Annotated in this window: 101 protein-coding genes, 1 tRNA gene and 2 pseudogenes (2 of these 104 running past the window's edge); 47 read left to right on the forward strand and 57 right to left on the reverse strand. The window is 56.7% G+C overall.

Features of this window, described 5'->3' with window-relative positions; all coding sequences use genetic code 11:
- Positions 1-652 carry the beginning of a lytic transglycosylase domain-containing protein gene (locus tag ACZ5DH_RS10735; protein WP_464254272.1) on the reverse strand. Its footprint begins 1,121 nt before the window's first position, so 652 of the gene's 1,773 nt are visible here — the first part of the coding sequence; its start codon is at positions 650-652; its stop codon lies beyond the left edge, outside the window.
- 135 nt (positions 653-787) lie between these two features.
- On the opposite strand from ACZ5DH_RS10735, the gene ACZ5DH_RS10740 reads away from it, so the two are divergent.
- Positions 788-1,588: a TrmH family RNA methyltransferase gene (locus ACZ5DH_RS10740; protein WP_464254273.1), complete on the forward strand. Its 801-nt coding sequence runs from the start codon at positions 788-790 to the stop codon at positions 1,586-1,588.
- A 344-nt stretch (positions 1,589-1,932) separates the two neighbouring features.
- Here the strand turns inward: ACZ5DH_RS10740 and fliQ are convergent, their stop codons facing one another.
- The 7 genes from fliQ to era form a co-directional block, all read right to left on the reverse strand.
- Entirely contained in the window at positions 1,933-2,202 is a 270-nt protein-coding gene (gene fliQ, locus ACZ5DH_RS10745; protein ID WP_291301797.1) for a flagellar biosynthesis protein FliQ, read from the reverse strand.
- Between the two features lie 77 nt (positions 2,203-2,279).
- Positions 2,280-2,963: a flagellar type III secretion system pore protein FliP gene (fliP, locus tag ACZ5DH_RS10750; protein WP_464256542.1), complete on the reverse strand. Its 684-nt coding sequence runs from the start codon at positions 2,961-2,963 to the stop codon at positions 2,280-2,282.
- Between the two features lie 43 nt (positions 2,964-3,006).
- Positions 3,007-3,663: a flagellar biosynthetic protein FliO gene (fliO, locus tag ACZ5DH_RS10755; RefSeq protein ID WP_464254274.1), complete on the reverse strand. Its 657-nt coding sequence runs from the start codon at positions 3,661-3,663 to the stop codon at positions 3,007-3,009.
- Positions 3,656-4,231, reverse strand: coding sequence for a flagellar motor switch protein FliN (gene fliN / locus ACZ5DH_RS10760; RefSeq protein ID WP_464254275.1), 576 nt, complete (start codon positions 4,229-4,231; stop codon positions 3,656-3,658). Before fliN ends, fliO begins: the two co-directional genes overlap by 8 nt.
- Before the next feature lie 79 nt (positions 4,232-4,310).
- Positions 4,311-4,955, reverse strand: a complete 645-nt coding sequence (locus tag ACZ5DH_RS10765; protein ID WP_464254276.1) for a flagellar basal body-associated FliL family protein — start codon at positions 4,953-4,955, stop codon at positions 4,311-4,313.
- A 140-nt stretch (positions 4,956-5,095) separates the two neighbouring features.
- Positions 5,096-5,827 carry a YggS family pyridoxal phosphate-dependent enzyme gene (locus ACZ5DH_RS10770; RefSeq protein ID WP_464254277.1) on the reverse strand — a complete coding sequence of 244 codons (732 nt, stop codon included), beginning with the start codon at positions 5,825-5,827 and terminating at the stop codon, positions 5,096-5,098.
- A gap of 2 nt (positions 5,828-5,829) precedes the next feature.
- On the reverse strand, positions 5,830-6,753 hold the full coding sequence (gene era / locus ACZ5DH_RS10775) for a GTPase Era (protein ID WP_464254278.1): 924 nt from the start codon (positions 6,751-6,753) through the stop codon (positions 5,830-5,832).
- A gap of 196 nt (positions 6,754-6,949) precedes the next feature.
- Here era and ACZ5DH_RS10780 point away from each other — a divergent pair, with 196 nt between their 5' ends.
- Positions 6,950-7,525 carry a hypothetical protein gene (locus ACZ5DH_RS10780; protein ID WP_464254279.1) on the forward strand — a complete coding sequence of 192 codons (576 nt, stop codon included), beginning with the start codon at positions 6,950-6,952 and terminating at the stop codon, positions 7,523-7,525.
- A 289-nt stretch (positions 7,526-7,814) separates the two neighbouring features.
- Here ACZ5DH_RS10780 and ACZ5DH_RS10785 read toward each other — a convergent pair whose 3' ends face one another.
- From ACZ5DH_RS10785 to ACZ5DH_RS10815, 7 genes are all read right to left on the reverse strand, one after another.
- Positions 7,815-9,401, reverse strand: a complete 1,587-nt coding sequence (locus tag ACZ5DH_RS10785; protein WP_464254280.1) for a cytochrome c — start codon at positions 9,399-9,401, stop codon at positions 7,815-7,817.
- Between the two features lie 2 nt (positions 9,402-9,403).
- Positions 9,404-10,795 (reverse strand): c-type cytochrome, encoded by a 1,392-nt coding sequence (locus ACZ5DH_RS10790; RefSeq protein ID WP_464254281.1) that lies wholly within the window; start codon positions 10,793-10,795, stop codon positions 9,404-9,406.
- Positions 10,796-10,797: 2 nt separating this feature from the next.
- Positions 10,798-11,685 carry a c-type cytochrome gene (locus ACZ5DH_RS10795; RefSeq protein ID WP_464254282.1) on the reverse strand — a complete coding sequence of 296 codons (888 nt, stop codon included), beginning with the start codon at positions 11,683-11,685 and terminating at the stop codon, positions 10,798-10,800.
- Positions 11,686-13,487: 1,802 nt separating this feature from the next.
- Positions 13,488-14,312 carry a histidinol-phosphatase gene (locus ACZ5DH_RS10800; protein WP_464254283.1) on the reverse strand — a complete coding sequence of 275 codons (825 nt, stop codon included), beginning with the start codon at positions 14,310-14,312 and terminating at the stop codon, positions 13,488-13,490.
- A gap of 47 nt (positions 14,313-14,359) precedes the next feature.
- On the reverse strand, positions 14,360-15,298 hold the full coding sequence (locus ACZ5DH_RS10805; RefSeq protein WP_464254284.1) for a bifunctional riboflavin kinase/FAD synthetase: 939 nt from the start codon (positions 15,296-15,298) through the stop codon (positions 14,360-14,362).
- A 69-nt stretch (positions 15,299-15,367) separates the two neighbouring features.
- Positions 15,368-15,886: a hypothetical protein gene (locus ACZ5DH_RS10810; RefSeq protein ID WP_464254285.1), complete on the reverse strand. Its 519-nt coding sequence runs from the start codon at positions 15,884-15,886 to the stop codon at positions 15,368-15,370.
- A gap of 14 nt (positions 15,887-15,900) precedes the next feature.
- Positions 15,901-17,649 (reverse strand): DEAD/DEAH box helicase, encoded by a 1,749-nt coding sequence (locus tag ACZ5DH_RS10815; protein WP_464254286.1) that lies wholly within the window; start codon positions 17,647-17,649, stop codon positions 15,901-15,903.
- A gap of 820 nt (positions 17,650-18,469) precedes the next feature.
- On the opposite strand from ACZ5DH_RS10815, the gene hisI reads away from it, so the two are divergent.
- The 9 genes from hisI to ACZ5DH_RS10860 all read left to right on the forward strand — a co-directional run bounded on the left by hisI (position 18,470) and on the right by ACZ5DH_RS10860 (position 27,710).
- Positions 18,470-18,883: a phosphoribosyl-AMP cyclohydrolase gene (gene hisI, locus ACZ5DH_RS10820; RefSeq protein ID WP_464254287.1), complete on the forward strand. Its 414-nt coding sequence runs from the start codon at positions 18,470-18,472 to the stop codon at positions 18,881-18,883.
- Between the two features lie 13 nt (positions 18,884-18,896).
- Positions 18,897-19,790 carry an ATP phosphoribosyltransferase gene (gene hisG, locus ACZ5DH_RS10825; protein ID WP_464254288.1) on the forward strand — a complete coding sequence of 298 codons (894 nt, stop codon included), beginning with the start codon at positions 18,897-18,899 and terminating at the stop codon, positions 19,788-19,790.
- Positions 19,791-19,927: 137 nt separating this feature from the next.
- The gene (locus ACZ5DH_RS10830) at positions 19,928-20,701 is read left to right on the forward strand and encodes a YkgJ family cysteine cluster protein (RefSeq protein ID WP_464254289.1); all 774 of its coding nucleotides are present in this window, start codon (positions 19,928-19,930) and stop codon (positions 20,699-20,701) included.
- Positions 20,702-21,083: 382 nt separating this feature from the next.
- The gene (locus ACZ5DH_RS10835; protein WP_464254290.1) at positions 21,084-22,346 is read left to right on the forward strand and encodes a sulfite exporter TauE/SafE family protein; all 1,263 of its coding nucleotides are present in this window, start codon (positions 21,084-21,086) and stop codon (positions 22,344-22,346) included.
- Between the two features lie 2 nt (positions 22,347-22,348).
- Positions 22,349-23,080, forward strand: a complete 732-nt coding sequence (locus tag ACZ5DH_RS10840; RefSeq protein WP_464254291.1) for a hypothetical protein — start codon at positions 22,349-22,351, stop codon at positions 23,078-23,080.
- 812 nt (positions 23,081-23,892) lie between these two features.
- Positions 23,893-24,765 (forward strand): hypothetical protein, encoded by an 873-nt coding sequence (locus ACZ5DH_RS10845; RefSeq protein ID WP_464254292.1) that lies wholly within the window; start codon positions 23,893-23,895, stop codon positions 24,763-24,765.
- 482 nt (positions 24,766-25,247) lie between these two features.
- Positions 25,248-25,496 carry a hypothetical protein gene (locus tag ACZ5DH_RS10850; protein ID WP_464254293.1) on the forward strand — a complete coding sequence of 83 codons (249 nt, stop codon included), beginning with the start codon at positions 25,248-25,250 and terminating at the stop codon, positions 25,494-25,496.
- A gap of 559 nt (positions 25,497-26,055) precedes the next feature.
- Positions 26,056-27,252, forward strand: a complete 1,197-nt coding sequence (gene tyrS / locus ACZ5DH_RS10855; protein WP_464254294.1) for a tyrosine--tRNA ligase — start codon at positions 26,056-26,058, stop codon at positions 27,250-27,252.
- Between the two features lie 332 nt (positions 27,253-27,584).
- Entirely contained in the window at positions 27,585-27,710 is a 126-nt protein-coding gene (locus ACZ5DH_RS10860; RefSeq protein WP_464254295.1) for a hypothetical protein, read from the forward strand.
- A 233-nt stretch (positions 27,711-27,943) separates the two neighbouring features.
- On the opposite strand, the gene ACZ5DH_RS10865 is transcribed toward ACZ5DH_RS10860, so the two are convergent.
- Positions 27,944-28,636 carry an aspartate/glutamate racemase family protein gene (locus ACZ5DH_RS10865; RefSeq protein WP_464254296.1) on the reverse strand — a complete coding sequence of 231 codons (693 nt, stop codon included), beginning with the start codon at positions 28,634-28,636 and terminating at the stop codon, positions 27,944-27,946.
- A 92-nt stretch (positions 28,637-28,728) separates the two neighbouring features.
- Between ACZ5DH_RS10865 and ACZ5DH_RS10870 the strand changes: the two genes are divergently transcribed.
- Complete coding sequence (locus ACZ5DH_RS10870; RefSeq protein ID WP_464254297.1) at positions 28,729-29,946, forward strand: bifunctional nucleoside/nucleotide kinase/histidine phosphatase family protein; 1,218 nt, start codon at positions 28,729-28,731, stop codon at positions 29,944-29,946.
- A gap of 201 nt (positions 29,947-30,147) precedes the next feature.
- Complete coding sequence (locus ACZ5DH_RS10875; protein WP_464254298.1) at positions 30,148-31,908, forward strand: methyl-accepting chemotaxis protein; 1,761 nt, start codon at positions 30,148-30,150, stop codon at positions 31,906-31,908.
- 572 nt (positions 31,909-32,480) lie between these two features.
- On the opposite strand, the gene ACZ5DH_RS10880 is transcribed toward ACZ5DH_RS10875, so the two are convergent.
- From ACZ5DH_RS10880 to rpsB, 5 genes are all read right to left on the reverse strand, one after another.
- Positions 32,481-32,777, reverse strand: a complete 297-nt coding sequence (locus ACZ5DH_RS10880; protein WP_464254299.1) for an ACT domain-containing protein — start codon at positions 32,775-32,777, stop codon at positions 32,481-32,483.
- Positions 32,774-34,450 carry an acetolactate synthase large subunit gene (ilvB, locus tag ACZ5DH_RS10885; protein WP_464256543.1) on the reverse strand — a complete coding sequence of 559 codons (1,677 nt, stop codon included), beginning with the start codon at positions 34,448-34,450 and terminating at the stop codon, positions 32,774-32,776. The genes ACZ5DH_RS10880 and ilvB overlap by 4 nt, the downstream gene beginning before the upstream one ends.
- Before the next feature lie 271 nt (positions 34,451-34,721).
- Positions 34,722-36,329, reverse strand: a complete 1,608-nt coding sequence (locus tag ACZ5DH_RS10890; protein ID WP_464254300.1) for a TerC family protein — start codon at positions 36,327-36,329, stop codon at positions 34,722-34,724.
- A 332-nt stretch (positions 36,330-36,661) separates the two neighbouring features.
- A complete protein-coding gene (gene tsf / locus ACZ5DH_RS10895) occupies positions 36,662-37,519 on the reverse strand; it encodes a translation elongation factor Ts (RefSeq protein ID WP_464254301.1) in 858 nt (285 codons plus the stop codon).
- Positions 37,520-37,658: 139 nt separating this feature from the next.
- Positions 37,659-38,435 carry a 30S ribosomal protein S2 gene (gene rpsB / locus ACZ5DH_RS10900; RefSeq protein WP_464254302.1) on the reverse strand — a complete coding sequence of 259 codons (777 nt, stop codon included), beginning with the start codon at positions 38,433-38,435 and terminating at the stop codon, positions 37,659-37,661.
- 375 nt (positions 38,436-38,810) lie between these two features.
- On the opposite strand from rpsB, the gene ACZ5DH_RS10905 reads away from it, so the two are divergent.
- From ACZ5DH_RS10905 to ACZ5DH_RS10945, 9 genes are all read left to right on the forward strand, one after another.
- Positions 38,811-41,723, forward strand: a complete 2,913-nt coding sequence (locus ACZ5DH_RS10905; RefSeq protein WP_464254303.1) for an insulinase family protein — start codon at positions 38,811-38,813, stop codon at positions 41,721-41,723.
- A gap of 325 nt (positions 41,724-42,048) precedes the next feature.
- Complete coding sequence (locus tag ACZ5DH_RS10910) at positions 42,049-43,296, forward strand: glycosyltransferase (RefSeq protein WP_464254304.1); 1,248 nt, start codon at positions 42,049-42,051, stop codon at positions 43,294-43,296.
- The gene (gene cbiR / locus ACZ5DH_RS10915; protein ID WP_464254305.1) at positions 43,289-44,131 is read left to right on the forward strand and encodes a cobamide remodeling phosphodiesterase CbiR; all 843 of its coding nucleotides are present in this window, start codon (positions 43,289-43,291) and stop codon (positions 44,129-44,131) included. The genes ACZ5DH_RS10910 and cbiR overlap by 8 nt, the downstream gene beginning before the upstream one ends.
- Positions 44,132-44,425: 294 nt before the next feature.
- Positions 44,426-45,526, forward strand: coding sequence for a DHH family phosphoesterase (locus tag ACZ5DH_RS10920; RefSeq protein WP_464254306.1), 1,101 nt, complete (start codon positions 44,426-44,428; stop codon positions 45,524-45,526).
- Between the two features lie 378 nt (positions 45,527-45,904).
- Entirely contained in the window at positions 45,905-46,702 is a 798-nt protein-coding gene (locus tag ACZ5DH_RS10925) for a 2-amino-3,7-dideoxy-D-threo-hept-6-ulosonate synthase (protein WP_464254307.1), read from the forward strand.
- Positions 46,703-46,704: 2 nt separating this feature from the next.
- On the forward strand, positions 46,705-47,688 hold the full coding sequence (locus ACZ5DH_RS10930; protein WP_464254308.1) for a 3-dehydroquinate synthase II family protein: 984 nt from the start codon (positions 46,705-46,707) through the stop codon (positions 47,686-47,688).
- Position 47,689: 1 nt separating this feature from the next.
- Positions 47,690-48,928: a prephenate dehydratase gene (gene pheA / locus ACZ5DH_RS10935; protein ID WP_464254309.1), complete on the forward strand. Its 1,239-nt coding sequence runs from the start codon at positions 47,690-47,692 to the stop codon at positions 48,926-48,928.
- On the forward strand, positions 48,925-50,379 hold the full coding sequence (locus ACZ5DH_RS10940) for a 3-phosphoshikimate 1-carboxyvinyltransferase (RefSeq protein WP_464254310.1): 1,455 nt from the start codon (positions 48,925-48,927) through the stop codon (positions 50,377-50,379). The genes pheA and ACZ5DH_RS10940 overlap by 4 nt, the downstream gene beginning before the upstream one ends.
- Positions 50,380-50,528: 149 nt before the next feature.
- A complete protein-coding gene (locus ACZ5DH_RS10945; protein ID WP_464256544.1) occupies positions 50,529-51,296 on the forward strand; it encodes a prephenate dehydrogenase/arogenate dehydrogenase family protein in 768 nt (255 codons plus the stop codon).
- Positions 51,297-51,681: 385 nt separating this feature from the next.
- On the opposite strand, the gene ACZ5DH_RS10950 is transcribed toward ACZ5DH_RS10945, so the two are convergent.
- Positions 51,682-52,950: an MFS transporter gene (locus ACZ5DH_RS10950; protein ID WP_464254311.1), complete on the reverse strand. Its 1,269-nt coding sequence runs from the start codon at positions 52,948-52,950 to the stop codon at positions 51,682-51,684.
- Positions 52,951-53,303: 353 nt separating this feature from the next.
- Between ACZ5DH_RS10950 and flhB the strand changes: the two genes are divergently transcribed.
- A complete protein-coding gene (gene flhB / locus ACZ5DH_RS10955; protein ID WP_464254312.1) occupies positions 53,304-54,383 on the forward strand; it encodes a flagellar biosynthesis protein FlhB in 1,080 nt (359 codons plus the stop codon).
- Between the two features lie 51 nt (positions 54,384-54,434).
- Positions 54,435-56,534 carry a flagellar biosynthesis protein FlhA gene (gene flhA, locus ACZ5DH_RS10960; protein ID WP_464254313.1) on the forward strand — a complete coding sequence of 700 codons (2,100 nt, stop codon included), beginning with the start codon at positions 54,435-54,437 and terminating at the stop codon, positions 56,532-56,534.
- A gap of 511 nt (positions 56,535-57,045) precedes the next feature.
- Here the strand turns inward: flhA and ACZ5DH_RS10965 are convergent.
- Positions 57,046-57,240 carry a helix-turn-helix domain-containing protein gene (locus tag ACZ5DH_RS10965; protein ID WP_464254314.1) on the reverse strand — a complete coding sequence of 65 codons (195 nt, stop codon included), beginning with the start codon at positions 57,238-57,240 and terminating at the stop codon, positions 57,046-57,048.
- 335 nt (positions 57,241-57,575) lie between these two features.
- Between ACZ5DH_RS10965 and ACZ5DH_RS10970 the strand changes: the two genes are divergently transcribed.
- The gene (locus tag ACZ5DH_RS10970; RefSeq protein WP_464254315.1) at positions 57,576-59,330 is read left to right on the forward strand and encodes a methyl-accepting chemotaxis protein; all 1,755 of its coding nucleotides are present in this window, start codon (positions 57,576-57,578) and stop codon (positions 59,328-59,330) included.
- A 36-nt stretch (positions 59,331-59,366) separates the two neighbouring features.
- On the forward strand, positions 59,367-60,434 hold the full coding sequence (locus tag ACZ5DH_RS10975; RefSeq protein ID WP_464254316.1) for an HD-GYP domain-containing protein: 1,068 nt from the start codon (positions 59,367-59,369) through the stop codon (positions 60,432-60,434).
- Here the strand turns inward: ACZ5DH_RS10975 and ACZ5DH_RS10980 are convergent.
- Complete coding sequence (locus ACZ5DH_RS10980; protein WP_464254317.1) at positions 60,424-61,107, reverse strand: Crp/Fnr family transcriptional regulator; 684 nt, start codon at positions 61,105-61,107, stop codon at positions 60,424-60,426. The genes ACZ5DH_RS10975 and ACZ5DH_RS10980 overlap by 11 nt on opposite strands.
- 369 nt (positions 61,108-61,476) lie before the next feature.
- Between ACZ5DH_RS10980 and ACZ5DH_RS10985 the strand changes: the two genes are divergently transcribed.
- The 7 genes from ACZ5DH_RS10985 (at position 61,477) to ACZ5DH_RS11015 (ending at position 66,812) form a co-directional block, all read left to right on the forward strand.
- Positions 61,477-62,523, forward strand: coding sequence for a flagellar biosynthesis protein FlhF (locus ACZ5DH_RS10985; RefSeq protein ID WP_464254318.1), 1,047 nt, complete (start codon positions 61,477-61,479; stop codon positions 62,521-62,523).
- Positions 62,524-62,551: 28 nt separating this feature from the next.
- Complete coding sequence (locus tag ACZ5DH_RS10990) at positions 62,552-63,364, forward strand: MinD/ParA family protein (RefSeq protein ID WP_464254319.1); 813 nt, start codon at positions 62,552-62,554, stop codon at positions 63,362-63,364.
- 672 nt (positions 63,365-64,036) lie between these two features.
- Positions 64,037-64,822, forward strand: coding sequence for a FliA/WhiG family RNA polymerase sigma factor (locus ACZ5DH_RS10995; protein ID WP_464254320.1), 786 nt, complete (start codon positions 64,037-64,039; stop codon positions 64,820-64,822).
- 73 nt (positions 64,823-64,895) lie between these two features.
- Complete coding sequence (locus ACZ5DH_RS11000) at positions 64,896-65,276, forward strand: chemotaxis response regulator CheY (RefSeq protein ID WP_291301747.1); 381 nt, start codon at positions 64,896-64,898, stop codon at positions 65,274-65,276.
- 59 nt (positions 65,277-65,335) lie between these two features.
- A complete protein-coding gene (locus ACZ5DH_RS11005) occupies positions 65,336-65,995 on the forward strand; it encodes a flagellar basal body-associated FliL family protein (protein ID WP_464254321.1) in 660 nt (219 codons plus the stop codon).
- Between the two features lie 65 nt (positions 65,996-66,060).
- Positions 66,061-66,390, forward strand: coding sequence for a hypothetical protein (locus ACZ5DH_RS11010; RefSeq protein ID WP_464254322.1), 330 nt, complete (start codon positions 66,061-66,063; stop codon positions 66,388-66,390).
- Positions 66,387-66,812 carry a hypothetical protein gene (locus ACZ5DH_RS11015; RefSeq protein ID WP_464254323.1) on the forward strand — a complete coding sequence of 142 codons (426 nt, stop codon included), beginning with the start codon at positions 66,387-66,389 and terminating at the stop codon, positions 66,810-66,812. Before ACZ5DH_RS11010 ends, ACZ5DH_RS11015 begins: the two co-directional genes overlap by 4 nt.
- Before the next feature lie 152 nt (positions 66,813-66,964).
- Here the strand turns inward: ACZ5DH_RS11015 and ACZ5DH_RS11020 are convergent, their stop codons facing one another.
- The 5 genes from ACZ5DH_RS11020 to ACZ5DH_RS11040 form a co-directional block, all read right to left on the reverse strand.
- Complete coding sequence (locus ACZ5DH_RS11020) at positions 66,965-68,524, reverse strand: DHA2 family efflux MFS transporter permease subunit (RefSeq protein WP_464254324.1); 1,560 nt, start codon at positions 68,522-68,524, stop codon at positions 66,965-66,967.
- Positions 68,505-69,629 (reverse strand): HlyD family secretion protein, encoded by a 1,125-nt coding sequence (locus tag ACZ5DH_RS11025; protein WP_464254325.1) that lies wholly within the window; start codon positions 69,627-69,629, stop codon positions 68,505-68,507. The genes ACZ5DH_RS11020 and ACZ5DH_RS11025 overlap by 20 nt, the downstream gene beginning before the upstream one ends.
- Positions 69,630-69,665: 36 nt before the next feature.
- Positions 69,666-70,109 carry a MarR family transcriptional regulator gene (locus ACZ5DH_RS11030; protein ID WP_464254326.1) on the reverse strand — a complete coding sequence of 148 codons (444 nt, stop codon included), beginning with the start codon at positions 70,107-70,109 and terminating at the stop codon, positions 69,666-69,668.
- 465 nt (positions 70,110-70,574) lie between these two features.
- Entirely contained in the window at positions 70,575-71,840 is a 1,266-nt protein-coding gene (locus ACZ5DH_RS11035) for a phenylacetate--CoA ligase family protein (RefSeq protein ID WP_179980625.1), read from the reverse strand.
- Between the two features lie 145 nt (positions 71,841-71,985).
- Positions 71,986-73,332, reverse strand: coding sequence for a chloride channel protein (locus ACZ5DH_RS11040; RefSeq protein WP_464254327.1), 1,347 nt, complete (start codon positions 73,330-73,332; stop codon positions 71,986-71,988).
- Positions 73,333-73,709: 377 nt separating this feature from the next.
- Here ACZ5DH_RS11040 and ACZ5DH_RS11045 point away from each other — a divergent pair.
- Positions 73,710-73,785 (forward strand) — tRNA-Phe (locus tag ACZ5DH_RS11045).
- A 500-nt stretch (positions 73,786-74,285) separates the two neighbouring features.
- Here ACZ5DH_RS11045 and ACZ5DH_RS11050 read toward each other — a convergent pair.
- From ACZ5DH_RS11050 to ACZ5DH_RS11090, 9 genes and pseudogenes are all read right to left on the reverse strand, one after another.
- Positions 74,286-74,447 carry a hypothetical protein gene (locus ACZ5DH_RS11050; protein WP_296966746.1) on the reverse strand — a complete coding sequence of 54 codons (162 nt, stop codon included), beginning with the start codon at positions 74,445-74,447 and terminating at the stop codon, positions 74,286-74,288.
- A gap of 207 nt (positions 74,448-74,654) precedes the next feature.
- Entirely contained in the window at positions 74,655-76,277 is a 1,623-nt protein-coding gene (locus ACZ5DH_RS11055; RefSeq protein WP_464254328.1) for a cobaltochelatase CobT-related protein, read from the reverse strand.
- A gap of 4 nt (positions 76,278-76,281) precedes the next feature.
- Complete coding sequence (locus tag ACZ5DH_RS11060; RefSeq protein WP_464254329.1) at positions 76,282-77,319, reverse strand: DUF3150 domain-containing protein; 1,038 nt, start codon at positions 77,317-77,319, stop codon at positions 76,282-76,284.
- Between the two features lie 368 nt (positions 77,320-77,687).
- Positions 77,688-78,662 (reverse strand): annotated as a pseudogene (locus ACZ5DH_RS11065) (AAA family ATPase); the annotation flags it as partial.
- A gap of 79 nt (positions 78,663-78,741) precedes the next feature.
- Complete coding sequence (locus tag ACZ5DH_RS11070) at positions 78,742-79,215, reverse strand: zeta toxin family protein (protein WP_464254330.1); 474 nt, start codon at positions 79,213-79,215, stop codon at positions 78,742-78,744.
- Positions 79,215-79,397, reverse strand: a complete 183-nt coding sequence (locus ACZ5DH_RS11075; RefSeq protein ID WP_449250988.1) for a hypothetical protein — start codon at positions 79,395-79,397, stop codon at positions 79,215-79,217. The genes ACZ5DH_RS11070 and ACZ5DH_RS11075 overlap by 1 nt, the downstream gene beginning before the upstream one ends.
- A gap of 93 nt (positions 79,398-79,490) precedes the next feature.
- The gene (locus ACZ5DH_RS11080) at positions 79,491-79,853 is read right to left on the reverse strand and encodes a hypothetical protein (protein ID WP_464254331.1); all 363 of its coding nucleotides are present in this window, start codon (positions 79,851-79,853) and stop codon (positions 79,491-79,493) included.
- Between the two features lie 16 nt (positions 79,854-79,869).
- Positions 79,870-81,033: a hypothetical protein gene (locus ACZ5DH_RS11085; protein WP_464254332.1), complete on the reverse strand. Its 1,164-nt coding sequence runs from the start codon at positions 81,031-81,033 to the stop codon at positions 79,870-79,872.
- A gap of 67 nt (positions 81,034-81,100) precedes the next feature.
- The gene (locus ACZ5DH_RS11090; RefSeq protein ID WP_464254333.1) at positions 81,101-81,802 is read right to left on the reverse strand and encodes an ERF family protein; all 702 of its coding nucleotides are present in this window, start codon (positions 81,800-81,802) and stop codon (positions 81,101-81,103) included.
- Between the two features lie 240 nt (positions 81,803-82,042).
- Between ACZ5DH_RS11090 and ACZ5DH_RS11095 the strand changes: the two genes are divergently transcribed.
- From ACZ5DH_RS11095 to ACZ5DH_RS11125, 7 genes are all read left to right on the forward strand, one after another.
- Complete coding sequence (locus tag ACZ5DH_RS11095; protein ID WP_464254334.1) at positions 82,043-82,984, forward strand: chromate resistance protein ChrB domain-containing protein; 942 nt, start codon at positions 82,043-82,045, stop codon at positions 82,982-82,984.
- A 1-nt stretch (position 82,985) separates the two neighbouring features.
- Positions 82,986-83,537, forward strand: coding sequence for a ferredoxin domain-containing protein (locus ACZ5DH_RS11100; protein WP_464254335.1), 552 nt, complete (start codon positions 82,986-82,988; stop codon positions 83,535-83,537).
- Positions 83,538-83,585: 48 nt separating this feature from the next.
- Positions 83,586-84,773 carry an MFS transporter gene (locus ACZ5DH_RS11105; RefSeq protein ID WP_464254336.1) on the forward strand — a complete coding sequence of 396 codons (1,188 nt, stop codon included), beginning with the start codon at positions 83,586-83,588 and terminating at the stop codon, positions 84,771-84,773.
- Between the two features lie 104 nt (positions 84,774-84,877).
- Positions 84,878-88,102, forward strand: a complete 3,225-nt coding sequence (locus ACZ5DH_RS11110) for a PEP/pyruvate-binding domain-containing protein (protein WP_464254337.1) — start codon at positions 84,878-84,880, stop codon at positions 88,100-88,102.
- A gap of 222 nt (positions 88,103-88,324) precedes the next feature.
- On the forward strand, positions 88,325-89,617 hold the full coding sequence (gene chrA, locus ACZ5DH_RS11115; protein ID WP_464254338.1) for a chromate efflux transporter: 1,293 nt from the start codon (positions 88,325-88,327) through the stop codon (positions 89,615-89,617).
- A 15-nt stretch (positions 89,618-89,632) separates the two neighbouring features.
- Positions 89,633-91,177 (forward strand): ammonia-forming cytochrome c nitrite reductase subunit c552, encoded by a 1,545-nt coding sequence (locus ACZ5DH_RS11120; protein WP_464254339.1) that lies wholly within the window; start codon positions 89,633-89,635, stop codon positions 91,175-91,177.
- A 151-nt stretch (positions 91,178-91,328) separates the two neighbouring features.
- Positions 91,329-91,634, forward strand: a complete 306-nt coding sequence (locus tag ACZ5DH_RS11125; protein ID WP_464254340.1) for a rhodanese-like domain-containing protein — start codon at positions 91,329-91,331, stop codon at positions 91,632-91,634.
- Between the two features lie 266 nt (positions 91,635-91,900).
- Here the strand turns inward: ACZ5DH_RS11125 and ACZ5DH_RS11130 are convergent, their stop codons facing one another.
- Entirely contained in the window at positions 91,901-92,101 is a 201-nt protein-coding gene (locus tag ACZ5DH_RS11130) for a hypothetical protein (RefSeq protein WP_464254341.1), read from the reverse strand.
- A gap of 845 nt (positions 92,102-92,946) precedes the next feature.
- Complete coding sequence (locus tag ACZ5DH_RS11135) at positions 92,947-93,300, reverse strand: helix-turn-helix domain-containing protein (protein WP_464254342.1); 354 nt, start codon at positions 93,298-93,300, stop codon at positions 92,947-92,949.
- A 153-nt stretch (positions 93,301-93,453) separates the two neighbouring features.
- Here ACZ5DH_RS11135 and ACZ5DH_RS11140 point away from each other — a divergent pair, with 153 nt between their 5' ends.
- The 3 genes from ACZ5DH_RS11140 (at position 93,454) to ACZ5DH_RS11150 (ending at position 95,059) form a co-directional block, all read left to right on the forward strand.
- The gene (locus ACZ5DH_RS11140; RefSeq protein WP_464254343.1) at positions 93,454-93,897 is read left to right on the forward strand and encodes a hypothetical protein; all 444 of its coding nucleotides are present in this window, start codon (positions 93,454-93,456) and stop codon (positions 93,895-93,897) included.
- Positions 93,898-93,935: 38 nt separating this feature from the next.
- Positions 93,936-94,289, forward strand: a complete 354-nt coding sequence (locus tag ACZ5DH_RS11145; RefSeq protein WP_192113461.1) for a hypothetical protein — start codon at positions 93,936-93,938, stop codon at positions 94,287-94,289.
- Between the two features lie 92 nt (positions 94,290-94,381).
- Entirely contained in the window at positions 94,382-95,059 is a 678-nt protein-coding gene (locus ACZ5DH_RS11150; protein WP_464254344.1) for a lysozyme inhibitor LprI family protein, read from the forward strand.
- Between the two features lie 193 nt (positions 95,060-95,252).
- On the opposite strand, the gene ACZ5DH_RS11155 is transcribed toward ACZ5DH_RS11150, so the two are convergent.
- From ACZ5DH_RS11155 to ACZ5DH_RS11195, 9 genes and pseudogenes are all read right to left on the reverse strand, one after another.
- Positions 95,253-95,996: an endonuclease gene (locus ACZ5DH_RS11155; protein WP_464254345.1), complete on the reverse strand. Its 744-nt coding sequence runs from the start codon at positions 95,994-95,996 to the stop codon at positions 95,253-95,255.
- Between the two features lie 67 nt (positions 95,997-96,063).
- Positions 96,064-96,318, reverse strand: coding sequence for a His-Xaa-Ser repeat protein HxsA2 (gene hxsA2 / locus ACZ5DH_RS11160; protein WP_464254346.1), 255 nt, complete (start codon positions 96,316-96,318; stop codon positions 96,064-96,066).
- An 8-nt stretch (positions 96,319-96,326) separates the two neighbouring features.
- Complete coding sequence (hxsC, locus tag ACZ5DH_RS11165; RefSeq protein WP_464254347.1) at positions 96,327-97,451, reverse strand: His-Xaa-Ser system radical SAM maturase HxsC; 1,125 nt, start codon at positions 97,449-97,451, stop codon at positions 96,327-96,329.
- Positions 97,438-98,886, reverse strand: a complete 1,449-nt coding sequence (gene hxsB / locus ACZ5DH_RS11170) for a His-Xaa-Ser system radical SAM maturase HxsB (protein WP_464254348.1) — start codon at positions 98,884-98,886, stop codon at positions 97,438-97,440. The genes hxsC and hxsB overlap by 14 nt, the downstream gene beginning before the upstream one ends.
- Complete coding sequence (gene hxsD / locus ACZ5DH_RS11175; RefSeq protein WP_464254349.1) at positions 98,879-99,217, reverse strand: His-Xaa-Ser system protein HxsD; 339 nt, start codon at positions 99,215-99,217, stop codon at positions 98,879-98,881. The genes hxsB and hxsD overlap by 8 nt, the downstream gene beginning before the upstream one ends.
- A gap of 116 nt (positions 99,218-99,333) precedes the next feature.
- Positions 99,334-99,957 carry a YagK/YfjJ domain-containing protein gene (locus ACZ5DH_RS11180; RefSeq protein WP_464254350.1) on the reverse strand — a complete coding sequence of 208 codons (624 nt, stop codon included), beginning with the start codon at positions 99,955-99,957 and terminating at the stop codon, positions 99,334-99,336.
- A gap of 1,348 nt (positions 99,958-101,305) precedes the next feature.
- A pseudogene (locus tag ACZ5DH_RS11185) lies at positions 101,306-101,443 on the reverse strand (transposase); the annotation flags it as partial.
- A 164-nt stretch (positions 101,444-101,607) separates the two neighbouring features.
- Entirely contained in the window at positions 101,608-101,940 is a 333-nt protein-coding gene (locus ACZ5DH_RS11190) for a leucine zipper domain-containing protein (protein WP_464254351.1), read from the reverse strand.
- Between the two features lie 185 nt (positions 101,941-102,125).
- Entirely contained in the window at positions 102,126-102,887 is a 762-nt protein-coding gene (locus ACZ5DH_RS11195) for a FadR/GntR family transcriptional regulator (protein WP_464254352.1), read from the reverse strand.
- Between the two features lie 227 nt (positions 102,888-103,114).
- Here ACZ5DH_RS11195 and ACZ5DH_RS11200 point away from each other — a divergent pair, with 227 nt between their 5' ends.
- From ACZ5DH_RS11200 to ACZ5DH_RS11210, 3 genes are all read left to right on the forward strand, one after another.
- Positions 103,115-104,275, forward strand: coding sequence for an iron-containing alcohol dehydrogenase (locus ACZ5DH_RS11200; RefSeq protein WP_464254353.1), 1,161 nt, complete (start codon positions 103,115-103,117; stop codon positions 104,273-104,275).
- Positions 104,276-104,633: 358 nt separating this feature from the next.
- Positions 104,634-106,154: a CoA-acylating methylmalonate-semialdehyde dehydrogenase gene (locus ACZ5DH_RS11205; RefSeq protein ID WP_464254354.1), complete on the forward strand. Its 1,521-nt coding sequence runs from the start codon at positions 104,634-104,636 to the stop codon at positions 106,152-106,154.
- A gap of 383 nt (positions 106,155-106,537) precedes the next feature.
- The gene (locus tag ACZ5DH_RS11210; protein WP_464254355.1) at positions 106,538-107,947 is read left to right on the forward strand and encodes a GntP family permease; all 1,410 of its coding nucleotides are present in this window, start codon (positions 106,538-106,540) and stop codon (positions 107,945-107,947) included.
- A gap of 232 nt (positions 107,948-108,179) precedes the next feature.
- Here the strand turns inward: ACZ5DH_RS11210 and ACZ5DH_RS11215 are convergent, their stop codons facing one another.
- The 8 genes from ACZ5DH_RS11215 to ACZ5DH_RS11250 all read right to left on the reverse strand — a co-directional run.
- The gene (locus tag ACZ5DH_RS11215) at positions 108,180-108,476 is read right to left on the reverse strand and encodes a type II toxin-antitoxin system RelE family toxin (RefSeq protein WP_464254356.1); all 297 of its coding nucleotides are present in this window, start codon (positions 108,474-108,476) and stop codon (positions 108,180-108,182) included.
- Entirely contained in the window at positions 108,466-108,711 is a 246-nt protein-coding gene (locus ACZ5DH_RS11220; RefSeq protein ID WP_464254357.1) for a type II toxin-antitoxin system Phd/YefM family antitoxin, read from the reverse strand. Before ACZ5DH_RS11220 ends, ACZ5DH_RS11215 begins: the two co-directional genes overlap by 11 nt.
- 271 nt (positions 108,712-108,982) lie before the next feature.
- The gene (locus ACZ5DH_RS11225) at positions 108,983-109,306 is read right to left on the reverse strand and encodes a hypothetical protein (RefSeq protein WP_464254358.1); all 324 of its coding nucleotides are present in this window, start codon (positions 109,304-109,306) and stop codon (positions 108,983-108,985) included.
- A gap of 17 nt (positions 109,307-109,323) precedes the next feature.
- Positions 109,324-109,929 (reverse strand): DUF8043 domain-containing protein, encoded by a 606-nt coding sequence (locus tag ACZ5DH_RS11230; RefSeq protein WP_464254359.1) that lies wholly within the window; start codon positions 109,927-109,929, stop codon positions 109,324-109,326.
- An 82-nt stretch (positions 109,930-110,011) separates the two neighbouring features.
- On the reverse strand, positions 110,012-111,820 hold the full coding sequence (locus ACZ5DH_RS11235) for a glycosyltransferase family 9 protein (protein WP_464254360.1): 1,809 nt from the start codon (positions 111,818-111,820) through the stop codon (positions 110,012-110,014).
- 17 nt (positions 111,821-111,837) lie between these two features.
- On the reverse strand, positions 111,838-113,040 hold the full coding sequence (locus tag ACZ5DH_RS11240) for a VgrG-related protein (protein ID WP_464254361.1): 1,203 nt from the start codon (positions 113,038-113,040) through the stop codon (positions 111,838-111,840).
- 617 nt (positions 113,041-113,657) lie between these two features.
- Positions 113,658-114,326, reverse strand: coding sequence for a hypothetical protein (locus ACZ5DH_RS11245; RefSeq protein WP_464254362.1), 669 nt, complete (start codon positions 114,324-114,326; stop codon positions 113,658-113,660).
- Between the two features lie 702 nt (positions 114,327-115,028).
- Positions 115,029-115,343 carry the final stretch of an efflux transporter outer membrane subunit gene (locus ACZ5DH_RS11250; RefSeq protein ID WP_464254363.1) on the reverse strand. 1,296 nt of this gene lie beyond the right edge of the window, so only the last 315 of its 1,611 coding nucleotides appear in the window; its start codon lies off the right edge, out of view — the gene reads right to left on this strand; the stop codon is at positions 115,029-115,031.

A 115,343-nucleotide genomic window follows, 5' to 3' on the forward strand; every position in this document is an offset into this window, starting at 1 on the left:
CCTTGGCCCGGCTGATCTTGCCTTCGCCTGCGTTATAGGCGGCCACGGCCGTGGGCCAGTCGCCAAAGTATTCGTGCAATTTTTGCAGATAGTCAGCGGCGGCTTCCGCGGATTCATAGGGATCAAGCCTTTCGTCTGTCCACCAGTCCTGGGTGAGGCCGAAGCGCTCGCCAGTGCCGGGCATGAACTGCCACGCGCCGGTGGCCCCCACAGGGGAACGGGCATCAACACGGTAGCCGCTTTCAACAATGGCAAGGTAGGCCAGCTCTTCAGGAATACCGCGCGAGCGGAAAACCTGGCGCGAATAGTTCAGATATCCTTCAGCCCTTTTGGAGAACACGCAGACGGAATTGCGCCCCTTGTGCAGATAATATTTGTACTGCCGGGTCACGTCGTCCATGGCTTCGGGGGGCACGCTTTTGTCCACCTGGCCCGTGGACTGGAGCGCCGCCAATTCCTTGCTGCTCAAGGGGGTGGGGTCGTCATCGGGAACAGAAAAGGAAACGCCGCGACCGCCAGAGTCGCCATTCTGCCGCGAGGCGCAGCCCCCGGCCAGCATAAGGCAACACGCAACCGCCAGCACACAAAGGCGAAGCCCCACGGTAACACCCTTGCGTCCTTGTGCGGCAATGTCCATACTATATTCCGTCATGGCGTACTCCTCGTCCGCCCGGCTTGCCAGGAGCCGGGAAGATGCGTACACAGCCGATGACTGTGAACGCCCTTTTCCTCATAATTTTTACCTCGGCAGCCCGTGGCGGCCGTGTCACTCCGCGCGGAGGCGCGTATGCATACCCAATCTGAAGACGCCCCTCTTCTGCCGGGGCTCAAACCTGTGCTGGAACTGCTGTCCAGCGACCCGCAGCGCATTGACTGCGTGTTCTGCAAGAAGGGGCTTCGCGGCCCCGAGGCCCGCGAAATGCAGAACCTCTGCCGAAAAAACGACGTGCGTTTTACGCTGGTTGACCAGGCCGTCCTCGACCGCCTGTGCCGTCCTGCCAGTGGCGGCAGCCGCGAGGCGGGCCGGGACGCGGTCGGCCATCAGGGCGTGGTGGCCCGCCTGTCCGTCACCAGCTTTTGCGAGCTTGACGACATTTTCGCGAGCCTGGAGCAAGCTCCCCTGCCCATAATTCTGGCCCTTGATCAGGTGCAGGACCCCGGCAATGTGGGAACGCTCTGCCGCACCCTTTACGCCCTGGGGGGCGCGGGCATCATTTTGCCCCGTCACAACAGCGCCTATCTGGGCCCGGCCGCCCGCCGCGCCGCCGCCGGAGCCCTTGAGCATCTGCCCGTGGCCCGCGTGACGAATCTGGGGCATGCCCTGGACAGCGCTGAAGAGGCCGGACTGACCATCTACGGCGCAGGCGGCCAACCCGGCTCCGGCAGCCTCGACGCCTTTGCCGAGCCCATGCTCCTGCCCGCCGTTCTGGTGCTGGGCAACGAAGACAAGGGATTGCGGCCAGGCGTGGCCAAGCGGTGCGCGCATATGCTGCGCATACCTCTGGCGCGGACTTTTGATTCGCTCAATGTGGCTCAGGCCGGGGCCATCCTTCTGGGACTGGCGGCATCCGTATGCGCCAGATCCTGAGGCCGCCGCGTGGCTGGACGCAGCGACTCTGACGTGCGCCCCATACAGAAAACAGAACCGTTTCTTACCCTTTGACAAAGCGCACGGGCTCCAACCTACACAAGGATGGGACGACAGACAATGCAAAAAGGAAATGTCCACGACATTTCCTTTTTGCATTGAACGACAAAATCTTTCTGTATTTTTTCTAGACTTGATCTGATTCTCTATATTCCCTGCTGCAACTACATCTTTTTGTACATCATACTGTTTATACCAGTTCCAATACATGGCGCATTGTCCGCGTCGTTGGGCAATGGAAAAATTCCTTGCCGCTGGTTATGGGGCAGAAGAAGCGCATCAGGCTACCGTACGTAATTGGGGATATTGATAAACACGTCGCGCGTGAAGGTTATCATGCGCTCCATAAGCCACGGCAGGGCCAGCAGCAGGGCCAGAAACATGCAGACGATCTTGGGTATAAAGGTCAGGGTCATTTCCTGAATCTGGGTAGCGGCCTGAATAACACTCACAAGCACACCCACGCCCAGACCCACCGCAAGCATGGGCAAAGCCATCATGAGACACAGTTCAATAGCCTGACGGCCAAAACCGATGACAAAATCAGGAGACATGGATTTACCCTCGCGGAAAAATTTGACACTGCCAGCAACTGGTTCTCTGTACTTACAAAAATGATGCCAGACCTTCGTCAGAGCAAAAAACTGTTGACCAGCGACCCCACCAGCAGGTTCCAGCCGTCAACCATGACAAAGAGCAGCAGCTTGAACGGCATGGAGACCATCATGGGAGGCAGCATCATCATGCCCATGGCCAGCAGCACGCTGGAAATGACCATATCCAGAACGAGAAAGGGAATGTAGATGAGAAAGCCGATGGTGAAGGCCGTTTTCAGCTCGCTGATGACATAGGCCGCCGCCAGCAGCGTGGTGGGAACCTCTTCCTTGCTTCTTGGGGACTCCATCTTGCTGATGGAATAAAAGATGGAGAGGTCCTTTTCACGCGTATGCTTGAACATAAAGGTACGCAGAGGAACCTGCGCCTTGTCCAGCGCTTCTTTGTAGTCCATGCGTTCGCTGAGGTAGGGCTGCAGGGCATCGTCGTTGATCTGCTTGCCCACGGGATACATGATGACCACCGTCATAAAAATGGCGAGGCTTGCCAGTATCTGGGTGGGCGGCAGTTGCTGCACGCCCATGGCCTGACGCAGAAAGCTGAACACGATGATGATGCGGGTAAAGCTGGTGACCGTGAGCATGATGGCGGGAGCCACTGAAAGGACGGTGAGCAGAAAGAGAATTTCCAGCAGCACCGAGACTTTTTCCGGCGATTTCGCACCGCCGGCAAGGCTGAGCTGCAAGGTGGGCATGGCCATGTCCTGGGCGGCATGGGCCAGATGGGGCAGCAAAAGAAGAAGGCTAGCGGCTGTCAGTACTGCGAGCGGCTTCTTCCATGATATGTTTGAAATCTTTGTCCTGCGGCTCATGCTGCGCCTGCTCCTCTGTCAGAAGGGTTATGTGCTGGTCGGTCACTCCCAGCAGCAGCCTTCTATTCAAGAAGCGTACCACCATAAGTCCCTTGCGGGGCCCCAGCGGCAACTGCGCCTCCATAACCAGCGCGCCCTTGGGCAACGCACCCGGACGCGGCAGAAAATTGAACTTTCCAAAACGCCGCACTACCCAGACCACCAGCCACAGCAGGGCAACCAGCAAAAACAGTATGCCCACGGCCTGCGCGTAGCCGCCCCAGGAAAAGGAACTGGCCCCAAGGCCCGTACTGTGTTCAGCCGCCCTGGTTGCGGCCTGCCCGGCCAGGTCACCGTCAAGGTTGTCAGTAAGCGTATCGGCAAAGCGGCCCGCCGCCTGCGCGGCAGCGCCAAGCCCCTGGCGCGTCACCTCAACGGCAATTTCAACCACCCGGTCCAGCCCGTGCGGCAGCGCTGCCGCACCCTGCTCCACCACGCCGCGCACCGCCTGCCCCGACATGCCCGCTTCTGCGGGCAATGACGAAGAGACGGAGCCGCCCGTAGCGGCCTGGGCTACGGTATGGGCCGCGGCATGTACCAGACTAGCCAAGCTGTTTCACCCTTTCAATGGGACTGATGATGTCGGTAAGGCGCACGCCGAATTTTTCGTTGATGACCACGGCTTCGCCGCGCGCCACGAGTTTGCCGTTGACGTAGACTTCCAGCGGCTCGCCAGCCAGTTTGTTCAGTTCCACCACCGAACCCTGCCCCAATTGCAGCAGTTCGTTGATGAGCAGCCGGGTGCGCCCGAGCTCCGCCGACACGTCCAGCGGAATGTCCAGAATAAAGTCCAGTTCCCTCTTGAGCTTGTTGTCGGCTGGTTGCCGGGCCATTTCCGTCATATCCTTGAAATGGGCCTCGGTCGCATGGCCGCCCATGCCGGCCCCGGCCCCGCCAAAGGACTGGTGCGCATGCGAGTCCTCTTCCTGGGCCATGCTTGCGGCCCACTGGGCTGCAAGCGCCTCATCGGCCTGACGCTGCGCGTCATCACCAGCGGGCGGCGTTGCCGACGGGGCGGCTGCTTCAGCCGTGCCGCCGGAAGCTCCGGCGGCATCAGGCTCCTTGGCGAGTTCGGCTTCCCATTCGGCGGCCAGTTTGTCCTGATCTTCCTGCGACATATGTCACCTCGTTGTCTTCCTGCCGCCGGGCGAGTGCGCATCCGGGGCGTTGGCCCAGCGGCGAAGCCGCGCAAAAAAACTATTCGACCACAAAGTCAGTAAAGTACACGCGGATAACGCGCTGTGCCCCAAGTATCTGGTTAAGGCGCGCCGCCACTTCGGCCTTGAGCAGCACCTTGCCGTCCGGGGTGGCTATGTCCGCATAATTCTTACCGGCAAGCAGCATGATGATGGCGTCGCGGATGCGGGCATTGTTAGCCTGAAGGGCCGCCGAAACATCTGCGTTGACCTCCACCTCCATACCCATCTTGAGATAGCGCCGCCCGGCAGGGTCGGACAGATTGACGGTGATGGAGGGCAGGGGCAGCACCATGCCGCCGCTGCGGGGCAGGTCGCTTTGCCGTTCAATACGGCCATCGCCTCCGGCTGCGCTCTGGCCGCCAGACTGACCCTGCGCGGACAGTCCGCCCTGGCCGCCCGCCTGGGGCGAACCCGCAGGCTGGCCCGTGGTCGCAGACGCACCGGCGGCATCGGGCGCGGGAGCCCCCGAATTGTTGGAGGGCGTGCGCAGATAGAGCCACCAGTAACCGCCTATTCCAGCGCCGCTCAAAGTCATGAGCAAGATCGCCAAAATAATGACTATTCGCTTGACCCGGGATTTTTTCTTGGGGCTTTCAGCCGGCCCCTCGGGCAGGGCCGGGGTTTCTTTTTCCTTGGCCGCCATAATCAACTCCGTTGGCCTTTGCAGCGCCACGGCCATGCCGCGCCGCCGTCATGTTCACGGGAGGGGAGCGCCTTCGGAAAGCCCGAAGAGGCCCGAAACGCCGCTGCCCGCAAAACCGGCCTCAATAGCTGTTGCAGACACTATGCCAGAGGCGGCGTTTTGGCCGGACGCGGCCCGAAAATATCCGTGCCTATGCGCACCAGAGTCGCCCCTTCGGCCACAGCGGCCTCAAAGTCGCCGCTCATGCCCATCGAAAGAACGGGCAGGGGCAGGCCGGTATGCTGGCGCAGGCCGTCCCGCAGCTCGCGCAGATGGGCAAAATGGGGACGGGCCGCGTCGCCGGCGTCAAAAACCGGGGGCAGGCACATGAGACCCCGCACGTCCAGGTGCGGGCAGTTCTCAAGTACATAATCGGCCAATACCGGTAAATCTGCAGGCATTAAGCCGCTTTTTTGCGGTTCGGAGGCGATATTTATCTCAAAAAGCACGGGCTGCCGCCCGTCTGCGCCAACCATGCGCTTTTCAAGACCGTCCGCCAGGTTGCGAGAGTCAAGCGTGTGCATGAGGGCAAAGGCTCCCGCCACCTGCGCGGCCTTGCGGCTCTGCACATGCCCTATCATGTGCCAGCGGATGCCCGCGGCAAGCGCGGCGGACCCGGCGTCAGCCGCCAGATCCTCTCGCTTTTGCAGGGCTTCCTGCACATAGTTTTCGCCAAAGTCCACCTGTCCGGCGGCGGCCACGGCGGCCACGGCGCTCGCCGGGTGCAGTTTGGAGACGGCGATGAGGGTCACATCCTGCCTGGGCCGCCCGGCGGCGGCGCAGGCGGTGTTCAGCCTGTCCAACACATGACCGTAACGTTCCAGCAGATCCATAGCTACTCCGCCATCATGCCGATGTCGCGCAAAAAGGCCGCGTCCTCGGTCCAGTGCTCGCGCACCTTGACCCAAAGTTCCAGGTGCACCTTGCCGCCCACCAGTGTCTGAATGTCCTTGCGCGCCTCGGTGCCGATGGCCTTGATGGACTGCCCGGCCCGGCCGATGACCATGGCCTTGTGCATGGGGCGGGCCACGTAGATGGTGGCGTGAATGACCGTCTGCCCGCGCTCCTCGTCTTCTTCCCAGTTTTCCACGTCAACAGCCACGGAATAGGGAACTTCCTGCCGCAGATGGAGAAAAAGCTTCTCGCGGATGATTTCCGCGGTCATGAAGCGCAGAGGCGCTGTGGAAATCTGGTCTTCGGGGAACTGGGCAACCCCCTTGGGCAGTTTTTTATTGATAAGCGCCACAAGTTCGGTCAGACCGTCCCGGCGCAGGGCGGACACGGGGAATATTTCAGCCCTTGGCCACATTTCGTGCAGCTTTGTCAGCAGCGGCAGCATGCGGCTTTTGTCGCTGAAGAGGTCCACCTTGTTGACCACAACGATCATCGGGCGCTCATCACTGGCCAGAGCCTGAGCCACCGGGGCCAGATCGCGCTCGAGAAATTCGGGATGGCGGATGTACATGTGGGCGTCCAGCACCGGCATGATGATGTCGGCCTGCCCCAGGCTTTGCCATACGGCCTGGATCATGGTCTTGCTCAGGCGGCCGCGCACCTGGGTGAGACCGGGAGTATCCATAAAAATGATCTGGGAGTTCTCATCGGTGTGGATGCCCACAATCTGATTACGTGTGGTCTGCGGTTTGGGCGTGACAATGGTCACCTTCTGCCCGAGAATGGAATTGAGCAAAGTGGATTTGCCGGCATTGGGCGGCCCCATGAGCGCCACCCAGCCGCAACGGTGTTGCAGGTCGGTCATTACATCTCCTGGCCGAAGATCCGGCCTACGCTGCGCGCAAAAAGGCGCAGAATTTTTCTAGATACATACTAAACTGTTTTTCTGTCCCATATCCGAGCGCTGTGGTCAAGCCGCAAGCCTGGCTTACGGGTTCTGGCGCCCTGTGGGGAGTGCCTTTTCCTTCTTCAAAAAAATAAAAATAGCACGTTGTTATAGCATGTCCCCTTCTGCATTGGCGTGTTTTGCGGCCGCGCCGCCCTTGACGGCCATGCCGCCAACGCTTACTCTCGCGCCCATGTTTACTCTCTTTACTTACATGGCGCTTATTGTGGGCGTGAACTACGCCTTTGCCGTCACGCCCCTGATCGAACTGCCCAATGGCGAATTGTGGGCTCCTCTGTCGCTGATAGTGGGCTTTATTTTCGTGGTGCGCGACTATGCGCAGCGCCGCGTGGGCCATCATGTGCTGTGGGCCATGCTGGTGGGCTGCGTCATAAGCTGGTACATGGCCACCCCCCAGCTCGCGCTGGCCAGCGCCGCCGCCTTCGCCATGGGCGAACTGGGCGACTGGGCGCTGTTTACGTTTACCAACCGCCCGTTCTCGCAGCGCATACTTATTTCAAGCCTTGTGGGCGCGCCTCTGGACAGCGTCGTCTTTCTGCTCATCATCGGCCTTGCCACGCCCTGGTCCATCATAACCATGAGCGTAAGCAAACTGCTGGGCGCGTTGCTGGTCTTCTGGCTGGTACGCCGCCGTGAACAGCGCGAATACGCCATGGGGCTGGAATCCTGATCCATCAGCACTGACGCTGGCGCATACCCCGACCATTGCCATAAAAAACTGCCCGAAGGATGACGCCTTCGGGCAGTTTTCTTTTCTTTTTTGCGCGCTGTTGCGTGCGTTGGCCGTTACCAGCCTCCGAGCCAACTTCTCTGGCCCTCAAGAGCAGACAACACTTGAAATGCTCGCGTACTGCAGACAAAAGCCTGCCTGCTCGCATTTCGTGGCAAAGGATTTTCAGGGAAATCCTTGCAGAGCCGTTAACGCATTCCATTCGTTAACGGCTCCACCTCCAAACGGCTTACTTCACCGCCCTGAAGGTATTGCTTATGACGGTCAGATCCTCCAGCACTTCCTGGGGCAAGTGGCGGAATGGCGGCATGACCGTGCCGGGATAGCCGTTGGTGATGACCTCAAGAGCACGGGAATGGGTCATGGCGTACTGCTGCAAATCCGGCGGCGGGGGCAGCAGGGTATGCCCGAAAGCGGTGATCTCGCCCTCCACGCCGTGGCAGACCGAGCAGGTTTCAGCCCATACGATCATGGCGTCGCTCTCCGGCTCGCGGTCTGGCACATCGGTCTTGCCGTACATGCCAAAGCGCTTGCCCATAGCGTCCAGCACCATCTCGATCTTTTCGCGGTCATACAGTCGGAAGTACGGCATGCCGGAACCGGGCACCCCGTCCCGCACCAGGGTGTAGACGTATTCCCTGTTGGCCCGGATGTCGGCCACATGCTCGGCTGGTATAATCAGCTGCCTGGCTGCGGGGCCGTCGCCCTTGCCTTCCAGACCATGACAGGGCGCGCATGCCTGATCGTAAATGACGTCGCCGTTGTCATACACGGTCTTGAGCTTGAGGGCGTAGGCGTCCAGCGAAGGCTGGCGGAAAGGATCCATAGTCTTGGCCCGCTCTGCGCGGTAGGCGTCGTTGGCGGCCTGAAGGGGATTCATGGCCCCGTCCTGTATGAACTGGCGGCCCACCAGCATGGCCGCGAAGGCCAGCGGCAGCAGCCAGAGCAGACTGCGCGGCGCGGGCAGCGGCACAGGCCTTGGGGCCGGCTCCGAAGCGGACTGACGGGGACGCAGCACCCACAAAACCAGCAGGGCGGCCGTCGCGCCCACCGTAAGCGCCGCGACGATGATCCAGGTAAGCTCGGCGGCCACTGTGAACAGCAGCGGTATGCCTATGAGAATCTGCGCGAGCGTCGCGCCGAAAATCCAGCTCCGCAGGCGCGGGGTTTTCTCCGGATTGTTCCTTGTGGAGAAAAAGAGCTGAAATGCCGCGCCAAGCACAAGAGCCGCGCCGATAACGTGCAGATAACGCAACAGCCAGTGCGGCCCCAGCGCGGGCAAAGTGGCGAAATCCTGTCCGCCCGACTGCCCGAACCTGGCCCACAGGGCATGCCGCTCCATCAGCGCCAGCGCCCCGGTAAAGATGGCGGGCACCGTAAGCAGGGCTCCCACGCCGATGACGCCGCAGAGCATGGCCAGCCAGGTGCGGCTCGTCATCGAATGGTTAAAGCCGTCAATAAGCAGAAAGGCCACGATCAGCAGGGGTATCACCGCCAGCCAGGCATAGGCGAAAAGACCAGTGGCGGTGAAAAAGGAGTAGGAATAGCGGATCTGTATGAGCAGCAGAGGCGCAATGCCAAGCACCACGGCCAGGCTTTTGAGCCCCAGGTGGGTGTGCAGGAACTTGCTGTTCCAGTGCTGGCCCGGCTGGTCATTGTCCAGCCAGTCCTGCAAAAAGAACACAAATCCCAGCACGGCCGTGCCCACAATAAGCAGGGCAAACAGCAGGTGCAGGCCAAAGGTCACGAAAAGCAGGCCGTTGAGCCAGCCCTCGGGCAGGGGATGCAGGAGGAAGAGATCTGTCCATTTGTTCATGGCTACTTCGCCTCCCTGGCCGCCGCCTGGGCTGCCGGAGCTTTCGGCGCCTGCGGTATCTTGATATAACCCTGCTCTTTTCCAAGCATGTAAATGTAGCTGGCCAGCAGCAGGCGCTCCGTCTCCGACCCGGTAAAGGGCGTCATGAAGGGGCCGAGGTTTTCCGTAATGGACACTATGGCGTTGAGGCTGTCCAGAGTGCGGCCGGCCACGCGGATGCCGATATTGTTCAGCCCGCCCTTGACCGTGGTGTGGCACACGCCGCAGTTGGCGGCAAACAGCGCCTTGCCCGCCACCATGTCCGGCGGCAGCGTGCCGTTGTCGTCCACCCAGCGCATGCGCGGCAGGTAGCTTTGCTTCGTTTCGTCAACAGCCAGCTTTTCCGCCAGCGGTACCTGGTTGGCATACATATATCCAGGCAGCAGATACGGCCCGCGCACGAATTCACGTATGCGCTCGAATTCCATCACCATAAACACGCTGAGCAGGATAGCCGGAATGCAGAGAATGCGGCACACCACCGGCCAGCGCAGTACGGCGACCAGCCCGGTGAGGCACAGCACCCCCACCGCGACGGCATTGAGGGTGGGCAGGAAGTCCGGCATCTGCGACATGTAGGACGTGGCCACAGCGAACTTCCAGTGGGTGAGAAAGGTCATGGGCACGCGCGAGAAATAAACCCACGCGCTGACCGCGCCCACAGCCACACAACCAAGAAAAACGCCGCCCGCAAGCCGCAGGGCGCTGCCCCGTTCCTCCCGCGTGCCCTTGAAGCGCCAGGCTATCCAGGCCGCCAGCAGCAGCGAGCCTATGGCAAGCCCGCCCGACAGCCGCAAAAAGACCTGGGGCGCAAAAGTGGGATTGTAGTATGCCTCGTCAAACGTCTGCCCCCAGGGCCAGCCGTCGGGCGTGAGCATGAAGCCCAAAATGCCGGATATGAGGATGGCCGAAATGACGGCCATGGTCACATAGCCCCACCCCAGAGCGGTCAGGCGGCCGGGATGCTTTTCCGCCAGCCTGTCCCACAAATAATAGTAAAAAAGCAGCAGGATGACTTCAGAGGTAAAGGCCCCCCACTCGATGAACCAGGGCCAGAAAAAGAGGTGGATAAGCGAGCCTATGCCCTCTGGCGCGAGAATGCCGGTGATGAACCAGATGCCCACGCCCGTCACCGCGCCCACGGAGGTGATGACCACCACCGCCGGGCCCAGCAGGCTGCGGCTGATGCGCGCCCAGTGCGGCCCCTTGCCCGCATACGTCATGGTTTGAAAAAGAATCAGCATGGTCATGAAGCCGATGGCCAGACCGTGACTTATGACAACGTGCAGCACGGCGTCCAGGGCGATGGTCATGCCGTCGCCAAGACCCGGAATGTGCAGTATGGGAAAAATCATGGCTACTTCCCTTCCGTCAGGGGGATAAGCCGCACAATCTTGTCGGGATGGGTGGGCACAAACTTGGGCCTGGGCTTTTCATGTATGTAGGCCGCCACGTCCAGGGCCTGTTCCTGCGTGAGCGAGGGCGCGTTCTTGGGCATGAAGCGCCAGGCAAAGGTGGACAGGGTACGTACACGGTGCATGCCCGCCCCGTCGTTGTAGGACTCGTTGCCCCACAAGGGCGGCGCAATGTCCGTGCCTTCGCCGTTAATGCCATGGCAGCGGGCGCATACGTCTTTATACACCGTTGCGCCATTGGCCGTGTCGGGCTTGTGGGGATTGCCCAAACTTTCGGGCAGGGTCCAGGGCAGTTCGGCGTAGATGGGGATATCCTTCGAAATCCATTGCAGATAGACCAGCAGGGACTGGATGATCTGCCCGTCCAGCGGCGGCGGCGTTCCGTTCATGCTGCGGTCAAAGCAGCCCTGAATGCGAATGCCGAGATCCACCGTATATTCGTTGCGGTCGCGGTAGCGAGGGTATGTGGCGCCAACCCCCACCAGAGAGATGCTGTCCATAGACCGGCCGCCTTCAAAGTGGCAGCTGGAACAGGAGAGCTTGCTGTCCTTGCCATTGCCGACATATTGCCAGGCGTATTTGCTGGTTTCAGTCATGATCTTGTAGCCCAGCATGACCTCTTCGCGGATGCTTTCGGGCGCGTCCTCGGGCCGGGGCGGATTGAACAGCGCCTGCCCCGACGGCAAAGCCACCCGTTTGGCCGCGGCTTCTGAATCCAGGGCCACCCTTTTGATCGAAAGCGTCGTGTCAAAAAACGACAGCACCCATACGCCAAAGACAAGCAACAGGCCCGCCAGAACGAGCCCTGTATATACGCCGCGGTTTTTCATTGTAACTCCTGCTGGGGCACGGCCCGGGCTGCCCCGGTGTGCATGGACGCAATCCTGTGTGGTTTGGTAGGAATAGTATTCTTACTTCCCGGACAAAAAGAAGGATTACTATTCGTTGTATGAATTTCAAAAATACAGCACCTTGTCAACCGTGTATCAAAAAAATGCTGTCTTTTCGTATAGCTGCAAACAGCATTTTTATTTGGAAAACAGAAACTTGGTAAACCCGAAGATATTGTTGCGTTTTTAGCGGCTTATGAGCCTCTGGGCTTATGGACAAGTAAAACAGAGCTTGTCGTTTGAGAGGCGGGTTCTGTGCCCTGCGGGCACGGGGGCTTTTCTATTCTGTTGTTTGGGCCGCCTGCGCGGCGGGCGGTTGAGTGGGGGGCTGCGGGCTGACGCTTTGAAGAAAGCAAAGCAGGGCTTATCCTTTAAGAGGAAACTTCTGTGCCCTGCGGGCACGGGGGGCTTTTCTATTCTGTTGTTTGGGCCGCCTGCGCGGCGGGCGGCTGAGTGTGGGGCTGCGGGCTGGCGCTTTGAAGAAAGCAAAGCAGGGCTTGTCGTGTGAATGGTGGTTGCTGTGCCCTGCGGGCACGGGGGGCTTTTCTATTCTGTTGTTTGGGCCGCCTGCGCGGCGGGCGGCAGAGTGTGGGACTGCGGGCTGACGCTTTGAAGAAAGCAAAGCAGGGCTTGTCGTTTGAATGGTGGTTGCTGTGCCCTGCGGGCACGGGGGGCTTTTCTATTCTGTTGTTTGGGCCGCCTGCGCGGCGGGCGGCTGAGTGTGGGGCTGCGGGCTGACGCTTTGAAGAAAGCAAAGCAGGGCTTGTCGTTTGAATGGTGGTTGCTGTGCCCTGCGGGCACGAGGGCTTTTCTATTCTGTTGTTTGGGCCGCCTGCGCGGCGGGCGGCAGATGGGGGCCTGTTAGGGGCTGCCGCCCCTCCGAGGCCCCCTCTGCACTCCCCCCGGACGACCCCGCTGGGGCTTTCCCGTTTCCGCCATTCCACGAGGGCTGCGCGGCTGTCGCTGCGGGAGCTTCCTCGCTACGCTCGGTGATCTCCCTTCGCGCCGCGCAATGCCATTGTGCGCCTTCGCTCTGAATGAAAGATCGGAAGGAGTCTGGTTTGTTCCAGGAAATCGCGGGAATGATACTTGATTGTTCGAGAGAGGTCGTTCGGTCGAAGGATTTTAGAGCAATTTAACTTTTAAATTGCTCTGACGGCTGCGTGAGCAGACGTTCGCTACGGAGGCGTAAGCGCAGTTTATCTGCGCGGTTAAACGCCGAAGTGAGCGTGTCTTAAACTTTGAGAATGTATATTCTCAAAGGCAATCTGCTCTAAGCTGCGGGCAAATTGTGACAACAGGGTTGGCGTGCTCCAACCCCAGATTGCTGTCGCACAAGCAACACAGTGAAGTATTTGCTGGTTCTCAGGCAGGGAGCGGATTGTTGCCGGGGGCGGCGTCATAAAGAACCGAAGCCGACACGTCGGCGAGGTTCGTGCGTAGCCGCCCCCGAAAAAGGGAATTTATTGGTCAGGGTAGGACAGGGGGTGCTTCGGGGGGGATGCAAGGGGGGCCGAGAAGGGGGCGCAGCCCCATAACCGGCCCCGCCTTGCCGCCCGCCGCGAAGGCGGCCAAAACAGAAGAAAAGAAAAGCTCGCGTGCCCGCAGGGCACACAAGCCACCTCTCAAAGAGCAGACCCTGCTTTTATTTTCCAAAAAGTATACACTTACGGTACGTGACCGAAGTAAAAAATGGCCTTTTGACACAGCCAGATGGCGAAAAGATTATTTAAGGGCAACCCTTAAAAATCGAGCAGTATTTTCTCGCGCGCTACGCTGATACGGTTAGTTTTGAAGCCGTAGCTGCGGGCGTAACGGGCCAGTTCTCCGAAGTGGGACACGGTTTCGCTGACGGCGTGAGCGTCGGACCCGAAACTGATGGTCAGGCCGAGGTCGGCGGCGATTCCCATTATGGCGGGGCCGGGATACGGCTCGTGGAAGGGTTTGCGCAATCCGGCGGAGGAAACTTCCATGGCCGTGTCGGAATCGCGCATGGCGGTGAGCGCGCCAGCGATGAGATCAAGGCTGCCGGGCTGTTTCAGCCATGCCTGAAAATCGTCATAGCAGCAGACCTTGACAAAATCCGGGTGGGCGACCACATCCACCAGGCCGCTGGCAGCCAGGCGGGCCATTTCTTCATAATAGGCGGCATAGCGCGCGAAACGCTGCGGCAGGGTAAAGTCCTCCCCCCAGCTGCGCGGTGAACCTACAGCCGCGTCCTGCACGAAATGCAGACCGCCGATAACGTAGTCAAAGGGATAACGGCCCAGAATATCCCGCATCCAGGTCACATTGACGGGCAACCAGTCCAGCTCCATGCCGAGCAGCACCTGCGGCCCGCCGGAGGGCGCGCTTTCCCTGAGGGCCAGCACCTCGTCCACATAGGCGGGAAAGGTCACAGTGAGGTCGCCGGTGTACAGCGGGCAGGCGTAGCCGGGCGGCAGGGGCGAATGTTCGGAGAGACCATACCACTCCAGAGGGCTGCCCTTGGCGGCCTCGTACATGGCGGTCACAGTGTCGCGTCCGTGAGCGGCAAGAGTGTGATTATGCAGATCAGCGCGTATCATGCTTCACTCATACTCCCAAGTTTCTCCAAAAGCCACCCGCGGAATTCCTACAGCCGGATGAAGGCGGCCAGGATGCGCCGTGCGTGGTCCACATCGGCCGCGATCTGTGCCTTGAGGCCCTCCACGGAGTCAAAACGCTTTTCACCGCGCAAATGCTCCACAAAATCCAGGCGCATGGCCTCACCGTAAAAATCCCGACCACCTTCAAGCAAGAAGGTTTCCACGGTGAGTTCATTGTCGCCAAAGGTGGGTTTGCGCCCTATGCAGGTCACTGCCGGCCAGGTGCGGCCGTCAGCGTTGGCTGGTGTGGCAAGGGTGGCATAGACGCCCTCGGTGGGAATGACCACCTGCGGGCGTGCCAGATTGGCCGTGGGAAAACCCATACCGGCTCCGCGCCCGTCGCCGTGCACGACAATGCCGCTGAACCCGTGAAAGCGGCCCAGCAGGCGGGCGGCCTCACTCACGTTGCCCTCGCCGATAAGCGCGCGCAGCGTTGTTGAACTCACCACCGTGCCGTCCACCAGCACAGGCGGCAGCTGCTCCACGCAAAAGCCCGCATCCGCGCCCAGGCGGCGCAGCGTATCCACATGCCCGCCCCGGTCGCGACCCAGGGTAAAGTCATAGCCGACAACCAGATGGCGCAGCTTCAGCGGCGCAAGAAAGGCCTGCACAAAGCTGCTGGCGTCGTGGGCGGCCAGTTGGGGGGTAAAGGGAAGCTCCAGCACATGCTTTACGCCAAGGGCTTCCAGCAGGGCAAAGCGTTCTTCGCGCGTGGTCAGGGGCATGTGCTCACGCTGGGGCATGACCACCTGACGCGGATGCGGCCAGAACGTCATGACCACGGGCGTCAGCTTTTCTCCGGCGCACACGTCCAGCGTATGCCGTATGAGCGCCTGATGCCCAAGGTGTACGCCGTCAAAATTGCCGATGGTGAGCCCGCTGGCTTCAAGAAAAGTAAGCTCTTCAATGGAATGTGCGATATTCATGTCTGCCGGTTCCAAGGCAAGGACCCGCGCGGCAAAAGCCCCGGACTGCCGGGCCCATGCGCAACGGCCTTATATAAGCCTGTCAAATATATGTTTGTAAAGTTTGCGGATGTGCAGCACAAGCTTGAGATTGACGCTCTTGGCTCCCATTTCTGTCCTGGAAAAAAAGGAGGTCAGGTGACGCGCCACATCGCTGAAGTCGCCGTCGCCCATGGGCTCCAGCATGCCCCAGTATTCGCGCCCCCGCGTCAGCACGCGCGCGCTGGCCCTGTCCCTGTTCTTTGCGGCGAATTCCCGCAAAAACGTGTCAAACATGAGGTCCGCGTCCTGTGGAAAAGACTTGGCCAATGCCAGCCGCCAGAGAGCCATATACAGCCCGCGCAGCTCAAGCAGCATCTGGCGGCGGCGCAAAAACTGCAGGCGCCCCACGCCCAGATAGGCCAGTTCCACAGTAAAATCCGCGTCTTCATACAAGGCCATGAAATTGTCCAGAGCCTGCCGCATGGTGTCGGAAAGAACGGCGGGTGACGCCGTTTCCGGGGATGTGGTTTCAGAAGCTGGTCCCGGTGTGCCTTCCATATGACGCATAGAACTCCGTCGGCTTATTCAGCGCTGTCCGTTTTGCCTTGCACATTCCGGGGCGTAGTGTCCCCGACATCCCTGCCCTGTTCGCCGTCCCGACGGCGCGAGGAACGGCGGCGTCTGCCCGAACGCGCCTCCGCGTTTTCGCCGCTGACGGCCTCACCGCGGTCGCTGCGGTCACTGCGGTCGCCATTACCGTTGTTTCCGCCATTGCCGCCCCTGCCGCTTCTGGAACTTCTGCCGCCACGGCCACCTGAACCGCCGCGCCCTGCACCGTGACGCGAGCCGCTGTTCTGGCCTGCGGCGGGTGAAGACTGGTCGGGAAAGCGATTTTCACGCAGGCTTTCCTGATGGGCCGAATCCAGCAGCATGGCCAGCAGCAAGGCGTTGTCCTCGTCATCCCCTTCGGCCGCGAGATCGCGCGCCAATTGGGTATAGCGGGCCACGCGCATGCGCTCAAGGCCCGTGAGATTGCGGAAACGCCCTTCAAGAATGGCCGTCAGGCGGGTGCCCGCCACGCGGGCCACGTCCTCGTCCGTGGGCAATGGCAGGGGAATGAGGCCGATCTTGTAATGCTTGGCGATGCGGTCAAGTTCCATGCGCTGCATGACGTCCACCAGGGAAATAACCGTGCCCGCGGCTCCGGCGCGTCCCGTACGGCCTGCGCGGTGGATGTAGCTTTCATGGTCTTCGGGCGGCTCGTACAGGAACACGTGAGACAGTTCGGGAATATCGATACCGCGCGCGGCGACGTCCGTAGCCACCAGATACTGGAGCTTGCCCTGGCGGATCTTTTCCAGCACGGCCTCGCGCCGGGACTGGGAAAGGTCGGCGGAAAGCTCGTCGGCGCTGTAGCCGAAGCCCTGCAAGACTCCCGTCACATAATGGACGTTGGACTTGGTATTGCAAAAAATGATGGCCGAAGCGGGATTTTCCGTCTCCAGCAACCGCACCAGAGCGCGGTCTTTATCCATTGGTTTCACTTCGCAGAAGAGGTGCTGCACCTCGGCCACGTGCACTTCTTTTTGCGAGAGGGAAAGCATGGCCGGTTCGGACATGAACTCTCCGGCCAGCTTGAGCACGTGCGGCGGATACGTGGCCGAAAACAGGCAGGTATGGATGGCCCGCCGGGGCAGATAACGCTGTATCTCCTTCATATCCGGGTAAAACCCGATGGAGAGCATGCGGTCGGCCTCGTCAAAAACCAGTTCGCGCAAGTCCTTGAGATCAAGGGTACGGCGCAGCAGGTGGTCCAGCACGCGGCCGGGAGTGCCCACGATGAGCTGGGCCCCGTCACGCAGGGCGTCCATCTGTTTTTTGTAGCCCACGCCACCGTAAACGGCGACGGTGACAATGCCCGTGTCCGCAAACAGTACGGCGGCCTCGCGCTCGACCTGCACGGCCAGTTCCCGCGTGGGGGCCAGCACAAGGGCCTGCGGGGCCTTGAGATCGGCGGACAGCCGGGGCAGCATGGGCAAAAGGTAGCAGCCGGTCTTGCCGCTGCCGGTGCGCGACTGCACCATGATGTCGCGCCCTTCCAGCAGATAGGGGAGCGCCAGGGACTGAACGGGCATAAGCCCCTGCCAGCCAGCGCGGGCGCAGGCTTCATGCATGACCTGGGGCAGATCGGCCAGGGTTACTCGCGGCAGCGCGTCTTCGGGTTCGCTGACGGCTATGCCCTCAAGCGGCGCGCCCGCGACGTCCGACGGCACATCTTTCGCCGTTGCGGAAGTTGTGTCGGGGTCGGTGGGCAATTGGTGTTCTGGCATATATTTTTCCCGGCGGCATTCCGCCATTAAATATGATTTCCCTAACGGACGAACATGCCATAGTGCGGTAAATTGCGCAAGTTGCCTCGATCAGGGCCGTGAATGCGCCATATATGGACCACGTATGGCCCATATATGGCATGCCCGTCCACACGGCCCGGCCCATAACAGGCCCTGCGCAGAACACGGCTGGAAATATCCGGCGCACGGGCACACTGCAACGGGAACAGAGTATCGTTGCGCATGTACATGCGCGACGTTCTTGTACCGCCGCCTGACGCGTAACAGCGCGGACAAACTGCGTATGCGCCCGGCTGTGAGATACTGAGCCCGCAATGGCGAGCAATTTCAGCGTGAAATGGCCCCAGGCAGAAACTGCAACGTGCGCGCTGCCCTCATGATAGAACTAGAGCAGATGAACTTTGAAATGCTTCACATTTCAAAGTTTTCATTCAGCCGAAAAATGTGATTTGCGGTAGCCGTTGCTTTAGCCGTTGTGACGCAGGAAGCAACGGCTAAAGCTCGGCTGAATCCACACCATGTTGTGGCGCGCTGCACTTTCGTGCAGCGTTAGAGCATTTACACTTTTTCAAAATTAAAATGCTCTAAGAGCCGTATGTAGTGACGCAACATTTTTTTCGCAAAAAATGTTTTATACGCGCCCTGTAATGGATGCGGCCCCCCGTGCCATATGCCGCCATGCAGGCTTTGCTTGCGTCTCATGGCGCTTCTGGTTAGATTTGTTCCCTTTGCCGACCACGAGCATCGTGCGCAAGCACTGCCCACGGCTCATGGCCACCGCCTTTTTCAAGGAGTGCGTATGACAGCCCCGGAACAAACACTCGCAGCCGTTCCCGGCGCGGATTTTGCGCCCGACTTCAGCAAGGGCCTTCTGCCCGCCATCGCGCAGGACCACGCCACAGGCGAGGTGCTGATGCTGGCCTATATGAATGAAGAAGCCTGGCGCAAAACGCTTGATACCGGCGAGGCCCATTACTGGAGCCGCAGCCGCAAGGAACTCTGGCATAAAGGCGGCACTTCCGGCCATGTGCAGAAGGTCTGCGCTTTGCGGCTGGATTGTGACAATGACACGGTACTTCTGCTGGTGGAACAGATCGGTGGCGCGGCCTGCCATACGGGACGGCGTACCTGTTTTTACCGGGAATGGAAGGACGGCGCAGTAAACCTGTGCGCCCCAATGGTTTTTGACCCTGAAAAAGTCTACGGCGTATAATAAGGACTGTAACATGAGCGCGGATATGAAGCCCATCATCAAACTGGGCGTGCCCAAGGGTTCGCTGGAAGAAGCCACTATCAATCTTTTTGAGCGCGCGGGCTGGAAAATCCGCAAGCATACGCGCAATTATTTTCCCGACATCAATGACCCCGAAATCACGGCCTCCTTGTGCCGCGTGCAGGAAATCGGGGAATATATCGAGGCGGGCGTGCTGGACGTGGGCATCACCGGGCTTGACTGGCTTGCCGAGCGCAATCACGACGACAAGGTCGTGCGCGTTTCCGACCTTGTGTACTCCAAGACCTCCAACAGGCCCTGCCGCTGGGTGCTGGCCGTGGCGGGCGATGCCCCCTACCGCTGCGCCGCGGACCTCGCCGGCAAGCGCATTGCCACCGAACTCGAGGGCATGACGCGCCGCTATTTCGAAACAGCCGGCGTCAATGTGGATGTATTTTATTCCTGGGGGGCCACCGAGGCCAAGGTGGTGGAAGGGCTTGCCGACGGCATTGTGGAAGTGACCGAAACCGGTACGACCATTCGCGCCCACGGCCTGCGCATAATTGACGAAGTCATGGTCTCCTACCCTGTGCTCATCGCCAACAAGGACGCCTGGGCCGACCCGCGCAAGCGCGCCAAGATCGAACAGCTTGACCTGCTGCTTCAGGGCGCCCTGCGGGCAGAAAACCTGGTGGCCCTCAAGATGAACGCCCCGGCGGACAATCTTGCGACCATTCTTGAAATGATGCCGTCGCTCAACTCTCCCACGGTATCCCCCTTACGGGACGAAAAATGGCTCTCGGTCGAATCCGTGGTGCAGATCGACGTGGTGCGCGACCTGATCCCGCGCCTACGCGAAGCCGGAGCCGAGGGCATTATCGAGTACGCCCTGAACAAGGTTATCTAGCAGTATGTGAAGGGCGGCCCGCCAAATGGCGCGGGCCGCCCTTCTGCTTTTTTGCCGCAGCTTCACCCAGGCGCATCCACGGCGCATTTGCGGCAAGCGTGCCGCCCGCAATCCCCCGCCCCCCACAAGGAGTCCCAATGAGCAACGACGCAAGCCGCGATTTCATCGACAATCTGCCCGAACTTGGCCCGAACGAAACCTTCTGCTTTGACTGCAATCCCGAAGTGCCCTGCTTCAATCGCTGCTGCGCGGAGCTCACACTGCCGCTGACCCCCTACGACATTTCGCGCCTGCGCCGCCACCTGGGCATGGCCAGCGATGCTTTTCTCAACACCTTTGCCACCATGCGCTCCTTTCCCGACACGGGCTTTCCCCTGCCCATGCTGCGCATGCTGGACGGCCCGGAAGAACCCTGCCCCTTTGTGACGCCTGCGGGCTGTTCCGTATATGAGGACAGGCCCGGCGCCTGTCGCTACTACCCCATCGGGCGCGGCACAAAAATGGCGGCCGATGGGGTGGCCGAGCGCTTTTTTATCGTGCGCGAACCCCATTGCCACGGGTTTGACAAGGGGACCAGCCGCACCCCGCAGCAGTGGATGGAAAATGAAGAGCTGCACCCCTTCAATGAGGCCAATGACCGCTATATGCGCCTGATGGCCATGGTGCGCGCTACCGGCAAACCCCTTGAAGCGCGCATGGCCACCACGGCCGTGCTGTGCCTTTTTCAGATCGACAAATTCCGCGAGCTTATCAGCGCCATGAACATATTCAGCCATGTGGCCATTGACGAGGCACGCAAAACAGCCATTATGGAAGACAGCCAGAACGGAGACGTGGCGGCCCTGTACTTCGCCCTGGACTGGCTGGAACTGATCATATTCGGGCAAAGCCGGGGCCTTGCAAAAAAATAGCCATGCGTCTTTTTTCACAATAACACGAAAAGACACGCAAAATAACACGAAACCAAGTAACAAGGTGCGTTTTTCAGTTATTTTATGCCAACCACCTGAATTGATTGGCCCAAAAGAGCCCTGTAAAGGTAGCATTTTCTCCACGCAAGACACAAAAAACTGCCGCTCGTGATAAATTTCTTTTACAAAAACAAAAGAATGTGTCACGGTAATTCTGTGTATGGGATAAGATTGGCACTTTTCATTTTACCGTGAAAAAACCGCCAGTTACCACCACCGGGCTGCACCGGGGCGCGCCGCGCAGCCACAAGTGCCCGTACACGTCATTGTTGGGGCCATGACCTACGGCCGCTGGCCGGCCACAATCGTATTGGAGGAGAGTATGAGTTTTGGCAGACAAGTGTACGAGTTTCTGCTGAGCGGCTCACAAGCCTACGCGAAATGGGATCTGGAGGTATCGACCTCCATTCTCAAAAACCGCAAAAAACTGCTGCTGCTTCTGGCGCTGGCGGTTCCGATTCTTGCGGGTTGCCTTGCGGAAGCCTATGAGTACCACGAAATGCTGGGCGGCAAATCCGCCTATGCGCCCGCCTTTTACACCACCAACATCTTTCTGGCGTCCATAGCTGTGGGCCTTGCCGCCGGTCTTATCACGGGGTGTATCGGCGCTGGCGGCGGCTTTATCATTACCCCGGCCCTCATGGCCGTGGGCGTCAAGGGCATCTTGGCGGTGGGCACCGACCTGTTTCACATTTTCGCCAAGGCCATCATGGGCACCACAGTGCACAAAAAGCTCGGCAACGTGTCGGGCAAACTGGCCGTGGCATTTCTGGCCGGGTCCATCATCGGAACATTCATCGGCGGCGCCATCAATAAAGGCCTTTACAACGCCGACCCCCTGCTGTCTGAACTGTTTATCAGCAGCATCTACGCTGTTCTGCTGGGTTTCCTTGGATTTTACGCATTGTTTGACTTTTTGAAGAGCTCACGCGGCAGCGCTGCCGCAAGCCAGGACGCCCACGGCGGCAGCTCCGGCATGACCGGGCTTGCCGTGAAGCTTCAGGGCCTGCGCATGCCCCCCATGATTTCCTTTGATGAAGACCTCGTGCCCGGCGGCCGCCGCATCTCCGGCTGGATCGTCGCGGCGGGCGGCGTCTTTGTGGGCCTGCTGGCCGCCATCATGGGCGTGGGCGGCGGCTTCGTCACCTTCCCCATGTTCGTGTACATCTTCGGCGTGTCCTCCATGACCACGGTGGGCACCGATATTCTGCAGATCATCTTTACCGCCGGTTTTGCCGCCATTGGTCAGTATGCCATCTACGGCTACGTGTTCTACACCCTGGCCATCGGCATGTTGCTTGGCTCGCTGCTCGGCATCCAGGTCGGCGCTCTGACCACCAAGGTGGTCAAGGGCATCCACATCCGTGGCTTTTACGCCATCTCCATCATTGCCGGTTTTATCAACCGCGCCGCCACCCTGCCCAAAAAGCTGGTGGAAATGGAAGTGCTGAACTGGTCACCCAAGGTTGTGGGCGTTATCGAAAACGTGGGCAACGTCGTCTTCTGGGTCGTTGTGGCGTTCTTCGGACTCTGGGTATTCAGCAAATTCTTCCTTAATATCGGCAAGCTCAGAGGGGAGGCCTGATTATGCTCGTACATGCTAAAGCACCCTTTATCCGTGGCTGCCTGCTGCTGATCTCGTTTCTGATACTTTTTGTCGTCATGCTCATGCCCCTCATGAAGGATGAGCTTGGCAATCATATGACCGGCCTGCAGTATGCGGACAACGTGTTCAATGAACTGTCCAAGGGGTCTTCCTACTTCATTCCCGGTGTGCGCAACAGCGTCAAAACTGTGGACGGCAAGTCTGTTCAGCTCAGCGTCAAGCTCAAAAAGGCTGATCTGGCCGTTCTGGCGGGACAGGTGCTTGAAAAGTCCGGCGCCACTGACGTGCGCGTTGAAGACGGCAAGGTCAGCTTCTCCGGCAACCTCGGCGTTATTCTGACTTCTGCCACCGATGACGCCGACAACCTGTACAACAACAATGCCGATGCCGTTTCGCAGAAGTACGATGGCGAACCCGCCCTCAAGGTCGCAGCGGCCTGGTGGTACGTGCTTTCGCCCTGCATCAAGGAATTGCAGAAGCAGTACAAGATCGGAGAAGCCCAGGTGGTCGACAACGTGTTGCGTCGCGCCATTGAACCGGGCAACAACTTCTTCAGCGTACCGGCCGCCAAGGTTTCCGAGCACCTCATTCTCATGAGCGCCATGCTCATCTTCTACGTGCTCTATACCCTGTGGTACGGCTTTGCCATCTTCGAACTTTTCGAAGGCATGGGCCTGGCCATGACCAAGTCCAAGGTAAAGCAGGAAAGTTAAACTCTCCCTGTTCGATGAGCCAGACGGGCTGCCCTCACGGGCAGCCCGTTTTTATTACCTGGGGCACAAACAAAAACCGGGCCGTGCCTTACAGCAGCGCACACAACAATTCGGGCAGATTAACTTTGAAATGCTTCACATTTCAAAGTCTTCATTCAGCCGGAAATGCGATTTGCGGCTGAATCCACGCCACGTTGTGGCGCGCTGCACTTTCGTGCAACGTTAGAGCATTTACACTTTTTCAAAGTTAAAATGCTCTAGCGCCGTTTTCAGGCCGGAGCCCCCTTGCCATAGCGGCACGTTCACAGACAGCAGAGCTCCCACGCCGGCGTACCAAACAGCCCCCTGAAAATACGCATTCTTCACGTATACAGCTCCCCGTTGCGACGCGTATCAGCGCAAACCAACGCTGTATGCCGGCACATAAAACGCCCTTGGCGCGTATAACAACAAAACAACGTGCCCTTGCATCACGCGCAACATACCAGCCCAATTGAATTTTGTTTTTTTGCGATACATTCAACGGGCCATAATTGCTGACTATACATAAAAGACTTGCTGCATTCACGCAAATCCGGCAACTGTCTTCATTGACTAACTGATAAACTTGTCTTACTCAACTTGCTAACATTTCTGGCATAATATCAGCCAGCCATGCAGATTTTCCTGTCATGTCAACAACTGTTTTCCAGCTTTGTATAAAAGTCTCAGCGCGCTTCATGAAAATCGCCATGTCCCCCCTCTATGGAACGCTTCGGGCTTCACTGCCATAGCGAAACTACCAGGGCCTGTAGCCGCAAAATGAGAATGAAATGACCAGCGTCAACACTGTCTCCCTTTGGAACTCAGACATTGCGGCAGCCTTTACCAATGCCATGCGGCATAGGGTGAACGTACGCGTCAGATGCTGCATTCTTAATGACGGCAAACCTGTGGATATGATTCTGCACGGCAGGTTTCGCAGAGTTGAGGGGCGCGAAGTGCAGTTCGTGGTACGGCACAAGGAAATTACGCCGGGAAAATGCAAATCTGAAGAGAATACCTGTGAGTATTTCTTCTGTCTGGAAGACATGACGCCCTCCGGCAGAGTTCGCCTTGGATATCAGGGGCCAGGCATGGTTCTTGACATCGGCTACAGCGAAAAAAACGAACTGCGCAACCTGTTTTTGCGCCTTGCCAACACCTGTTCCACGCGCCAGATGCGTCGGGACAGAAGGATACGCTGGAGCAATGAGCGCAGCCGCCTCGCGGGGGTTATGCCCCTTGATGAAGTGCCCGCCACCAGAGTGGAACTGCGCGACCTGCTGACCAGATACTACAACTCCAGCCAGCCCAATCCCCTGCCCCTGGTAAACCTTTCCGCCAGCGGCGCGTGCGCCTGCGTCACGGAAGAAGTTGCCCAATATTCGCGGTCCGGCAGCATTTTCTATCTGTTCTTCATTGTTCCCAGCAAGGCTCCGGCCTCTGCCCCTCCCCACATCTTTCTGTCAAAAAAAATGGGCATCTCCCGCAACGTGTGCGAAGAAGGCACGGGCCTGCGCCTGTTGTTCGCTGAAGAACTCAACTGGGAATCCTCAGGCCCCAATCTCCTGTGGAGCGACATCGTCGCCACGGGTTCTGACCGCCTGCGCGCCTGCCTTGATGATTATCCTGAGGAAGAAGACGAAACCGTGCTGACTGCCTGATCTGCCTGCTTGAAACCCTGCCTGCCGCAATTACCGGCCCTGCCGCCCTACCATGCCCTCCCGTGCCGCACCCGGGTTTTCCCCCGGTATTCTCGCCCGTTTTATGACGCCCGGACGCCCGTTTCCCGCCCGACGCCTTGAGCATTTCGCCGGATTCCCACAGGACAGAACGCCATCAAGCGCATGCCTTCCTGATGGGTACTCCACGCCCGCCACAGCGCATACGATGTTCATCTGTCGCGCAAGGTCGTTTATGCCACGCCCGCCTGGCGCGTAAAACGGCGTGCAACGGCGCAACCGGCAGCGCAGGCCTTTTACGGCGGTCCGATCCGCAGTCATCTGGGCACGTTCAATGCGCGCGCCCTGAACCGTCAGAAACATATGCTCTTCATGGCACTCAATTTGCATAATTTTCGGCATCCGCCTTGGGCGGAAAGTTTGACCACACCCGCGCACGCGGCCACATCATAGAGGATACCGCCATGGAAATTTCCGGCATCAATGCATTCCACCCCTTTACGTTTACGCGCACCGACAAGGACGATTCCGGTTCCACCCCCGCCGCAGTGCAGGATGTGGTCAACCTGAGCGCGCCCAAGCTGCTGGAAGACCACGAGGTGGATTCCGTTATGGACGACACCCTGAACATGATCGCGCAGGACAATGTGGCCGCGCTTTCGGTTCATGGCGGACTGAGCCAGAACCGCGTTTACGCCCTGCTCGGCATCTAGAGCAGATTAGCTTTGAGAATGTACATTCTCAAAGTTTAAGACACGCTCACTACGGCGTTTAACCACGCAGATAAACCGCGCTTACGCCTCCTTGGCGAAGGTCTGCTCCCGCAGCCGTCAGAGCAATTTGAAAGTTGAATTGCTCTAGATCAGATTACCTTTGAAATGGTGCACATTTCAAAGGCGCCATCTTGCCGAAAATGTGATCTTCGGCAAAATCCACGCCGCGTTGTGACGCGCGCGCGTCTTTGCGCATAAGCATCTTCAAATCCGGCCGCCCGCCATGGCGCGTAATGCCGCAAATACACTGCGCCCACGTTTTCATGGGGAGCGCCGCTCACGTACCCGCCGGATCATGCGACCACCAGAGCGCTTTCAAGGCGAAATTGCCTTGATCCCCCTGGTGCGGCCAAAAGTTGCCCCTGCATGCAGTGAAAATTTGACACCCCAGCAACCTTGGGGGTATCCTTGTCAGTCTGCGCAGGCACAGAACCCAGTTCTGTGCCGCGTTTTTTACCAACAGCACTGTATACCGCAGCCAGCACATGAGGACAGGGTGATGACCGATATCGACCGCCAGATGGCAATCATTAAGCGCGGCGTGGCCGAACTGATTGACGAAAACGAATTGCGCAAAAAAATCGCTCGCGGCACGCCCCTGCGTATCAAGGTGGGCTTTGACCCCACCGCGCCCGACCTGCACCTCGGCCACACGGTGGTCATGCACAAGATGCGTCATTTCCAGGAGCTGGGCCATCATGTGGTTTTTCTTATCGGCGACTTCACCGGCCGCATCGGCGACCCGTCGGGACGCTCCGAAACCCGCCCGCCGCTCACCGAAGAACAGGTGATGGCCAATGCCGAGACTTACAAAAAGCAGGTCTTCAAGATTCTTGATCCCGAAAAGACCGAGGTGGCTTTCAACTCGGCGTGGCTTGGCAAAATGGACGCCGCCGGCTTCATCAAGCTGGCCTCCAGCTATACCGTGGCCCGCATGATGGAGCGCGACGACTTTGAAAAGCGCTTTCGCGAGCAGCGCCCCATATCCATTCACGAATTTCTCTACCCGCTCTGCCAGGGCTACGACTCCGTCGCCCTCAAGAGCGACGTGGAAATGGGCGGCACCGACCAGAAGTTCAACCTGCTCGTGGGCCGTACCCTTCAGGCCCATTACGGCATTGAAAGCCAGTGCATCCTTACCATGCCCCTGCTGGAAGGCACGGACGGCGTGCGCAAGATGTCAAAATCCTACGGCAACTACATCGGCATCGACGAAGCGCCCTCCGAAATCTTCGGCAAGGTCATGGCCGTTTCCGACGAACTCATGTGGCGCTACTACGAACTGCTTTCCGCCAAAAGCCTTGAAGACATCGCCGGCCTGAAGCAAAGCGTGGCCAAGGGCGAAGTACACCCCAAGGCCGCCAAGGAAGCCCTGGCCCACGAGATGGTCAGCCGCTACCACAGCCCCGGGGACGCTGACGAAGCGCAACAGGGTTTCAATGCCGTTTTTGCCGGGGGCGGCGTTCCGGACGATATGCCCGAACACCAGTGCCAGAGCGGCGACGACAGCACGCCCCCCGCCTTTCTTGAGGCCGCGGGCCTGGTCAAAAGCCGTGGCGAAGCCAAAAGGCTCATGAAGGAAGGCGCGCTTGCCATTGACGGCCAGCGCTGCGAAGACGCCCTGAGCCCTCTGCGCCCTGGCGAATATGTGGTCAAACTTGGCAAAAAGCGCTTTTTGAAGCTCATTGTCGGATAGGGCACTGTTTATTTGAAATGCTTTGTGGGGGAGGGACCCTTTTGCAAAAGGGTCTCCTCCCCCACACCCCCACCCCCCAAAACTCTTATTGTGTTTGAGCATGGCACAACGAGTTTTCTGCTTTGAGGCGGGACTTCAGAGACAGCGACCTGCTGGCATCACACCATCCCAACGTTTGTTTGCTTTTAGAGCAATTTCACTTTGAAATTGCTCCAGCGGATGCGGGAGCAGACGCCCGCAGGGCTTGCCTGAACCGTTGACGGAACCGTCTTACGGGGCAGGACAGCATCGCTACGGATGCTTAAAGCGTTGTGACGCAGGCTTAAAGCGTTGTGACGCAGGAAACTACGCTTGAAGACAGCATGCGTAACGACACGGCTTGTCCCATGCAATCGCTGTCGCCATCCGTAAGCCCTGCGGGCGCGTTAGCCGTTGCAGCGTCAGCGGCTTACGGATAACGACAGCGACTCTTTGGGTAAGATTTTGCGTAACTCATTGCCGTCTTTATCCGTAGCTTCCTGCGTCACAACGGCTAAAGCAACGGCTGCCGCGAAGACAGCACCGCTATTTATTTGCGCGGTTACGCGCTGAAGCGGGCGTCTTGGAAGCATTGGGAATGGATATTCTCAATGCGAAAATGCTCTAAAAATGCGCCCGCGGGCGGCTGTCGCCGCCTGATTTTGACCTGGGTTCAGCGGGCCAGCGCCATCTCCGCCGCGGCGGTGGCGTGCAGAAGGGTTGTATCCAGAAGGGGAAAGTCCCCGTCCTGAGGAGGCACCAACAGGCCTATCTCTGTGCAGCCAAGCACCACTCCTTGCGCGCCCCGTTCACGCAGCCCGTCAATGACAGTCAGAATTTTTCGCCGCGACGCGTCCTCAATGCGGCCCAGGCACAGTTCCTTGAAAATAACGTCATTGATCATGGCCCTGTCCCGAGCTTCGGGAATGAGCACCTCTATGCCCCGCCGCCGCAGTACGCCACAGTAAAAATCTTCCTCCATGGTGTAGCGTGTGCCCAGCAGGGCCGCCTTGACTATGCCCTGGCGCAGCAGCGCGTCCGCCGTGACTTCCGCCAGATGCAGCAGGGGAATGCTTACGCCCGCCGCCACCGCTGGGGCCACCTTGTGCATGGTGTTGGTGCAGATAAGCAGAAAATCAGCCCCGCCCCGCTCCAGGCTTCGGGCGGCCTCCACCAGAATGGCCGCCGCATCGTCCCAGCGCTCCTCGACCTGGCAGACTTCAATTTCCGCAAAATCAACGCTGTACAGCAGGCACTTTGCCGAGTGCAGGCCACCGAGCCGCTGTTTCACAATACGGTTGATTATCTGGTAATAGGAAACCGTACTTTCCCAGCTCATGCCGCCGAGCAGGCCGATGGTTTTCATGTATGCTCCATGTTGTTAACGGATACAGCGCCGCCTGTGCGCCTCGCTTTTGTTTTACGGTCTTTTGCTCTAGTCTGCCAAGTGGAGGGCATATGCAAAAACTTTACGTAGCCATGGTGGGGCTGCCAGCGCGCGGCAAATCCACCCTGGCCAGACGCATTCGCGATGGCCTTGTGGCCGAGGGCATTCAGGCCAGGCTTTTCAATAATGGCGACCTGCGCCGATCCCTTATGGGGGCGGAATCCACCAATCCCGATTTTTATAATCCCACCAATGTCGCAGGCCGCGAAGCCCGCGAAATGATCTGCCGCCGCAACATGGACATGGCCCGCGACTGGCTGGCCGAGGGCGGCGAGGTGGCCATTCTGGACGCCACCAATGTGAGCCGCGCCCGCCGCCGCATGATTGAAAGCACGCTTACCGACTATCCGGTGCTGTTTGTCGAATGCGTCAACGAAGACCAGCTTTTGCTCACGGCCTGCATCCGGCGCAAGACCACTCTGCCGGAATACGCGGCCTACAGCGAAGAAGAGGCGCTGCAGAGCTTTATGAAGCGCATCGGCTATTATGAGACGATCTATGAGCCTCTTGAAGACGAAAAGTTCTGGCTTTGCGTGGATTCCACCGCAAACAGGATTCTTGCCGAGCGCCCCTGCGAGGGCTCGCCTTTTTATCCGGCCATACGCGAGATTGTGGTCAGCGCCTGGGTGCACTGCCTCTACCTTGTGCGCCACGGACAAACGGAATTCAACGTGCGCGGCCGCATCGGCGGCGATCCGCCCCTGACGCCCAAAGGTCGCGCCCAGGCCGAGGCCCTGGCGCGGCATATGCGCCATAAGGAAATTGACTGGGTTTTCACGTCCACGCGGCTGCGTTCGCACGAAACGGCCACGCCGCTGCTGGCCGAGCGCCCCGGAGCCCATATCATGGCCTTCAAGGAATTTAACGAGATCTGGGCCGGCGATTGCGAAGGCATGCTGTACAGCGAAATACGCGAAAAAATGCCGCAGGTTACCGCCGGGCGCAATGCCAACAAGTTTTCCTATGCCTATCCCAATGGCGAAAGTTACGCCATGCTGGGCGAGCGCGTGCAACGCGGCCTGCGCCGTGCCCTTTTTCTGGCTGGCGACACTCCCCTTGTGATCGTGGGACATCAGGCCATCAACCGGGTGCTGCTGTCGCTTTTTTTGCGCCAGCGCAGTGAGGACGTCCCCTATATCTATATCCCCCAAAATCAATACTATCACATCAGCCTTACCCCCCGCCGCAAGGTTTTTGAGCGGGTTGCCTATCAGGACGATAACAGGTAATGCCTGCCCCTGGCTTTATTATTGGCAACGGGTTTTTATTTTTCAGCACATGTGAAGATCGCCTGGCGCGCGACTTTGCTCTGTCCTTTGGGGCACACCTGATTTTTCAGATAATAATGTCAAGTTTAAAACCTTATAACCGATAAGTATATATGCTGTCGCCGTGCGTGTTGCCCTGGGGACAAAGAACGAAGGAACGCCATGAAACTGCAAACAAAGCTTTTGACCGGGTTTATTGCCTCAGCCCTGATCACGCTGGTGGTGGGCATTTTCGCCGCTACGCGAATGCACGACATGACCAAGGCCGATAATTTTCTCTTCACGCACGCAGTGGAGCCCATGGGAGACCTGCTCAACATCTCGGCCTATTTTCAGCGTATCAGGCTTAATTTACTGGATTTTGCCACTACGAGCAATGAATCCTCAAAAGAACGCGCACGCACCGTCATTCCCCAGTTTCGCGCCATCATCGACAGCAGCGCCGCAAAGGTTGAATCCACCCTCATCTCTGATGAGGCGCGCAAGATCATGGCTGCTTACAAGGTGCGCCGCCAGGACTTCAGAAAGATGACCGATGAGGTCATGGCCATGGCCGAGTCAGGCCGAAAGGATGAGGCGTATGCCCTGCTGAGCGGCAAAGGCAGGGAAACTTCCACGGTCTACCAGAACATCATTGACGCCCTTGTGGCCTCCAAGCGTGAGCAGGGCGCTCTTTTGGCCAAACACAATGCCGAACTGGCAGACACGTCCAGCTATCTTCTGTACGCGGCCCTTGGTTTCGGCCTTTTGCTTTCCATCACCCTGGGTGTTTTGCTGACCCGCAACATCATGCGCCAGCTTGGCGAAGACCCCGGCTATCTGGCTGGTGTGGCCAGCGAAATAGCGAGCGGCAACCTTGACGTGAACTTCCGGGCGCAAAAACGCCCCGGCGGCGTATACCATGTGATGCAGAACATGGTTGCCACCATGAAGGAAAAAATAGCCGAGGCCGAAGAAAAGAGCACAGAAGCCGCCCAACAGGCGGAGCAGGCGCATGCGGCCATGGAAGAGGCCCAGGCCGCCAAGGACGAGGCCCTGCACGCCAGGGCCGAGGGCATGTTGCAGGCCGCCAACCAGCTTGAAAACGTGGTGAATGTCCTCACCTCCGCGTCCGAAGAACTGTCCGCGCAGATTGAACAGTCCAGCCGGGGCTCTGACGAGCAGTCGCAGCGCATCAGTGAAACAGCCACCGCCATGGAACAGATGAACGCCACCGTGCGCGAAGTGGCCAGCAACGCCGGGCACGCGTCGGAAATGTCCGGCAAGGCTCGCACCCAGGCCCAGGAGGGCGAAGCCATCGTCACCAAGGTGGTGCACGGCATTGGCGAGGTTTCCAGGCAGAGCCAGGAAATCAAACAGGACATGGACACGCTCAGCCATCAGGCCGAAGGCATCGGCCAGATCATGAACGTCATTTCCGACATCGCGGACCAGACCAACCTGCTTGCCCTCAATGCCGCCATCGAGGCTGCCAGGGCGGGCGACGCCGGGCGCGGCTTCGCTGTTGTGGCCGACGAGGTGCGCAAACTGGCCGAAAAGACCATGGCAGCCACCCATGAGGTAGGCGCGGTCATCACCGGCATTCAGGAGGGCACCCGCAAGAGCGTGACCGGGGTGGACCTTTCCATCAAGACCATTCAGGAAGCCACCAATCTTGCCACCCAGTCAGGCCAGACCCTGCGCACCATTGTTACCCTGGTGGACCAGACCAACGATCAGGTACGCTCCATTGCCACAGCCAGTGAGGAACAGTCCGCCGCCAGCGACGAGATAAACCGATCCGTGGAACAGGTTGCCGCCATATCCAGCCAGACTGCATCGGCCATGGGCCAGGCCTCGCAGGCCACGGCCGAGCTGGCGCGGCAGTCACAGGTTTTGCAGCGTCTTATCAACGAAATGAAGTCTGAAAGCAGCCAGGGCTAGAGTATTTTAATTGGGTAATGCTTTGTGGGGGAGGGACCCTTTTGCAAAAGGGTCCCTCCCCCACGCCCCCCCCCAAAACCTTTATTTCTGGCATAGCGCAACAAGCTTTCTGATCTCAAGCGCGGGTTCCAGAGGCGGGGGCTTCAGAGACAGCCCTTCCCGGCATGACGTCATAATCAGGGCCGCGCACGCATATCGTGCGCGGCCCTGATTTTTGCGGCCTGAAGGCGTTTACGAATACAATGAGCAAGTGGAAACCACGCTGCCCCAGACAGTGTCGTCACGAGATGAATTTCCTGTTATATCAAGGAGAACGAGCCTTTTATGCAGGGAGTGTACTCTGATGGTACTTGGCCGGAATAAAAGGCGAAGTTCGACGCAGAAATAACTGGAAAGGCGCTCGTGACGGCACTGTCTAGAGCAGATTAACTTTGAAAATATACATTTTCAAAGTTTGAGGCACGCTCACTTCGGCGTTTAACAGCGCAAATAAATTGCGCTTACGCCTCCGTAGCGGGCGTCTGCTCCCGCATCCGCCAGAGCAATTTCATTATGAAATTGCTCTAAAATCTTCAGCATTCAAGGCATCCGGCCAGACGGTTGAAGACCGTCGGTTCGGCCTGCCCCACCCGCACGTCCAGCACATCGTGCAGCTTGCTCACCTGTTTCACTATCTGCTCCATGCGTCCGTCATCCTTGACCACCAGCCACATGCGGCAGGTGGCCCCGTCGGCCTCGGGCGTGACAAGTATCCCTTCAAGGTTATAGGCGCGTCCGGCGAACAGGCCGCAGATATGCGACATGACGCCGGGATGGTTGTTGACGCTCAGGCGCAGCATGGTAAGGGCGTTTTTTATGGAACTGCTCATGACGGAATCCCCTCGATCATTTGACTGTTGGCCGCTCCTGGCGGCACCATCGGAAAAACTTTGTCTTCTGCCCGCACCTGCACTTCAATCAGGCAAGGACCGGGTTTGCCAAGAAATTCTTTCAGCACGCGCTGTGGGTCTTTACCGGCAGCAAGTCTTGCCGCGGGCAGGCCAAACCCCTTGGCGATCTGCACAAAGTCCGTGCGGGTGGTATAGGCGGAAGCAGTGATGCGCCCGTCAAAGAAAAGATCCTGCTGTTGCTGCACAAGCCCCAGCCCGTTGTTGTTGCACAGGATGATTTTTACATTGGCCCCGGTTTCAGCGGCAGTGGCCATTTCCTGAATATTCATGAGCAGGCTGCCGTCGCCGGTAAAGCAGACGGCAACGCCCCCGCGCAGTTCCAGCGCCGCGCCTATGGCTGCGGGCAGGCCAAAACCCATGGTGCCCAGGCCGCCGGACGTGAGCCACTGACGCGGGCGGTTCATGGGGTAGGCCTGCGCCACGCGCATCTGGTGCTGGCCCACGTCTGTGGCAATGACAGCGTTGTCATCCAGCAGTTTCGCCACATGACGGATGATGCCGTAGGGGGAGAGGATGTCGTCCTCCCTGTCAAAACGCAGCCCGTGCGCGGCCTTGCGGGCATCCACGCGTGCCAGCCACGCGCCACGATCCCGCGGCTTCACCAGGGGCATGAGCGCCCGCAGGGCCTGCTCGGCGTCCGCCGTCAGGCCCACCTGCGGCATGCGCAGCTTGCCCACTTCGCTGGCGTCGATGTCGATATGGATAAGGCCGCTCTTGGGGCAAAAACTGTCCAGACGGCCTGTGGCCCTGTCGCCCAGACGAGCGCCAACCACCATGAGCACGTCGCATTCCTCCACAAGCATGTTGGAAGCACGCGCGCCGTGCATGCCCAGCATGCCCACGGCAAGATCATGCCCGTGGGGCACAACGCCAAGACCGCGCAGGGACATGACGGCCGGAATGCGCTGCTGTTCCATAAACTCCAGCACGGCGGCTGCGGCCTGTGGGGACGACGTGCCGCCACCCAGCAGGAGCAGCGGCCGTTCCGCCGCGTTGAGAAGCTCGGCGGCCCTTGCCAGGGACGCGCTGTCGGGCGTGGGCATGGGCGTGGCCCCGCCGGGTTCGGGCAGGCTTTCCACCTCGATGGAGGCCACCTGCACGTCACGCGGAATGTCCACAAGCACCGGGCCGGGGCGGTCGCTGACCGCGATGGAAAAGGCCTCGGCAACGACATGCGGCAGATCCTCGGGCGAACGCACGAGAAAATTGTGTTTGGTAGCCGGGATGGACATGCCGTAAATGTCCACCTCCTGAAAGGCGTCGGTGCCTATCATGCTTTGGGGAACCTGGCCGGTGATGCAGACCAGGGGCACCGAATCCATGCGGGCGTCGGCAAGAGCCGTAAGAGTATTGGTGGCTCCCGGCCCTGATGTGGCGAAGACCACGCCGGGGCGACCCGAGACCCTGGCCATGCCCTGCGCCATAAAGCCCGCGCCCTGCTCGTGGCGTGCCAGAACATGGCGGATCTTGCCGCTGCGCCCCAGCGCGTCGTACAAGGGCAGATTGAAACCGCCGGGAATCCCGGCAATACGGGTGACCCCCTGATTTTCCAGCAGGCGTATGGTTAATTCGGCTCCGGTAAGACGTAACATCGCCACAAGGCTCCTTTTGCGTTGGCTGGGGCTTGCTGGCGGTCTTCGGGTGTAAAAAAACCCCGCCAGCTCGCGCCGGCGGGGTTCACATATACCTTTTGTTCTTCCCTGCTTATGACGCGCCTAGAGATCGGTCCCGTACTACTAGGCCGACCATAACGAGGCAAACCATGCCGCAGAAGAAGAAAGAAGTGTTGTACATTGTCATACCGCCTGTAAAATTACAGCCGAGTCCGCCAGCTTGTCAACAGATTTGCGACGGAGTTTTCAATCAGCCCCGGCCGGACGCTCCCCTGACCTTTTTCTTGCCTTTGGCCGGGGGCGTCAGCAGGCGCACGGCGCGCACTTCGTCAATACGCCTCCTGTCCATGCGCGTGATTTCCAGATCCCACCCCTGATAGTGCAGGTGCTCGCCCTTTTCGGGTATGCGCCCAAGCCGCTCCAGGATGAACCCGGCCAGGGTCGCGCTGTCGAGACGCTTGGGCAGGCTGATGCCAAGCCAGCTGGCAAAAAGGTCGACCGTGAGCCTGCCGGGCATGACCCAGCTGCCGTCGGGTCGGCGGCAGGCTTCCGGCCCGGCGGGCATGTCGCCCATCTGTCCGGCCAGCACGCTCAAAAGCTCGGCCGGGGTGATGATGCCCACCACGCTGCCGTATTCGTCGCGCACAAAGGCCAGCGGCGAGGGATGGGTGCGAAAATCCTCCATAATGGCAGGCAGGGGCGTATGCTCGAAGATGGTGGGGGCTGGCCGGATGAATTTGGTCAGATCCCATGGCCCTTCAGGCTGCTCTCCTTCGCGCATGAGGATGTCGCCAGGATGCACCACGCCAAGCACCTCGTCGGTATCGCGGCGCAGCACAGGCAGCCATGCCAGCCGTGACGCCGCGGCATGCCTGCTCACTGTATCCCTGTCGGCATTGCTGTCCAGCCAGTTCACGCGCTGGCGCGGCACCATGATAAAGCGGGCCGTGCGCCCGCCAAGGCGAATGACTCGGGCCAGCATGGCCCGTTCTTCCGGCGCGAACAGCCGTTCCTTGCTTTCTCCCGCCAGGGCGGCTGCGTCAAGCTGGGCATCACCCTGCCCCGGCGCGCTGCCGCCCAGAATATTCAGGATCACGCGGGCCGTGGACTCGCGCATGTCACGCATGCTGAAACGTCTTCGGCGGTTGCGCAGCGCCCACTGGTTGCACATTTCCACCAAAAGGGAAAACACAATGGCCGCGTACATGTAGCCCTTGGGAATATGGAAGCCCAGACCGTCGGCCAGAAGACTCAGGCCGATCATGAGCAGGAAACCCAGGCACAGCACAATGACCGTGGGGTGGCGCTCCATAAAGCCAAGCAGGGGCCCGGCGGCCATGACCATGATGCCCATGGCTATGACCACGGCCAGCATCATGATGGTGACATGTTCCACCATGCCCACGGCCGTGATGATGGAGTCCAGCGAAAAAACCGCGTCCAGCACCACCACCTGAAAAATTACCTGCCAGAATCCGGGATGGTGTTCTGTTTCTCCGGTGTATCTGCCGCTGTGGCCTTCAAGCCGGTCATGCAGCTCCATGGTGCCCTTGAGCAGCAGAAAGACGCCCCCGGCCATGAGTATGAGGTCACGCGCTGAAAAGCCGTGCCCCCCAAGCACGAACAAGGGCGTGACCAGGGTGGCCAGACGGGCCATGACGGTGAGCAGGATCATGCGCATGAGCAGGGCCAGCCCAAGCCCCACCAGGAAAGCCTGCCGCTTGCGGTCGCCGGGCAACCTTCCCACAAGAATGGAAATAAAGACCAGGTTGTCCACGCCAAGCACCACTTCCAGCAGTACCAGCGTGCCCAGACCGGCCCAGGCGGAAAGCTGCGTCACCCATGAAAATTCCAGCATATATACGGCTCCGGGGCTGTGCCCCTTCTTGTAAAACAGACTCCCGGCGGCCATGGCCGGGCGTGGCCTCAAAAAGACAAAAGAGGGCCGAAGCCCCCTTTTGTCAATAGTCCGCTACGCCCGAAGGCGCGATATCCCGCTCAGAGTGACATTGAAATGCTTCACATTTCAATGTCGTCATTCTGCCGAACAATGCGATTTGCGGCAGAATCCACGCCATGTTGTGGCGCGCAGCACTCTCGTGCGGCGTTGGAGCATGTCCCCTTTTTCAAAGGTACAATGCTCTGTGGCCCGACAGGCGAACCTGTCCGGCTCTGGCGAATCAGATGTAATTATTCGGCGGCAAGCTGAATGCGTTCAAAACCGGTGACGGTGATTTCATCACCAATGGTCTTGCCGGTTTCACGCACGATGTCGCTGATGGTCTTCTTGTCGTCGCGGATGTAAGGCTGTTCCATAAGGCACACTTCCTTCTGGAACTTCTTCACGGCGCCGTCGGCGATCTTGTCCACGATGTTGGCGGGCTTGCCTTCTTCCAGAGCCTTCTGGCGGTAGACTTCGCGTTCGCGTTCCACCGCGGCCTGATCCAGGCTGGCGGCGTCAAGCGCCATGGGGCTGGCGGCGGCCACCTGCATGGCGATATTTTTGGCCAGATCCTGCACTTCGGGCTTGGAGGCGCTTTCGGCCTTGCCGCAGGTCAGGAACACCAGCACGCCGATCTTGCCGTTGGCGTGGATGTACTGGCCGATGACGGAGCTTTCGCCGGGCTTGGTGTGACGGGCAAACTTGCCGATCTGCATGTTTTCGCCCACAGAGGCGATAAGCTGGGTCACTTCTTCACCCATAAGGGCTTCAAGGGCCACGGCGTCGGCAGGGGCATTGTCCAGCACGCTCTTGGCGAGCTTTGCGGCCATGGTCTGGAACTGCTCGCCACGCGCCACGAAGTCGGTTTCGCACAAAAGCGAAGCCATGGCCACGGTCTTGCCGTCGTCGCTCAGGGTCACGGTCACAAGACCTTCACTGGTGGCGCGGCCCGACTTTTTGGCAGCCTTGGCCATGCCCTTCTGGCGCAGCCAGTCCACGGCCTTTTCCAGGTCGCCTTCAACTTCCACCAGGGCTTTTTTGCAATCCATCATGCCAGCGCCAGTCATTTCGCGCAGTTCTTTTACCAGTTGAGCGGTAATAGCCATTGTATTCTCCAAAATGCGTCCGGCCTGAAGCCGGAGTTATCAAACAGGCTTGAATGTTGCGGTGCCGCATCCAAACAGGGGCAGCGCAGCCATCTATACTGGTTGCGCTGCCCCCAAAATGCGAAAGCAGAAAAGCCGGTTATTGGGCGGGAGCAGCTTCGGCCACGGCCTCGACGGCGGCAGCCTTTTGCATGGCTTCTTCAGCGTTGGAAGCTTCGCCCTTGTGGTCCTTGTTCATGGCTTCGCCTTCCATGCAGGCTTCGGCGAAAGCGGCCACAAAGAGCTTGATGGCGCGGATGGCGTCATCATTGCCGGGAATGATATAATCGATGACATCGGGGTCGCAGTTGGTGTCCGTGACGGCCACGATGGGGATGCCGAGCTTGCGGCATTCCTTGACGGCGATGTCTTCACGATGCGGGTCGATGATGAAGGCAAGCTGGGGCAGACGGTCCATGTTCTTGATACCGCCGAGGGTTTCTTCCAGCTTGTTCATTTCGCGTTCCAGAAGCAGGATTTCCTTTTTCTGGTAGCGGTTGATGCTGCCGTCGGCAAACATGACTTCCAGCTTCTTCAGGCGGTCAACGCTCTTCTGGATGGTGACAAAGTTGGTGAGCGTGCCGCCCATCCAACGATTGGTCACATAGTACTGCCCGGCGCGACCGGCTTCGGCGGCCACAGCTTCCTGAGCCTGGCGCTTGGTGCCGATAAACAGAACCTTGCCGCCCTTGGCAACGGTGTCCACAACTTTGTCGTGGGCAATGCGGAAGAGCTTTACGGTCTGCTGCAGGTCGATGATATGGATGCCGTTACGCGCGCCGAAAATGTAGGGACGCATCTTGGGGTTCCAGCGGCGGGTCTGGTGACCGAAATGCACGCCGGTTTCCAGCATTTGCTTCATGCTGACGTAAGCCATTGGGATTCCTCCAAAGGGTTGTTTTCTTCCACCCACGCCCTGACCCTGCAACCCGGCGTTGCGCCGCTGGCGCAAAAAGAACGCCGCCACACGCGGCATTCCACCGGGCACCCCGGGCCGCTGCCTGGGTGTGCTTGATAGAAAGGGAGTACATACATGATCGAACCACGCTTGGCAAGCCTGGGCGCTCCCTTTTTGACCGGCAATACGGCCCGCGGCGCAATTCTTTTGCGGTGACGGGCCATTGCGCCCTGCCGGAACAGACTCACGACCTGCGCCCTGCCGCCCCTTTTCAAACCCCGCCGCAGCCCTTATAGTCTGGATTCATTTGCCGTATACTCCAAACAGGCCCAAAAATTATTTGCAGGAATTACTATGAACAACAACGGTTTTACTCTTGTTACCGAACGGCATCTCCACGAAGTGGACGGCATGGCCCGGCTGTGGCTGCATGAAGCCACGGGCGCGCAACTGCTTTCCATCAGCAATACGGATGAAAACAAATGCTTTGGCGTGAGCTTTCGCACGCCGCCCACCGACTCCACCGGCGTGGCCCATATTCTGGAACACTCCGTGCTCTGCGGGTCCGACAAGTACCCGGTCAAAGAGCCCTTTGTGGAGCTGCTCAAAGGCTCCCTGCAGACATTTCTCAACGCCTTCACCTTTCCGGACAAGACCTGCTATCCGGTGGCAAGCTGCAATTTGCGCGACTTCTATAATCTCATAGACGTTTACATTGACGCCGTCTTCCATCCGCGCATCAGCGAGGACATCCTCAAGCAGGAAGGCTGGCATGTGGAAGCCCCCAGCGCAGACGGCCCCTGGTCCTACAAGGGCGTCGTCTATAATGAGATGAAGGGCGTCTATTCCTCGCCCGACTCCGTGCTCGCCGAGCAGAGCCAGCAGGCGCTTTTTCCCGACACCCTGTACAGCCTTGACTCCGGCGGCAATCCCGAGCGCATCCCCGACCTCACCTATGAGGCTTTTTCCGACTTTCACAGCAGCTACTACCACCCGAGCAACGCCCGCTTCTTTTTCTGGGGCGACGACCCGGAAACTGAGCGCCTGCGCCTTGTCAACGAAGCCCTGAAAGACTACACGGCCCGGCCCGTGGACTCTGCCGTGCCCCTGCAAAAACGCCTGGACACCCCGCGCCAGATTGAAGTGCCCTATGCCGCCTCCGAAGGCGAAAAGCGCGCCCTGCTCACGGTCAACTGGCTGCTGGGCGAACGCGGCGACGTGGATCAGGCCCTTCTTATGGAAATGCTGGAGCATATCCTTGAAGGCCTGCCGGGCTCGCCCCTGCGCAAGGCGCTCATCGCCTCCGGCCTTGGCGAGGACACGACCGGCTGCGGGCTTGAGACAGACCTGCGCCAGATGTACTACTCCACCGGTCTCAAGGGCGTGGCCCCCAGAGACGTGCCCAAGGTCGAGATGCTCATTTTTGAAACCCTGGCACAGCTCGCCGAAGAGGGCATTCCCAAGGCCGCGGTGGAAGCCGCCGTCAATTCGGTGGAATTCGCCTACCGTGAAAACAATTCGGGGCGCTTCCCGCGCGGGCTCTCGGCCATGATCCAGGCCCTGTCCACATGGCTGTATGACGGCGACCCCCTGGCCCCTCTTGCCTGGGAAGCTCCGCTGGAATCTCTCAAGGCGCGCATCGCTGCCGGTGAGCCGGTATTTGAGCAGGCCATAAAAGACTGGTTCCTGAACAACGAGCACCGCGCGGTTGTCGTGCTGCTGCCCGACACAAACCTTGGCAAGGCCCGCGAAGAGGCCGAAAAGGCCCGTGTGGACGCCGTGCAGGCAGCCGCCGACGCTGACGCCCGCGCCGCCATGGCGTCTGACACCCTGCGGCTTGAGGAAGTGCAGAGCGCGCCCGACAGCCCCGAGGCCCTCGCCAGCATCCCCGCCCTGGGGCTTGAGGATCTGCCGCGCCACAATGCGCCCATACCGCGCAACATTGTGGAACTGCCGGAACCCGCGCTGAGCCATGAACTGCCCACCAGCGGCATAGCCTACGCGACCCTCTTGCTGCCCCTGGCCAATGTGCCTGACCGCCTTGTGCCCCTGCTGCCCCTGTTTTCCCGCTGCCTGACCGAAATGGGCACCGCGCGCCGTGATTTTACGGAACTTGGCGCGCTCATGGCGGCCAAAACCGGCGGCGTGGGAGCCGACCCCCTGCTGGGAACCGTGCGTGAAAGCCGCCATACCGTGAGCTATCTGGGCGTCTCCGGCAAGGCCGTCTACGACAAGCTGCCGGACCTCTTCGCCATCATGCAGGAAATCCTTCTGGAGCCCCTCACGGATCAGACGGTCATTGCAGAACGCCTGGGCCAGATGCTTCTGGAAGCCAAGGCGCGTATGGAAAACGCCCTTCAGGCCGCGGGCCATGCGGCGGTCAGCGCCCGCCTGCGGGCGCGGTTCACCGGGGCGGGCGCTCTGGCCGAGCGCACCTCCGGCCTGAGCTACCTTGAAAGCGTGCGTTCCATGCTCGAACGCCTTGAAAAGGAACCGCAGACGCTCATGGCCGACCTGGAAGAATTGCGCGCCCGTATCGTGGCCCGGCCCGGCGCGATCTTTGACTGCACCGCCGAGGCGTCTGGCCTTGTTCTGGCCGAAACCCAGGCGCGCCAGCTGCTTCAGGCCCTGCCGCCGGTTCGCCCCGGCGCTGCCAGCGACATTGGTGAAGCCCCCATGAGCCTGCCCGCAGCCGAAGCCTTCATCGCTCCGGCCCAGATCAACTATGTGGGCAAGGCCGCCAACATCTATGACCAGGGCTATGTGTACCACGGCTCGGCCAGTGTTATCCTGCGCTATCTGCGCATGGGCTACCTGTGGGAACGCGTGCGCGTGCGCGGCGGCGCGTACGGGGCCTTTTGCAACCTGGACCGCATGGGCGGCACCCTGGTGTGCGCCTCCTACCGCGACCCCAACGTGGACGCCACCCTTGAGGCTTTTGACGGCATGGCCGAATTTTTGCGCGGCTTCGCGCCGGACAAGGCCCAACTGACCCAGGCCATCGTGGGGGCCATTGGCGACCTGGACAGCTACCTTTTGCCCGACGCCAAGGGCGCGCAGTCCCTGAGCCGTTGGCTCACCAACGATACGGACGCCGCCCGCGCGATCATGCGTGAAGAAATCCTTTCCACCACTGAAAAGCATTTTCGCGAGTTTTCCGAAGTGCTGGCAGAGGCCGCCAAAACCGGGCACATCTGCGTGCTGGGCGGCCCCAAGGCTGAAGCCGCCGCCAAAGAACACGGCTGGCAGAGCAGCAAACTGATATAAGGAAACGCTGGTTTATTCCGTTTGGCGGACTTGCTTCACTTTTTTTGAAACAGCCGAGGGCGGAAGAGTCCACTCCTGCTTCAAAAAACGATCGCGCCTTGCCAAACGGAATAACTGCACGTTTCCAGGAGGCTCTTTTAGAGCAATTTCTCTTTGAAATTGCTCTGGCGGATGCGGGAGCAGACGCCCGCCGCGGAGGCGTAAGCGCAGTTTACCTGCGCGGTTAAACGCCGGAACGGGCGTCTTGGAAGCATTGAGAATAGATATTCTCAATGCGAAAATGCTCTAATCAGTGTTTTCATAATTGCCAAACGAGGAGCGGGCCTTGGCCCGCTTCCCCGCCGCTCCGCCCATTCCCCTTGTTGGAGATTCCCTGCCGCCAGAGCGGCCCCGCGTCAGGACCGCGCTGATTTCATTGAATTATTACCAAGTGATAATGGAAGAATCCATGCGCCTGCTCTTCTGTACCCATGCCATAGATAACGGCGGCTCCGGCCGCAGCCTGTTCGTGCTGGCCCGCCAATTGTCGCACCGGCACGACATACAGGTGCTCAGCATGCTGCCTCCCGATCCGTCCAAGGCAGCTCTGGGCAACTACGCGGCCCTGGGCATCCCTGTACATGTTTTTCCCCATCCGTCGCTGAGACTTGTTTACGCGGGTTGCGCCGCGCCGCCTGAAGCCACCGCGCAGGGGCTGCCCTCGGCCCCGGGCCTGCCGCAAACCTTGTCCGCCTGGGCCGAGGCCGTCTGCTTTAACGGTTTTCCCTGTACAAGCCTCATCCCTTTCTTTCCAGAACAGCGCAAAGTGCTCATCGCCCGTGAAGTGGTGCTGGAGGAATCGCCGGAACTGGACGCCACGGGCGTGTTCTTGCGGCAGCACCTTCACGCGGCGGCAGCCATCGGCCCGGTGGAAGCCCGCCAACTGGCCCGGTGGGGCATTCCGCACAGTATCATATATAATTCTCCAATGAAGCCGCCGCGCTTTCACCCCCTGCCCCCGGCGCCGCCCGTGCGTTTTGGCTTTTTCAGTGAACTGCGCCCGCAAAAAGGGCACGACATCCTGCTGAATGCCTGCCTTGAGGCCGCGACGGTTCTGCGCGCCCTCAGGGCTGAAGTCCATTTCTACGGCGTGGACGCCACAAGGACGGATCATCCCCTTGTGGAGCAGGTTATGGCCTTTCTGGCGCGTACGGGGCTTGAAGACGTTGTGCGCCTGCACGGCTGGACCGACAATGTGGAGGAAGCCATGCTGTCCATGCACTGCGTGGTCAAGCCGGACGGCGCCGGCCATCCGTGGACGCGGGACATCATTGAGGCCCTTTCGCTGGGACGCCCGGTCATTGCCACCGGCACAGAAGAAGGCTTTATCCGGCATGGCGAGAACGGTCTTTTGCTGCCGCCGGGCAACGAATACGCCCTGGCCGCCGCTCTGGCGCGCATGGCTGAAAACCCCGCGGTGCTTGAACTGGCGGGCAGAAAAGCCGCCGCCACGGCAGCGGCCCTTTTTCATCCCATCCGCAACGCGGCAGGCATTGAACGTCTGCTGACGGGGCATAATCGCGGCCATGCCTGATCATTCCCGGCCGCCCCGCTCCGGGGCAGAGACATGCCCCGCGCCGGAGCGTTCCGGCGGGCAGAGGCTTGGGGGCCGCATCGCCGCTCCGTCCTTCGTCATTGCCGCCAACGTCGCCGACAACGCCCTGTTTCTGGCCCACAAGGTGGATGAGGTGGGCCTGTGCCTTTTTGAAACGCGCGGCTGCCTGGACTATGGGCCGGACGATTTGCCCGCCGCCCTTGCCGATCTGCCCCTGCGCTGGCATGCCCACCTGCCCGTGGACCTGCCCTGGCCCGCCCGCGTGGCCGCAGGCACGGCCCACCCGGCCCGCGAGCCCGCCCGGCTGGCTCTGGCCGTGCTTGACAGGGTTACCACCCTTGTGCCCCACATGACCTTGCGGGCCGCCGTGCTGCACCCGCCCGAGGGGTCCCCCGCGTTGCAACGCCGCATGCTGGCGGATTTTGCGAACCGCTGGCACGCGCAGGAGCATGCCGCGCCGCCCCTGCTGCTGGAAAATGTGGCGCACAGTGATGTGCTCTGTCTCGGCGGCAGCTTCCTCGCAGACCACGGCCTGGGCCTTTGTCTGGACGTAGGGCACCTCCTGGGCTATGTTCAAAAAGGATTGCTGCACTCCGCACTGCCGCGCCAGGCGGCCATGCTGCACTGGAGCGCTCCGGGCAGCGGCGACCGGCATCTGCCGCTCACTGCCCTTACGCCGGAGCAGCGGCATATCGCGCAGAGCCTTATGGCTGACGCGCCGTCAACAGCCACCCACATGGTTGAAGTTTTCAACTGGGACGGCCTCTCGGCCTCATTGCCTGTTTTGGCGGCCCTTGCGGGCGAATCCCGGTGACATGGCAGCTGGCCCGAAAAGTCCCTAGAGCAGATTTACTTTGAGAATGTCCATTCTCAAAGTCCAAGACACGCTCGCTTCGGCGCATAACAGCGCAAATAAATTGCGCTTACGCCTTCGCTACGGGCGACTGCTCACGCAGTAGCCAGAGCAATTTCAAGCGGCAGCCGTTAGGCGACGAAGAAGCCTTACGGATGGCGACAGCATCGCTAGTGAAAATGCTCTAACGGCCAGAAAATGAAAACCGCGCTGCCGCATAATCAGGGGCCAGTCCCCCGGAGGATGACCACAATAATGCTGCCCAATATCGAAGTTGTCGCCCATATGAAGGAGTGGCGACAGAATCTGGACAAAGATGACCGCTGGTGCATTCTCATCAATGCCGACCCTGACGCTCTGGCCTCGGCCATGGCCTTGAAGCGCATTCTTCTGCCCAAGGTGCACAATGCCGACATCGCCCGCGTCAATGAAGTGACCCGGCCCGACAATCTGGCCATGATACGGTATCTGCGCATCCCCGTGCGCGCATGGCAGCCCGAAAAAGCCGACCAGTACACGCGCTTTGCCATTGTGGATTCGCAACCACACCACCATAAGGCATTTCAGGGCATACCCTTCGACTGCATCATTGATCACCACCCCCTGCCGCCGACCAATGGCGGGGCGGTTGCGCCCGTGCATCCCTCCTTCTGCGACATACGCCCGGGGCTTGGCGCCACCAGCACCATCATGACGCGGTATTTTCAGGCCCTGCGCCTGCGGCCCAGCCCCCGGCTGGCCACAGCCCTGCTCTACGGCATCCGCACGGATACGGCGGCTTTTGAACGGTCGGGCGATGAGGACGATTTTCGCGCCTACCAGTGGCTGTCGCGCCATGCGGACAACAACCTCCTGCGCCGCATCATACGCAGCGAATACCTGCGCGAATGGCTGCCGCTTTTTTCGCGGGCCTTCCGCGGCCTTACGGACTGCCGGGGCAGCGGGGCCTTTGCCTGGCTCAATGAGGTCAACAGCGCCGATCTGCTGGTGGCCGTGGCGGACTTCTTCACCCGTGTTCACGGGCTCAAGTGGATCGCGGTCAGCGGCATTGTGGGCAAAACCGTCATCGTCATCTTTCGTGGCGATGGAGCCAGGGACATTGGCCGCCTGGCCGACGCGTGTTTCTATGATGTGGGGCAGGCCGGGGGGCACCGCACCCTGGGCCGGGCAGAGTTCAGCCTGGACGCCGTGCCGGAAGACATGAAGCCCGCCGACTTTGTGCTCAAGCGGCTTGAAACCCGCAAGTTGCGGCCCCAGACCGCGCGCGACGCCGCAGCAGCCTCGGCCCCTGCCCCCGCCGCTGCCCCTCAGGCTCACGCGGAAAATGAACCTTCAGATAATAAAAATAAGAAATAAAATCAGCATAATAAAAAAATATGCCTCTTTTTCAACAATATTCTTGACACCCCACGCCCAACAGGCGTAGTTGTTTTTCAGAAGTTTTTTAAAAGGATTTTTGTTATGCAGCGCATTTCTTCCAACCACACCTCCTCATACGCCGCTAGCTTTTATAGCTGGTATTTTTTTGCGTATTTTATGGATGCCTGTGGTCGGGAGCTTCGCTGACGCGAAAAGACAAGTTAGCAAGTTCAAAGGGCCGCAGGCAAACCGCCGGCGGCCCTTTTCTTGTATGGGCAGCCGGGCACAAAAATGTCATCAGCCGCGCGGTCCATGGCTACAGGCAGTATGTAATTGATCTGCATTACGCAGCACAGCAACTGAAAGGAGCAAGCCATGTACCTTGGCAAAAAAGTCCGCCTGGAACGCATCATCAATCGTGAGAACGGTCGCACCATTATCGTACCTATGGATCACGGCGTTACCATCGGCGCTGTAGACGGCCTCGTGGACATGCGGGAAGCCGTCAATGACATGGCCCTCGGCGGAGCGGACGCCGTGCTCATGCACAAGGGTCTTGTGCGCTGCTCCCACCGCAGCGCGGGCAAGGACATCGGCCTCATCGTCCATCTTTCCGCCTCCACCGCCCTGACGCCCAACGGCAACACCAAGACCCTTGTGGGCACGGTGGAAGAAGGCATCAAGCACGGCGCGGACTGCGTCTCTGTGCACGTCAACCTGGGCGACCCCAACGAACGTCTCATGCTGGCCGACCTTGGCCGTGTGGCCGAAGCCTGTGACAACTGGCATATCCCGCTGCTGGCCATGATGTACGCCCGCGGCCCGCATATCCAGAACGGCTTTGACAAAAACATCGTGGCCCATTGCGCCCGTGTGGGCGTGGAACTGGGCGCGGACATCGTCAAGGTTCCCTACACCGGCGATGTGGACAGCTTTGCCGAGGTGGTCTCCTCCTGCTGCGTGCCCGTGGTCATTGCCGGAGGCGAGCGTATGGAATCCACCCGCCAGATACTCCAGATGGTTTCCGACTCCGTCAAGGCGGGCGGGGCGGGCATTTCCGTGGGCCGCAACGTTTTTCAGCATCCCAACCGCGTGGCTCTCGTCAAGTCCCTGCGCGCCATCGTCCACGAAAACGCCTCTGTGGATCAGGCCATGACCATTGTGGGAGAATAGGCATGTCACGCATTTACTTCAACTGCACTCCCTTCGACAAAGGCGACGTAACGCTGGCCCTTGAGTCCGGCGTGGACGGCGTCATCGTGCCCCGCGAGCATGTGCAGCAGGTGGCCGGTCTTTCGCGCTGCACCGTGTGGGCCGCCGAAGAAACGCCCATGGTGGAACTCAATGCCAAGGCTGATGAAGAGGCCGTGCTGCAAAGGCTGCTGGCCGGGGAGCGCGTGGTGCTGGCTCGCGGCTGGGAGGTGATACCTGTAGAGAACCTTCTGGCGCAGAGCGACAGTGTGCTGGCCGAGGCCGGAACGCTGGACGAGGCCCGCCTTGCCGCAGGAATTCTGGAACGCGGTGTGGCGGGCATTGTTGTATCCAGAGAGGCCGTGTCGGATCTCAAGGATATCGTGGCCCAATGCAAGATGGCCCGCACCCGTGAAGAGCTTTTGCCCGGCGTGGTCACCCGTGTGGAGTCCGTCGGCCTGGGGCACCGCGTCTGCGCCGACACTCTTTCGCTGTTGCGCAAGGGCCAGGGCATGCTGGTGGGCAACTCGAGCGCGTTCACCTTTCTTGTGCACGCCGAAACCGAACACAACGAATACGTGGCCGCGCGCCCCTTCAGGGTCAACGCCGGAGCCGTGCACGCCTATGTGCGCCTGCCAGGCGACCAGACCACCTACCTTGGCGAGTTCAGAGCCGGGCAGGAAGTGCTTATTGTGGACTATACCGGGGAAACCAGCGTGGCCACCCTTGGGCGGGTCAAGATTGAAGTGCGCCCCATGCTGCTGGTGGAGGCGCAGGTGCAGACCGAAGACGGCGTGAAGACTGGCGCTGTTTTTCTGCAAAATGCAGAGACCATCCGCCTGACCACGCCAGAGGGCGAAGCCGTGAGCGTCGTGGGCCTCAAGCCCGGCGACCGCGTGCTCTGCCGCCTGGACGAGGCTGGCCGTCACTTTGGCATGCGCGTGCGCGAAGACATCCGGGAGGTTTAGCATGGACGGCAGCAACAGCCACTGGCCCGACGCCGCCCGGCACAACACGGGGGGCCAAGAGCAGCCCGGCAATGCCGAGGAGCGCCTTTCGGCCATCCGCACTGAAATCGACACGGTGGATCAGGATCTGCTGCATCTTTTCAACCGCCGCGCGGCCCTGAGCCGCGAGGTCGGGCACATCAAGGCCGACGTGCCCGGCATCATCTTCAAACCCGTGCGTGAAAAGGAAGTGCTGGACAGTCTGGCCGCCCGTAACCCCGGCCCCTTGCCCGAAGACCACCTGCGGGCCATCTGGCGCGAGATTTTTTCTTCCTCGCGCGCCTTGCAGCGCCCGCAAAACGTCGCCTATCTTGGCCCTGAAGGCACGTTTTCCTATTTTGCCGGGGTGGAATATCTGGGCCACGCGGCCACGTTTCACCCCTGCAACGACCTGACGCAGGTCTTTGAGGAAGTGTCTTCGGGCAATTGCGAGTTGGGCGTCGTTCCGCTTGAAAACTCCCTGCAAGGCACTGTGGGCGTGAGCTTTGACCTTTTTCTCAAGCACGACGTCTTTATTCAGGCCGAGCTTTTTTCGCGCATATCCCATTGCCTTTTGAGCAACGCGCCTTCCCTGGCCGCCGTGCGCACGGTGTATTCGCACCCGCAGCCCCTGGCCCAGTGCGGCGGATGGCTGCGCACCCATCTGCCCAACGCCGGGCTGGTGCCGGTGGAGTCCACCGCCGCAGCGGCCCAGCGGGCCGCGCAGCCTGATCAGGGGCACGCCGCCGCCATCGGGCACGGCAAGCTGGCCGACCTCATGGGCCTTGGCATTCTTGCCAGCCGCATTGAGGACGAGCCCGGCAACTGGACGCGCTTTGTCATCATCGGCCCCAAGGTCAGCGGAGGGCAAGTCGGCAACAAGACGCAGAACCCGCAGCCCGGCCACTCCGGAGCGGACAAGACCTCGCTGCTCTTCACCCTGCCGGACAAGGCAGGGGCGCTTTCGCACGTGCTGGACCTGCTGGCCAGGCACGACATCAACATGCGCAAGCTGGAGTCGCGCCCCCTGCGCGGCCAGTGCTGGAAGTACGTGTTCTTCGCCGATGTCGAAAGCGATCTGGAAGATCCACGCTACGCAAGCCTGCTGATAAAACTGCACGAGGCCTGTACCAGTTTTCGCATTCTGGGCAGCTACCCCATGGGCCCGCAACTGGACCGCCTTGACCTTCATACGGAAGAATCGGAGCAGCAAGAATCATGAACCAGACCAAGGATACCGTGGCCGCCGCCAGCAAGGCGGGCGTCACGAGCACAGCGGAAACAGTGGCGGTCACCGCGCCTGCCTCAAAGTCGGTTTCGCACCGCTACCTCATGGGTGCGGCCCTGGCCCACGGCACGTCCATTGTGCGCCATACGCTTGAAAGCCGCGACCTGGAACGCACCCGCGCCATTCTTTGCGCCGCCGGCGCGAAGATGGAAGAACTGCCCGAGAGCACGGCCTCTTCCGGGGCGTGGCGCGTCACGGGGATGAACGGCAGGCCTTCGGGCGGCACGGCCGCAGCGCCTCTTTCCTGCGACGTGGAGGAGTCCGGCACCACCTGTCGTCTGCTGACGGCCGTACTGGCCGCCGGGCACGGCGTGTTTCGCATCCACGGCGCGGGGCGCATGCACGAGCGGCCCATAGCCGAGCTTACCAATGCCCTGGCGACCCTTGGGGCCAAAACCGTTTTTGAAGAAAAGCCCGACTGCCCCCCCTGCGTGATCACCGCCGACGGCCTTGATCCGGAGCGTTGCGGCGGCATGGTGGAACTGGGCATGGATATTTCAAGCCAGTATTTTTCAGGCTTGCTGCTGGCCGCGCCCATGGGTCCTTCGCCCCTGACCCTGTCTCTTGGCGGGAGCAAGGCCGTGTCCTGGCCCTATGTGGGCCTGACCCTGCAATGCCTGACGGACTACGGCATCAAATTTGAGGTGCAGACCCGACCCGACGCCGAAGCCGCATGGCAGACACTGCCCGACGGCGCGTGGCGTCAGCTTGCCGAAGCCCGGCCCGGCTGTTTGCGCGTCACCGTGCATCCCGGCCGCTACCAGACGGGCGAATACACGGTGGAGGGCGACTGGTCCGGCGCATCCTACCTGCTGGCCGCCGGTGCTCTGGGCCGCCGTCCCGTGCGCGTGGAAGGTCTGCGGGCCGATTCCCTTCAGGGCGACCGCGCCATGCTGGAAATTCTGCAAAAAATGGGCGCGCGGGTCAGCGTTGAGCCGCAAGCCGTCACGGTGTACCCCTCCCGCCTGCACGGCGTGGACCTGGATATGGGGCACTGCCCCGACCTTGTACCCACGGTGGCCATGCTGGCGGCCTTTGCCCAGGGGTCCACGCGCGTTCGCAATGTGGCCCACCTGCGCCACAAGGAATCTGACCGCATCAAGGCCCCTGCCACGGAACTTGCCAAAACCGGCGTCATTGTGGACGAACTTTCGGACGGCATACTTGTCAACGGCCTGGGCGGCCGCAACAACGGCAAGCCCAATCACCCCGTCCTGCCCGAGGGACAAAGCCTGTCGGCCCACAACGACCACCGCATCGCCATGTCCCTGGCCCTGCTGGACCTGTGCCTGCCCGAGGCCACGGTGCGCTCGCGCCTGGATGACCCCGCTGTGGTCAGCAAATCCTTTCCGCAGTTCTGGAACGTCTGGGAGCGCTTGGCATGACAGAGCATTCAGGTGCGGTCCAGGAAACAGGGCCAACCGTACAGCCGCAAACAGAAACTCAGACCACACGGGCCGAAGGGCGCGGGACGCGCCAGAACGCGCCCGCTCACGCTCGGGGCAAAACCGTCATCATAGGCTCACAGGGACGCATGGGAGCCATGATCATACAGCGCGCCCAGGCTGCCGGCCTTGCCATAGCCGGAGCGGACGTGCCCCTTACGCCGGAAAAACTGGCGGATGCCTGCGCCGGAGCGGCCATGGCCATCATATGCGTGCCCGCCGCCGTGTTTGACGATGTGACCGCCGCGGTCTGTCCCCATTTGCCGCCCACGGCGGTGCTGGCGGACATCACCTCCGTGAAGGAGCAGCCCCTGCGCCAGATGGAACGCCTCTGGGACGGGCCTGTGGTGGGTACGCACCCGCTTTTCGGCCCCAGCCCGGAAGCTGACGCCGATCTGCCCGTGGCCATCACTCCGGGCCATCATGCGGGGCCGGAACACCTGGCCCTGGTTGAAGGCTTTTTTGCTGACCTCGGCTGCCGAACCTTTCAAACCTCGGCGGAAAAGCACGACAAGGCCATGGCCCGCATCCAGAACATGAACTTTATCACCAGCCTGGCCTATTTTGCCCTGCTGGCCGGGCAGGATGACCTGCTGCCCTTTCTTACGCCGTCCTTTCGGCGACGGCAGGTCGCGGCCCGCAAGATGCTCACCGAGGACGCCCGGCTCTTCTCCGGGCTGTTTGAAGCCAACGCCCACAGCCATGAAGCCGTGCGACAGTACCGGCAGATGCTCAATCTCGCCGCCGCTGGCGACATTGACCTGCTCTGTGAGCGGGCGGGCTGGTGGTGGCAGGAGGCCGAGAGCGAGGGCGAACACGGGGCCGAAAGTGCGGGCGGGCACAAAGGCCGGATGTAAGGGCTGAATCCACGCCACGCTGTGGCGCGCGGCACTTTCGTGCAGCGTTAGAGCATTTACACTTTTTCAAAGTTAAAATGCTCTAAGGAAGCACTGAGTAAAGAGCCCCCTGGAAACGCGCAGTTATTTCGTTTGGCAAGGCGCGATCTTTTTTTGAAGCAGGAGTAGACTCTTCCGTCCTCGACTGTTTCAAAAAAAGTGAAGCAACGCCGCCAAACGGAATAAATCAGCGATTCCCTAGACCAAATTAACTTTGAGAATGGACATTCTCAAAGTTTAAGACACGCATGCTCCGACGCTTAACAGCGCAAATAAATTGCGCTTACGCCTTCGTTGCGGGCGCCTGCTCACGCAGTCGCCAGAGCAATTTCAAAGTGAAAATGCTCTAAATCCTGCGCCGACGTACAGCGCCCTCCACGGCGTCGCGTTCACGCAGGTACAGGCTCAATCCCAGCGAAAGCAGCAAAAAAACCACAAAAACACTATCCGCAGTCCCATAGCCGCCCGTGAGTTCATAGGAATAGCCCATGATGGGGTATCCCACGCAGCGCAGCATGATGAAGATGGACACGAACCTGTACGATGGCAAAAAATTGCCGCTGCCATAGTAATAGGAAACCACGGCGGGCAGCACTGTCCACAATCCGCCCACGCACAGGCCGAAGCTGATGCTGAAGACGGCCATTGTCCACACGTTGGGCGGCAGAAAGCCCAGGCACAGACTTACGGCGCTGCCCAGCATAATGACATGGACGGCGGTCAGGGGCGTGAACCGGTCGCAGGCCCAGCCCCACACGTACTTGCCAAGGGCCGCGCACAGCGCAGCGGAGCAGGCCAGCAGCATGGCCGGATAGGGCGCAATGCCCAGATCCACAAACCGGGGCTTCATCTGGCTCATGACCGACGAGCTGACCATGAGAGCCAGACCGAAGGCCACTCCCATGCAATAGGCGCGGGGCGAATGCAAAAGCCCTGCAAAGGATGTGTCCGGCGTGTGCCGCTTGCGGCTCACCGGGGGGTCGTGCCTTCTGCCGTCCGGGTGCATATGCATGGCCTGCGGCGTATCGCGCACCAACGCCCAGGCCAGGGGGGCCAGCGCGCAGGTCAGCAGGCCGAGCACGAGATAGGCTGCGCTCACGTCAAAATGGTTGATCAGCATCATGGCCGCCAGAGGCAGCACAACGCCCGACAGCGATGTGCCCGCGTTGGCGATGCCAAAGGCCCGACCGCGAAAATAATAGAACCAGTTGCTCACCAGAGCATTGCCCACCACGCCGCCGCATATCTGGGTGGCGCTCCAGGCAATGGTGAACAGCAGGGTAAAGAGCGCCATATTGCCCGTCATACCCTGAAGAATGGTGGCAACACCGCCCACAAGCGCCCCCCAGGTCATAAGACGGCGCAATGAAAAACGTGTGGAAAGCGAAGCCGCCACCGGCATGGCCAGTTGCCCCACAAGCGCGGCCACAGCCATGCTGACGTTGAGTTCCGCGCGCGTCCAGCCATAGGCCTCGCACAGGGGCTCCATAAAAGCGTTCATGCAGTAAAGCACGCTGCCCTGCAACATAAAATTGCCACTCATGGACAGCAGGCTGATTTTCCACCCGTAAAACATGTCTTCCTCAATATGGGCATGGGCTGGCCAGGCAACCATGCAGTTTCGGCTTTTGGCAGGCGCCGTCGCGCCGCTCTGTGTGCAACGGCGCGCCCAGTACGGCGTTTGACAACGCGGGTACCCACGCCCCGCCTTTACGCGAGCGCTGCCCACGCGGCCGCCAGAACAGTTCAGGACAAACAACTTCCAGGCATTGCGCGGCATAAGCCTGCGCACAGCCACGCAACGTACCCCCTGCACATACACGTCTTGTCCCCCGCCCTCAAGCCCGCCGTTTCCGGCTCCGGCGCTGCCCGACGGGCGTCACTGGGCCTGCGGGCACGCTTTTTGCTCAATGCGTATGGCGCGGCCCCTCCCCGGAACCGCGCCAATAAAACGACGGCGGATACGGCATGTTTGGTACGCAGAAAGACCCCAGCAAAACAGAAAAAGCCACCCCAAAGCGCATCAACAAACAGCGCGCCGAGGGCAATGTTCCCAAATCGCAGGAGCTTGGCAAGGCTGTGAGTCTTCTTGGCGGCATGTCCATTCTTTACGCATGGATAGGCCCCATGAGCGAAGAAATTAAAAATATATTCCGCCACTTTTTGAGCCACGCCTGGGAGTTCGACCCCAACCCCGAAAATGTCTACAGCCTGACGCTGGACCTCATGGTGGAGATATGCAAGATCACCATGCCCGTCCTGCTCACGCTGGCCTTTCTGAGCATGCTGGCCCAGCGCCTTCAGGTGGGCAAGCTGTGGACCACCAAGGTTTTCAAGCCCAAGTTGCAGCGCTTCAATATCTTCAAGGGCATCAAACAGATGCTGTTCTCACCCCAAACGATATTGCGCACCATTAAAAGCCTGATGTTTTCCATTATTCTGTCCGTCATTCCCGCCTGGATCATCTACAAGGAATACGAAAATTTTCTTCCAATGTATTATTCCACCACCGAAGGCGTGGCCATATACATGCTGAAGATGGCCTTCAAGCTGGCGAGCTATGCCCTTATCCCCATTCTTATCATTGCCGCCTTTGACGTGTGGCAGTCACGCTACGCCTACAAAGAAAATATGAAGATGACCAAGGACGAGGTAAAGGACGAGCAGAAGCAGGCGGACGGCGACCCCGCGGTCAAGAGCCAGCAGCGCAAAAAGATGATGGAAGCCATGAGCAAGCGCATGTTGCAGGACGTGCCCAAGGCCGACGTTGTCATCACCAACCCCACGCACATAGCCGTTGCCCTGCGTTACAACGCCACGGAGGCCCCGGCCCCGGTCGTTGTGGCCATGGGCGCGGACCACCTGGCCGAAAAAATCAAGCAGGTCGCCCGCGAAAACGACGTGCCCATCCGCGAAAATGTGCCTCTGGCACGGGCTTTGTATAAATCAGCCGAGGTGGGCGACATGATCCCCGAAGAGCTGTACAAGGCTGTGGCCACAGTATTGGCCGCCATCTGGAAGCTCAAGCCAAGAGTGCATAATTCATAGTTTTTCAGGCGCTCGCATACTGTTGCGGCGCAGAAGCGAGGTGTCAGAAAAATGGCTGCTGCAAGCATACCGAAGTTGGATTACAGCAGGTTTTCCAAGAATGGCGAAATCATGCTGGCCGCGGGCGTGGTCATCATCCTTTTTGTCATGCTGGTGCCCCTGCCCACCTTCTTTCTGGACATCATGCTCTGCGTGAGCATTTCCATAGCCCTGCTGGTGCTCATCACCACCATGTTCATGACCTCCCCGCTGGAGTTCACCATCTTTCCCTCCCTGCTGCTGGTGACGACCCTGCTGCGGCTGTCGCTCAACGTGGCCGCCACCCGCCTTATCCTGCTCAACGGCGACATGGGCGTGGACGCGGCCGGATCGGTCATCCGCGCGTTCGGCGAATTCGTCGTGGGCGGCAGCTACGTTGTGGGCGCGGTCATATTCATGATTCTGTTCATTCTCAACAAGGTGGTCATCACGGCGGGCACCACGCGCATCGCCGAAGTGGCCGCGCGTTTTACCCTGGACGCCATGCCCGGCAAACAGATGGCCATTGAGGCCGACCTCAACGCCGGACTTATTGACGAGGAACAGGCCACGGCCCGCCGTAACGGGCTGCGCAAGGAAGCCGACTTTTACGGCGCCATGGACGGTGCGTGCAAATTCGTTTCCGGGGACGTGAACGCGGGCATGTTCATTACCCTGGTCAATATCGTCGGCGGCATCATCATCGGCATGGTGCAGAAGGATATGGACTGGAACACCGCCCTCACCACCTATTCCCTGCTGACCATCGGTGACGGCCTGGTTTCCACCATTCCCTCCATCATCGTGTCCACGGGCACAGGCCTGCTGGTGTCGCGCGCCGCTTCCGAAGCCAAGATGGGCGAAGAGTTTCTGGCGCAACTCACCTTCAACAGCCGGGCGCTCAGGATGGTCTCGGCCGTACTGCTGCTTTTCGCCCTTGTTCCCGGGCTGCCCACCATACCCTTTCTGGTCATCTCCGCCCTTATCTTCACGGTGGCCCGCCTCACGGACAAAAACGAAGCCGACGACCAGGCCAGAGAAAAGAAAGAAAAGAAGGCCGCGGCCGGTTCCGGCACAGCCGACACCCCCGAAGAAGTGCAGGCCCTCCTGCCGCTGGACACGCTGGAACTTGAGGTGGGCTATGGCCTCATTCCTCTGGTGGACGAGGAGCAGAGCGGCAACCTGCTCGCGCGCATACGCTCCATTCGTCGGCAGTTCGCCCTGGACATGGGCGTGGTCATCCCCTCGCTGCACCTGCGCGACAACCTGCAACTCAAGCCGGGCCAGTATTCCCTGCTCATCAAGGGCAATCAGGTGGCTTCGGCCGAAATCCTTGTTGACCACTTTCTGGCCATGGACCCCGGCAACGTGACCACCAAGATCAGCGGCATTGAAACCCGCGAACCGGCCTTCAACCTGCCCGCCCTCTGGATACCGGACAGCCAGCGCGAAGAGGCCATGCTGGCCGGCTACACGGTGGTGGACCCGGCCACGGTCATCGCCACCCATCTGACGGAAGTGTTCAAGCGCCATCTGTCCGATTTTCTTGACCGCCAGGCCGTGCAGGGGCTGCTGGACACAGTGGCCAGGCACTCGCCCAAGGCTGTGGAAGACCTCGTGCCCGGCGTGCTGCCCCTTGGCGCTGTGCAAAAAGTGCTGCAACTTCTGGTGCGCGAAAATGTGGGCATACGCGACATGCTCACCATTGTGGAAACCCTGGGCGACTTTGGCGCGGGCATCAAAAATCCCGAAATACTGGCAGAATATGTCAGGGAAAAGCTGGCCCGCTCCATCGTGCGGCCCTACCTGGACAGCCAGGGCACCCTGCCGGTGCTCACCCTGGCCCCCAATGCCGAACGCATGGTGCAGGAAGGCGTACGCCAGGCCGATACGGGCGCGACCTTTCTTTCACTCAACCCGGCAGCGGCCCAGAGGCTCGTGCAGAACATCAGCGCCGCTGTGGAAAATGCCGTCAGTACCGACGGTCAGCCCGTGCTGCTGGTGAATCCCATCATACGCCCGCACCTGGCCCAGCTGGTCACACGCTTTCTGCCCTCGGTGCCAGTGATTTCACAGGCTGAAATTCCGCCGGACATCCGCCTGCAGGCGGTGGGCAGCGTCGCGGCCGAATAGAGCATTTACCCTTTTTCAAAGGTAAAACGCTCTGACGCCGCACGAGAGTATAGCGCGCCGCGACACGGCGTGGATGCCGCCGAGCTTCAGCCGTTGCGACGAAGGCTTCAGCCGTTGTGACGCAAATAGCATTTCCCGGCAGAATGACAAATTGCACTGTTACGCATTTCAATGGAACCCTGATCCAGATTCCGGCTGAAACCATCACAAAAAAAGCTGAAAGCCTGCATGGCTTTCAGCTTTTTTTGCGGCAAGCTCCCGCATGAAGGGTTGTTAAAATTTTTTCATAATATACAACCCCATACTATTTCAGTTTTCTAATTAAAAAGTAAACATTTTTTAATTGCGAAGCTGCACAATCTGCACTCCACAAGACAATATCAATCTTCTTAATAAGCACTTCATATATTCTATTTGTTCTATATTTATACAAAAATATCTTTGCCACTACGTTAAAAATATTTTTATGGAAAAAGTTATTCAATACAATTTTATATCTTAGATCAGTTATCTATTCTGAAAACAAATCCTTCACACTGACGCCAAGCGCTCGTGCTATATTCCAAAGTGTCGACATGCGGCACTCTGAAATAAGATGACTTCTCGCCCGTGTTATAGTTTGACTTGACAGGCCTGTCTTCTCCTCAAGCTCTTTATACGTCACCCCCTTGGCGATCATTATTTTTTTAATATTACTTTTCAGCATGTTCTACCTCTCACCGAAATACCCTACCAGTCTTGCTCTCGCTAGTTTACGGTGATATATCACCGTAAACTGCCGAAATTATCCGGTATCCGGGAGTGAGATTCCCAGTGCCACAGAAAGAGCAGGCCATCGAAAGTTTCGCCACGCATGCTCCAACGCTGTGCACACGCCTGGCCCGCTCGCGCAGTGTTTCATGTCAGGTAAAAGACCCAATGGGCAACTGGTTTTTGGAGGTTCAGGAAGTCAGGCATATATCCGCAACGTTGCGTAGCGCCGCGTTGCAACGGTTTGCAAAAACGTTGAAGCCACGCCAAACGATTACAGTCAAAGGAGGCATGATGAATTTTTTCTCCAATCTGAAGGTGGGAACAAAAATCACGGCAATGATTCTTCTTTTGCTGCTTTTCATGACCGGCATCGCTTTTTGGGGAATCAGTCAGCTCAACCTCGTGAGCGACGAGGCCGACAACATGTATGCTATGGACCTGCAGGGCCTCGCCTGTGCCAAAGACGCGGATATAGCCATGTTGTCCTCTGTCCGGGCGCTCTACAACTCCATCCTCTTTTCCCCGGAAGTCCGTTCGCGGTACGTGCAGAATTATGAAAGGTTCACTGGTCAGGTTTATGACAACCTGAAAAAAATCGAGCCCCTCATCACTGACGCGGCAAACAAGGACCTGCTGAAAAACCTGCAACAGGCTTTTGACAGCATGAATTCAGGCTACAAAGAGCTTATGGCAAAAGGTGAAATGGCCTCTGTGGAGACCCTGCTTGACGACATAACCAAGATGCGTGAGCAGGCCGACAAGGTTGAAAGCATGATGGCCGGTCTGGGCACGGCCATGATGGGCGAGGCTGAAAGACGGGCGGCGGAGACGACTGTGGTTTACGAACACGGCCGCAAATACAGCCTCGTACTTCTGGCGGCGGCCCTTGTGCTTGGCTCGCTCTACGGCCTCGTTACCAAGCGGGCCATCGCCAATCCTCTGGCGACCATTTCCAGCAAGGCCGCGCTCGTGGCCTCGGGAAACCTGGACCAAACGTTCAGCATGCAACGGTCTGATGAAATCGGGCAACTGGCGGCGGCGCTGGAGCAGATGGTGGTAAGCCTGCGCCAGCGCATTGCTGAAGCAGAGGAACAGAGCCAACGGGCCACGGAACAAAGCAAGCTGGCGGCGCAGGCCACTGAAGAGGCTCACGCCGCGCAGACCGTGGCCGAAAAGGGGCATCAGGCCATTTTGCAGACGGCGGAAAGCATTGAAGGAGTGACCGACAAACTCTACGCGGCCACAGAAGAACTTTCCACACAGATTCAGGAGTCCACGCGAGGAACCGACATCCAGCGGGAACGTGTGGCCACTTCGGCTACCGCCATGGAACAAATGAACTCCACTGTTCTTGAAGTGGCGCGCAATGCCGGCGTCGCAGCAAGCGGAGCCAACCTTGCCAGGGAACACGCGCTCAAGGGCGAAGCCATTGTCCGCCAGTCTGTGGAAGCGATCGGCGAGGTCCAGACCGACACTCGCCACCTCAAAACGAACATGGAATCTCTGGGGCATCAGGCGGAAGGCATAGGAACCATTATGACCGTCATTTCCGACATTGCGGACCAGACCAACCTGCTGGCTCTCAACGCGGCCATCGAGGCGGCCAGAGCGGGGGAAGCCGGCCGTGGCTTCGCTGTTGTGGCCGATGAGGTGCGCAAACTGGCGGAAAGCACCATGAACGCAACCAAGGAAGTGGGCAACGCCATATCCGGCATCCAGCAAAGCACAAAAGAAAGCATAGAGGCTGCGGAACGCACGTCCCACGAACTCAATGAAACTGTGGGGCTGGTGGAAAAGTCCGGCGAATCACTGGTGGAGATAGTTGAGGATGTGGCCGCGGTGGCTGACCAGGTTCGCAGCATTGCGGCCGCGGCCGAACAGCAGTCTGCCGCCAGTGAAGAGATCACCCGGGCTCTGGACGAAATCAACCGCATGGCGGACGAGGGAGCAACGGCCATGCACATGTGCGCCCAGGCGGTGCTGGAGCTGTCTGAGCAATCCGACGGCCTGAAGAATCTGGTCAATGACCTGCGGAAAAAATAGCGACAGATCGACAGACAACGCAAGCCGGGGGTCGGAATGCAAAAGCCGCTCATCGTGTCCATCGGCATACCTCAGAAACTTGTCGCTCAGCTGCAGCGGGCACTGCCCCAGTGCTATTTCATCCACCACTCAAGCGAGGACGCGGCACTGGAAGACATCGCCGTCCAGCATCCTCCCCTTGTCCTGTTTTTCCCCCGGCGCAACATCCGGGGGAGAAACAGGTATCAGCTCCTGTCCAGGCTGAGCGGACCCGGCCTTCCGACAAAGGTTCCCGTCATCGTTCTTTCAGACATTTCCACCCGTACCGACAAAATAAACGCTTTCGTGGCCGGCGCCACGGAGTATCTGGTGCAGCCCTTCTTCAGCCGCGAGTTGGCCGTGCGCGTTGGCGCGGTGCTGGACGCGCACGACAACCGCAAGTCGCTCCTGCGGCTGAACAGCAGCCTGACCCGCGCCAAAAGCCTGTTCCTGAAAGGCATGGTCTCACTGATGACCCTCAAGGATGCGGAAACAGGCGGGCACCTTCTGCGGGTGGCCCATTACACAAAGGTTTTGCTGCAAGACGCGGTGATCCAGAACCACTTTTCCGACTATCTGACGCGGCAGGACGCAAAGGAGTTGAGCAAGGCGGCAATTCTGCACGATATCGGCAAAATACACATACCGGATAACATCCTGCAAAAACCGGGGCCCCTTACTGGTGAAGAATTCGCCATCATCAAAACCCATACCCTGCACGGCGGAGAACTCCTGCATCGCCTGCGTCGGGTATCCGACTCCACATTCCTCAGGTTCGCCGAAGAAATCGCGCGTGCGCATCACGAGTGCTGGAACGGCACAGGCTATCCCTACAACCTCAAGGGTGAAGAAATCCCCTGCTCCGCACGCATAATGGCCGTGGTGGACGTATACGACGCCACCAGAACCGCGCGCGTATATAAAAGCGCCTGGTCCCATGCCCAGTCCACACAGTATATCATGGACAACAAAGGAACGCTGTTTGACCCGACCGTGGTCGTGTGCTTTTACAAATACAGAGATATTTTTAAAAATATTTCCGGCAGTTACCAAAAGCTTCTGAAAGGGCTAAACCTCAGCACTTGAAGTCCGGCATGTTGCCGTACGCCTCGTAAAAAAACGTTTCAGGCTGAAGAATAACTACCTCATCGCTGTTTTTGTCAAAACCCAGCAGCCCGCGGGATTGAGCTTCGCGCATGGCCTTGTACAGCGTAATGCGGTGCATGCCGAGCAGGTCCGCCATTTCAAAAAGCGGCATATCACGCCTGGCCCGCAGAGGAATGGAACCGGGTATTATCCTTGCCGCCAGAAATTTGCACACTCTTGTAATGTGCGGCTCAACGCTCAATGAAACCACCTGCTGCGCCAGAAGCGCCACCTTGACGCTGTAGCTCTGGCAAAGATTGAGCAAAAGGTCGGGCCGCGCCTTGCCAATACGCTGCACTTCTTCCATGGTAAACCGCTGCGCATAACAGTTTTCCACAGCCTCATACTGAAAGTCGGCTGTGTTCAGCGGCAATGGCACATTTTCGTTACCGCTGAAAAACAGAATCTTTTCATTGAAGCAGCACCCCTCGCCAAGATACCATATGATCTTTTCTCCTCCATTGGCGGCGAGCGCCGTCAGGCGCAGCCTGCCGCTGACAAGAACATACATATGGTCGTCTGAGAAGGTACTGCCCTTGGGATACAGTCGAGGTTCCTCGCTGGAAACATTCTTCCAGCATTCATTTTGGTTTACCAAATCGGCAAAAGACATGAGATTTCCCCGGGAGGAAAAAAGGAATAAATAAGGCGCGGCGCCGAACGGCTCTGGAAGAGTGTCAGACTTATGAACTGGCGCAAGGCCAGGGCCGGGAGCCGGCTCGATTTGGAAGGCCTGTGCGATGGCCACACAGGGACAGGAATACCCTGACTTGCCCTTGGGCGGATAAACTATATCCCAAAACGCAAGCTTTGCCTAGCCATAGGGCGCGGGTATGTAATTCTTGTTGCAAGCAGCCGAAAAAACGACACAAGGCGAGATTCAGGTTGGCCCCTAATTTGCATTTATCCTGAAAGCCGTCAAACAAACGGCGTAAAAAGGCAATAACAGGCGGCCCGACCGCCGTCAGTCAAAGGAATGGCCATGCAGGTAAAGACGTTCACTGGCGCCGCATCGCAAGAGATTCTGGCAAGAATCAAGGCTGAAATGGGGCCCGACGCCGTAATCCTGGGTAACCGCACCTACCGTAAAAACGGTGTTGTCTGCCACGAGATCACTGCGGGCATGGAGCGCCCCCAGGCAGACAACAGCGCGCCTGCTGGTGGAGTTCCCGGTGGATGGGGGGAATGGCACAAGGAATGGCAGCAGATCAAAAATCAGCTTTTTGCTCTCATGAAGCCCGCCATTCAGCTTGAGCGCCTTACGCCCCGCCAGCGTGTCGCCCTTGAGTATTTGCAGCGCGAAGGAATTTCTGACGCTGTGGCCGTGGATCTCTATCAGCGCCTCATGTCCCAGCCCGGCGCGTCCGTGCTGGAGTGCCTGTGCGGCATGGTTTCTGTCAAGGGATGGGGCCCGGCGGGCTGGGATCAGCGCCTGCACCTTATGGCAGGGCCCTCCGGCTTTGGCAAAACCACCACGGCCCTGCGCTTTGCCCTGCACTGGCGCAAGGCCCGGCCAGAAGCGCGCATTGCCTTCATCAACGCGGACTGCCTACGCGGCAGCGGACGCCTCATCCTGCGCCACTGGGCCGAACTTTCAAATTTCAGCTATCTTGAAGCCCCTGACAGGGCAGGAATGGAAGCCGCCCTGCGCGCCACCGCCGAAGCGGACCTGGTTTTTGTGGATGTGCCGGGGCTTGACCGGTCCACCACACTGGCGCAATGGCGTGAAACAATGGACCTGGCCGATGTCGCGGCCGCCACCCACCTTACGCTTTCCCCATATTGTGACGCCTTGCAGACTCAGGCGTTTCTGAAGCGTTACAAGAGCGACGGGCCGGGATCGCTGGTATGGACAAAGCTGGACGAAGCTGTGAGCTTTGGTAGTATAGTCAACGTCGCGTGGGCCGCAGGTTTGCCCGTATCGGCACTCTCATACGGCGCAGAACTCAAAGAAAGTCTTTCTCCAGCCACCGAACCGCTGGTCTGGCGACTGATCTTCAAAAGGCAACTTCCCGGCCAGGCGGCCTAGCCCGGCCATAACGATGCGGAGCACACTGATGAGCGGCACTTTTCCCCTGGTATTTTCCGTCACTTCTGGCAAAGGCGGCGTGGGCAAGACCAACCTTTCGGTCAATCTGGCCATATGCCTTGCGCAACTTGGCAAACAAGTGGTGCTCATTGATGCCGACCTGGGCCTTGCCAACGTTGACGTTGTCCTTGGGCTGACCCCGCAGAAAAATATTTTCCACCTGTTTCATGAAGGGGCCAGCGTGGGAGACATTCTCTTTCCCACACCGTACGGCTTTTCCATCCTGCCCGCGTCATCGGGCATGAGCGAAATGCTCACCCTTTCCACCGGGCAGAAACTGGAATTGCTGGACGCCGTGGACGAACTTGAGGATGATCTTGACTATCTCATCGTGGATACCGGCGCGGGCATCAGCGACAATGTGCTGTATTTCAACATGGCCGCCCAGGAACGCCTGGTGGTGCTCACTCCGGAACCCACATCGCTGACCGACGCATACGCCCTTATCAAGGTGCTCAAGACCAACCACGGCGTGGAACGCTTCAGGGTATGCGTGAACATGGCCCCGGACCAGAAAGTCGCCAAAGAAATGTTCGTGCGCCTGCATCAGGCCTGCGACCACTTTCTGAGTGGCGTTTCGCTGGAGCTTGTGGGGGTAATTCCCCGTGATACGGCCGTGCGCAAGGCCGTGGTGCAGCAACTGCCTTTCTGCGTGAGCGAGCCGCAAGGCCCGGCATCGCGCGCTGTCATGGATCTGGCGCGCAACATCACGCAATGGGAAGTACCGGAAAATCTTGACGGCAACATCAAGTTTTTCTGGAAAAAACTGCTGTTCCGCTAGAACATTTTACCTTTGAAAAAGGACAGACGCTCTGGCCCTGCACGAAAGCGCAGCGCGCCGCCACGTGGCGGGAATTCTGCTGAGCTTTAGCCGTTGCGACGAAGGCTTCAGCCGTTGCGACGCGGGAAACTGCACTTGAAGACAGCATACGTAACGGCTGTGTTTATTCGTTGCAATCGCTGTCGCCATCCGTAGCGGCAAAGACCCGCTAACGGCTATCGCAAATCGCATTTTTCGGCAGAATGAGAAATTGAAATGTGCGGCATTTCAACGATAGTCTGATCCAGAGCGGAGTACCTTTGGGATCATGCCTTCGCAAAGGTTGAAGACGCCGCTTTGGCGCATGACCGCGCAAATACATGGCGCAAACGAATTGTACAGGCGGATCGCGCAGGCGGATCGCACGGGTAAACCGGGCAGACGAACCACACCAGCGCTCCCCCCCACGGCGGGCGCCCGCGGCACAGCCGTGAGAGCACTGCAACAGGCAACTGCCCGGGACTCCGCCCCTGGCTGAAGGCTGGTGGGCCAGACGGGCCGCCCAAATATCAACCCTGACGTGGATCAACACGTCCTGGCCAGCCTGGCGGGCGCGGGCAGCGACGTAAACAGGCACACAACGTGTCACGGGGTAGAAGAGGCACCACCGGAACAACCCGGAAGGACAACATCATGAAAGCCAGCACAGCCCAAGCGCACATGCCCTGCCCCTGGGAAGCGCTAGAAACCGGGGCCACAGCCTGGGAAAATTTTTCTCCGGCCGAGCAGGAATCTGTGGTGCGCCACTATGCGCCCAAGATACGCTTTCTGGCTCTGCGCCTTAAGGCCAAACTGCCCCGCAGCGTGGAACTTGGAGAACTCATCAGTTCCGGCACGTTGGGCCTTATGGAGGCCTTGGGCAAGTTTCGCCCACAGCTCGGCATACGTTTTGAAACCTATGCCGAAAGCCGCATCCGCGGCGCCATGCTGGATGAACTGCGCAGGCTTGACTGGTTCCCGCGCTCATTGCGCCAACGTGTGCGCGTGCTGGACGAGGCCATGCGCAAGGTCGAACACGAGCATGGACGGCAGGCCACAGAGCAAGAACTGCAAAACATTACCGGACTTACGTTGCAGGATGTGCGCCAGGGCCTTGAAGCCCTGCAAAACCAGCTCTGGCTGTCTTTGGACTCCATTCAGGACACGCTTGCGGGCGATGGACAGGAGCCCGGCGGCGAACCCTACCGCAATACAGCCTTTCGGGAACTTGTGGAACGGGTTGCTCCGCTTATAGAGCGCTTGACGCCAAGAGAAAAGCTGGTACTGTCGCTCTACTATACTGATGAGCTGAATATGCGTGAAACTGCTGAAGTCATGGGCATCACAGAAGGCCGAGTTTCACAATTGCACTCGCAGGCCCTGAGCCGCCTGCGTAAAGAGTTCATCAGCCTTTATGGTGAGGGCGCTGACATATCATAATGCTTACGGAGGGCAGCGCGGCATGCGCCCAACCCTCCCAGACGGCGCCCGAAGGCGTTAAGGAGCTTTATTCATGCCTTACAATCCCAACATGCGTGTTCTTGTGGTTGATGACTTTTCCACCATGCGTCGCATTGTGCGCAACATCCTGCGCCAGATCGGGTTTCAGAACGTTGTGGAGGCAGACGACGGCACCACAGCCTGGGAAGTGCTGAACCGCGAAAAAATAGATTTCATCGTTTCTGACTGGAACATGCCCAACATGACGGGCATCGACCTGCTGCGCAAGGTTCGCGCCAGTGAACAGTTCGCCCACATCCCCTTTCTTATGGTCACTGCGGAAGCCCAGCAGGAAAACATCATCGAAGCTGTGCAGGCCAAGGTTTCCAACTATATCGTCAAGCCCTTCACCGCTGACACCATGAAGCAGAAGATAGACAAAATCTTTGGCTGATATCGCGCGAGGGCGTTTCTGCCTGCGGCGGCCCCCAAAGCGGCTGCCAGGAGTACCGCGTGGCAAACAAAACTGACGTCAAAGAGGCTCCCGCCAGGGACGAAATGCAGGTTTCGCTGGGGCCGGATCCGACCGTGCGCAAGGTTGACCTGGATCTTGACGATGCCCCTTTTCTGAAGGAAGAGGGGGCCGATACTCCGGCAGTGGCAGATACAAAAAGCCTCCCCGCTGAGCAACTCCCTCCCCCGCCGCCCAAAAAAAACATAAAGCTCTTCATTATCGGTGGCGCTGCGGTTTTGCTGCTCGTTCTGGGCGCGGCCGTCTGGTGGTTTTTTCTGCGTACGCCGCCTGTTCCCCCCGCTGAAATCAAGCCCGAAGTCATTGTCGTGCCCTCAAGCCAGATACCCGCCCCGCCAAGGGACTATGTGAAGGAACTGGCTCCCTTCGTAGTGCCAAGAGAAGTCAACGGCGCCACGCGCTTTCTTGTCTGCAAGTTTTCAACCGTCAGCAAAAGTACAGGCGTCGGCGCGGAGATGGATCACAAGATGATCGCGTTGCGCGACGCCCTGTATTTCTACCTGAGCAGCAAGAGCAACGACTACTTGCTTAACCCGTCCAATGCTGTCACCATCAAGAAGGACCTGACCGGCATTCTCAACGACTATCTTGCACAGGGCCGCATTGATGATGTGCTTTTTGAAAGCTATTTGAACGAATAGCGCCCTGCCCCGCCAGTGAGTCACGGGTGGGGGCATACGCCGCACCACAGACCACGGAGCCAGCCATGAGCGTTGACGCCACCATGGCCGTGCTGTATGCCCAGACAGGCATGGCCACTTCGATGGTGAATGCCGCTGCGGTGGGGCCGCAGGCCTCCGCCGCCATGTCGCGGGTTTTGGCCGCAGAAATGGCCCGTCATGAGCAGCAGCAGATTGCCAAGAGTGAAGCGGGTGACAAAACCAAGCTCTCGCCAGATGCCGATGGCGGGACGCCCATGCCCCAGTTCGGCAACCGCCGCCGCAAGCGGCCCCCGCCCGTTGTGTCGGACAAGGACGAGGCCCCACGCGTGCCGGATTCCCCTCTGGTGGGCAAACTTCTGAATCTCAAAGTATGAACAACACCCTGATTTTCGCCCTTATCGCCGCCTTTTCCGTACTTGAACTGATCGTCCTTGGCGGGGTGCTTTTTTTCTATCTGCGCCTGCGCCGTTCCGAGGCCATGCTCAACGCCCTTCAGGGCAACCAGGAAGCCCTGCTGGCCCGCATCGAGATGAACGCCAGACTGGAACGGGAAATAGTGGCCACCTTTGCCCAGCGTCAGGCCGAACTGCAAAACCTGGACGAAAAACTTGAGGAGCGCGCCCGTGACCTGCGCCGCCTGCTGGAACAGGCAGAGGGCATCAGCCGTTCCCCGCAGTTTTTGCGCGAACTTATCCTCAATGGCAGGCGCAAGGGGCTTACAAGCCGCCAGATAGCCCGCAACTCCGGCCTGAGCGTCGATGAAGTGGAACTGATTCTGGCTCAGGAAGGCGAATAACGCCCTCACGCTGAACCATGCCTGGCGGGCGCAAAACCCGCGGCCGCAAAGCCCGGCAACTGCAAAAGTCCGGCGGCAGTAAAAAGCCCCCTCCGACCTTTCCGTCCTTCCCGACCTTCGCACAGAAAACCCGCGTACCCCTGACCGTCGCCTCAGCCTCGCCTGGCAGAGCGCATGAACCAGGCCGGGATCACTGCCGCGAAAAAGGCCAGCCCCACCAGAAAAAAGCTCTCCCTGAAGCCCATGGCCCTTGCCTGGGCAGCCAGCATATCCGCCAGAAAACCGTATGCCTGCGGCGGCCGCAAAGCTTGCGCCGCATTGTCCAGTTGCCCTCCCCTGACAAACAGGGATGAAATCAGGTTCAGGGCATCCGATGCCGCATGGGTGCCGTTTTGCAGCGCGCTGAATTCCTGGGCGTAATCTTCCATCTGGCGTTCCAGATACACGGAAAGCAGACTCACCCCCAGCGCGCCGCCCAACTGACGGCTGAAATTGATGGCCCCGGCCCCCTGCGCCATATGTTTGGCGTCAAGCACACGCAGCGCCCCGCTGTTCAGCGAGGGCATGATCAGGCCGAGCCCGATGCGGCCCAGCGCGATCCAGCCCACAAAATCCCAGAAATAGGTGGAGGTTCCGGCTTCGGACATGTAGAGGCTGGACCAGCCGAATATGGTGAGCCCCGCCATGATGAGGGCGTACGCCGGCAGACGGTCGGCAAAGCGCCCCGCCAGAGGCATGACCACGCCGAGCACCAGCCCGCCCGGCATAAGCAGCAGGCCTGATTCCGTGGGGCTGTACCCCTGAACCGTCTGCACAAAAAGCGGGATGAGATAGGTGGAGCCAAAGAGCCCCATGCCCAGAATAAAGGCCACGGCCGATGCGGCGAGAAAGCGGAAATTCGCGTAAACGCCGAGATGCAGCAGGGGCTTTGGGCAGGTGCGCTCGCGGGCGATGAAGCCCACCCAGGCGCACAGGCTTGAAAAAAAAGCCCCCAGTACGTAATCCGAATCCCAGCCTTCCCTCTGCCCGCTGGAAATGCCGGCAAGCAGCGCGCCTATGCCCACGCACAGCAAGATGAAACCGCAAAGATCAAACGCGCCGCGCTCCACCGTGCTGTCGCGGCCCGGCAGAAACGTCACGGCCAGCGCCGTGCTCACAAGGCAGAACGGCGGCCCCAGCAAAAAAACATACCGCCAGGAATAATTGTCGATGAGCAGACCGCCCACCGTGGGGCCAAGCGCCGGAGCCAGCACCACGCCCAGGCCAAAGATACCCATGGCCATGCCCCTGTTTTCCGCGCCAAAAACGGAAAAAATCATGACCATGGCCAAAGGCTGCACCAGCCCGGCGGCAGCCCCCTGAATGGTGCGGGACAGCACAAGAATTTCCACGCCGGGGCTTGCGGACCCCACCAGCGACGCCGCCAGAAAGGCCGCCATTGCGCCAAGGTAGGCCTGGCGCAGGCCAAAAGCGCGCAGCATCCAGTCAGTTGTCAGCATGGAAGCCGTCATGGCGGCCAGAAAGGCCGTGGACAGCCACTGCACCTGATCCTGCCCCATGCCGAATTCGCCCATAATGTCGGGCATGGCCACATTGACGATGGTGGAAGACAGCACCGTGGCTATGCAGCCCGTCATCACCGCCGCCGTGGCCCACCATTTGTAGGCCGCGCCATAGCGCTGGGAAAGGGCGTCAAATTCCGGCGAGGTCAATGTCCACCTCCACCATCATGCCGGGCCGCAGGGGATTGTCGTCCGGCTGCTCCACCTTGATGCGCACGGGCACCCGCTGGTTGATCTTGGTAAAGTTTCCCGAAGGATTGGGGCTGGGGATAAGGGCAAACTGGCTGGTGGCCGCTGTGCCGATGCGCTCCACGCTGCCGCTGAAAGGGCGGCCGGGGTAGGCGTCCACGCTTATGCTCACGGACTGGCCGGGTTTAAGGCCGCCCAGCTTGGTCTCCTTGAGCAGAACCTCCACCCACACGGCCTTGGGATCGTGCAACACCACCAGGCGCTGCCCGGGAATGACATACTCCCCAGGCTCGACAAATTTCTGGTCCACCACCCCGTCGATGGGGCTGCGCACCACACGGTCACCCAGCGCCACCTCTTTCTGCCTGATCCTGGCCTGCACTTCGGCCCTTTGCTGCGCAAGCTGCTCCAGCCGTGCTTCAAGCTCACGCGGATCGTTGCGGTGGGCAAGGGCCTGATCAAGATTGGCCTGGGCCTCGGCAAGCGCGGCAAGGGCCTGACGGTGCTTTCCCTCCGCCTGTTGCAAAAGCGTGCGGCTCTGGTCCCACACCCGGCGGGCAATGGCGTTTTCGGCAATAAGATTTTCACTGCGCGTGTGGTCTTTGCGAGCCAGATCCAGAGCGGCCTGGCTGGAACGCAGGGCCGCCTCCGTATTGTCGCGGTGCGCCCGGGCCGCGGCCACCGCGCTTTCAGTGGCGTCACGGCTTGTTTCCAGCCGGGTCTTCACCTGCTCGGATTCCAGCCGCAGGGCCTCGTCGCTGGCCTTGAGCTCTTCCACCTGCATGAGGGCCTCACGCTGGTCTATGACAACAAGACGGCTGCCCTCGGTCACGACGTCGCCGTCGGTGACGTCCCTTTGGGCTACCCAGCCGTCCACGCGGCTGCTGATGGTGATCATGTCGGCCATGACCCTTGCGTCATTTTCTGAAATATACCGTTGGCGGTGCACAAGAAAGGCGATGACACCAGAGAGCAGAATCAACCCGCAAAGGAGAAAAAGACGTTTTCTGGTGCGCACCGGGGCGGACAGCAGGCGCGCTGCCTGAGGCGAAAGGGAAATGGGCATGCGCTGACAGCTCCTTGAAGGGCGCACGGCCTGACGTCACCGGACGGCCGCGGCGCAAAGATTGTTAAGTATGATTTCCAGTATCCGCAAAAACTCGGCCAGTTCCTCGTCAGAAAGGCCCGTCAGGGCTTCGGCACGCAGGCCGGAACCTATGCGCAAGATTTCTTCGTTCACGCCCTGGGCCTTGGGGGTCAGCCGCACCACCTTGGCCCGGCGGTCGTCTTTTTGCCCCAAACGCTCCACAAGCCCCAAACGCTCAAGGCCGTCCACCACGCGAACCATGGTGGGGCTTTCAACGCCAATCGACTGCGCCAGCTCTTTCTGCGGGGCTTCACCGCCCATGCGCGAAAGATGCACCAACACCAGCCAGCGGGCCTGCGTCAGGCCCAGGGGCTCCAGCCTTTCGTCAAGCCGTGTGCGCCATACCCTGCCGGTACGGGTAAGCAGCATGCCCACTGTGTCTCTGGGTGATGTACTCATGGTGCGACCTCACTTAGGTGCATAGCTAAATAGTAGTGTACTATCAATTTGTCAAGCCGCCAGCGCCCCCGCGCGGCAGCTTTTGTCCGCCCCTGAACCGCGGGGCCATGTCATACCAAAGCTTTCGCCCGTCCTTGGAGCACGGGCACGCCATACTGCGCGGGATTTTCCCAACGTATTTTTGCCACGCCGGAGCGGCCCGCACCCACGCCACAAGGCCAAAAGAAGGCTGAAGCTCTTGAAGCGGAGTACCTTTGAAATGCGCCGCATTTCAAAGCGTTCATTCAGCCGGAAAATGCGCTTCTCATTGAATCACGCCCCGTTGCGGCGCGCGGCATTCTCGTGCCACGTCAGCGCGTGTAACGTTTCCAAAGGGTACATGCCCGAACGCGGCAAACGCGCCTCATGAAAACAGAGGCCAGCCCTTTGCGGAGCTGGCCTCTGATATCTGTACGGCGCGGAGGTTTAGTCCCAATGGCGCTTGTCTTCGATGGGACGGATCTGCGGGGGCAGGCTGCCGGGAGCCAGCACGCGCAGTTCGGGACGAAGCTTGATCTTCTCGCGGAACTGGTGCAGCAGTTCTTCTTCGCGCTTGAAGCCGCTGGTTTCCACAAAAAGGGTCATTTCGTCGATGCCGCCGGGGTTGGTCACTTCAATCTGCCAACGCTTGATTTCTTCAAAGCGGCTCATGACCTGTTCGACCTGATGCGGGTACACGAACATGCCCATGATGCGGGCCGTGGTGTCCACGCGGCCCACAATGCTGCCAAGGCGCGGGCTGGTGCGGCCGCAGGCGCAGGGGCTGCGGTCAATGAACGAAAGGTCGCCTGTGGCCAGGCGGATAAGCGGATAGGTCTTGTTAAAGGCCGTCACCACTATTTCGCCCACTTCGCCGTCCTTCAGCGGAATGCCCGTGTCAGGATGGCAAATTTCCACATAGCAGCGGTTGGCGATGTGCAGGCCGGTCCTGTGGAAGCACTCGTACCCGATGCAGCCCACATCCGCCGTGCCGTAGCCCTGACGCATGACCAGGTCGTACTTTTTTTCCATCTGCGAACGCATTTTTTCCGAAAGCCGCTCGCCTGTGACAAAGGCCACTTCCAGAAAAAGATCCTTGCGCAGGTTAAGGCCTTTTTCTTCAGCCTTCTGCGCGAGGTGCATAAGAAAGCTCGGCGTGCCCACATAGCCGGAAACGCGCAGCTTCTGCATGATGTCCAGCTGGGTCGCGGCGTCCGTGGGGCCAGCGGGAATAACAGCACAACCAAGGTTGCGCAGGGGCTCCTCAAACATGAGGCCCGCAGGCGTCAACTGATAGTTGAACGTGTTCTGCACCGCGTCGCCGGGGCGAAAGCCCACGGAATAAAAAGCTTCGGTGTAGCCCCAGTAATCTTCGCCACGGTCTTCGGGGTCAAAGATGGGGCCGGGGGAAAGAAATATGCGCTTGAGTTCGCCAATGTCCTTGGTCAGCAGTCCGCCCAGACGCGGCCCCATGGACTGAAGAAAGATAAGCTCCTTCTTCTTGAGAATGGGAATATGCTTGATGTCAGCAAGGGTCTTGAATTTCTCCACATTAAACTGCGCACGGTCGAAACGTTTTTTTACGTCTTCCGAATAGCGGTACGCATAGGAAAGCAAGTCCTTGAGCTGGATAAGGCAGTACTGGCGGCGCTCGCTCTCATCCAGAACTTCACGACGGCTGTATATGCCTTCTGTGCGGTCTTTACGGGTCATACCTACTCCACATGGCCTGTTTTACATTGAAGGGCCAAAATAGCCACTCCAATCATAAAGTGCAAGCACTATTTATTAAAATAAATTATAACAATATGTTACATGTACTTTTGTGCACAGCAAAAAACTTCCTGCGGCGCGAGGTTCACACAGCGCCGCCCAGGGTGCCGTTTGCGGCCCTCTGCGGACGACGAGGTTTGAGCCTGGGCCGCCTGATTTTTCCTTCGACAATGCAACGGCGGCGCAGGCTGTCATACACGGGTTCGCACCCCATTTTGTCGGCCACGGCGGCGGCTATATAGGCCGTAATGATGATGAACGCCATGTTGGAGTACGCGCCCGTCATCTCGAGCATCAGGAACGCCCCTGTCAGGGGAGCGCGCACCGATGAGCCGAACAGTCCGGCCATGCACATGAGAAGTATGATGACGCTTTTTTCGGGCGTGACCATGTCAAAAAGCAGCAATGCCGACGTAACGCAGGCACCGGCCATGGCCCCCATGGCCAGGATGGGCATAAGCAGGCCGCCAGCCACCCCGGAGGCGAAACTTGCACAGGAAAAAAGCATTTTCACGGCCAACAGCAGCAAAAGGGCTGTCAGCGGCAGGGCCAGGTCAGCAAGCTGAAGGGTTGTAATGCCAAAGCCTGCCAGCACCGTGGGATAAAAATACAGAAACAGCCCGGCGCACATGAAAGGAATGACCACGCGCAAATGCAGAGGCAGCATTTTTGTCTTGTCGACCCAGAGGGTCAGACGAACAAGTACGGTATTGTACAGAACGCCAAGGGCGCCCATGGCCACTCCCACCGCCGGAACCAGCCACCACGCCTCCCAGGACAGCATGGGTCGCGCCCCAAAGGGAAAAACCAGGCCAAAGCCGTATATGGCCTGCATGACGAACATTGCCGTAAAGGCCGTGATGGCGCAGGTAATGATCATTGGCGCCCGAAGGGGCGTCTTCATTTCCTCAAAGGCAAAGCACATGCCCGCCAAGGGCGCGCCAAAGGCCGCCCCGAGACCAGCGGCACTGCCCCCCACAAGAAACCGGGGTTCATGCGCGGCCTTCGGATCATGCCACAACCGTCCCACTCCCACGCCGAGGGACGCGCCCATCATGATGCACGGGCCTTCGCGCCCCACAGAAAGTCCTCCGGTCAGGGCGGTCAGCGCGCCAGCAAATTTGCAGACCAGCACACGAAACCAGTTCATGCGCAATTTGCCCCTGACCATAAGTTCCACCTGGGGGATGCCGCTCCCGCTGATAAGCGGCTCCACGCGCAACAGCAGCACAGAAAGGACAGCCAAAAGCAGCAGGCCGAAAAACACCGCGCAACCGACAAGGCCATCGCTCAGGCCGTGCGCGTTCACGGAGCGTACAATCCACTGCGTGATCACATGGTTCAGGTGGCGAAACAGGCCGATGACCACGCCAGTCGCTCCCCCGACAAGAAGAGCCTGCACGATGGTTCTTGCCAGGCCTGAAACACCCATCTGTTTGAAATCATATTTGATTTGAGGAAAAGGATTGCCCGGTTTCACTAAAAAGAATCCTTGTTGCGAGGGCATCCGGGATGGATGATGTGACCATAACCACTTTTGGGGGCATGCCCCAAATCCTACGCTGGCAAGCCTCCTGACACGGCACTGCTGCACGCAGGCCCGCGTGCCAGGGGGTGATTACTCCAAAAACCAAACGGGGCAAAACCGTTTTGGGGGCCTGCTCCGTGCTGCAACTCTGGCAGTATGGCCGGAAGACGCACGATTTTCAAGGTATTGGATAAAATTTGCAAAAAAAGACTTGCCAAAGCCAAGGCAAGTGGGTAGAAGACTTCTCCAGCCGCTGTGGAATTTATTTCACTGGCTCAAGGGCCGAGGTAGCTCAGTTGGTAGAGCAGGGGACTGAAAATCCCCGTGTCGGCAGTTCAATTCTGTCCCTCGGCACCAGTAAATACAAGGACTTATGCTTTCTGCATAGGTCCTTTTTTTGTATTTCCGAAATTTTATCCCGCTCTTATCCCGCGATCGTCGAGTATGAAGCGGTTATTTGAGGTATTGTTTGGTAAGAATCTAAGCGCTAGAGTCGGCAAGAACTCTTATTAAATTTCGCCAGTACCCCAAGGTTTGCGTTCAAGCAAGACAATCGCTATCTTCCCAGCATGAGCACAAGCAAGGAATACCTTCCTCCACTCAGGCCGTGTATCAAATGCGGCAAAATGCCTCAACGTGAAACATCAAGGCCGGATGGTAGAACCCACGATATTTACCGCTATGCTTGTGAATGTGGCAACTGCCCACTCCAGTGGTCTGTCAGCGAGTCTGCTGCAATTCGTTTGTGGAATGCATATGTTGCGACTTGACCTATACTTCAATCAAAAAATAAAAGTATAGCAAGGGCAAGGAAGCGGGAAGTCCCCGTTTCCCTGCCCAAGAATCAACACGGATTCTTACCTGCCTTCGCTTTCAGGCAAGGCCAGCCTTTTCGGTTCTTCTTCAGCATTGCATCTGCCGTCTCTCCGATTTTCCAATTCCACCGACACCGCTGCCGCTGTGAAAACTCCTGCGATCCCCGCCATTATGCCGCCTATAAATGCCCATTTACTGCTCATATCCTTGCTCCTTCTTGCTTGCGTGTACAAGCTAATCATCCCAATTGTCCTTTATGGCTTGAAGCACAGCTATAACAACTGGTATCCAGCTAAGATAATTCATTTACCCTCCTTTCATTTAGCAGCGCTGGATGCGCCGTTTTTTGTTAAGTAAGAAGAAATGAAATATTCCCGTTCGGCTCCAAGGTCTGAAATCAAGCGGCACCATCATGCAGCACCGCCTTTAAGCAACGCAGCCTGCAGCATGGCAAACATGGCAGGCACCAGGTCAGGCAAGTCGTTGACCACCCGGCTGGAGTGCGGCAGCAGGTGCGTGATGTGCTCATCTCTGATGCCAAGGCCATAAACTTCAAAACCGAGTTGTTGAGCCACCCCTATAGCATTGTTTGCGGCCAGCGGGTTGTCCGGCATGCCGTCAGTGATTACCAAGATCATCTTGCGTTGTTCTTTGAGAGGCAGCATGTTTTGCAGCACCCACCACAAAGCCCCAGCCAAGGGGGTTCCGCCAGAAGCCAGAATGTCGAACCTATCAGGCAACGGCTGCCCATGCCGCATTATTGGGAATACAGAGTTTGTGACCGTCGTAGCGGGGAAAACCGTAACCGCTGGGTTCACGCCACGAATATGGCTCAGGGCAGTTGCCACGGCAAAGCAGGCTCGTTTGGCAAGGTTAATTGGTGCGCCAGCCATGCTGCCGCTTACGTCCAGCATGATATGGACAGCCGTATTGAGGCCCAGTTGCACCGACTCTTTTTGGAAAACACGAGCATTGCCAACCTGCAGACGGTGTAGCGAATTGGCATGCAGATCCCCTCTACGCCCGATGCTCCAACGCCTTTGCGTTTGCGCCTGCAGAAAGCCCTGAAGGCGAGTACGCAGCGCAATGCTGGCCTGAAGGGCTTGCAGCTTCTGCTCTGCTGGCAAGGGGGTTGCATGTCGGGTGCCTTCCACAGCCACGGTCAGTGCGTCACCAGCGGATTCTGCGCTGCTATTGGCAAGCTCAATCGACATGATTTCGCCTAGTTGCTTGGGGAGATCCTGCGCCTCTGCATGAAACAAGGCCTTGAGCGGTAAAGCACTCGACAGTTGGACCGGTTCAGATTGCTGGTTGATTTGTGTGGCAGAATCGTTAGCTTCCCCTGCCGCCCTTGGTGTGGCTCCCTGACCCTTTTTATTCGTGCCTTCGCTGGTTGCAGTTGGCTGAGGTGGTTCCCACTGCCTGACGCATATGGCAATTTGTCGAGCATATTCGACTGCTGCCGCAGTATCCGGGCAATGGATGTAAACCTTGACTAAAATGGCATCCAGAGCCCCTATCAAGTCGGGGAAGTGCTGCTCCACGATGCTTGCCGCGTGTTGGCGTGCCGGGGTCACCTCATCCACATCCCAGGCCCGCACCGTCAACAGCACATAGTCCAAAACAGCAAGGGCCGGGGAATCGTCCCCGGCCCTTGGCTGTGCTTGATCTACAAAGAATCGTCGTATCAGCCAGTTCAAGTTTCTCCGGCAACCTGGGAAAATACTTGATAGCTTCATTTCAACACGCCAGTCCTCAAGGCAGTTGAACAAATTGAAGGTCACTGGATCAAGGTTCGCAGCTTTCAGCACCCCAAAATCTGTGTGCCGTATATGGGCCGCCTCATGGTCTGTGAAGCCCTTGGCCAGTGCCAACAATTCCGGCTCACAATCCATTGGCAATGAGGGCAAGTGGATAACCTTACCGTTGGTGCAGGCTTCATTGCCGCCGATACGTACCTGCACCCCATAGCGGTCGCCAAGGATGGACGCCAGCAGGGGCAGACAGTTGAGAACGTCTTTTGTGCGTACCATGGCGTCACCACAGGCCCAGGCTGGGTATGGCAGGATGCGGCAAAGCGCTATCTGCCACGGGAATCTCAGGCAAGATGGGCTCATCGTCCATATTCCCATCCATGGTGTCATCCATCTGTCCAGCAAGGCCGTCCGGCTCGTGGATAACGTCCGGACCAGCCAGCAGGGCATCCAGCACAAAGGCCGGGCCGTAGCCCTCAACAACTTTTTGGGCGTGGGCCACAAGGGCCGTACTGTCCTTGAGCAGGCAGACCAGACCCTGCAAAAGCAGGAGGTCTGTGCCGGTGATGTTGCCCTTCTTGGGCATGCGCTGCAACGCAGCCTGCACGATGTCAGCCACCGGGGCCACATGCGGCTCTACAAATGACAAGCCCGTGAGCTTGGTATGCAGGGTACGCAGCGGAGAGAGCGCCTTGTGGGTTACCTCCGTTTTGCCGTGGTAAACCCTGCGCCATATATCGTCAGCCGACTTGGCCACCTCATCAAACAGGGTGCCGCCGAGGCCTTGCACCTCTTCCGCCAGACCGGCTTCCAATACAGCGGTGTTGTCTGTGTGCTGTTCAAGCGGGGCCACCTTGTATAACTGCCAGCGAAAATCCATGCGGGCGCGTACATAGTCAGGCCCCACAAGGGAGTTGCGAATAATTTCGCCCCACTGATGGTGCTTCTCAATCCATGCCTGCACATTTTGGTCATAGTCAGCCAGAAACGCTTCCTTTTCTTTCTGGAATTCGGTGCGGATGTTGAGCAGCTCCTGTACGATTTCGCCGGCTTTTTCTTCGGGTATGGCCCAGCCGGACATGAACCGTACCCCGTGCCGGTCAAGATAGTTGAAGGCGCGGGCCTTGAGCGTGCCAAACACCTTGAGGTTTTCCGGGTCGGCAATGCGCTTTGAGCCCAGAGAAGCCAGGTCTTCAGGCGGCAGTTCCGCACCCCCCAGGTCTTCCTGGCTCATTTTGCGCCGGGCTGACCATAAGCTGACGTTGAGGTTGAGAGCCAGCAAATTGTCCAAAATGCGGATGTCAGAAACAAGTTGTGTCATAGTAGCTCCTAGAACAAGCTTTTTGTTGTATTGAGGGAGTAGCCTTCTTTGATTTTCTTTTCTGCGCGTGCTTCAAGCTCCTTCACGGAATTGTTGCCCTCACAGTTTTCGGCGGGAATAAAGTGCTGCTGGCCAACGGTGTCCGGCTTGCCCCACTTTAGCGTGAGGCCCACAGGGCTAGCCTCGCCGATCCAGAACTTGCCGTCCTGCTTTTTGCCAGAAAGGTTGTGGACTACCTGAAGATGGACGAGAGGCTTGGCCACCGTGGGTGTGTGGTGCAGATGGCCGCGCATGAAGCGTAGGGCTTGCTCGCCTTGCAGGATTTCAATTTCTGCCGTTACGGTTTGGGGGGACTCACCTTCCATCTGCTGCGGGAACATACGCTGAGCCAGCTCGTGCAGCATGGCGCGGGTTTCACGGCTTGCACGGTAGGCCAGAGCCCGGTCAAGGGCGTAGGTTACAGGCTGCACGCCTTGATGGGCCAGAGGCTGAAAGCGAACGGTCAGATCACCCCATCGCAGCAAACTGCGAGTGGAGAATGTCACTTCAATGGCGTTGGTCAGATTGCTGGTGGAAACCTCGCCCATGAACAGCTTGCGGACCTCATTGGCATAGTCCACCATGGTGGCGCACAGCGATTGGGGCAGCGAAGGGAAGCGCCGGGCAAGCAGGCTTTTTTCCACATCGGTAGATGGGTAGCCAACTTCGCAGATTGTGAAGCGGTCCAGCCAGGCAAGGTTTTGCCGCTGGGTGCCTTGGTAGAGGCCGGTGTCATCGCCACCGCCATTGGTATTGGCCGTGGCAACCAGACGGAACATGGGGTGTGGCACAATCAGTTCGCCGCCGTTTTCAGCTATGCACAGGGGGGATCCGTCCAGTACGCTGTTCAAGCCTGCTGCAATTTCAGGGGATGTCAGGTCGATCTCATTCAGCAGCAGAAGTGCGCCGTAGCGCATGGCAAGCGCAAGCGGGCCGTATTCAAAGGTCATGTTGCCGTTTTTGACCGTCAGGTGACCAACTAGGTCGGCAAACTCCAGCCTCCCGTGCCCGGTGACCTCAAAGACGGGATAATTAAGTCTGGCAGCCAGCTGTTTGATGCATGTCGTTTTACCGCAGCCTGTGGGGCCGAAAACGTACAGCGGTTCCTGTGCATTAAGAAACCAGACCACAACATCACGGCTGGACTCATGGAAAATATAGTCGTGGTCAATGGCCGGGGTGTAGGACGAAGGAACGGCGTAACCTCTGACCGTGGTGCCGGAGGGCTTGCCGCTGAAAACCTGCCCGGCATCAAGGTCGGTGGGTTTCAGGTTACTAAGTCCTTCGATCAAATTTGTGCTCATAATTGCTACTCCTTAGATGCAAAAAAAGCCCGGCTCCTTTTAAGGAAACCGGGCTCTTCGAAATATGGTATCAGTCTTTCTAGGAGATCTTTCTGTAATTACAGAAGGAATTGTCCAAAATCGTCACTTTGTCCGCCAAAGCCATAGCCTTGGGCAAATTCTCAAGGCTGCGCTTGAAACGGCGGACAACATCCTGATGCGGAACGCTATGCCCACCACGAGATGCGCGGGCTGCGACTCTTTTTAGCGCAAGTTCCTCTGACGCGAGGCGTATGTATACAAGCTCAACTTCATAACCCCGCTGTTTTGCCTCCTCCATCAGAGTGAAGTCAAACTTGGCCGTAAGGGTAGACTCCCGCGCAAATGAAACTCCCTCCTCCAGAAAAAGGCGAGCCATGCGAGCAGCAGCCTTGCCAGCGGCAATCGGGGACAACCCTTCCGCAGCCAGTTTATCAGGGTCAATAACCAGCAGATTTTCCCGCATGGCAATTGTCCTTGAGAAGGTACTCTTGCCTGCCCCATTTGGGCCACAGATGCACAAAAGCTTGGGCATTACTCTACCTGATGGGCTTCGGTGAGTGACGTTGTTTCAGTATGTCCGTCTGGATAGCGAAGGGTATACTGCCCGTTTTCGTCCAGGTAGTTCAGCGGAACTCCTTTTTTTAGCTCAAGCTCAAGGATTATACGCTGATTTTCTATGGCCGTTTCGACCAGTTCTTCGAGTGTGAGCGACATAATGCCTCCGTTTTCACAGATTACGGGTAAGCCTGCGGACGGTCAACGGTCTCTACCTGTGGCAAACATTTGGAAGGGGATGAAGGTCGGCTGCTAACCTGCTATAATTTTTCGTTCTACGGAAATGTTGAACGGGGTGCCACAAAAGCTGCCGCGAATTTCAATGTCGTCATAATCTTCGCCAAGACGGATGAACAGGAAGTCTTCATGCGACAAGTTGTCCATGAATTCTTCAACAAATGCTATTTCATCAAATTCACCGTACCACCGTTCCCCCTCCCACAGAAAGACAACAGCCCCGGTGCTTTCATCGGTTCTGCTGGGTTCATCACCAATAAGGATTTTGATTGCTGCAAGACTGTCAGGCTTGTCCCTTTCTGCCTCTGCAAGAGCTATTTTTAGCTGATCCATTCCATTTTTTGTTAGGCACAGGGCCACGTCGGAATAATACCCCATGATTATCTCCCGAAGTTCAGTTTATGGGCGAAATACTCAATTTTTCGAAAGGTGAGCCTGTGCGCTCGCAACGGGTTAGCAATGTGTCTACGTCGATGCCGCCCATGTGCTCAGCGTTAAGAATCTCGGTCAACTCCTCCCGCAGGGCATCTTTGTCCAAAGTGGTGCGACCAGCTGCCACTGACATGCGGAATCGGTAGTTTCCCGTGTCTACCCAATCCCGTGTGCCAGCATGGCGGTGAACAAGCTTGAGCACAGTCTCCACTTCTTTGATTTCATTATCTAAGGCCGTGCGCTGCTCCTTGAGGGCCGCCAGCTTTTCAAGTGCTGGCTGCCATTGCGGCATTTGCACTCCCTGTGGGAATTTGGGGCAGCCGTCGTTATGTTCGCAGTACGAGCACAAGGGGTAAAAGCCTTGCGCGCAATCCACTTGTGCCAGAGTTATGTGCCCGGCGCGGAATGCTGTAAGCTCACCCCACAGCTGCGCCGCATGATCAAGGGCCGTATTGAGCATGGCCTGATTGAAGCCATAGGGGCCGAATGCTTTGACCTCTTTCATGGAAAGGCAGAGCAACCATGCCTCCATGCTTGCCTCGGCAGCAGTTGCGGGCAACTGAAGGCCAAATTGGACAAGGCAAAGTTGCGGGAAGGTCATTTTGTCATGCAGAAGCGTACCGTCCCCAGCACGAAGGCTGAAAACGGGCTTACTCCATGCTTTTGTTAGCAGGCCGATCTGTCCGTGCAGTTGCAGCAGATGGGAATCGTGCGGGGTGCCGGGAAGCTTGTCGGTGCTTTTTACTTCCAGAATGCGAATGGCGTTAACGGGCGCGCCCCAGACCAGCACAAAATCAAGATGGGCTTTGATGGGCACGCCCTGATGCTGCCAGTTGATCTCAAGCTGGGGCAATACATGCAGGCCCAACGATGCCAATGCCTGCCCAACCCCAGATTCGAACCAGTGACCACGCTGCAGCGTAAGCAGGCGCTCCAAGCTGTGTGTGGTGGGGAGTACCTTTCTTGCCAGTGCCGCCCGGGGGCATTCCCAGTGCTGGCCAATGTCACTCATACCAATGTAGCTGGAACGGTCGCCCAGCAAGGCCAGTGTGTCTTTGTGGGCGACGGCTTGCAGGCCCTGTCTGATTAGCGCCCTCAATCCTTCCGTGCGGTCCTTCAGTTCCATGGCTTGTCTCCATAAACGTGAAAGGGCCGCCATCAGGCAGCCCTTTCACGCGGTATTTTTATTTTTGCTATGCGGCATCAACATATTTCCACCACAATTTTCTCTGCGGATTCCAGCGGAAGCCCGAACCGGTCAGTAACTCCTTTTTGGCCTGCGTGTTGCCGGTGGCAATGATGCAAGGACGTCCGTCCTGGGCTGTAACTTGCTGGTAAGTGACGCCTTCTAGCGGCGGGAGATTTTCAAGACCTGAAGGTGGACGATCTGTGGAGCTTGGACTGTTGTTTGTGGTGGATGGGTTGCGTTGTCGTACTTTTTGCGAGTCCGGAGAAATTACTGGCAATTGGGGTCGTGTAGGCGATTTTTTGCCATTTTTAGCCCCTTCACCATCGTCATCTTCAGTTACCATGCCCAACATGGCAGTTAGAGCGTAGCGCCGGGCGTATGTTATTGCCGATCCCATGCCCTGCGGGTCGGCCTTGGGCAGAGGAACTACGGCCAAAGAACTTTGCCACTGGCCAGACTCTGCATGCGTCAGCTTGGTAACCAGCCCTAAGGCGTTGGGCTGCTCCACAGGTACAGGATACTGGCACAGCCAGATGCCGTTTTCGATAAGCGCATCTCGGCATGCGTCCATTACGCTGTTAAGGCTGGCGTACCAGCTCTTGGTGAAGGGGTTCTCAGCATCTTTTGTAGCAGGTTGCACAGTTCGCTGTAAGTTTAACAGGGCCTTAGCCAAATCGGTGATGTTTTCAGATTGATATGCGTTCATGAGAGAGATCCTGGGGTTAAGCTATACGAATTTCATGTGCTAACTAGTGCTGAAAGGCGTTGTAGAGACTATCTTCCTTCTCTTCACTAAAATGATATATTTTTTATGTGCGATGAAAGACATCTTAACTGCCCAAAAGTACATGAAAAGCATTTGTTTGACGGAAATTAAATTCATTTTGTTTGGGAGAGTCTGGCATTTAGTCATTGACAATGATATATCTATAGCTAAAATTGATATATGAATAACACGAAATGGATCTTCTTCTCGTTTTCGGTTCCGTCCAGGCTTCAGGGGTTTCGCGTTAAAATTTGGCGCAGACTCAATGCATTGGGCGCTGTGCAGATCAAAAATTCCATCTATGTGCTGCCCGCTAACGAGCAAACACAGGAGCATTTAACATGGATGGGCAAGGAAACTGACGAACAGGGCGGCGAGTCGCTGATTATTGCTAACGGCAACCTGCTGAATATTTCGGATTCACAAATCTCTGCCGCTTTCACCAGGGCTCGCGATGAAGACTATCTTGCCCTTGGTGAAGAAATACGGGCAGCGGTGGCAGAAGCCGATTCGCAAGAACGGCCTGCCGCGCTGCGCAAGCTTGAAAAACGTCTGGAGGTCGTACGGGCCATTGATTTTTTCCCGAGCGGCAAGGGAGAGAACCTGCAAAAAATGCTTGATGAAGCGCAGCACCCCCCGGTTGAGGGGCATCCCGTTATTCCGCTGGCAGAGGCAGCGCGTTATCGCCAAAAAACATGGGTAACCCGCGCAAATCCCTATGTGGACAGACTTGCATCATTTTGGCTGGTCAAACGATTCATTGATCCCGCCGCCAGCATCATGTTTCTGCATGATGCTGATGCTGTTCCCAGCGGGTCAGACATTGTTTCTTTTGATATGGCTCATGCCGACTTTACGCATGTTGGTGGGCTTATCACCTTTGAGGTTATTGCCGAGGCCTTTGCCCTGACTACGCGTATTCCTCCAAAAATGAGGGAAGTTATAAAAGCCATTGACCTTGAAGAACTGGATGCCGCCCCAGTTGAAACCCCCGGCGTATGGCGCATGCTGGACGGGCTGGTAGCCGCCAATAGTGATGACCATGCCCGCATTGAGCAGGCCTTTGTTTTTTTTGACACCCTACTTGCCTCATACACACCCCAAATATCCACAGGAAAGTAAAATGAAAGATACAGCCATTCATGTAGCTCAGCTTATGGCCGCCTCTGCCCGCACCGCACCCAAGGCTGGCGGCAAGGATTTTTTGGAAATTGGCGTAATTTGCAGTGATGAAGACCTGCAAAAAATTGCGCAGTGCATGAAAGACTACGCCCCAAAAAGCACCAACGAGGCCTTTTGGCTGCGTGATGCCGCAAATATAGAAAAATGCCAGGCGCTGCTGCTGGTGGGGTTGAAAAACAGCGCGTGCGGTGGCTACGACTGCGGCGCGTGCGGTTACCCCACCTGCGTGGACTTTGTGAAAAAGCGTCAGCTTGACGTAAAAGAAATGGGCTACTCTGGCCCCTATTGCGCCCTGCGCATGATGGACGTGGGCGCAGCCCTAGTGTCTGCGGCCAAAACAGCCAGCCTGCTCAATCTGGACAATCGTATCCAGCAACGTGTGGGCGCAGCGGCAAAACATCTGGGTCTTATTGATGCAGAGGTTGTCATGGGCATCCCCGTGGGATTTTACGGCAAGTCCATTTTCTTTGATCGTTCTGCACCCAAACATTAGGCAAAAATTACGGGTGGTGCCATGGGGCACCACCCAATAGAGGCATCTATGCGAGATTTCGACAATCTGTGCACTGTGGGTTTTCTCGCCCGCTTTTCGTATGCCCTAGCCAGAAACCCGGTGCTGCCGCTCTTTGCTCTCTTTTTGGGGGCAGGGCCTGAGGCGGTGGGACTGGCAGTGGGTATTTCCACAGTTACTGGCATATTGTTCAAACTGCCCGCTGGCGCGCTTTCAGATGTGGTGGGCAGAAGGCGCACCATGCTGGCCGGGCTGGTGGTGTTTGGGCTGATGCCCTTTGCCTACTTTTTTATCGAGTCATACCGGGCGCTGATGCTTGTGCGTTTCCTGCATGGTCTGGCCACCGCCATCTACGGCCCGGTGGCCATGGCAGTGGTGGCCGAAGTTGCCGGGGCGCGTCGGGGTGAGCTGCTCTCGTGGTTTTCGTCGGTGGGAATAATAGGAACCCTGCTGGGCGCACCCATTGGTGGATTGGTGCTGGATGTGAGCGCCAGCGGTGGACCGGTGCTATGGCAATTCCGCATGGTTTTTGCTCTCAGCGCGGTTTCGGGTATGGCGGCCCTGCTGCTGGGCCTCAAAACACTGGGGGTGGATGCACCGCCCGAAACCGGGAATGCGGCAGGTTCCGGCTTGCAGCGCTTTCTGCAGGGCATTGGCCAGGTGCTCTCTGACAGGCGGCTGGTTACAGCCTCTGCCGTTGAGGGTGTGCAAAATATGGGTATGGGCGCGCTAGAGGCCTTTTTGCCCATCTATGCGGTAACTGTGGTGGGCTTATCAGAATTTCAGGCAGGGCTGCTGTGGGGTGCGCAGATATTTGTAACCATGCTCAGCAAGCCCCTGCTGGGTAGGATGTCGGACTCACGCGGCAGACGTGGCTTGATTGTGGTCGGTTTGGTCCTGTGCGGCGGAGCATTGGCAGCCATTCCCTTTTTGCATGCATTTTTGCCCTTGCTGGTAGCCAGCCTTGTATTTGGCATGGGTGAGGCTCTGGTAACGTCATCATCTGCCGCTCTGGTGGCAGATATGTGCCGTGACCGCCAGTTTGGCTCGGCCATGGGTGCGTTTGGAACCATCTTTGATATCGGGCACGCATCGGGCCCCATCTGTGCGGGTCTGCTCATTGGCTGGGGCGGGTATCAGGTGAGTTTCCCCTTGCTGGCAGTAGCAATGATTATAGTGATTCCCCTTTTCTTGAAAAATGTTCCTCGGGAAGACTGACGCATATACTTTTGAGGCTTGCGCAGAGTCGGGAGGCGTGCTTCTGTATACATAATCCGCTTAATTAAAGAGGCGGGGCAATACGGGAAACAGGGAGAACACTTATGAGTTTGTTCGGCTTTCTGAAAAAGAAGAATGCCTGCCAACTGTTGGCGAACCCTGACGACTCGGTTTCGCAGAAGTACAGGCATTTTCGTGAGATGCTTTCGAAGAATGACGCCGTATTGGACGGGCTGGCCGCTCTTGAACAGACGTATTATGGAGGCGAGCCTTTCACCATGGATGCGGCCAGGCGCACTTGCCTGAGCATAAGCGAAGATACTTTTTTCATGGTCAAGTCGCTGAATGAGCTGTCGCAACAACGCCATCAGGGATTGTATCAGGCTTTTGATCGAGTGCTGAAGTTGGCCCTGAAAAAACTGGAGGCCAAAGCTATTGTGCAGGACGGGCCGCTTGTGCTTTCGCTTTCTGCAATAAATAAGCAAATGGGCTGGGCTGCCGACGCACGCCCTGGACATGCAAACCCTGCCGCCATGTTTAACCGATCACATGAAATAGCCGAACTGGAATCCCTGCTCGGCGGCAAAGCTTCTAAACTTGCCCAAATCCGCAATGTTGTTGGCCTGCCAACGCCAGACGGGTTTGTGCTGACCACTGCCGCCTTTCAACGCTTTATGCAAGGTTCCGGGCTGGCCAGTTGGATCGCAGAAGAGTTGGCTCCTATTACCCCCTTCGACCTGCCAGATTTGGAAAGGCGTTCGCTACGAATCCGTGACGCCGTGCTGCAAGCTTCATTTCCTGATGAAATAACCCGTGAGTTGACAGTGGCTTTGCAGCAGATGGTCGCCACCAGCAGGCAGGGCGTTTTGCTTGCGGTTCGATCAAGTGCGGTAGGTGAAGATGGCGCTGCCAGCTTTGCCGGACAGTATGAATCTGTGCTCGATGTTGCCCCAGAATATCTGGCGGCTGCCTGCCGTCAGGTCTTCGCCAGCAAGTACACGCCACGCGCCATTCTTTATCGTCTGCGGCACGGTTTTGACGATGTAGATGTGCCCATGGCCGCTCTGGTGCTGACCATGGTGCAGAGCAAGACCAGCGGGGTACTGTATACGGCTGATCCTGCAAGCAGAGGCACAGGCTCCATGCGCCTCGACGCGGTGGAGGGTTTGGGTGAAAAACTGGTGTCGGGCGAAGCGCTTCCCTCGGTGTGCCTCCTTTCGCGTGAGCAACCAGCGATTTTGGCTCGTCCGGAAAGCCCACTCCTGGCCGACTCCCAGATACTCGATCTGGGTAAGACGGGTCTACGCCTTGAAGAATATTTTGGAGCGCCCCAGGACGTTGAATGGTGCATTGATGCTGAAGGCCAACTGTTTGTGGTTCAATCCAGGCCGCTTGGTACTAATGACGATGCAACCGGTTTGGCCCAGCCGGAGCTTTCAGAGGAAGAACAGGCGAGTTTACAAACCATTGTGACTGGCGGTGTAACGGCAAGCCCTGGCGCATCCTGCGGAGAAATTGTTGTCGTTGAGGGCACCATTCCAGAGTCTATCCCGGAAGGGTGCATACTCGCAGCCAGAAATGCTGCCCCGGAGTTGGCGGCGCTTATGGACCGGGCTGGTGGTATCATTACAGCCATGGGAGGTGCTGCAAGTCACTTGGCTTCGGTCGCTCGTGAAATGGGAATACCCGCCCTGTTTGGGGTTTCAGGATGCCCGCATGTTTTCTCACCGGGGCAGGTTGTGACCTTGGATGCTTCGGGCACACGCGTGTTGCAGGGCCGGGTGGAATCCCTCCTGTTCGCCTCCAAAACGCGGTCGTCCCTTGTGGACAGCCCGATGCACCGCCGCCTTCGTGCTGCGCTGGACCATATTTCTCCATTGACTCTGACCGACCCCCAAGCCGCCAATTTTGTGCCGGAAGGTTGCGAAACTCTTCATGACATCGTGCGCTTTACTCATGAAAAGGCCATGCGGGAGATGTTCGGCATGAGTGAGGACGCGGAAGACGCGCCCAATGTCGTCCACCTCAAGGCCCAGATTCCGCTAACACTCTATTGCGTGGATCTGGGAGGTGGTCTGCGCGAATTTCTGACCACCTGCGACGATGTCACCCCCGAAGACCTGCGCAGCACCCCCATGTGCGCCATCTGGCGCGGATTTACCCATCCCGGCATCACATGGTCGGGAGCAATCGCCTTCGACGCCAGGAGCTTCATGACCCTCATGGCTTCTTCCGCCACTTCAGAAGTTGGTGGAAGAACACCCGGAGGTGACTCATACGCCCTGCTTGGAGCCGAATACATGAATCTCTCTGCCAGGTTCGGCTACCATTTCGCCAACATCGACGCCTTCTGCGGCGAGACTGCTTCCCAGAACCATATCAAGCTCCGCTTCGCAGGCGGTGTGGGGACGTTTTCAGGAAAATGTCTGCGGGTGACCTTTTTGGCCAAGGTTTTGGCCCGGTTGGGCTTCACGGTGGAAACGTCGGGGGATGTGCTTGATGCTTCCCTGAAGGGAGCGCCACTCAAAGAGACAGAAGAGGCACTCGACCAGCTGGGCCGCCTGATGGCTGTGAGCCGCCTTCTGGACATGGCCATAACCGGATCGGCTGAAATAGAAGCCATGGCCGAGGGATTCTTCAAGGGCGACTATGACCTGCTCGCCAAACGTCAGAAGAATCCACTTCCGGAGTTCCATCTGGCGGTAGGCGACTGGGAGTGTGTTGAAGACGATACGGGGGCCAGGGTAGCCCGGCAGGACGGGGCTCGATGGGCCACTGGCCTGTCAAAAAGTTTCACCTCATTCATGGGCAGACTCTCGGGGCGGCGTTATCAGCGTTTTCTGGATAACGTTGAAGCATACTTCTACTTTCCTCTCGCCGTGGCCAAAGGATCGGAGATGGGGGACGGACGGGTCAGCCTTATGGTGAAGCCGGTTGCAGGCTCCATTGATCAAGCCGGAGGGATGGCCTTCGCTGTCCGCACAGCAGGCACATATCTGGTGCTTAGGATCAACGCCCTGGAGGACAATCTGATTCTCTTCGCCTTCAAGGATGGACGCCGGAGCGAACTTGCCAGTGCCCATGTACCCGTGGAGTGCGGACAGTGGCGGGAACTGGCGGTGGAAGTGCGGGGCAACACGGTCACCGGCTTTGTGGATGGCACTCCCTATATCGTCCACGACTTTGATTGCGCTCCCAAGGGCCTGGTGGGCGTGTGGTCCAAGGCAGATTCCGTAGTGGAATTCTCTGAATTGCGCCGCTCCGACGGGCAGTCGGAGCTTGTGTTCCTTTCTCGGCCTGCAAGAGAGATTGAAATGGCAAGCGCATGAACAAGAAAATGCTACGAGGATTATGCCTTGCATCAGGCTGTTTCAGGAAGAATTTGATAGTGGTCGAAAATCGATTGCATCGTGTCTTTTGACAGCTATCGTGTAGATGTTCGGGGCAATCCATAGAGAGGGTTTGCCGCAATGTTTGTCAGTTCCATTTACATGAAACGGTTACTTCGGTCAGGAACTCAGTCAGGCACATATCTACAATAAGGAATGATTATGGAAAATAACCAAGGTTCTTCAGAGGTGTCCTTAAAGGAAGCATTCCTTTACTGGTTCAAGCTGGGGTTCATCAACTTTGGCGGCCCTGCGGGGCAGATCGCCATGATGCACAAAAACCTGGTGGATGGCAGGGAATGGATCAGTGAGAAGGTGTTCTTGCGGGCGCTCAATTTCTGCATGCTATTGCCGGGGCCGGAAGCACACCAACTGGCGGTATACATAGGCTGGCGGCTCAACGGTTATTGGGGTGGAACCATTGCAGGGCTGTGCTTTCTATTCCCCTCGGTAATTCTGATGCTGTTTCTTTCGTGGCTGGCCGCCGCCAAGGGGCAGGTTCCCATGGTGGCAGGAATTTTTCATGGCATCGCAGCCGCCGTTGTGGCCATTGTTATTGAAGCGCTCATACGGCTTTCAAAAAAATCGCTCAAGCACCCTGCGCTGTACGCATTTGCGGGTGGCTCGTTTGTATTGGGGCAGTTTTTGGGCGTGTCCTTTCCTGTGATTGTTTTACTGGCCGGGGTGGCCGGGATTATTCTTGGCAAACTGCGGCCAGATATCTTTTGTCAGAAAAAGCCGGGAACAAACGAATGCATGCTTGAGGAGCCGGAATCGTTCTCCAACCTGCCTCCCCTCACGCACCTTTTCAAGGTAGTGGCAATTTTTGTGGTGATCTGGATGGCTGTTATTCTGCCTGTTTTCGCATGGCGGGGCATGGGTGACATCCTTTCCCAGATATCCATATTTTTCAGCAAGGCTCCTTTTGTGACCTTTGGCGGCGCATACGCTGTTCTTGCCTATATTATTGAACATGCTGTGAATCTTGGCTGGCTGACGGAAAAGGAAATGCTGCTGGGCCTTGGCCTGGCAGAAACAACTCCCGGCCCGCTGATCATGGTTACACAGTTTGTGGGTTTCATAACCGCCTGGAGCCAGCCCGGAAATCTGACGCCTATGACGGCGGCTATTCTGGGTGGGCTGCTCACCACCTTCACCACCTTTTTGCCCAGCTTTATGTTCATATTTGCGGGCGCGCCCTACATTGAGGCCATTACCGCCAACAAGAAACTTAATGCCGCACTTACGGGCATATCTGGTGCGGTGGTGGGCGTGGTGCTCAAAATCGGCGTATTTTTTGCGTGGAACACATTTTTTCCCGCAACGGGATTTGATGCTTTTGCCGTGGTGGTTGCTCTGGCTTCTCTTGTAGCACTGGTGCGCTACAAGCTTTCTATGCACGCTCTGGTTGGCCTAAGTGGGCTGGCCGGTTTTCTGTGGCAACTTGCTCAATAAATTGGGGAGGGGGTAATGAGAGGAAACGTGTTTGCCGTTACCGCGCTGTTATTTGTCGCGCTGGGGGTTGGAGTGGATTTGCCTGCCGAGGCAAAAGAAAAGCCAGTGGTCGTCGGAAAGGGAGCTGTCCCTGTAGGGCTAATCAGACCGTCAGCTTCGGTAACGGCTGTAGAAGGGGCAACCTATGTGGGATCACAATCCTGCCGTGATTGTCACTCCAAGGAATACACCGAATGGGCTGCTTCCGGGCATGCTAACATGCTTCGCGCAGTCACACCCGACATTGTGAAAGGGGACTTTGCAAATTGCGAAATTGCTTATGAAGGCGTTGAGGTTGAAGCCGCTGACAAAAGCAAAGTAAAAATTGCTCCCAAGATCAAAACTGAAACGAAAGGCGGCAATTTTTTTGTCACGCTTCTGGATATGGACAATCCCGCCAACAACCAGTCGTATGAGGTTGTTGAGGTTCTGGGTTCTTTGTGGGAACAGCAATACTACCTCAAGGTGGGGGATAAAATTTTCCCCAGCCCTGTCCGCTGGGTCGCCAACGACAAACAGTGGCGCAAAGTAGCATTTGCTCCTTTCTGGTGGGTTGCAGACGGAACTGCGGACGGACGCCCCAAGAAACCAGAAGAAATGCCCGGCAAACAGACTGTGGACTACCAGTGCAATGGTTGCCACACCACGAATTTTATTGCGAAAAAAGATGAACAGGGGAAATACGCCTTTTCACGCCTGGAAGGCGGTATCGGCTGCGAACAGTGCCATGGGCCGGGATCAAAGCATGTTGATGCCCAGGGGGACGGCGGTATTCTGAACCCCGCCAAATTGGGAACATGGCAGCAGGAACAGCTTTGCGGGCAGTGTCATATCCGTGTTACGAGCAAGCAGGATAAGGATTTTGCCTTCCCACTGGGCTTTAGAACCGGGCAGACGGACCTTCAGGACAAGGTCGAATTCTGGACGTATTCCACCAAGCCTGCGAACTTCTGGGGTAACGAAGACGCCAAAAAGAACCGTCAGCAGTATCACGACACCATGCGTTCTGGGCATATGGCGGCTGGAGTGACGTGCTCTGCCTGCCATCTGGACCATGCCACCAAGCATTTGACCTCGAGCTTGAAACTTCCTCGGGAGCAGCAATGCATCGGCTGCCACACGGCACAGAAAGCCATGTTTGAGGGAAGTGTCCACGCACAAAAAGGTGTGACATGCGTAGATTGTCATATGGCCAAAATGGGGAGCCGTGCTGGTGCAACGCAAAAGACCCCCAAGGACCCATGGGATGTTTCGGCGCACACCATGCGCGTTGTGACGCCGGAAGAAGCAGATGTTTTCAAGATGCGCTCAAGCTGTGACAAATGTCATTCGGGTGCAGAGCGTTCGGCAAAGGGTTCTCAGTTGATGGGAGTCCGGGAAGATGTGCTGAACAAAACGCAGCGCGCGCTGCAGGGTACTGCCATTTCTAAAGAAAACCTGAACAAGGTTCTTATGGATGGTTCACTTGGGGCACATAACCCACAAAAAACCTTGCAACTGCTCGAATCGAAAAAGAAATAGTCGTGACTTGCTGTGCCAGAAGGGGGAGCCCCTTCTGGCACAGCAAGCTGTTGAGCTGATAGAAAGCGTGTAGGTAGACAGTGGCCTTCATTATGGCTGAGCAACAGCTTAACTAGTTTGCCAAAGAATTATGGAAAACTATGGAGGATGCATGAGCGTAACTATTTCTCCGCAAGAGCTTCAGGCGCTGCTTGATAACAAATCCGCAACGGTTTGTGATGTGCGGCGAGAGGCGGACTATCAGGCAGACCAGCGCACCATTGCCGGGGCAGAGTGGCATAATCCCGAAACTGTTGATGCGTGGGCCGAACAGCTACCGAGAAACAAGCCTGTGGCTATTTATTGCGCACGCGGTGGCTCCGTAAGCAAGTCTGTGCATGCAGCGCTGACGGCCAAGGGCTTTAACGTGCAGTATATGGAAGGTGGCCTTGCCGCCTGGGATGCCGCGCAGCAATAAAAACGAAATTCTAATGTGGTATGTAATGATAAGAGGCCTGGGCAATTCCCAGGCCTCTTATCATCTAAAACTCATACCTCAGCGAGCCAAACACGCCATGCACCGAGTGGTGTTCCTAGGCCTGAAGGTTGTAGTTCAGCCCAAGGGTACAGTCGCCCCTGCCAATCTCAAAGCCGAGGCCGCCGTCAAAAGTGGCGTAATCCACCACTGCATTTTAATCTCGGCCTGGCTGCCCATACCGGGAATGCGGGCCTTGCTCTAAGCCATTACGTCTCATGCCGCCGGGATAAGCCCAGATCAAGCTGCGGCTTGATCTGCCAGCCGCTCTCGGTTTCAAAAGCTTTGGCAAAGCTCACGCCCACCGGGAATGTCCAGATCGATTGCGTGCTCTCGTCCACCGAAAAAACAGTGCCGCCCCTCTTCACGTCATAGCCATCGGTTACAAGCCCGAGATTGCTCATCTGCATGGAGGCACTATATCCTGCTCCACATTGCTGTAGTTACCCAGTATAGCCTATATCAACAAGGTTCACTCATTGAGTTGAGTAATATGCTTATAATCATCCCCAATTTGTCATAATAGTTGAATTTTTTTTCGGATATACGCCATGGCAGAGAATCGCGTGTAGCCAATCTTTGATCCTGCCCGTACACGCTCAGTGGGGCCTTTACGCAAAGCGTCTTCGTTGGACAACGTTTTGGCTGAAATGAGCCCTCCTGTGGCCTTTGATAGCACCTCTCGTGAAACGACAGGAGGCAATTCCTGTTCAATGGATCTAAAGAATGCCTCAGTGCCTAAGCCCTGGTGAATCAAGTTGTCTAAGCGATCAAAATTGCGTTGCCAGCAGTGTTGCATATGCTCTCCTACATGTTGGGCTGATGAGGGTAAGTGTGGGAATGCATACAATATACCGGGAAAGTTGGAGGTATGAGGAAATAAATTGCACATAGCAGATTGGTTTATTGTAAACAGGCTACATAAGAAAAGGCGAGGGATCTGAGTCTCCCTCGCCTTTCACATAATCACGGAAAATGCGTTTAGATTATTTTCTCTGAGCCTTGTTACACGAGAAGCGGAAGCAAAACGATTACCCAAGAATCACGCATGGCTTACTCCTTGTTCGTATAAAAGAGTTTTGAAAATCTCTATAGCAATTCAAAAGTATTGTTTTTTCGAATTTAATCAAGGAGATTCATGTTGAGTAGTTCCGCTGAGGCTGCATCCACGGCTAAGGCCAAGAGGCAATGAAGACTAGCGCTAAGCTTGTATAGCAGCAACTTTTAGGCCTTCTGATGGGGCAATCCGAAATTCTTAAGTATTTTCGTGGTCACGCAAGAATTGTACGAGTTGAGCGGCTTGCCGGTGAACAAAAACACGCTGTTCATCAGAAAGAACACTAAAGAGCTCTACCAGCGATGCCGCATAGAAGTCTGCCGATTCTTGTGGTTCAGCAAACAGATCAACAACTCTGCAATCCAGTGCGTCTGCTAGGTTCTGCAAACGTTCGAATCGAGGCGCAGTTTTCCCTTGTTCCATGCGTGATAACGATTGCTGCCCAATTCCTACTTTCTCTGCAAGCTCTTCTTGAGACATTCCCAACGCCCTACGGCGTTGAAAAATTGCCTGTCCAACTATCTGTGCCAAAGAATTGGGCCGCTCTTTCACCTCATCCTCCTCCAGTAATTCAGAGTGAGAGTTTATGCGGTCCAAGTGCTATTGACATGTATTAAAAAGAGTGATTTTACTTATAAAAAGAGTAAAATCACTACAGCTAAGCATATCAAACTCACAGAGAACACAGGTAACCTGGAGGGATTAATGACAAATAGTGTAACTATTATGGGAAGAGTGGCGATGATCATGATGGTTGCTCTACTCTTAGGTGCGTGCGGATCTAGCGGAAATAATTTGGAAAAGCTCCATGGCTCATGGAACCTTGACCAACAAAAAACCGTCGATTTGAGCAAAGAATATGGAAAAATGTCGAAAGAAATGAAGGCCGAATTGTTGGGCAGGATGGGTCAACCCTCAATGCAAATAGATGTCTTCAGTAAAAAAATAGCCCTGATAAAGGGCCCGCAAGATCAAGGCCTTGTCCTGCCATTTGAAGTGAAAAAAGATAGTGGCGATACCCTGATAATTTTAATTAACCAATCAGAAACAAAGATTGTCTTCGATGGTTCAAAGAAAATGACGATTAATACTCACTTCTTTAAAAATGTGACTGGATTTTCTGAATTGGCATTTGTCAAAAGTAATTAGCATGGCATTAAAGAAAGCTAATATAATCGGAGGATAACATGTCAGAAGAGCAGGCTACAGTCCAAAATCCAATGAATATTCTCTATGGGGTTCTGGCTGTTGGTATGGGATTTCTTTATGCGGTATTTTTAGGTGAAGGTAGCAGACCACCTGTTGAATATGGATTTTTCAGTCGCTGCCTTGTCTTTATCCTGGCAGTACCACTCGGCTATCTCGGCGGAATCCTCGGTGATTATGTTCGCCAACTTGCAATGCCCAATTTTATCATTACATCGGGGGGCATTTTAGGAATTCTTAAAGAGCGCTTCTTTTGGTTCATCGTCCCACAACTTGTCGGCATTGTAGTCGGTGGGTCATGTGGATCGGGAATAGCCCGCTGGATTGTCGATTAGAGAAATAAAGCCCCACCTTCGAATAGGCTGGGCTTTATTTCATCTGAATTTGTTGAATACATCATCAAATCACACTTTTTGAGAAAAGACGAATGAAAAAAGCATATATACTTGCAGTGCTGCTTGCAGTTTTATTGGTATTACCGCCCATGACTTCCTTATCTGCAGTCACACAAGCTCAGGTCGGGGAGGCCCACACACTTAAACTGACTGATACCCTGCACCAAGAATTTCTGGCAGATGAAGACTATGCCTTGGCAGATGCCCTTCTCAACGCCACATGGAAGCAGGTTAAACTGAACGTTAGCGAAGACCAATACAAGAAGCTACTGCAGGAACAGAGGATGTGGACAGCCACTGGGCGGGACGAAGCTGCCCGCATTCATGTGTCATCCATGCCCCCAAAAGCTGCTTTTATTAGGGCTATGCAGGATCGTACAAACGCCTTGCTTCGAATTGTGCGCATGCCCCCGAAAGCTGGTGTGTACACAAGTCCAAATGCCACTTTTACCGTTCGCATAAATGAAGCTGGATATGCGTCAATCACGGTAGAAGGCAATGCTGATAATGGACAGGGGCACTCCTGTGAGTTCACAGGGAAAGGAATCATCAACACGTATGACTGGACAACCCTTGCCCATGATGATTTTCCCAATTTCTATTTACTGTTCACGCGCGCTGGGGCCGAACTCGTGTATGCAACCGGTGGAATAAGTCAAGGGTGCGGCGCAGGAGTTAACTTTAATCACAGCTACACACTGGATAAATAGACGACATCAATACCATGGAATTTGCATTGGCTTTCTGGCAACTGTATCTGAAATGGTCAATGCAGAATATCATGTGACCATAAAAATGAAATCCCATGCAGCTGAGCGCTGCATGGGATTTCATAATCAATTAATCAAATTACCGTATCTATATTCACCCATACGGCTCAGAATTCAAGTGCCATAAAATAGCTTACCATAGACCTACTTGCTGGCATGCAGTTTTCACATATTTATTCTCATTGCCCTGCAATGCTTCAATCCGTCTCGCCCGCGTACATTCCCAGCTATCGACAGGGTATTGACGGTCCCAGGCTTCCATCAATTGTTCTTGCTGATGGCTCATGTGATATCGCGGTCCATAGGCATCCTGCATGTAAAGGTAAGTGCGTGCAATTTGCCCACGAGAACGGACTGGGGGCTCTGCCTTTCGGTCGCTAATTTTCATCTCACAAACACCAAAGGTTGATGCTTCGCCTGGCAAAACTGCATAGTTAAAATTTGACCGGAGAGCATTGACTGCCCCAATTGCCGGAAAAAGATTGTACATGTCGGCCTGCATGTAGCGGTATTCAATATTAACTTTTTCTGCACATTTTCGGCCCTTAAAGGGCTTTCCCTCATGAATGCACTCTGGCGATCCAGTGCGCCACTCTTCAAATGTTTGTCCAAAATTTTCGGCTGGGAGTGAATGCTCCCATTCTATTTTGGCAGATCGTTTTTCATGCTTAGGCGTGATGAATCCTTCTGGCAAAGCGACATTGCCACGTTCATCGTACGAGGCACCACAATAAAGGGTGACCCTGTGGTCAGCGTACACCTGTGAGAGCATTTTTTTAGCATGGCCAAAGCTATCATTGGTTGTATTTCCACCGGCAGCACCTACAGAAGGAAAAAGCATTGCCAGCAGAGCTAAAATCAAGATGCTTTTGCGCATAATTCATCCCTCTTAAAGGTAAAAAGGGGTTGAGTTTATTCCTCAACCCCTCAACCAAACAAATCCGTTAATAACGGCTCGAATAATGGCTCCTGTGGCTGCTATGACTACTGTGGCTGCTATGGCTGTAGTGAGCTGCTATCAAACCGCCATCTTTGTTTTGATCCAGGACATCTGAAAAAACAACATTTTTCGAGTTGGTTGTTTTTGTCGTCCCTTCAATCTGGGGTAACGAGCTTGCCTGCACTTCGGTTTTCCCAATGCCTAGGCCTGATGCAATGACACTGGCAAACAGGAAAAACAAATAAATTACCTTCCTCATTCTCCCTCCTATATTGGTTTAACCTGTTCAGCCGGAAGAAAAGCAGATGTGCTAAAAAATCCCGCACATGCAGCTTTTTCCCGACATTGGTCACACTGGGGTGGATAAAAATTTTTCCATGATGAAATTGACTGACGAGCAAAAGGCCAAATGCGCTCATCACACTGACATAGAGGAATATTGTACACCGAAACAGGCAAGCCTCTTCTATGCATAAAGAGCACTGCCTTTCTTAGATTTTCGCGATAGCCATTAGGAGAAATAACAACTCCACTGTAATTGCGACTTGCCTCGCCATAGACTTCCATTCCCATGAATGCATAATGAGAGCAAAACGGGAAATAGTTATAAAGATGTTCTGAAAAGCCAAGAAGTCGATTCCAGTTCAATTTTGTTACGACATGTCGGATTTCAAGATGACATCCACACTTAGCAAGATTATATATTCCGAATTGTGTTTTTGAATAACTTCCGTTCTTACCAACAATTTTATCATGAATTGTATCAATATCGGAGTGAAGAGAAACACAAAATTTAACATTCTTACTTGATATGCTTGCTACACTTTGAGTAAAATTAATGTCAGAAAATGTTTTACCATTTGTCAAAATGTCAATAATTGCGCCTGGATGTTCAGAAACACAACGATTAAGCACTGCTAAAAAATCATTACCCAAGAGAGTAGGTTCTCCACCAGTGATGCAAATATGCCGAACAGGCTTAAATTTAATGAGATCAAGGACTTTATTGGCTTGTTGAATTAAACGCTTATCATGCTTTCGTGGTGGTTGTGGGCACATTAGGCAGTAGCAATTACATGCTTCAGTTAGGAATAAAGCGTTTTGATTCGAACCTTCTTCCCATAAAACAGTTGCATGCCCATCATTATCAAGGCATACGATGTCACCTTCGTTTAGAAAAGAGATGTCATCAGCATCATAAATGCTGTCTGGGAAGAAAATAGCTCTTTTGGGGCCTGTTGTTATGCATCCAGAATAACCAAGCGATTTGCTAGTAATCTTATCAGATACAAGGATTGCCTCTGACCGAGCATAAAATGGCTTCCCAGTAAAAGACACTTCTCCAACTATCGGAGAGAACATGCGTGAGGCTTTCCCGCTAACAGCTCTCATGGCGCTTCACCAATTCTGGATTCTTAGTTATCCAACTCCAAATAACATCCATTTCTTCATCTGTCGCATTTTTCAAAATTGAAAACAAGCCATAAAAAATCAGTCTATGTTTTTCACAGAAAGGGGAGCCGCGCATAGCTCTGAGCTCATCGCCAGTCTCAAGATAATTGCGCACAGGGTCGGTGCCGCAATAGGCTTGATATGCACACCAAGCACAACTTGGCGTGGTTTCCACGCAAGCTTTTGCCGTCAACTGTTTCAGCTTCACTCCGGAAAAAATTTTCTCATATGTGTCTGCTAACACATTGCCAAGGGAAAAATGTCGATCACCCATTCGTGCCAGCATTCTGGCCTCATCAGAAGGAAAAACAGACCCATCAAAGTCATAGATCACACCACTTATTCCACAGCCAGAAGGCGACTGTAGATCAACAAATCCTGTGGAAAATGGAGTCAGAATCCTTGAAAAGAGAAGAGTTGCAAAATGCTCTGGAAAGAAGATTTTTTTATTGAGTTGAATGATATATTTTAGAGCTTCAAGGTAGTTGTCCACAAAGCTCCGCATGTCGTACCCAAGAATATTAGCTTGCTCCGCGGCAAATCCATATGGATTTAGCGAGCGGATAAATATGCCGCCCATTCCCTGAAGGACGTATTCATCAATAATGTCTTTGAGGCAATTTACAGAATATGCCGTAGTAGTCATGAGGGCGTCTACACCATCAAAGCCAACAATTTCACGGGCCAAGTTGAGCTTGTCCACAAATTTTCTGTAGGTGCCATCCCCAATTCTAGCTTTGCGGCACTTGTCGTGAATGTCAACCGGCCCGTCTAAAGACGTTGATATTGCAACATCATGCTCTCTGCAGAACTCAAGTTGCTCTTTTGAAATCTCAATAAGATTAGTGCAAATGACGAAGCTTACTTGTTTGTTGGTTTTCTGGGCTACGCTTTTCGCATATTTGACGGTGTGCTCAATGACTTTCCAGTTCAGAAGAGGCTCACCACCTTGAAATTCAATCTTTGGGTGGGAAGTAGGAGCACAGAAAATCATGTCAACAATCTTTTCTGCTACATCCTCACTCATGTCATACGAATGCGCATCTTGCTCAGCGCAAGATACTTGGCAATATTCGCAACGCTGATTGCAACGAAGCGTAATGACGAGCATGTGAAGCGTTGTGAACTCTCTTAGAAACAATTTCCGTGTACGATATCTTGCTGCAATCTTTTCAAGTGAAACTTCAAAATCATCTTGGGCCAGAAATAATTTTGACTTGAGATCCAAAAACGCTTCTGAATTTTCATCAAGCTGATGCCTGACAAATGAGTCAAAGCTGTAATCATCAAGAAAATAATAATCACCACATTCATTCACTATTAAGACTTCATTTTTAGAAAATCGCTTGAATTGAAAAGGAAGAATTCTATACATCCCTCTTCTCCACCGCAGAAAATGCATAGCTCACAATGGTCTCACGAACTTCTCCAAACTCTTTCACCAAATCCAAGCGAACCTGTTGATCGATAAGGTCGTTCATTATATTTTTCAAACATTCAACAGCTATCAAACTTCCATCTTTTGTGGACACAGTGATTTCCACATCCCGCTCCCCAGACGGCTGCACAGAGACCCAATAGCTATCAGAATAGTTGTTCGCGACTGTGAGCACACAATCTCGCTCAAAAAAATCTTTACTAGCTATAAGAACACCCTTTTTGCCATCATCTTTAGTAAAAAATGGAGAAGTTTGATGATTACCCATATTCGCCTCTCTTTATTTTTCTAAGGTTCTTCGCGGCTGTTTTTGCATCATGCTGCCTGCAAGATTCGCGAGACCCCAAACGGTAAAAATATTTGGGGGCTCGGTCAAAGAAAAAGCTAGTTGTTCCTGAACTTTTTCCTGAGCAGAGGGATGCTGCTGATTCTGGTCATGCCAAAGTCTCTGAATCCATCGTTGTAAAAGCCTTTGGTGTGGTCCTTCGCCAAATACATGGCTTGCCGTACAACGGCTTCAATCTTGTCTTCGTAGTTGGGGTCATCACTGCGCAAGATGATGCCATTGGCTTGCCTGTTGCCGTCAGGGTCTCTGTCACAATAGTGAATCAGCCCTTTAGGGTTCACACCAAGTATTCTGCCCCATATTTCTTCTGCTGACTTGATGTAGGAATAGTACCTGCAAGTCTTGTTACCATCGAGCAATAGCATGCAGTGATAGTGCTGGTTGTTACTTCTAAGCGATTGCTCTCTCACCCAGAAATACGCTGGGGATACCCCATTGCGTGAACACTGTTGAATAAGCAGCTTCATGAGCTCTGACATGTCACTGTTGTTTTCAACAGCTATGAAGCTTTTTGGATAAGTGACATCAAAGCGAACAATCATGGTCTTGCTAAATGTATTTGTATATTCTTCAAGCAATGAGAACAGCTTTTGTGAAACATAGCCTCTGTACATGATTGGATCGTAATCTTTAATCATCTGTGAAAAATTGATGATGTTCATTTCCCTCTCCGCTTGTAGTTGTGTGATTAATTTGTTTTCTATTTAATTGTGGCTCTCTGTTCAATTTGAAAATATATCATTTCTGTAGATTCACCATGCTTATTACAAGTCTTGTTGTTGCAAATATTGTTGCACTGACAACGTTGATATGCTTGTTGTTAATAATTCTTATATAAGTAATACAATCATACCTTTAAATTATGCACAGGAAAAACCTGTAGATAAATAAAATAACCCTAGGTAAAATGCCCATTTTTCAAAATATGAATTTGAGGGAATTAACTTTGCATATCATTTCAATCCAGCATTTAAGTTCATTAGGAACCTAGTGGTGGCTACGTATACGGGTACGGATGCTGTGGAAGCGAACGGGTACCTGCCTCTCTAACTCCACCACTTTCCCGAATCATGAGGCTGCCAAGCTATACCTGAGGACAACGCCTTTTTTACCCGCCGCCGCAAAATGCACCTAGCCTAACACATTGAAACAATTAAATAGACATTATTCTGGACCCTGCATGCAGGGTGTTATGCAGGGCATTTTGCAGGATAAATGCAGGTTAAAATGCAGGATTGCTTTTTCCCGGTTGCAGGGTATTTTGGGCATAATGCAGGATTGCAGTCGCTCAACAGGCCGCCATTCATACTGCCTTTCATTTCGGTGCAGGTTGGCCCATGCGCGCGGTGCTTGATAAAAAATGGCGCATGACCTGAAGGCCATGCGCCATTGCTATGTAATGATTAATTCCTGTGATTATTTTTTTATGCGGTACCCTTGCTGAGGCCCCGTCTTTCCATCATGCTCCAAAAGGCCACGTTCTTGCATAGTTTTTATGAGATAGCGTGCTTTCCTAGCCTCACATCCCACGAGGCTCATAATCAAGGATGTTTTGACCCTGCCTCCCTTACGAGCAAATTCGTAAACTTTCATCTCATCTGCTGACAGGTCTATACTCGCAAGACTTAGCTCCTCGCTCTTAGCCGAATCGGCCTGGACAATGGTGACCTCATCAGATTCCTTTGGCTGCGGATTGTGGACAGCGAAGTCCGCACTTTTAACAACGTCGGCGGATGCACTAACCCGAAACGGTGGAACCGTCTCCAGTTCACAGTGCGTCTGGGGAATTCTAATCCCCGTGTCGGCAGTTCAATTCTGTCCCTCGGCACCATAAAGAAATCAAGGACTTATGCTATACAAGCATGAGTCCTTTTTTCGTTTGGTCAAAACCCTCTCCCCCACCTCTCCCCCGTCTGAGAGTGACGTAAGCTGGCTCTACACCAAAGGCGGGGGCAAGCCCTTTCACCGGGCAGTTTTTCCGACAGGTCTATGATCAATTCCCCAGACATTTCAGCAGCACAAAACGCGCACACGCAGGCGGTAGTTTTCGAAGTTACGAAAGCCATACGCACGCCGCTGGATCAACTTCATTTTACGGTGAAAACCTTCGGTGATGCCGTTATTCCGGGTAAAACGGAGCATTTTGACGGTAGAGCCCGATGAACTTGCCGCGTTCCCGCTTTTCTATGTCCAACGCCATCAATCTTGCCCGGCTTTTTGATGTCCAGGTGCAGCATTTGTCCTGGATCCTCCCATTGATAGCGCTGAATTGGTTCTTTGTGCTCCAGCGATGATAACCGTGAACAGGCAAGTTACCGCAGAACGCGAAAAACACTGTTTCGGTAAATTCCCAGACGTAGGGCTATTTCATCCCCGGTTTTTCTCTCTTTTCGCAGCGTGAATACCTGACAAAAATCTAGCTCGGATAGTTTGTTGCGACAACGTCTGGGCCGCGAACTGCGGTCAGCAAGTGCGTCTTGCCCACCATGGGCATGCCGACTTTTCCACTTCCTCGCAGTGCGCAAACTTACGCCATAACCAGCCGCCACTTTTGCCGCTGGCTCATGCAGCATCCTCTCAACCATTTCTGCTCGACTACGAACCGTCAGGTTGGCATTCTTATGGCTGTTCACCCGCTTCCCCACTCGGTTTGCTGTTGTCTGGCAACTCCAGCGTTACCGAATTTTTTTTGGGGGGGGAGTGAATAACCTATTGGAAGATTACAACTAAGACAGAGCACTGGGGAAATTCGTCGGTTATATCGGAAGGAGCGTAAAACTCCAGGGCAATGCGTTTTGGTGGCATTGAACAGAAAGCATTTTGTTACGTGTCATGTGGCGTCCTCGACTTGCATCAATGCATCCCCGCACCGTTGACACTGCGTATGCATTCGTTCAAGTTCCTGTTCCACTTCTTGGATATGTACCCGCATCCAGTGTTCAGCCCCCGCCGGATCTTTCGCCAAAATCGCATCAACAATACGCTGGTGCCCATTTAGTACCATCAAGCAGAAATCTCCACCGGGCTGCATGGTTTTTTTCGCATCGGCTAGCATGTTGTTGACAAAATCAAGAATAACCCACAACACCGGGTTGCCTGTGTATTTGCCGAGAAGGACATGAAACATAATCTCCGCTTCAGCTCCAACGAGGGGTTTTCCTTCATCATACAGCTTGCGACATTCGGCATGTAAGGCCAAAAGCTCGGCTTCCGCTTCAGGAGTGAAAGTCTCTGCCGCCCTGCGGGCGATGTACGGTTCAATAATCGCGCGTACTTCTGAAAGATTGCTCAGTGAAAAATCCTGAAAACGCAAAAAATCCGCGAAAGAATCGCGTGCTGTGGCCCAGTCCATTTTTGAGACCACCGGCCCCCCCCCGGCCCCGCGTTTGATCACTATAAGTCCCATTTCCTCCAACGCACGTAACGCCTCGCGCAAGGTATGTTTGCTGACTCCAAACTGGGCCATCAGCTCCTTTTCCGGCGGCAGGGGGTCGCCGGGTTTCAATTTTCCTTCCACAACGGCTGAACGGATTTGCCGAATGATCAGGTTTGATATTCTTTCTTTTTTTGTCGGGGTGAACAAGCAATCCATGATAAATGCGCAACCTCGCGCGCGGCAGGCAACCGCGTAAAATTACAGATCAACAATCATTAAAAAATAATATTTTCACCGCGCTTTGTCCACAAGGGATCTCATAACTGCAAATTAATAGCCATATATTTTAATATATGGTTGACAAGATTTTTCTCTGTGCGCTAGATAAAAGGCCGGGCGAAGAAATTTCTTGATCAATCACAACTTTATTATGGAGGACCACTATGACGCCGATTTGCGCTTTTCGAGTTCCTTCAACCCTTCGGATGGGAGCGGGAGCCGCCGCCCTGACCGGAGTAGAAATTAAGCGATTGCGTGTAAAATCCGTTTTGCTCATCTCGGATAAATTCCTGATAGATTCTGGAACGGTGCGGCCTGTACTGGATTCTTTACAGGAAAATGGCATCAACGTGGAAATATATGCCGGAGTGGATACGGAACCCACCCTGAAGCACGTACATGACGCCCTTGCCATGCTGCGAAAAGGCGATTGCAAGGCGGTCATCGGTTGCGGCGGAGGTAGTCCCATCGACGTGGCCAAGGCCGTCTCCGTCATGGCAACGAATCCCGGTCGTATCCAGGACTACATGGGGGCGGACAAAATTCCGCAACCGGGTCTTCCACTCCTCGCGGTACCCACCACTGCGGGTACAGGCAGTGAAGCCACCTTGTTCACGATTATCACGGACACCGATAATGATGTGAAAATGCTGATTGGCAGCCCATGGCTCATGCCTGCGGTCGCTATCATCGACCCGGTTCTGACTATGAAGATGCCGAAAAGCATCACTGCGGCCACGGGCGTGGACGCTCTGACCCATGCCATTGAGGCCTACGTTTCCCGCAAGGCCCAACCCATGAGTGACATGGTGGCCTTGGAAGGCATGAAGCTCATTTTCAATAATCTTCCCACGGCATGGGCAGAACCGGATAATATGAGCGCCCGTGCTAACACATTGCATGGAGCGTTGCTGGCGGGAATGGCGTTTTCCAATGCCTCCGTGGCGCTGGTGCATGGCATGTCGCGTCCTGTCGGCGCGCTTTTCCATGTGCCACATGGTGTTTCCAACGCGGCCCTCCTTGGCGTGGTCATGGATTTCTCACTATCTGGTAATTACGCCCGGTACGCCGATATCGCTCGTGTGCTCGGAGTGAAAGAACAGGGGCAGGACAAAAAGATTGCGGAGGCAGGCGCTCAAAAAGTGCGCGAACTCATCGCGTATCTTGAAATTCCCAGTCTCAGCAAGCTCGGTGTGTCTAAGGAAAAACTTGATCCAGTAGTAGACAAGATGGCTGACGACGCCATCGCCTCCGGCAGCCCAGGGAATAACCCGCGCATCGCAAGTAAGGACGAGATTATCGAACTATACTATAACGCATTGTAACTAGACCAGATTAACTTTGAGAATAGACATTCTCAAAGTTTAAGACACGCATGCTTCGGCGCTTAACAGCGCAAATAAATAGCGGTGCTGTCTTCATCCGTAAGCCCTGCGGGCAACGGCTGAAGCTGCGCTTACGCCTTCGCTGCGGGCGCCTGCTCACGCAGTCGCCAGAGCAATTTCAAAGTGAAAATGTTCTAAGGCAGTTATAGTGAAAATCGTCAATACCCTTCCTTCACTTTATAGAAATAAAAAAGCAACCATTGTCCATAACGCGCAGGCTGGAGCAGACTGCGCGAACGGAATGCCATAATTAACGCGAGGAACACTTTTCCTTCGCAATAATAAAAGGAGAACTCTTATGGCCGTGAAGAAACTGAAGTATTGCGTCAACAATGAATGGAGGGATACCTCTTCGGGGAAGTATTCTCCCGTGATGAATCCCAGTACTGGCGAACACATAGCCGACGCCCCCATTTGCACCAAAAACGAAGTGGAACAAGCGGTTGCTGCTGCCCGAGCGGCATATCCCGGCTGGTCTTCGAAGCCTGTCGCTGTGCGCACACAGCTGATTTTTAAATTCCGCGAGTTGGTTAACCAGCATTTTGAGGAGCTTTCTCTCCTGTTGGCCACAGAAATGGGCAAAAACCTTTCCGAGTCCAAAGGCGATGTGTTGAAGGTCATCGAGGCCTGCGAGCTTTCCGTCGGTGCGCCCCTGGAGTTGCAAGGTTACGCCCTTATGGAAGCCACCCGCGCCCATGACATCAATCTGTACCGGGAATCCGTAGGCGTGTTTCTGGGCATAGCACCGTACAATTTTCCTGCTATGATCCCCTTCGGCTGGTTTATTCCTCCGTGCATAGTTTCCGGCAACTGCATGGTGCTCAAGGCCGCAACCTTGGTACCCCAGACAGGTATGCGCCTTCTCGAGCTGCTTATTGAAGCCGGACTGCCCAAGGGCGTAATCAATCTGGTCACATGCAGCCGTGAGGAACTCTCCGGCCTCATCGATCATCCTGAAGTGGACGGAGTTTCCTTTGTTGGTTCTGAATCAGTGGGTAGAAAAATTTATGCGGCGGCAGCCACCGCCGGAAAGCGCGTCCAAGCCCTGACGGAAGCCAAGAACCACGCTTTGGTGCTGGAGGACGCTCCTCTTGAATGGACCGCCAGACGCATAATTAATTCGGCTTTCGGCTGCGCCGGGCAACGTTGCATGGCGCTGCCTACTGTAGTGGTGCAGGAAAGCGTGGCGGATGACTTCGTCCGTGTGTTGCTCAAGTTGGCCAAAGAATTGACGGTGGGTACGGCGTATGATCCGAAGACAGAACTCGGTCCAGTGGTGAGCGCCGCCCACAAGGCCTCGGTGGAAAAATGGATTGAAACCGGCGTGAAGGAAGGCGCTGAGCTGATTTTGGATGGACGCGGATGCAAGCCCGCAGGGTGCGAAAACGGTTATTTTGTCGGTCCCACCATCTTCGACAAGGTCAAACCAGGAATGACCATAGGCGATCAGGAAGTTTTCGGCCCTGTCCTGTGCGTCAAACGCTGCAAAGACTTTGAGGAAGGGCTGGCAATCATGAATGCCAATCCCTTTGCCAACGGCTCCTCAATTTTCACCACAAGCGGTTACTACTCCCGCCAATTTTCACAACGTACCGACGGCGGCATGGTCGGCATCAATGTGGGCATTCCAGTCCCCTTGGGGTTCTTCCCCTTCTCAGGGCACAAGCGTTCTTTCTTCGGCGATCTGCATTGCCTGGGGCGTGATGGACTGCGATTCTATACCAAAATAAAAACCGTCACTACAAAATGGGTTTCACCAACAGAGTCGCAAGAAGCCAGAGTCAGCACCTGGGAAGGCACCATTAACCGCGAATTATAGTCTCCCTAGACCAGATTAACTTTGAGAATGTCCATTCTCAAAGTTTAAGACACGCATGCTTCGGCGCTTAACAGCGCAAATAAATAGCGGTGCTGTCTTCATCCGTAAGCCCTGCGGGCAACGGCTGAAGCTGCGCTTACGCCTTCGCTGCGGGCGCCTGCTCACGCAGTCGCCAGAGCAATTTCAAAGTGAAAATGCTCTAACGGGTGTGCGCCGAAAGTCGTTTTCGGCGCACACCCCACCATCGGACATTACGGATGGAGGATCAACGGAGTTCCGCACAGAGCCGCGCTGTACGGCTTTTGCCGCGACATGCCCACAATACGCTTTCATCCCGTATCAACAGGCCTTCAGCAAACATCGCAAAGGACAAGGAAATATTTATGGACGTGTTTGCGGTTCTACTGAGTCTGGCTCTTTTGCTTTTTGTCGCCTACAGAGGGTGGTCGGTCATTTTCTGGGCTCCTGTACTGGCCCTTCTGGCCGCAGCCCTCTCCGGGCTACCCGTCCTACCTGCGTATACTGAACTCTTTATGGGACAGGGGGCTCTCTATTTCAAAAAGTTCTTCCCGATCTTTCTGCTTGGTGCCGTGTTTGGCAAATTAATGGAAACGTCCGGAATGGCAGCTTCCATAGCCCGAAAGATTTTTGCCACGCTTGGCCCCCAAAACGCGATTCTTTCCACCGTACTCGCCGCTTCCATCCTTACCTACGGCGGGGTCAGCATGTTTGTGGTGGTGTTTGCCGTATATCCTTTCGCCGCGGCGCTGTTCAAGGAAGCGGGCATTCCCAAACGATTGCTGCCAGCGAGCATATTTCTCGGCGCTTTCACCTTCACCATGGACTCCCTGCCTGGTACGCCGCAAATACAAAATCTTATTCCAGCCAACTTCTTCGGTACGAATCTGTATGCCGCGCCGGTTCTCGGGCTGATCATTTCAGTGATCATTTTTACCTTGGGAATGCTCTGGCTGCGTTACCGGATGCGTCAGGCTTTTGCCCGTGGGGAAGGGTACGGCGAACACACACTGAATGAAATGCCCACGTCAGACGATAGCAAATTACCCCCCTGGACCCTGTCTGCCCTGCCTCTGATTTCCGTCCTCATTATCAACCTTGTGGGCAGTCATTATATGGAAGGCTGGTCGATATCTGTACTCGATCCCATTAAGAATTTACAGATACCGCCCCCGCTCATGGTTGACAAAATAAGCAACATTTACAGCACATGGGCATTACTCACGGGGCTGGTATTTGCCATTTTGCTGACCATTATTCTGCGCTTCAGGAGTATGGTGCCCAATGGCCTGGTTACGACGTCCATCTCAGCAGGCGCACTAGGCTCATTGCTGGCTATCGTCAATACAGCCTCTGAAGTAGGATATGGTAACGTAATCGCATCGTTGCCCGGCTTTACCCATGTCGCCAAGGCATTATTCGCAGTGGAGCACTTCGGCGGCACCTTGCTTTCGGAATGTCTGACCATCAACGTTCTCGCCGGCATAACCGGCTCCGCTTCCGGTGGACTTTCCATCGCGCTGTCATTATTCAAAGACCATTGGATGCAACTGGCCGCTCAGAACCATATTCCTATTGAGGTGCTCCACCGCGTCGCGGCTATCGCTGCAGGTGGAATGGACACCCTGCCGCACAATGGCGCGGTTATAACGCTACTTGCGGTATGCGGTATGACCCACAAGCAATCCTATCCGGATATTTTTGCAATGACTCTTATGAAAGTATTGATGAGCTTTTTAGCGGTACTGTTGTTCAGACTTTTCGGGATAGTTTGAGGGCGTTGATCAAACTTGTTTTCATAGTCGCTTCTCCTTAAATGCAGAATAAATATCCCCCGGCATAGTGCTATGACCCCCATCAGGTAGACAAAGCAAAAAAGCGCGTCCTCACGGACACGCTTTTTTGTTGAATTCACTGTAATATTTGTTAATTTTGATCGACCGAAGACATAGACCTGCTTCTGTGGGAACAATAGCCCTGCTTATGATAACGGCCTGCCACTTATGACTATTCTTCCGTGGTCACACGTTGCAAAGCTTTCCGATATACTTCAAGGCGTTCACGCTTGCCAATGGAAATAACTGTGACAAAGAGGATGCCGTCATCCACCTTGTACACCAGCCGATATCCAATTGAGCGCAGTTTTATTTTATAGCAATCGCGCATACCTGACAAAGCAGATGAAGGAATCCGTGGATGCTCCAAACGTTCCGCCAGTTTCTTTTTAAACTGTTCCCGAATGTTGGCATCCAGTTTTTTCCACTCCTTCAGCGCAATCTCATGAAACTGCAGACTATAGCTCATCAAGCGTTACCTTGACAAAAGGCCCATGCTCGCGGCTTTCGACGATCTTCTTGTCTTCAAGGTCTTCAAGAATTCCAAGAATCTCCTCATAATGCTTTGCGGACAAGAGGTAGGCTTCCGGCTTGTTGTGGTTCAAGACTGCCACCGGAGCGTCCTTGGCAGTAGCTAAAATATTTGCAAAATTGCGTTTAAGCTCCGTGACGCTCACCGTAATATTGGCGTGTATTGGATCCATAGGATTCTCCAATTGAATCAAATTTAATATCTTTAATGACATCTAATTTGACATCCGTCAAGGAAACTTCTGGAACACAATCTCCACTATAAGACTCGCGCCAACGGATTATTTCAGAATTGCCGAGTTCAGTTGACAGGGGAAACGCATAACGGGCCAAGCACTGAAACGCGCGTCCCGTGCCATGCCGTACGACACGCCATACGCCACAGGGCACGCATCGGTTTTGCCTATGCGTGCCCTGACGATATATGCCGTGCATAGCTGTACCCTATTGCAGGGCCTGCCCTATGGCCTGATGGTAACCGTTCATCCGCTGCCGCTCACGGCGGGAGCGTTGCAGTTCCTGACGCAGGGTATCACGGGCCTGAGTAGCGAGGCTGGTCAGATGTTCCTGCACACGGTTGAGTTCAAGGAGATGCCCCCGCCACTCTTCAACGTTGTCTCCATCCAGCATATGCCAGGCCATGCTGGTGATCTCGTTGCGTTTTTCGGCCAGGGCTACGGCCTTGTCATAGGCCCCGTCCTCAAGTGCGGCCATTTCTTGCATGGCCAGATCAAGGGCTTGATCCAGCAAACAAATTCCGTGAGCCATAAACGCTCCTTACCGCCCTACTGGGCAACGCGCCTGACGATCTGATCACGCAGATGTTCGCTGACCTGGCCCCACTCGTTGCAGACGGGCAAAAACTCATATTCCAGCAGGTCGGCCAGCAAGATCCAGTCTTCATTTTCCAGTGCATCTCCCATTTCAGAAAGTAGGCTGGAAAGTTTTTCGGTCTTTTCTGCAAAGCCCAGATTGTCGCCATCGGTATAGCGCTGGCGCAGATCACCGAGCATATTCATGAAATCTCGTGTGACGTCCAGCAGATCCTGAAAAAGTTCCAGGGCGTCCGTATCCGACGCTTCGCGGAACAGGCGCGAAACATGACGCGCACCGTGGCCCATCATCCTGCTGACCTTCTCCATTTCACCCGCGATATCCACAGCCAGTTCGCTGCTGGGCACGGAGCGCACCTCTACGGAAGAAATGGAATCGCAGGCGATATCTTCAGCCTGATGCGGATAAATCTCCGAAAAGGCTTCCTGGTTTACAAGCACATCGGTAATGACGCGACCTTCCAGGCATTCGTCCTGCATTATGTCGGTCAGCATCTGCTCAAGGTTTTCAAAAGTAGATATGGTTTTGGAGCTTTTATTGCCGTCAACAATAATCATGGTTGTTCCTCCCACTCCCCGCAGGGAATAATTTGCCGTTACAGGCAGTTGCAAACTATTTGCAAACCATATGCCAGTTCAATTATATTGTGTTATTCAAAGACGTTACACAGAATCTCATTTGCCGGATCAGCTGCATAAGGTCCTTCATATCACCGCCACGCTGCTGCCGCATTTCGCGCCAGAAGCCTCCGAGGGCGGAAAAAGGCACGCTGGCATCCAGCAGATTTTGCAACCTTTCGCAGTTGCGCAAAAACAGCTGTCCGGCCATGGCGCTTTTGCCCACCAGACCGCCCTGCTCTTCAAGCAGCTCAAATAACTGTATTGTCTGAACCAGACAGCCCCGCACGCTTGCGGCGAAGGCAGGACTGAACGGAGTGGTTACGCCTTGTCCTGCCAGGGGGCGCGTCAGGGTATCGGGCTGTGCCTGCGCGGGTGCGCTGCCCGCTTCCGCCATAAGGGGCACGCCGGATTCCGATGTGTTTTCAGCCGGAGAGTCAAGGATCTGACGCCAGAGAACACGCTGGCTGTTAAGCCACAGGCTGCGGTCTTCACCCTCATGGCCTGAAAGGCAGCGCAAGGCGGCAAAACCCTGGCTGTCTTTTTCTGTCAGCCAAACACGCGCTTCGCCGGTGATGCCGCTGGCATTTTGCACAGCAGCGCCCCAGCTTCCCGAATCAAGCCAGCCGAGAACAAGGTCGCCGACGCCCTGAGGCCCAATGCGTTCGCGGCAGGCATGATCATACGGGCAGGCGCGGCCATAGGGGCAGGGATGGCAGGCCATGGCGGGTTCAAGGCAACAGCAGCCAGGCAGATAGGGGCCGGTATCCCAGGGCTGCGCTGTGGCCAGAAAAATAGCCAGGCAGGGGACGCCCAATCCCGCCGCAAGGTGCATGGTTCCGGTGTCGTTGGTGATCAGCAGGCGGCACTCATTAAGCAGCGCCGCCAGTTGCGGAATATTGGTGCGCCCCACCGCGCTGATATGCGGCCCTTGTGCCGCCTGCGCGTACGCGGCAGCCAGCGGCGCTTCTGCCGGGCTGCCGAGCAGCACGGGGCAAAGCCCGGTATCTCGCCATATTCTGTCGCCCACGGATGCGAAATACGACGCTGGCCACTGCCGTCTGGCCTCACTGGCCCCAAGCTGCATGGCGACAAAGCCCTTGCATCGGCTGGAAACATCCTGACTGACAGCCTCATCGCCCAACAGGCCGCGGGCAAAGCGCATATCTTCGTCAGAGGGCAACCGCAGCCCTGAAGTCGCCGCGTCCCCTTGTGCGCCAGCCGAATCCCCGTGCGCGCTGGCGGAATGCATGCGCTCCAGTTCCTGCGCGGACAAGGCGTGCGCTCCGACCATCCTGAAGGTATCCACCAGGTTGAAGGGGGTGCTGAGGCGACGCAGTACGGTTCCGGCCAGAAAGGAGGTCCAGATGCCGCCACTGAAGCCGTAGCCCTCCGGATCCATGCCGAAGCCCCATATGCCTTCAGGCTGCGAGGTCAGCATACGGGCCAGCAGGCGGGCGGACAGCGTGGCTGTGAGGTTGATGACGCGCGCGTCGGGCATCTCACGGTGAATGCGGCGCACAAACGCCAGCATCCCCAGGGCCGCGTCTCGCCAGTTGCCGTTTATGTCGGCCATCAGGCTTGCTCCGGGCAGAGGCCAGGCCGCATCCACATGGCGTAAAAGCGGCAATGCCGAAGCGAAGTTTTCAAGACAGACCAGACCCACGCGCAGGCCAGCCGTGTGCAGATCATTGACAAGGGCCTGACTTTGCAGCAGGTCGCCGAAGCGCGTGAGGTTGATGATGATAACGCCCGCACCCTCCCTCGTGTCGCAGCGGGGCGAAACGGGGGGGCACGGTATGTCTGAAGCGTGTGGCGCGGCAGTATTCATAAGGTACAGGGGGTGTATCAGGCCAGATTGGAACTGTGCCCGTCATCCAGAAGATTGAGCGCCAGGGTGCGCTCCTGGCGGAAGCGGTTCTGCACCGCAGCCTGCACCTCGCTGGTGGAAGAACCGAACTGACCGGCGCGCACCTTGTACACGTTGGTAATGAGCCTGCGCTCATATCCGGGATCGTTGGGGCTGCCGCTCATGTCGTCCGCCCTGGCGAAAATGCGTGCCGCCCCCGTGGGCCCGTGCTGCACGGCCGTGCTCCAGATGACCTCGCGCATGGCGGTGGAGAGCTTGTCCGCATCAAGCGAGGTGCGCTGGGCTATGGCATCTACCGCGGGCTTGTAGTGGCTTTCACGCACGAAGGCCTCCTGAAGTTCCTCAAAGCGCTCGGGCTGTTCATTGGCAATGGCGCGCCAGACATCGGGCATGGCTCCCTTGCGGCTGCCCGTATTGCCGGGGCCGGCCGAGCGCAGCCTTTTGGAAAGCTCCGGCGCTTCGCTGTCCAGAAAATCAAGAAAATCACCGAGGCTGCCCGCGCGCGAAGACACCTGATACTTGCCGTATGAGGTTCCGCCGTTGCGGTCATAGCCCACGGCGGCAATGCCGTCGCGGCCAGACTCAAACTGGGCCGAAAGCTTGCCCATTTCAAGGTCTTCCGCACTGGCTTTACGTCGCGCCTGACGCGCTTTGCCCTGCCCCTGGGGGCGGGAATGCACAAAATCAGAGACGTTGAAACCGCTCATCTTGTCGCCCAGAGCGCTTGTCATGGAGCGCAGATGGCGGGCCGTGCCCATGCTGCGGGCCAGATCCAGGGTGGAGCCGCCGCCGCCCACACTTTGCATGAGGCCCTCAATTGCCTGCGTCTCACGCATATCCGTCTGTGCCTTGTTGAACACCTGAGCGCGCATAAGGTCGCTGGGGCTGCGCCCGGCCAGCACCATGCTGTTTCGCCCTGGCGTCTGACCACCTACTTGGCCGCCTATCTGGCCGCCTGCAAGATTGACGGGCATGCCTGCCCCGGCAGGCGCCTGTGCGCTCTGATTCTGCGCGGCCTGCTGCGATTTCGCGCTGTCTTCTGCCTGACGCGCCTGCCCCTGCATGACAGCGGCAAAACTGGACCCACCCGTGGCGGCAGCGGGCGCAGAACGACGCTGTCCGGCCTGCTGGCCCTGCTGTGCCTCGGTGGGTGGACGGATAAGAAAATTTGAAAGCGCCATATAATCATTCCTCCTGGAGCATCCGACTTTGAGAATTTACATTTTTCAAAGTCGCAGAACGCCCGCATCGTCGCGTAACAGCGTCAGTAATCAGCAATATCGTCTGTTCCGATCTCCGGTTTGCGGCCAGCAAAAAAATCGGTCATTTTTTAAAAGCGGCATCAAAGCCGTGCCTGCGGCTTTGATGCCAACGCCCACTCGTGTAGTCGCCAGAACCGTTTCGTTCCGCATCTGCGCACGGCGGCCGAACTGCCGCCCCGTACGAGGGGAAGCAAGGACAATGCCAAGGCATTAAAGATATGACATTGCAGCGAGTTGGCTTGGGGTTGGCGCAGGGGGCAGCATGGCGGAGTTGGCTACGGCAAGGGTTTGGACGGGATTGCGCCAGAATGTCGACACAGTGCTGAAACGCTTTTTGCCCTGAACCGCACGCGGGGATAGGGAGAGCACGGGAGCACGGCGTGAACCCGCGCGAGGCAACGTGAGAAACCACGGGGCAGCATGCGGGGACCACGGGGGACAAGCCGCCCTGGCTGGGCGCAGCAACACATGCCGCAAAGCCGAAAAAGGGCGCGGGTAAACGCAGCCTGCCTTGATGCGGCAGCTTCAAGCACGGATTAAAAATCCAGCTTGAACTGCATGCCCATGCCCAGTACGGAATCGGGCTGTTTGTTGTTGGAAGGGCGTTCGCGGTGTTCGTTTCTGAGTATGAGCTCCGGGCCAAGGCCGATATTCATGTCCTCGTTCACTTCGGTGTCGGCATAGGCGCGCACCACGTGGCGGCTTTCCATACTCAGGTTCTCGTCAGGCGACACGCTGCTTGTGACCGATTCACGCCAGGGGGAACTCTCGTCGTCCACGCTCAGGGCGAGGGCTCCCTTTTTTTTGCTCTTTTCCGCCTGGCTCAGGGCGCTGTCGATGCCCTTGGAGGTGTTCACCACCTGACCGGGGGCAATATCTTTCGGCACAGGGCTGCCAACGGCACGTCCCTGCAGATTGCTGGCGGGCATACCCTGGAGCTGCCATGCGTCACGGCTGCTGCCCTCACTGAAGGTCCACTCCCGCGCGTGCAGAGAATTTTTCTGCTTTTTCACCGGGATCTGCCTGACAGAAGAGGCCGCGGGAGCTTTCTGGATTTTTCCCACGACTGGCGTTTCCTTTTTCGCCTTGTCCGCCGCCTGGGCGTTTTGCCCCTGCACAATGGTGCCGGCAGCGCGAGAGGACGGCACGGGGGCCGCCACCAGCACGAAAAAGAGAAGAAGAACGGTGCACACTGTCTTGTCCATAATTGCTCATACGATAGTCGCTCAAGGTTGTAAAGTTCTTGCCAAGAACCGCCCACGACGCCCCGGCTGGCAAAGGTGCGCCCACTGTGCCGCATCCATATTCCGGAATTCCAAATTTTCCGCATGCGTCGGAGTTTGGAGCCATTGCACCCTGAAACGGCCCGCCGGTGCGGCAGCGGGCGCACGTGCGAAGAGGTGTGCGGCCGCTTGTCCTTGCTGTTAGAGCAATTTCATAATGAAATTGCTCTGGCGGATGCGGGAGCAGACGCCCGCCACGGAGGCGTAAGCGCAGCTTCAGCCGTTGCCCGCAGGGCTTACGGATGAAGACAGCACCGCAATTTATTTGCGCTGTTAAACGCCGAAGTGAGCGTGCCTCAAACTTTGAAAATGTATATTTTCAAAGTTAATCTGCTCTAGTGCTGATAACCCCTGAATGGCGTGATGTTTTAAAAACCTGCTTCTGAAACTCCCGTTTCATTTCAGAAGCCTCTTTATAATATAACAAAGCATAATAAAGGTTTTAGGGGGTGGGGGCGTGGGGGAGGGACCCTTTTGCAAAAGGGTCCCTCCCCCACACAGTATTGCAGCCAACATACATTGCTCCAACCCTGCCCTGCCCTCCCTTTTTTACAGGCGGGACACTACATAAAAAAGGCCCCCTGACGACAGTCAGGGGGCCTGATGATCTTGAAGGAAGCGCGGCTAGAGGCTTACGCCGCCCTTGGACTGATCCTGCGCCGCAGGCTGGGCCTTGACAGGTTGCGGGGCGGGCTTGCCGGAAGCCGGAGCCTTGCCCAGTGATCCTGTGCTGGTTTCCTGATCAAGCAGTTTTTCGGTGCTGACCACGGGGAAGCTGGGGCTTGCGCCGGGATCGTTCCAGCCGCCGCCAAGGGCCATGCACACGCTGACCACGCTGTTCAGGCGGTCACGCAGAGCCGCAGCCAGTTGCAGTTCGGCGGCGAAAAGCTGCCGTTCGGCATCCAGCACGGTCAGATAGTCTGTATAGCCGTTATCGTA

It is taken from the genome of Desulfovibrio simplex (genome assembly GCF_055387835.1).

Excerpts from the sequence above, each read along its gene's own strand:
- ACZ5DH_RS10740 (WP_464254273.1), top strand. The coding sequence starts at position 788 with ATGCATACCCAATCTGAAGACGCCCCTCTTCTGCCGGGGCTCAAACCT.
- fliQ (WP_291301797.1), bottom strand. The coding sequence starts at position 2,202 with ATGTCTCCTGATTTTGTCATCGGTTTTGGCCGTCAGGCTATTGAACTG.
- fliP (WP_464256542.1), bottom strand. The coding sequence starts at position 2,963 with ATGGCCATGCCCACCTTGCAGCTCAGCCTTGCCGGCGGTGCGAAATCG.
- fliN (WP_464254275.1), bottom strand. The coding sequence starts at position 4,231 with ATGTCGCAGGAAGATCAGGACAAACTGGCCGCCGAATGGGAAGCCGAA.
- ACZ5DH_RS10765 (WP_464254276.1), bottom strand. The coding sequence starts at position 4,955 with ATGGCGGCCAAGGAAAAAGAAACCCCGGCCCTGCCCGAGGGGCCGGCT.
- ACZ5DH_RS10770 (WP_464254277.1), bottom strand. The coding sequence starts at position 5,827 with ATGGATCTGCTGGAACGTTACGGTCATGTGTTGGACAGGCTGAACACC.
- era (WP_464254278.1), bottom strand. The coding sequence starts at position 6,753 with ATGACCGACCTGCAACACCGTTGCGGCTGGGTGGCGCTCATGGGGCCG.
- ACZ5DH_RS10780 (WP_464254279.1), top strand. The coding sequence starts at position 6,950 with ATGTCCCCTTCTGCATTGGCGTGTTTTGCGGCCGCGCCGCCCTTGACG.
- ACZ5DH_RS10785 (WP_464254280.1), bottom strand. The coding sequence starts at position 9,401 with ATGAACAAATGGACAGATCTCTTCCTCCTGCATCCCCTGCCCGAGGGC.
- ACZ5DH_RS10790 (WP_464254281.1), bottom strand. The coding sequence starts at position 10,795 with ATGATTTTTCCCATACTGCACATTCCGGGTCTTGGCGACGGCATGACC.
- ACZ5DH_RS10795 (WP_464254282.1), bottom strand. The coding sequence starts at position 11,685 with ATGAAAAACCGCGGCGTATATACAGGGCTCGTTCTGGCGGGCCTGTTG.
- ACZ5DH_RS10800 (WP_464254283.1), bottom strand. The coding sequence starts at position 14,312 with ATGATACGCGCTGATCTGCATAATCACACTCTTGCCGCTCACGGACGC.
- ACZ5DH_RS10805 (WP_464254284.1), bottom strand. The coding sequence starts at position 15,298 with ATGAATATCGCACATTCCATTGAAGAGCTTACTTTTCTTGAAGCCAGC.
- ACZ5DH_RS10810 (WP_464254285.1), bottom strand. The coding sequence starts at position 15,886 with ATGCGTCATATGGAAGGCACACCGGGACCAGCTTCTGAAACCACATCC.
- ACZ5DH_RS10815 (WP_464254286.1), bottom strand. The coding sequence starts at position 17,649 with ATGCCAGAACACCAATTGCCCACCGACCCCGACACAACTTCCGCAACG.
- hisI (WP_464254287.1), top strand. The coding sequence starts at position 18,470 with ATGACAGCCCCGGAACAAACACTCGCAGCCGTTCCCGGCGCGGATTTT.
- hisG (WP_464254288.1), top strand. The coding sequence starts at position 18,897 with ATGAGCGCGGATATGAAGCCCATCATCAAACTGGGCGTGCCCAAGGGT.
- ACZ5DH_RS10830 (WP_464254289.1), top strand. The coding sequence starts at position 19,928 with ATGAGCAACGACGCAAGCCGCGATTTCATCGACAATCTGCCCGAACTT.
- ACZ5DH_RS10835 (WP_464254290.1), top strand. The coding sequence starts at position 21,084 with ATGAGTTTTGGCAGACAAGTGTACGAGTTTCTGCTGAGCGGCTCACAA.
- ACZ5DH_RS10840 (WP_464254291.1), top strand. The coding sequence starts at position 22,349 with ATGCTCGTACATGCTAAAGCACCCTTTATCCGTGGCTGCCTGCTGCTG.
- ACZ5DH_RS10845 (WP_464254292.1), top strand. The coding sequence starts at position 23,893 with ATGACCAGCGTCAACACTGTCTCCCTTTGGAACTCAGACATTGCGGCA.
- ACZ5DH_RS10850 (WP_464254293.1), top strand. The coding sequence starts at position 25,248 with ATGGAAATTTCCGGCATCAATGCATTCCACCCCTTTACGTTTACGCGC.
- tyrS (WP_464254294.1), top strand. The coding sequence starts at position 26,056 with ATGACCGATATCGACCGCCAGATGGCAATCATTAAGCGCGGCGTGGCC.
- ACZ5DH_RS10865 (WP_464254296.1), bottom strand. The coding sequence starts at position 28,636 with ATGAAAACCATCGGCCTGCTCGGCGGCATGAGCTGGGAAAGTACGGTT.
- ACZ5DH_RS10870 (WP_464254297.1), top strand. The coding sequence starts at position 28,729 with ATGCAAAAACTTTACGTAGCCATGGTGGGGCTGCCAGCGCGCGGCAAA.
- ACZ5DH_RS10875 (WP_464254298.1), top strand. The coding sequence starts at position 30,148 with ATGAAACTGCAAACAAAGCTTTTGACCGGGTTTATTGCCTCAGCCCTG.
- ACZ5DH_RS10880 (WP_464254299.1), bottom strand. The coding sequence starts at position 32,777 with ATGAGCAGTTCCATAAAAAACGCCCTTACCATGCTGCGCCTGAGCGTC.
- ilvB (WP_464256543.1), bottom strand. The coding sequence starts at position 34,450 with ATGTTACGTCTTACCGGAGCCGAATTAACCATACGCCTGCTGGAAAAT.
- ACZ5DH_RS10890 (WP_464254300.1), bottom strand. The coding sequence starts at position 36,329 with ATGCTGGAATTTTCATGGGTGACGCAGCTTTCCGCCTGGGCCGGTCTG.
- tsf (WP_464254301.1), bottom strand. The coding sequence starts at position 37,519 with ATGGCTATTACCGCTCAACTGGTAAAAGAACTGCGCGAAATGACTGGC.
- rpsB (WP_464254302.1), bottom strand. The coding sequence starts at position 38,435 with ATGGCTTACGTCAGCATGAAGCAAATGCTGGAAACCGGCGTGCATTTC.
- ACZ5DH_RS10905 (WP_464254303.1), top strand. The coding sequence starts at position 38,811 with ATGAACAACAACGGTTTTACTCTTGTTACCGAACGGCATCTCCACGAA.
- cbiR (WP_464254305.1), top strand. The coding sequence starts at position 43,289 with ATGCCTGATCATTCCCGGCCGCCCCGCTCCGGGGCAGAGACATGCCCC.
- ACZ5DH_RS10920 (WP_464254306.1), top strand. The coding sequence starts at position 44,426 with ATGCTGCCCAATATCGAAGTTGTCGCCCATATGAAGGAGTGGCGACAG.
- ACZ5DH_RS10925 (WP_464254307.1), top strand. The coding sequence starts at position 45,905 with ATGTACCTTGGCAAAAAAGTCCGCCTGGAACGCATCATCAATCGTGAG.
- ACZ5DH_RS10930 (WP_464254308.1), top strand. The coding sequence starts at position 46,705 with ATGTCACGCATTTACTTCAACTGCACTCCCTTCGACAAAGGCGACGTA.
- pheA (WP_464254309.1), top strand. The coding sequence starts at position 47,690 with ATGGACGGCAGCAACAGCCACTGGCCCGACGCCGCCCGGCACAACACG.
- ACZ5DH_RS10940 (WP_464254310.1), top strand. The coding sequence starts at position 48,925 with ATGAACCAGACCAAGGATACCGTGGCCGCCGCCAGCAAGGCGGGCGTC.
- ACZ5DH_RS10945 (WP_464256544.1), top strand. The coding sequence starts at position 50,529 with ATGGGAGCCATGATCATACAGCGCGCCCAGGCTGCCGGCCTTGCCATA.
- ACZ5DH_RS10950 (WP_464254311.1), bottom strand. The coding sequence starts at position 52,950 with ATGGTTGCCTGGCCAGCCCATGCCCATATTGAGGAAGACATGTTTTAC.
- flhB (WP_464254312.1), top strand. The coding sequence starts at position 53,304 with ATGTTTGGTACGCAGAAAGACCCCAGCAAAACAGAAAAAGCCACCCCA.
- flhA (WP_464254313.1), top strand. The coding sequence starts at position 54,435 with ATGGCTGCTGCAAGCATACCGAAGTTGGATTACAGCAGGTTTTCCAAG.
- ACZ5DH_RS10965 (WP_464254314.1), bottom strand. The coding sequence starts at position 57,240 with ATGCTGAAAAGTAATATTAAAAAAATAATGATCGCCAAGGGGGTGACG.
- ACZ5DH_RS10970 (WP_464254315.1), top strand. The coding sequence starts at position 57,576 with ATGATGAATTTTTTCTCCAATCTGAAGGTGGGAACAAAAATCACGGCA.
- ACZ5DH_RS10975 (WP_464254316.1), top strand. The coding sequence starts at position 59,367 with ATGCAAAAGCCGCTCATCGTGTCCATCGGCATACCTCAGAAACTTGTC.
- ACZ5DH_RS10980 (WP_464254317.1), bottom strand. The coding sequence starts at position 61,107 with ATGTCTTTTGCCGATTTGGTAAACCAAAATGAATGCTGGAAGAATGTT.
- ACZ5DH_RS10985 (WP_464254318.1), top strand. The coding sequence starts at position 61,477 with ATGCAGGTAAAGACGTTCACTGGCGCCGCATCGCAAGAGATTCTGGCA.
- ACZ5DH_RS10990 (WP_464254319.1), top strand. The coding sequence starts at position 62,552 with ATGAGCGGCACTTTTCCCCTGGTATTTTCCGTCACTTCTGGCAAAGGC.
- ACZ5DH_RS10995 (WP_464254320.1), top strand. The coding sequence starts at position 64,037 with ATGAAAGCCAGCACAGCCCAAGCGCACATGCCCTGCCCCTGGGAAGCG.
- ACZ5DH_RS11000 (WP_291301747.1), top strand. The coding sequence starts at position 64,896 with ATGCCTTACAATCCCAACATGCGTGTTCTTGTGGTTGATGACTTTTCC.
- ACZ5DH_RS11010 (WP_464254322.1), top strand. The coding sequence starts at position 66,061 with ATGAGCGTTGACGCCACCATGGCCGTGCTGTATGCCCAGACAGGCATG.
- ACZ5DH_RS11015 (WP_464254323.1), top strand. The coding sequence starts at position 66,387 with ATGAACAACACCCTGATTTTCGCCCTTATCGCCGCCTTTTCCGTACTT.
- ACZ5DH_RS11025 (WP_464254325.1), bottom strand. The coding sequence starts at position 69,629 with ATGCCCATTTCCCTTTCGCCTCAGGCAGCGCGCCTGCTGTCCGCCCCG.
- ACZ5DH_RS11030 (WP_464254326.1), bottom strand. The coding sequence starts at position 70,109 with ATGAGTACATCACCCAGAGACACAGTGGGCATGCTGCTTACCCGTACC.
- ACZ5DH_RS11035 (WP_179980625.1), bottom strand. The coding sequence starts at position 71,840 with ATGACCCGTAAAGACCGCACAGAAGGCATATACAGCCGTCGTGAAGTT.
- ACZ5DH_RS11040 (WP_464254327.1), bottom strand. The coding sequence starts at position 73,332 with ATGGGTGTTTCAGGCCTGGCAAGAACCATCGTGCAGGCTCTTCTTGTC.
- ACZ5DH_RS11050 (WP_296966746.1), bottom strand. The coding sequence starts at position 74,447 with ATGAGCAGTAAATGGGCATTTATAGGCGGCATAATGGCGGGGATCGCA.
- ACZ5DH_RS11055 (WP_464254328.1), bottom strand. The coding sequence starts at position 76,277 with ATGGTACGCACAAAAGACGTTCTCAACTGTCTGCCCCTGCTGGCGTCC.
- ACZ5DH_RS11060 (WP_464254329.1), bottom strand. The coding sequence starts at position 77,319 with ATGACACAACTTGTTTCTGACATCCGCATTTTGGACAATTTGCTGGCT.
- ACZ5DH_RS11070 (WP_464254330.1), bottom strand. The coding sequence starts at position 79,215 with ATGCCCAAGCTTTTGTGCATCTGTGGCCCAAATGGGGCAGGCAAGAGT.
- ACZ5DH_RS11075 (WP_449250988.1), bottom strand. The coding sequence starts at position 79,397 with ATGTCGCTCACACTCGAAGAACTGGTCGAAACGGCCATAGAAAATCAG.
- ACZ5DH_RS11080 (WP_464254331.1), bottom strand. The coding sequence starts at position 79,853 with ATGGGGTATTATTCCGACGTGGCCCTGTGCCTAACAAAAAATGGAATG.
- ACZ5DH_RS11085 (WP_464254332.1), bottom strand. The coding sequence starts at position 81,033 with ATGGAACTGAAGGACCGCACGGAAGGATTGAGGGCGCTAATCAGACAG.
- ACZ5DH_RS11090 (WP_464254333.1), bottom strand. The coding sequence starts at position 81,802 with ATGAACGCATATCAATCTGAAAACATCACCGATTTGGCTAAGGCCCTG.
- ACZ5DH_RS11095 (WP_464254334.1), top strand. The coding sequence starts at position 82,043 with ATGAATAACACGAAATGGATCTTCTTCTCGTTTTCGGTTCCGTCCAGG.
- ACZ5DH_RS11100 (WP_464254335.1), top strand. The coding sequence starts at position 82,986 with ATGAAAGATACAGCCATTCATGTAGCTCAGCTTATGGCCGCCTCTGCC.
- ACZ5DH_RS11105 (WP_464254336.1), top strand. The coding sequence starts at position 83,586 with ATGCGAGATTTCGACAATCTGTGCACTGTGGGTTTTCTCGCCCGCTTT.
- ACZ5DH_RS11110 (WP_464254337.1), top strand. The coding sequence starts at position 84,878 with ATGAGTTTGTTCGGCTTTCTGAAAAAGAAGAATGCCTGCCAACTGTTG.
- chrA (WP_464254338.1), top strand. The coding sequence starts at position 88,325 with ATGGAAAATAACCAAGGTTCTTCAGAGGTGTCCTTAAAGGAAGCATTC.
- ACZ5DH_RS11120 (WP_464254339.1), top strand. The coding sequence starts at position 89,633 with ATGAGAGGAAACGTGTTTGCCGTTACCGCGCTGTTATTTGTCGCGCTG.
- ACZ5DH_RS11125 (WP_464254340.1), top strand. The coding sequence starts at position 91,329 with ATGAGCGTAACTATTTCTCCGCAAGAGCTTCAGGCGCTGCTTGATAAC.
- ACZ5DH_RS11130 (WP_464254341.1), bottom strand. The coding sequence starts at position 92,101 with ATGCAGATGAGCAATCTCGGGCTTGTAACCGATGGCTATGACGTGAAG.
- ACZ5DH_RS11140 (WP_464254343.1), top strand. The coding sequence starts at position 93,454 with ATGACAAATAGTGTAACTATTATGGGAAGAGTGGCGATGATCATGATG.
- ACZ5DH_RS11145 (WP_192113461.1), top strand. The coding sequence starts at position 93,936 with ATGTCAGAAGAGCAGGCTACAGTCCAAAATCCAATGAATATTCTCTAT.
- ACZ5DH_RS11150 (WP_464254344.1), top strand. The coding sequence starts at position 94,382 with ATGAAAAAAGCATATATACTTGCAGTGCTGCTTGCAGTTTTATTGGTA.
- ACZ5DH_RS11155 (WP_464254345.1), bottom strand. The coding sequence starts at position 95,996 with ATGCGCAAAAGCATCTTGATTTTAGCTCTGCTGGCAATGCTTTTTCCT.
- hxsA2 (WP_464254346.1), bottom strand. The coding sequence starts at position 96,318 with ATGAGGAAGGTAATTTATTTGTTTTTCCTGTTTGCCAGTGTCATTGCA.
- hxsC (WP_464254347.1), bottom strand. The coding sequence starts at position 97,451 with ATGAGAGCTGTTAGCGGGAAAGCCTCACGCATGTTCTCTCCGATAGTT.
- hxsB (WP_464254348.1), bottom strand. The coding sequence starts at position 98,886 with ATGTATAGAATTCTTCCTTTTCAATTCAAGCGATTTTCTAAAAATGAA.
- hxsD (WP_464254349.1), bottom strand. The coding sequence starts at position 99,217 with ATGGGTAATCATCAAACTTCTCCATTTTTTACTAAAGATGATGGCAAA.
- ACZ5DH_RS11180 (WP_464254350.1), bottom strand. The coding sequence starts at position 99,957 with ATGAACATCATCAATTTTTCACAGATGATTAAAGATTACGATCCAATC.
- ACZ5DH_RS11195 (WP_464254352.1), bottom strand. The coding sequence starts at position 102,887 with ATGGATTGCTTGTTCACCCCGACAAAAAAAGAAAGAATATCAAACCTG.
- ACZ5DH_RS11200 (WP_464254353.1), top strand. The coding sequence starts at position 103,115 with ATGACGCCGATTTGCGCTTTTCGAGTTCCTTCAACCCTTCGGATGGGA.
- ACZ5DH_RS11205 (WP_464254354.1), top strand. The coding sequence starts at position 104,634 with ATGGCCGTGAAGAAACTGAAGTATTGCGTCAACAATGAATGGAGGGAT.
- ACZ5DH_RS11210 (WP_464254355.1), top strand. The coding sequence starts at position 106,538 with ATGGACGTGTTTGCGGTTCTACTGAGTCTGGCTCTTTTGCTTTTTGTC.
- ACZ5DH_RS11215 (WP_464254356.1), bottom strand. The coding sequence starts at position 108,476 with ATGAGCTATAGTCTGCAGTTTCATGAGATTGCGCTGAAGGAGTGGAAA.
- ACZ5DH_RS11220 (WP_464254357.1), bottom strand. The coding sequence starts at position 108,711 with ATGGATCCAATACACGCCAATATTACGGTGAGCGTCACGGAGCTTAAA.
- ACZ5DH_RS11225 (WP_464254358.1), bottom strand. The coding sequence starts at position 109,306 with ATGGCTCACGGAATTTGTTTGCTGGATCAAGCCCTTGATCTGGCCATG.
- ACZ5DH_RS11230 (WP_464254359.1), bottom strand. The coding sequence starts at position 109,929 with ATGATTATTGTTGACGGCAATAAAAGCTCCAAAACCATATCTACTTTT.
- ACZ5DH_RS11235 (WP_464254360.1), bottom strand. The coding sequence starts at position 111,820 with ATGAATACTGCCGCGCCACACGCTTCAGACATACCGTGCCCCCCCGTT.
- ACZ5DH_RS11240 (WP_464254361.1), bottom strand. The coding sequence starts at position 113,040 with ATGGCGCTTTCAAATTTTCTTATCCGTCCACCCACCGAGGCACAGCAG.
- ACZ5DH_RS11245 (WP_464254362.1), bottom strand. The coding sequence starts at position 114,326 with ATGGACAAGACAGTGTGCACCGTTCTTCTTCTCTTTTTCGTGCTGGTG.